This window comes from Mesorhizobium jarvisii, from assembly GCF_003601985.1.
In the GTDB taxonomy this organism is placed as follows: Bacteria; Pseudomonadota; Alphaproteobacteria; order Rhizobiales; family Rhizobiaceae; genus Mesorhizobium; species Mesorhizobium jarvisii.
This window is the reverse complement of record NZ_QZXA01000010.1, coordinates 169,057-284,399: the sequence shown is the minus strand read 5'-3', so window position 1 is coordinate 284,399 and position 115,343 is coordinate 169,057. Positions and strand designations below refer to the sequence as shown.

The following is a 115,343-nucleotide window of genomic DNA, read 5'->3' as shown; positions in this document are numbered from 1 at the left end:
CCCCTGCATCCTGGTCTGCTCGATCGACATGAAAACCGGCTTCTGCTTCGGTTGCGGCCGCACGCGCGAGGAAATCGGCGCCTGGATGGGGATGACGCCCGAAACGCGCCGCAATGTGATGGCCGAACTGCCGGCCCGACTGGAAACGGTCGAGCGCCGGCCGCGCCGCGAAACGCGCCGCACCCGCATGGCGCGCGAACGCGACGCACTCTAGCGCAGTTCTCCGTTTCACGGAAAACGGCGAACCGCACTAACTCTTTGTTTTAACGCAATTCTCATGGGAAAACCGTTCACGCTTTTCCTGGAATTGCTCTAGCGAGGCACGGATGAGCAGCCGACTGTTCTGGATTCTGATGGCGGTGATCGGCGTGGGCGCGGCCCTGCTCGTGCTCAATGATTCCGCCGGCAGCACGCTTGGGGTCGAGAATTACGATTTTGGCCGGCTGATCTGGCTTGGCGCCTTCGGCGCCTTGATCGGCGCCGGCCTGCTGCGATCAGGCCGCCCGTTGGGCGACATGGCCCGCAGTTTCGGCGCCTGGGCGGCAATCGTGCTGGCTCTGATCGCCGGCTACCAGTACCGCTACGAACTGCAGGACATCGCCAGCCGGGTGACCGCGGGCCTCGTTCCCGGCAGCCCGCTGGCGCTTGGCGTCGAAGACGGCCACGCCACGGTGACCCTCGACAAGGCCGACAATGGCCATTTCGAAGCGCGCATCCTGGTCAACGGCAACCCGATCCGGGCCGTTGTTGACACCGGCGCGACCAGCACGGTGCTGACGTCGGAAGATGCACAAGCCGCCGGCTTCAACCCGGCCGCGCTCAATTACACGATACCGGTTTCGACAGCCAACGGCATGGCGCGCGCCGCCGCGGTCAAGACCGACGCGGTGGCGATCGGCGGCATCGTGCGTAAGGACATGCCGGTGATGGTCGCGGCCCCGGGCATGCTGAGCCAGAGCCTGCTCGGCATGAACTTCATCGGCTCGCTGTCGGGCTTCGACGTGCGTGGCGACCGCATGATCCTGCGGGACTGAGCTCAGGCCGCCTCGGCGGCCGCTCCACCGAATTCGACTGCCGCGAAAGCCGTCTTCAGCACGTCAGGCCCGGCACCGGGCCGGTTAGCGTCGGTCGACAGGATCTGGCGGTAACGGCGAGCACCCGGCAATCCGTGGAACAACCCCACCATGTGGCGGGTGACATGGCCGAGCCGCCCGCCCTGTTCGATGTGGCGCGCCGCATAGTCCGCCATGGCATCGATCAGTCCGGCGAAATCGAACGCCTCGGGCTTCGCGCCGTAGAAGCCGGCGTCGACGCCCGCCAGAATACTTGGCGTGTGGTAAGCGGCGCGGCCAAGCATGGCGCTGTCGACATGATCGAGATGCGCGCGTGCCTCCTCAAGCGACTGAATGCCGCCATTGATGCCGATGAATTTGCTCGGTTTTCCAGCCTTCAGCCGATAGACCCTGTCATAATCGAGCGGCGGGATGTCGCGGTTTTCCTTGGGGCTCAACCCCTCCAGCCACGCCTTGCGCGCATGCACCCACAAGGCGTCGGCGCCGGCCGTGAAAACCCCGTTCGCCAGCGCATCCAGCGCCGGCTCCGGATCCTGTTCGTCGACGCCGATGCGGCACTTGACGGTGACGGGTATTGCCACCGCCGCCTTCATTGCCGCGACGCAGTCGGCGACGAGGTCGGGCACCTTCATCAGGCAAGCGCCGAACGTGCCCGACTGGACGCGATCGGACGGACAGCCGACATTGAGGTTGATCTCGTCATAGCCGAAGGCTTCGCCAATGCGCGCCGCCTCGGCAAGTTTCGCCGGATCCGAGCCGCCGATCTGCAGCGCGACCGGATGTTCCACCGCATCAAAACCGAGCAACCTTTCGCGCGCGCCCTGTATGACCGCGTCGGCCACCACCATTTCGGTGTAGAGCAGCGCATGGCTCGTCAGCTGACGATGGAAGAACCGGCAATGCCGGTCCGTCCAGTCCATCATGGGTGCCACCGCCACTCTATGCTCTTGATTTTTCATCATTTTTTCTTAACATCAAATTGTTGACACCTGCCGAACGCAGACGAATTTTCGCCAGAATACGACCCTTTTCGCGACATTTCGATCTCTCAGTACAAACGAAGCGCACACGAAAAAATGGCCACCTACACTAAACTCTCGTCCGGTTCCTGGCGTGTCCAAGTCCGTCGCAAAGGTCGCTACGTCAGCGAGACCCTCCTGCGCCCCGACGCCGCACGGCGCTGGGCAACCGAAACCGTGTGCCAAGTCGATCGCGGTGAGACGCCGACCAAGTCCCGCACAGCGCCCAAAAAAGCCTTTCGGCGAACTCATCGGCCTTCATATCGACGACATGTGCGATATAGGCAAGTCCCCTCGCCGCTCCAAGGCCGCATCCGGCAAACCCAAACCTTTCGCGCCCAGCTCCTTGGCGTAAGCAAGATTTCGCACGTTTGCGGGTCCAACGCCCACCACTTGCGGCCGTTTCTATACTGAGCAATACTGCTATTGGGGAAGTGTGGGTTGTTGGGGGCGTACTATGCCAATTTACGATGTCGCAGAGATGCGCCTCGATCGAATTATTAGATCGAGGGCGGTCGAAGCATGTAGTCCAGACGCGGCTGCATTGATCATGAATTCGCGCAGATCAATCTCCCAAAAATGGGAGAAAGATTGGGTCCGCGTGACTGACGAAAATGATGGGCGAGTATTCGCTTTCACAATCGCCAGGCGCGAGCGGATGGCCGACGATAAGGAAGTCGACGATCCGTGTGCGTGAGGTGCGGCGGACCTGAGAAGCGGACCGTCCGGCGGACACCATTCCGGGCAACCTCCAACGGAAATTAGCCAGCGCAACGATCGGATGACGTAGCAACAACTCGCCGGGCGAAGACCCCTGCCACCTCTAGCCCGGCGAGCCTGCTACCCGATCAGGAGCGTGATCAGGGCCCGGGATCACCCGGTGCCCCCGGTCCAACGCAAGATCGATGCCCAGCGCCCCTGTCCCGAAATGGGACGATAACGCCATATCGAGCGCCTTCTGCTTGTCTTTGGTGGTGAACAGCGGTGCTCCAGTGCGCCTGTCGAAGACGTTGACCAGTAGGTCATTGCAGGCTTGTCGGGCATCAACGGCCCTCCCGTCCTTCATATGCATGCTTCGCGCATATTTACATTGGCGCATACGTCGACCAGCCGGCGGCGCCGTGCTCACAAACAGCCCGTCGGTTAGGCCCGGTTCCTATTCACATCCCAACTTATAGGCGCCGGGCCGTATATGGAGGACCCTCATGGAAGCAGTAGGCCTTTACCGGTGCCCTGGAATTCCGCCATTTGCCTGCATTGTAGAGCGGGCCAAGGCTAGTTACATCAGCCGGGACGCCTACAGAGCCGGCGGCTACAAGCCAGACTTCGACGCGTTGCCTTGGGAAGCTGAGTACAGGGCCGCAAAACAAAAGGCCTAGGAGGCAAAGAAACCTGCCCCATTCCTTTGAATGAGCGGCGGATCGTCGCCGGTGACATCCTTTACCGTCTTAAACAGCGCCTCATGCGTCCTTTGGAGAGCTCGGAAGTGCTCGCTGGTTGTGGGGATATAAGCCGCCTCACGATGTTCTTGTGGAGCGCTTCCGCCGCCGCCACCAAGCACTCCATTCAGCCTGAGATAGCTGCTTGGAAGATGTGGCTCCCGCCATTGGCGATCTCCATTTGGCGGTCGCCGCAATGGAGGATTATATTCCTCTACTCGATCGAGCGCACAAGGGCGATGATGCAGTTATCAACTGCGGTCGCCTGGAGGCGCGGACCGTCGAGCCCCTCCACCAGCCTTTGCCGCCGCACCGACAGCCGGTGCCTGGGTCAACCGGCCCTAAGGGCCAGTTATAATCCACGGGTTGGTATCATATCCCAGGTGCGGCTTATCCGGCTTTGCTCCGTCCGGCAATTTCGCTGTTCCGGTCAAGTTGCAGTCAAGCTCTGGCCTCGGCCTCTTGCTCGAATGCTTGGTAGAGCAAAGGGCCGTAGCATCACTGACGGCCACCTTCTTCTCCTTGGCAACGGCGACTCCAGTCGCAGCGATCACGAGTGCCGCGCAAACTATAACCACTCTCATCGTAATTCCCCACGGTTGCGCATCCCCAAGATGCTGGGAGTGACGTTACGTCAGTTTTATATTAGCGCAAGCGAATATTAAGCCCATGCTCGCTTTGGGGGCAAGGCTGAACCGAAGCCCGCCCCAGACAGTTTTGCCCCAGTCCGAGGCGGGCTGTGGAAGCGAGCTCGGCACGAGCTTTTTCGATCGTCGCGAAGCCTTTGCCTCCTGCTGGTTCCGCGCGGTTTCCGGAGATCACGGGTGGCGGGTATGCTGCTGATCAGACGATGCGCAACAGCTCGCGCAGGCGGACCGGTAATCTGGGCGAGGCCTGTAGCTCGGCGCAGCTCGTCTCCCATTGCCGCAGATATTCACCAATGGCCAGGCCGCTGCGGCCGGGCCAGCGGTTGAGTGCCCCTAGCGCCTCGAGGCAGTCCGGCGCGCGGTCGTATTCGGCGAGGATGGTCAGCGACATAGCCTGGGCGAACGGATTAAGGGCGGGCATTTCGATCTCGCCGCGATGATCGGTGAACCATGCCGCGGCGTCGCGGGTGAGCCCCTGGCTAACTGCGAGAGCCGTATAGCGGTCGATGAAATCCTGGCGGTATCGGGCGATGGCATCGCCGAAGGCGTTGTCGCCGGCGAAGGGCGGGTTCTGCTTCCAGCTTCTCGCCAGACGCCCAAGCCCGCGCAGCGAGTGGGCCTCCACCATGGCTTCCTCGAGCCATTGGCAGGGCGGCGCCGGCTTGGCGTCCGGCTGCCAGCTGTTGCAGAGCACATGGCCGAGCTCGTGGCCGAACTGGTAGGCGAGCTTTGACCAGTCCCGCTCGCCGATGTCCACGATGATCCAGGCCATGCTGGTGCCGTCCGGATGCAGCCAGATGGCCGGCGTGCCAGAAGTGTGTTCGTCGACACGCAGCCGCGTCGGCTGGCGGTCGGAGACAAGGCGGACGCCATCGAGGCAGGCATGCCGCATGCGCTCGACGACCTGATCAGCCGCGCCCTCAAGCATGCGGCCCCAGTCGCCGGCAAGCTCGATGGGCGCGGTGAGTAGGGACGTCGTCGGATGGTCGGTGGGTAAGCCAGGCTTCATCTCTCCAGAACTCTTCTGAGAGGCACTCCGTTCCACGACGAGTGTAGGCACCAAGCCGACGGCCGCAAACACTATGAGTAGTTTTGAAAATTCTCGCCTTATTATCAAGGTATTTTGCCCGTGATTGGCGTTCGAATTGTCCCTAGGTTCGACGTTGCCATGTGATGAGTCTTCAACTTGAGCAAAAAGCGCAACAAAATTGCCGCAGTTGCCAGTTTCTTACGGGCTGCGGGGAAAAAGTGATTCCTCTTGGATTGAACCACGCTAATCAAACAAGCTTTGAATCCATGCCACGAACTCGCCGAACCACCTGGATATATAGCGTCAGCTCACGTTCCCAAGCAACTGATAGGTTATCAAGGTTTCTTTCCCGGTCGTATTATTTGTACGCCAGAGTTCCTTCAGTTCTCGAGAAAACGGTGGCTGGTCAAGCTCTAGCCCACGTCCACGGCCAACTCGCCAGTCGAAACGCACGTCCCAGCCGGCAGGCTTGTCAGGATTGACCGGTCCGAAATGTTCTAGCGGTTGGCTTTCGGTGATGTATACGTAGCGATATCTAAGCTTATGCAGGATAGTATCGACGTCATGGTTAGGCAGATGTTGCAGCACTTGCCGTAGTAGACAGACATCCCCTGGAGGCAATGGATCCTCGACTATATCGACTTCAAGAAATGATACTCGCCCCCCCCCGAATAGATCGCGATTGTGTTCAATCAGTTCAGGTACAATATCGCACCCTACGTAAGACAACTCAGGCATGCGCGAAAGAAGTTCTCGGCCTATGGCAAAATCACCACATCCGAGGTCCACGACCGTAATTGGCCGCCCTATTTCTGCGACGGTTTCCCTCAGGATTTGGCAGAGCGCGTCGAGATAGGCATCAGCGGTTGGGCCGCGCGACCCGATGCCCGAGAAAAATCGGCCCTCCTTGTCACTGCCCCAAAGCCCTCTTGCGTAAACTTCCTGAAAAGCAAGTCTTCTAGTGGCATCGCGAGTCCTCCAGTGCGACTGCCCGGCGGGACGAACGCGCGAAAACGTGCGGTCTTCATCGCCTATCTTTCTGAGAACACCAAGTTCCCCGTGAACATTGTCAGCAAGCAAGCGCTCGAAGTTGTCATAAATGCGCACAGACGCAGTTTTGTGTGAAATGTAGGCATTGGCTTCAACTGAGAGCACGTGTGAGTTGAAACTCCCTTCCTCGTGAAGCTTGCGAATGTAGTGCCCCAAGCTACGGTGATCGACCGGAGCCGATTGCTGGAGTTCTTCCAGAATATATAGTCCGTGCGGGTTCAAAGCTGGGTACAACATGCCGAGTGCGAGCTGTCTCTCGCTGCTTGGGTAAGTCCCATAGTCCAGGACCACGTCAATCCCTGCAACTTGGTCATCTACAAAGCCAGCCAGGGCGTCACTGGTGAGTTGGTCGACAGAATAGCGTCTTGCGCGAGGGTGCTCGTATCGAATTTTATGTCGATGAACCGAAGACACTATCGCGTTCGGAAAGAAGTCGAGCAATGTCTTGGTGCTGGCTAGCTGATCCTGGTCAGAGCCCGCTTGCCCGTCGCAGAACGTTCCAATTTCAAGGATGTTGAGCTTTTCGAACGATCGTGCGCGCAGAAGATCGAAATAAATTCGTTCGTAGCCAGACGACGAGCGCTTCTCTCGCAACTCAAAGCTCGTGTGGGCAGTCGTAAAATCGGTCCAAAGATTAATACTTTCGAACAATCGTGTCAGGTGACGGAAGACGCTGCTCGGCAGGGCGGCATCCGGGGTCAAACCTCTATCGCGCCAAGACTTGGTCCATAAATGCACACCAGTGACTCTCGGGTCCGCGAGGAGGGTAAAAGCTTCGCCGTTTTCAGAGGTGAAAAGATCGACTTCGGTCCAATCGATCGAATTGAAATACGTGGGCGAAAGTACACAAGGGATCAAATCCGTTCCCTCTGCTGACAGTAGGTATTCGGTTAGTAAGGACGGCCCGAGCGCACCGAATTCGAGCCGATGGCCTGAATTCCATCCCGCCAAGGCCTTCTCGTAGAGATGTCGCATATGCTTGGAGCCGCTCGGAGCCCTCATCACATCGTTAACACAGGCGTGGCCGCCCTCCAGGCCAAACCACTGTGTCGAGAAAACGTGATCGGAAATGAAATCAAGCGGCTTGAGTAGGACGATGTCGGTGTCAAGCCACCAGCCACCCTGCTCATACAGCAGGGCGTATCGAAAAATATCACTGAACGCATGTATCTCTCGCTTGGCGAGGCATTCCTCGTAGAGCCTCGGCGGGAGCACCTCGCGCGCATCTACAAGGTGGACGCCATCCGGGACGACCTGACGCAACTGGGAACGGTCGTCATACGTATAAAGGTAAGTCGGGTGACCATGAGAAAGTGCCGATCGCAAAGCAATGTGCCCGAATTCACCCAGCGGTCGCGATGACCAGAAGAAACTCACGCGGTCTAGTCGGTGGCCGGAGAACAGGACCGTCTCCGTTATCGGCATTGCAGGGCCAGTCAATTGGTTTCTAAATTCTCGCCTCACCTTTTGGTGCGTGATGAGATACGGGAAATGCTTGCAAGCGAGCAGAATTATGTCGTCTTTTGTTAGGTGGACGGTTCTATCGGCTGGCGGCGGCATCTGGAGGAACTCCTGCACAAACTTTGTTTTGCCTTTGGCGCGCATCGCAGGGCCGCACCGTAACCCACGACCAGCGAACTAAGTTGCTTTCGCACCGGTGACGAGCATTTGAACCGGTGATTGCAATGGGTTTCTCATGCACCGATTTGCGCCATGTCCCACAGACACATCGCCTTCGATGCGTAGTGTTCCTCCGGCATGACTAGGAGTGGTAGGGGCAATGAGAATGGCGGTTGCTGTAAGTTGAGAAATCCGAATCCGCCCGTTTCCCGCGCAATGTCCTGTGCCGAGGTCGAATGGCTTGAGGTGAACAGCCAGCGCGCGCCGGACTTCTTGAAGTTGCGTAGCACGCGCCAAATATCGGGCTCGGTCAGATGCTGCAGACAGTCGCGTGAAAAAATGAGGTCAACGTTCGGCAGTGGCTCAGCAGCAAGATCAAGCGCGTGAAATTCGCGATCCGCATATCGCATGCCGTTCGTTTCGATGACCTCAGGCACGATATCGCAGCCAATGTAGTGCGTTTTGCCCAAGTCAACGAAGCGCATCCAGTTGAAGTCACCGCAGGGCGCATCGAGCATGGAGTTCACATCCAGTGCGCGCAAAAGCATCGGCAGTACGGTTCGGACACGATGCGTCGTTGCGTATGCTGAACCGAGTCCGGAGCGCGATTCCTCGGAGCCCCACTCGTTGCTTTGGTAAATGCGCGCGAACGCTTCGCGGGATTCATCGGGCGTGCTTTGCGTCATCGAGTGCACCTCATGTTACTCGTCGCATCGACATTGGCGCGCGACAACATCAAGATCCCAACGCCCCGTAGGCGGGCTTTGTCAGTATCTTCACCTTCCCTTGCACGTGCGCGCGTCGAGCCAATGCTGTCTGTTGTGCTTCCATGACAAACTAGCTCGGCTCTCGGTGATCTGTGTCTGCCCGGTCTGACGGCGGTTCGGTATCGTGAATGACGAGTGGTGGCATGCAAACGTAAGCTTGCATCGAGCCATATGCCGCACACATCGCGCAATCGATACCCGTGTCATCAAGGATGACGGCAGTTCCAGAAAAGGGAATTTGTCTGCTTCGTAGCGGCAGACACTTTTCCAGAAGTATTCGCGCGCCTCGTGGTGTGACTGTGTAAGCCTGAGTCCCAAATGAGTGCTCTACCTTGATGAGGGATCGAGAAAATTTCTCGGCCTGAAACAAGGTGGGGTTATTATTATATCGACGATCATAAAATTCCAACTTGGCTTTGGAGAAGCCGAGATTTACCCAAAGAAACAACGGATCGTATATATATCCCCACTGTATCAAATCCCAGCTTTCCGGTGCTTGAGATAGTATATTGGCGGATTCCTCCACAAATCGAAACGATGCTCGAACGTCGTCTTCAAAAATAGTTATCGTCTTGTTTTCTGAAACCGCCAGCTTCCATAAGCCGATATGGGATAGAGCGCATCCCAAAGTGCCCGGGGGGTACGCACAATCATTGGTGATCAGACCTTCCTTTATGAGCGCCTCCCTGTCGAGAGAAGTGCCGTCAACGGCCGACACACGAACCGTATTGTACGTTAGGTGCCAGTTATTGCTTTGATACCTGCTCCAGCGCTCGACGCTGCGGTCGAGGTTTATCAGGTGTATTTTCGGCGGATCCTTCGGCTCGACATGTCGATCTGGCATTGGTACGGCGCCCGGAGGCGTGGCGGCAGTGAATACCGGCGTGTCGCCCGCACCGTGCAACAGCGCTCGGGCGCGCTCGATCCCGTCACTCACATAATATTGGCCATCGCCGAAGGTTATGTAGCCATAGACTTGTCGGTTATCCATATACTGGACGATGCCGGCCTTGCGGGCGCTGTCGGCAAAGATCACATACTCGTAGCGTGATGTGGCGTCCTCGTATGTCAGTTCGGTCAGTACGTCGGCGCGGACAAGATAGGTGCAGTGCACAAGCGGCATCTCGATAATGCCGCGCACGTGGCGGTTGAGCACCCAGCCATATTGATCGCACTGCATATAGTAGCCGTTGGCGTCGATTTCGGCGTGGTAGTTCGAATAGTATTGCCCGGGAGAGATGGAGCGAAGCAGGGGAGCGACGATCGGCACGTCGAGCGCGACAAGCTCGCGTAGCGTGGCCGGTCGCACGAAATTATCGACGTCGGCAACGAAATAGAAATCGCAGCTGTGTTCGAGAGTTTTCCGCAAACTTATGTTGCGGATTCGGCCAAGCACCCTGAAGCGCGTCTCGTTCCATTCATGTTCGCCAAACTGCTCGACTCTATCGGCCACGTTGGAGGCATCGAATTCAACCGCGGCATAGAGGTGACCAACGCGCTCCACCCATTCGCGCAGTATGTGCTCGGTCCTGTCGGTGTTGTTGTTTGTCCTGATGTACAGGACGATCGACGCCTTCGGGTAGTCGAGCGCCTCGATGCACTCAAGGTACAGCGGCAGTGCCGGCTCTTTCTGCTTTGCCAGGATTGTCACCAGGATGCGCGGCGTGCCCTCGATGCGCGACCGCAACGAACGCTGCCGGACGAGCCTGTGCTGGTCGATCAAGCTCTCGGTCCCGAACGCCCCTAGTTTCGGCGGCTCATTGAGCGGAAGCTTGCCGGTGGCGAAGCGCGCGTTGGCCACCACCCGCTTCGTCATTTCAGCAGGCAATTTGTCGGAGGCGAGCAATTTTAGACAAGCGTCGAGCGATTCCCGGTAAGCGCCTGCCCAGTAGGCATTGACGGCAAACTCGTCGAGCACTCCGTAATCGTAGACCCAGGGCTGAATGAAAAGTCCGGCGGGTTGAACAAGGTCGAGCCCTCGACGCGCAAATTCCGCTCCTTCCGCATTCCGGCCCTGGTTGCGGCAATAGAGGCTCGCGGCGTGTAGAGCCTCCGCGCGGGCGGGGACGACCTGCGCCGCGCGCTCAAAGGCGGCAACGACCTCCTCGAATGGCCGCCCCAGTGCAGCCATCAGGTTGCCCGCCTCGAGCAGGCTGACATAGACCTCCTCGTCCCAAAAACCCAGCTCGGCACGCTTCAGATAGGTCGCCAGTGATTTTTCACGCTCGCCGGAATCCCTGTAGCTCTGTGCCAGATAGAAGGTGTATCGCGAAACAAGGAAGGGGTCGGTCTCCGTTGCAAGCGCATTTTCAAGAACGGCCGAGTCGTCCTGGTACTTTCGCGGGTTTTGACTGCGTGCTCCGCCACGCCCCGTCGCCACGCGAAAACCCTTGGCGGTCTCCCGCGTGAGATGGCCAGGAGGGGCCTCGAGATATTCGTGCAGAACGCCCTTGAAGGCGAACGGCAGCCGGTTGCGGCAGATCTGCGGGCGATAAAACGAAATGCCACCATGTAACACCTCGACGTCGTATAAATCGTGTTCCATCTGCGACTTGAACCTGATCGGATCGAAGTCGGCGTCCCGGATCAGAACATCGTCCGCGTCGATGATCATTGCATAGTCGACAGTCTCGACTTTACGCAATCGTTCAAGGGCGAAGGTACGGTTGTACGCGAAGTCCCGCCACGGCTCGTCAATGACAGCGCCTTGGACACCGTGATCGGCGAGGAAGCCGCGTATCAGGTCTTGCGTGCCGTCTTCGGAACCCGTGTCGACGATGAGCACGTAGTCGACAAGGGGGAGCACGCTGGCGAGGCATTGCAGGATGACCTTCGTCTCGTTCTTGACAATCATGCACAGGCCGATGGTGCTCATGCGATTCCTTCAGCTGAGCAGCGGTCGTTGCGCGCCTGCTCGAAATTGTGGAATGGGAATTCGTGCAGCTCGCCCGGCAGGTTGCGGGCAGCGAAGAACAATTTGATGAAATCCTGGGTCCCGTCGGTCGAGCCGGTATCGCCGATGACACAGCAGTCGATGTGGTCGACAACCGCCCCGAGACAGCGTTGAAGGTTCGCCATCTCGTTCTTGACGATCATGTTGAGGCAGAGCCGCTTGCCGTTCGCCATTCGTGATCCATCGGCCCTCAATGTGACTGTCGGCGATAAGGACGGTTCGCGTGTCGCCGCGCCATGCCGGATCCGTTTCGATGCGGATTTGCCAAGTCTCGATCGCTCATGCCTTCCCCCCGCTGTCGCTGTCCACTTGCCAGTCCGGCCGCGCAACAGCTGATATTTCCAAAAAGCCGATCATTCCTTCTCACGGATCTCACAGGTCGTCCTCTGGAAACCGCGCTTAACCTTATCCATCGTGGTTAGCAGCCAGCCGTCGTGCCGGCCCGGCGGCAACCGCGATCGTGAAAGGACCCTGCCCCAACTGCAACCGCCGGCATTCACCGCTTCGTCCGGTCACCGGTTTAGGTTCGGTATTTCGCCGCCATTTGCAGGCTGCCGTCAAGGTCGAGGCACCCACATCCGCTGACACATTGCCAACCCGTCTGGCTGCGCCATCGTCGATGGGTTTGCATGGAAGATGGAGACCTTCAATTGCTGTCCGAAGCAGGCAGGATTGCAAGTAATCCTAGTAAGCATCTGATTTTCATAACAGTTTTCTAACTCAGCCCGCTGCTATTGTTAAAGCGGCGCTACCCTGCTTTCAGCTAATTTAGTAATTGCTTAATTTATAGTTTACAACTTGCTAAATTTCGAATTTACTAAAATGCGGTGTTGAGGGACGCCCGCGGATCGGACGGCCGCATGCCCGAATTTCTGCGTAAGTCTCTCTCAGGGAGTTGAGTTAGAGGGTCTGGGTAATCAGGGCCGTTTGGCAGATTGTAAGGTGCGTCCCCAGGGCGCGCCAACGGTGTGTCGTGTCCATGCCCTCCCCTTTGGAGGCGGACGGCCTCCCATTCCTTCGAGAGTTGTCGCCGAGACGTCAGCGTCACGGTAACGGGAGTGGGTTGTGATTCAAGTGGCATCGCGTGCGTATCGCAAGAGCTGTGCAGGCCCCGGACTGCACGGGGTCGATAGAACACTGCGGCTAGGCGTCGTCAGAACCGACCGGCCGAATGGGCTGACCGGCGCGCCTCGGCCCGCGTTTCCGAACCCTTTTTCATCCATCCCTCGATATCCGATTTCGGAACGATCTTCCGGAACCGGAGGCAAGAGGCCAGTCGATCGCTCCCGCAGCCGAACGTCCGGCCGCGCGGCCGCGCGCTCGGAACGAATTTCATCGATGCACTGTCGCACGCACTTCGAACACCAGATGCGCTGACCTGGCCGGGCGGCGGGCATTTGGCGCCAACGGCAATTGACGGCGCGGCACTGTGGCCGCGGACCAAGGAGGATAGGATGAGCTACATAGCAGGGTTTGCAGTGATGGAAGTTGCCGTTAGAGGCGTCTTGCCCATCGGCGACACCACCGAAAATGTGCCTTATTTTATCCTGGACACGGCCAAGAACGCCGTTGTCGGCCAGGTCATTCTTCCCAAGGCCGTCAAGCGAAGCCTCGCCGTCGCTCTCACCGTCAAGGTTCCCGCCGCAGCCGGCTCATTTGCGATTGGCACGTTCGACGATGGCGGGAATTTCCAGGCCTGTAGCTTCCTCCGCGTAGAGAGCCCCGCTGTCGAACGGCCTGACGGCGCCGTCGGCTCGTCGGGAAGATGACCGCGCCGCCCAAAGATCCTTCTTCCGACCGCTCGCCGGCCAGCCGATGGGCGGTTTTCCCTTGAATTGAATTCGAAGCCAACAGGAGCCAGTCATGGCCCGTGCCTCTGAGATTCTCTTTGTCGATCCTTCAGTCTCCGATCTCCAGACGGTTCTCGGCAACGTGCGACCCGAGGTTCAAGCGATTGTGCTCGACGGCCGCCTGCCGGCGGCGCGGCAGATCGCTGCCGCGCTCGCAGGGCACGAAGGGCTCGATGCGGTGCACGTCATCGCACATGGCGCATCTGGGCGGATCAGCTTCACTGCCGGAGAATGGTCATCAGCCACATTGAAGGCAGAGGCAGAGGATCTTGCCGCAATCGGCCGGGCGCTTGCCGCGGACGGCGAACTGCGGCTGTGGAGCTGCGAAACGGCATCGGGGAATGCTGGCGAGACCTTTGTGGCGGCGCTGGAAGAAGCCGTCGGCGCGGACGTCTGCGCGTCGAGATCGCTGGTTGGCGCAGCGGCCCTCGGTGGCACCTGGCAAATATTCGCACGCGCGAGCGCACCCATGCCCCTGCCGCCGCTGACCTCAGATGGAATGGCAAGTTACGCCGGAGTGCTTGCATCGGGTGATCTGACACTCAACGGCACGATACAAGGAAACGGCAACGCAAGTTCCGTCAACACCTATTATCTGGTGGATACAACCTTAGGTTCTAACGTAGTAGTTGGCAGCTTTCAACTTCCAAATGCTACTAATGCCGGCCTCGCACTTGCGTTTTCTATCACTATAACAATTCCAAATACGACCCATAGTTATACTATTTACGACAATAGTTTCGATGTATTTGGTACACTTACCCCCCTCGTCCCTGGTGTTAGTTATACGTTCGCGGCCGGTGCTGCTAACGGCACACACAACAATACATTTACGCCGGCGACTCTCAACCTCACGCAGTCAGGCGCCACTGGCCCGGCTGGCGCGACGGGCGCGACCGGAGCCACAGGTGCGACCGGGGCAACGGGCGCGACAGGAGCCACGGGCTCTACTGGCGCGAGCGGCTCGTCGGGTGCGACTGGCTCGACCGGCGCAACGGGCGCGACTGGGGCAACGGGCTCGACAGGTTCGACCGGGGCGACCGGTGCGACCGGCGATACAGGCGCGACAGGCGCGACAGGCGCGACTGGCTCGATCGGAGCAACCGGCTCGACCGGAGCGACAGGCGCCACCGGTGCGACGGGTGATACCGGAGCAACTGGCTCGACTGGGGCAACTGGTTTGACCGGCTCTACCGGAGCCACAGGTGCGACCGGAGATACAGGTGCCACAGGCTCGACCGGCGCGACAGGTTCGACCGGCTCGACCGGCGCAACTGGCTCGACGGGGGCGACTGGTGATACCGGCGCCACGGGCGCCACGGGTTCCACCGGAGCAACCGGCTCGACCGGAGCGACAGGCGCCACCGGTGCGACGGGTGATACCGGAGCAACTGGCTCGACTGGGGCAACTGGTTTGACCGGCTCCACCGGAGCCACAGGTGCGACCGGAGATACAGGTGCCACAGGCTCGACCGGCGCGACAGGTGCGACCGGCTCGACCGGCGCAACTGGCTCGACGGGGGCGACTGGTGATACCGGCGCCACGGGCGCCACGGGTTCCACCGGGGCGACTGGCTCGACAGGAGCAACCGGAGCGACCGGTTCGACCGGCTCGACCGGAGCCACAGGTGCGACCGGAGCTACAGGTGCGACAGGCTCGACCGGAGCGACGGGTTCGACCGGCTCGACCGGAGCCACAGGTGCGACCGGAGATACAGGTGCCACAGGCTCGACCGGCGCGACAGGTGCGACCGGCTCGACCGGCGCAACTGGCTCGACGGGGGCGACTGGTGATACCGGCGCCACGGGCGCCACGGGTTCCACCGGGGCGACTGGCTCGACAGGAGCAACCGGCTCGACCGGAGCGACGGGTTCGACCGGCGACACGGGTTCGACCGGAGCAACTGGCTCGACTGGGGCAACTGGTTTGACCGGCTCGACCGGAGCCACAGGTGCGACCGGAGATACAGGTGCCACAGGTTCGACCGGAGCCACAGGTTCGACCGGCGCGACTGGATCCACTGGTGCAACGGGTGATACCGGCGCCACGGGCTCTACAGGTGCAACCGGGTCCACCGGCGCAACTGGCTCGACCGGAGCCACAGGTTCGACCGGCGCCACTGGTTCGACTGGTGCGACTGGCTCGACCGGGGCGACTGGTTCGACTGGTGACACCGGAGCGACCGGAGCGACTGGGGCAACCGGAGCAACCGGCTCGACCGGAGCAACAGGCGCGACCGGAGCAACAGGCGCGACCGGGGCGACAGGCTCGACTGGCTCGACCGGTTCGACCGGTGCCACGGGCTCGACCGGCGCAACCGGCTCTACCGGGGCAACTGGTTCGACCGGAGCAACCGGAGCAACCGGAGCGACCGGCTCAACCGGAGCAACCGGTTCGACCGGCGCCACCGGCTCAACCGGAGCAACCGGTTCGACCGGCGCCACGGGCTCGACCGGCGCAACCGGTTCGACCGGCGCCACGGGCTCGACCGGAGCAACCGGCTCAACCGGATCGACCGGCTCAACCGGGGCAACTGGCTCGACCGGCGCCACTGGCTCGACCGGTGCGACTGGTGCGACCGGCGCCACGGGCTCGACCGGGGCGACTGGCTCGACCGGCGCCACGGGCTCGACCGGAGCAACTGGCTCGACCGGCGCGACAGGCTCGACCGGCGCGACTGGCTCGACGGGTTCGACCGGGGCAACCGGCGCAACTGGCTCGACCGGGGCAACCGGCGCAACTGGCTCGACCGGCGCCACCGGCTCGACCGGAGCCACCGGCGCAACCGGCTCGACCGGAGCGACCGGCTCGACAGGGGCAACCGGTTCGACTGGCGCAACTGGCTCGACAGGGGCAACTGGCTCGACCGGCTCGACCGGGGCGACCGGCTCGACCGGCTCGACAGGCTCGACCGGGGCGACCGGCTCGACCGGCTCGACCGGAGCAACCGGTTCGACTGGCGCCACTGGCTCGACAGGAGCAACTGGCTCGACCGGCGCGACAGGCTCGACCGGCGCCACGGGCTCTACCGGCTCGACCGGAGCGACGGGATCGACCGGGGCAACCGGCTCGACCGGAGCAACCGGCTCGACCGGAGCAACTGGCTCGACCGGAGCAACCGGCTCGACCGGGGCAACTGGCGCAACAGGCTCGACCGGCGCCACCGGCTCGACCGGGGCAACTGGCTCGACCGGCTCGACAGGAGCAACCGGGGCAACTGGGTCGACCGGCGCCACCGGAGCAACCGGCTCGACCGGAGCGACTGGCTCGACCGGAGCAACCGGCTCGACCGGGGCAACTGGTTCGACCGGGGCGACAGGCTCGACTGGTGCGACAGGTTCCACCGGTGCGACTGGCTCGACCGGAGCGACTGGCTCGACCGGCGCCACCGGCTCGACCGGAGCAACGGGCTCGACCGGCGCGACGGGTTCGACCGGGGCAACCGGCTCGACCGGAGCAACCGGCTCCACAGGCGCAACGGGTTCGACCGGGGCAACCGGCTCGACAGGTGCAACCGGCTCGACTGGCGCGACGGGCTCGACCGGAGCGACTGGCTCTACCGGGGCAACCGGCTCGACCGGAGCAACCGGCTCGACAGGAGCAACCGGCGCGACAGGCGCAACCGGCTCGACCGGAGCAACGGGTTCGACCGGGGCAACCGGCTCGACAGGAGCAACCGGCTCGACCGGCGCGACTGGCTCGACCGGAGCGACCGGCTCGACCGGAGCAACGGGTTCGACCGGGGCAACCGGCTCGACAGGTGCGACGGGTTCGACCGGTGCCACGGGCTCGACCGGAGCAACTGGCTCGACTGGTGCCACGGGCTCGACTGGTGCGACCGGCTCGACCGGCGCGACAGGCTCGACTGGTGCCACGGGCTCGACCGGCTCGACCGGAGCCACCGGCTCGACCGGAGCAACTGGCTCGACCGGAGCGACTGGATCGACCGGGGCAACCGGCTCGACCGGAGCCACCGGCTCGACAGGTGCGACGGGTTCGACCGGTGCCACGGGGTCGACCGGAGCAACCGGCTCGACCGGGGCAACCGGCGCGACTGGCTCGACCGGCGCCACCGGCTCGACCGGAGCGACTGGAGCGACCGGCTCGACCGGACCAACAGGCTCGCCTGGTCCGACGGGGTCGACTGGAGCAACCGGCCCAGGCGGTCAGACCGGTGATCATGGTCATGGCAATAACGGCCACGGCAATGGACAGCAGGACGCGCCGGGCAATTCCGGGGACCATAACAATGCCGACAACAGCAGCCATCAGGGACAGGGCAACTCTTCCGGAGGCCAAGGCAACGGCGGTAATAACGCCAACGTCACGGCCAGCACGCTGGGGCTGACGGACACGGCGAAGTTCCTGCAGTCCGGCTCGCCCGACGGCAACAGTGATCCCGGCAAGCATGCGTCGTTCGGCCAACTGGTCGGCCTTGCGGCGACGTCGGTGACGACAGACCTGCTGAACGTCCTCAAGACAATCAGCGGATCTGGCAACAACCAGAACAAGCCTTCCGGAGCGAGCACGGATCTCACCTCGGATCAGACCAAGCCTGGCGCCGGCTACGCCAGCAACGACCACACCGTCAAGACGTCCCTGAAGGATCTCTTGAAGCCGCACGACTGAGTGGCGAATGGACCTGGACGGTAACCGGTCCAGGTTGGCGAACGGGCGCGCGGGCTTCGCTGGAAAGCGGAGCCCGCGCGCTTTTCATTCGTGCTCTGTCGGCTCGCGCAGCATCGTAGGGCATGCCTGGTACCAGGGTCAGCCGCCTGCAGGCGTGTCCGCTTCCGGCCCAGCCATGGCGACCATTCGCGGATTGAAAGCAACTTAAAGGAAGCCGCCAAAGTCTTAGATTTCCAAAACAATTTGGGCGAGTCCGGCGTCTCGATATTGACCGACGTCTGCTGCCCCGCTCCTCAGAATTTACCAAATCCTTCCTTAATAGTTTACAAATCGCTAATTTTCGATTTTACTAATGTATGGGTATAGAGGGTGCCCGCGGATCGCACGGTCGGGTGGCCGTGAGGTCTTGCAGGCGAGTTTGGGCAGGGATCTGGGTAGCAAGGCAATTTAGCGGAAGAACAAGGTGCGCTCATCGGGCGCGCCGTGAGACGCCGCGTCTATGTCTGTCCTCGGCGGAAGGCAGACGTTCCCATTCCGGAGTTCGCTCGCGAGTTTGCCGTCGAGGCGTCGGCGGCACGGGTGACGGGAGTGGGTATTGTGAATCAAGTGTTGTCGCGTGCGCCCCAGGGCGTTGAGCCACGGGTCGATGGGCGCCAAATTCATCCGCTGCCGGCCGCGGCAACCGGTCGCCCGAATGCGCGGACCGATGCGCGCCAGGCTGGCGCCTCAGAAATCCTTTTCGTCGACCCCTCTGTATCCGATCTCGGCACGATCCTCGCCAATCTGCGACCGGAGGTCGAGGCGATCGTGCTCGACGCCAACCGCCCGGCCGCGCGCCAAATGGCGCTGGCGCTCGAAGGCCGCGACGGCCTCGACGCCGTGCACGTCATCGCCCACGGCGCGCCTGGGCGGGTGAACTTCGCAGCGGGCGAATGGTCGGCCGAGACGCTCTACGACGACCAGGGCGATCTCGCTGCGATCGGTCGGGCGCTGGGCGGACTTGGCGAACTGCTCTTATGGAGCTGCAACGCCGGCGCTGGCGCGGCCGGAAGCAATTTCATCGACGCGCTGTCACGCGCGACGGGAACGCCAGTCGCGGCGGCGAACGACCTAGTCGGGTCGCAGACGCTGGGCGGCGACTGGAAACTAAACATTCGGACAGAGAACGCCGCGGCGCGGCCGCCGCTAACCCGGGGGGGCATCATGAGCTACGTAGCAGTTCTAGCGGCAATCGAGATCACCGTATCCGGCTTGGTTCCGAGCGGCTTGACGGCCGGCTCGACGACCTACTTCGTGGTGGACAGGGACCACGGCTCGATCGTTGGCAACATCAGTCTTCCGAACATGGCGAACAGGCCCTTCCGGATCACCGTCAAGGTGCCTGGCGGGTCGACGGGCCTCGACGTCGGCGTCTTCGACGAAGCCGGCAAGTTCACCTCGGCCGGTTTCACGGTGGATGTACCCACGCCTCCATCCGGCGCCGTCGGACCAAGGGGGTGATGTCGTGCTGAACCACACAATTCCCTTCCATAGCCCGGCCGCCGCGCGGCCGGGCTTCAGCCCATCAACACAGCAAGGTTCGCCCCAATACCCCCAGGGCGATCATGCCATGACGTCCGAAGTCGTGTTCATCGATCCCGCCGTCAGCGACATCAGCACCCTTCTGGCAGGGCTAAGGCCCGGCGTGCAGCCGGTGCTCCTCGATGCCACGCGGCCCGCGGCCGCGCAGATGGCGGCGGCCCTATCCGGCCGCCGGGGCCTTGCTGCGGTACACGTCATCTCCCACGGCGCGCCTGGACGTGTCGGATTCGCGGCGGGCGAATGGTCTGCTGAGACTCTGGCGCGCGACGCCGGTGAACTAGCTGCGATCGGCCGGGCCATGGCCGGGGACGGCGACCTGCGGCTGTGGAGTTGCGAGACGGGCCGAGGCTTGGCTGGTGAGGCGTTCGTCGATGCACTCGAGGATGCTACCGGGGTTTGCGTCGGCGCCACCAGCGCTTTGGTCGGCACGGCTGCCCTGGGTGGACAATGGGAGCTGGCGGGCAAGCAAAAGGCGCCGCTGACGACGACAGGGGTCGCGAACTATTCGGGCATATTGAGCGTGGAAATTACACTTAATGGGACGCTTGATACATCGGCGAATGTCGGAAAGATGTTCGCTGTTGAATACTATGTAACCAGTCCTTCCGGCGCTATTGTTGCCAGTTTCTCTCTTCCATCTGAGGCCGTTCCCCCTTTCATATCAGTTGCGGTTATACTGAACGTTCCTGTGAATGCGGCCTCAACAATATATACAATTACTGCTCTCGTCCCCCAGGCTGGGAACAACTCCAATCAAGATTTTACCCAAGTTGCTGCAGGAACCTTTACGGTTCCGGCTTCTGGCATTGGCACGGTGACGTTTGCCAATGCGGACACTACCAACAGCAACGGTGTCTTTGCGGTAACCACGTCATCTGCTGGAACAAACATTGGCCCCACAGGCGCCACGGGTTCGACCGGCGCCACAGGTTCGACGGGTGCCACAGGTTCGACTGGTGCAACCGGAGCTACAGGTGCGACCGGCAATACAGGTGCCACAGGTTCAACCGGAGCGACGGGTTCGACCGGCTCTACTGGTGCCACAGGTGCGACCGGCAATACAGGTGCCACAGGTTCAACTGGGGCTACAGGCTCAACGGGCGCGACCGGAGCAACCGGCGCCACAGGCTCCACCGGCTCCACTGGTGCCACAGGTGCGACCGGCAATACAGGTGCCACAGGTTCAACTGGGGCTACAGGCTCAACGGGGGCTACAGGCACAACTGGCGCGACCGGAGCAACCGGCGCCACCGGTGCAACTGGCGATACCGGAGCCACGGGCTCGACCGGAGCAACGGGTGCCACTGGCTCGACCGGTGATACTGGCGCGACAGGTTCGACTGGAGCAACCGGTGCCACGGGCGCAACTGGCGATACGGGCGCCACCGGAGCAACTGGAGCCACAGGTGCGACCGGCGATACGGGTGCCACCGGCTCGACTGGCGCGACCGGCGCCACAGGCGATACCGGCGCGACAGGATCGACTGGTGCTACAGGTTCAACTGGTGCGACCGGTGATACGGGTGCCACTGGTTCGACTGGAGCAACGGGCTCGACCGGTGCGACTGGCGATACCGGGGCAACAGGTTCGACTGGAGCAACGGGTGCCACGGGTGCGACCGGCGATACAGGTGCCACGGGCTCGACTGGAGCAACCGGAGCCACGGGTGCGACCGGCTCAACTGGCGCAACCGGTGCGACTGGCGATACGGGTTCCACCGGCGCCACGGGCTCGACCGGAGCCACAGGTGCGACTGGCGATACCGGTGCCACAGGCTCTACCGGAGCCACAGGTTCCACCGGCGCAACCGGCGATACCGGAGCGACGGGCTCGACTGGTGCTACAGGTTCAACTGGTGCAACCGGTGATACGGGTGCCACGGGTTCGACCGGAGCCACTGGTGCGACCGGCTCAACTGGCGCAACCGGTGCGACTGGCGATACGGGTTCCACCGGCGCCACGGGCTCGACCGGAGCCACAGGTGCGACTGGCGATACCGGTGCCACAGGCTCTACCGGAGCCACAGGTTCCACCGGCGCAACCGGCGATACCGGAGCGACGGGTTCGACCGGAGCTACCGGCGCCACAGGCGCGACCGGCGATACCGGAGCGACGGGCTCGACTGGAGCTACCGGCGCCACAGGAGCAACTGGTGATACGGGCGCCACAGGCTCGACCGGAGCAACCGGAGCCACGGGCGCCACCGGCGATACCGGAGCGACGGGTTCGACTGGAGCTACCGGCGCCACAGGTGCGACCGGCGATACGGGTGCCACGGGTTCGACCGGAGCAACCGGCGCGACCGGCGATACCGGAGCGACGGGCTCGACTGGAGCTACCGGCGCCACAGGAGCAACTGGTGATACGGGCGCCACAGGCTCGACTGGAGCAACCGGTGCCACAGGTGCGACCGGCGATACGGGCGCCACAGGCTCGACCGGGGCAACCGGCGCCACAGGTGCGACCGGCGATACGGGCGCCACAGGCTCGACCGGGGCAACCGGCGCCACGGGCGCCACCGGCGATACGGGCGCCACCGGCTCGACCGGAGCAACCGGAGCCGCGGGTGCCACCGGCGATACAGGCGCCACAGGCTCGACCGGGGCAACCGGCGCCACAGGCGCGACCGGCGATACGGGCGCTACAGGCTCGACTGGAGCAACCGGAGCCACAGGTGCCACGGGCGATACCGGAGCGACGGGCTCGACTGGAGCTACCGGCGCCACAGGCGCGACTGGAGATACAGGCGCGACTGGAGATACAGGCGCCACCGGCTCGACTGGAGCTACCGGAGCCACAGGCGCGACCGGCGATACGGGCGCCACAGGCTCGACCGGGGCAACCGGCGCCACAGGTGCGACCGGCGATACCGGAGCGACGGGCTCGACGGGAGCTACCGGCGCCACAGGAGCAACTGGTGATACGGGCGCCACAGGCTCGACTGGAGCAACCGGCGCCACAGGCGCGACCGGCGATACCGGAGCGACGGGTTCGACCGGAGCTACCGGCGCCACAGGAGCAACCGGTGATACGGGCGCCACCGGCTCGACTGGAGCAACCGGAGCCACGGGCGCCACCGGCGATACCGGAGCGACGGGTTCGACTGGAGCTACCGGCGCCACAGGAGCGACCGGCGATACGGGTGCCACGGGTTCGACCGGAGCGACCGGCGATACCGGAGCGACGGGCTCGACCGGCGATACCGGAGCGACGGGCTCGACCGGGGCAACCGGCGCCACAGGCGCGACCGGCGATACCGGAGCGACGGGCTCGACGGGAGCTACCGGCGCCACAGGCGCGACCGGTGATACGGGCGCCACAGGCTCGACCGGGGCAACCGGCGCCACAGGAGCAACTGGTGATACGGGCGCCACAGGCTCGACTGGAGCAACCGGAGCCACAGGTGCCACCGGCGATACCGGAGCGACGGGTTCGACTGGAGCTACCGGCGCCACAGGCGCGACCGGCTCGACTGGCGCGACCGGCGCCACAGGCGATACCGGCGCGACAGGATCGACTGGTGCTACCGGATCGACTGGTGCAACCGGTGATACGGGTGCCACTGGTTCGACCGGAGCAACTGGTGCTACGGGTGCAACCGGCGATACGGGCTCTACCGGAGCGACGGGCTCGACTGGTGCTACAGGCTCAACTGGCGCGACCGGAGCCACAGGTGCAACTGGCGATACGGGTGCAACCGGTTCGACTGGTGCAACCGGCGCCACGGGTGCCACAGGCGATACCGGAGCCACGGGCTCGACCGGAGCTACAGGTTCGACCGGCGCGACCGGCTCGACTGGAGCAACCGGCGATACGGGCGCTACGGGTTCGACCGGGGCCACGGGTTCGACCGGAGCAACCGGAACCACAGGTGCAACCGGCACCACGGGTGCCACTGGTTCGACCGGGGCGACCGGTGCCACTGGCGATACCGGAGCAACAGGTTCAACTGGGGCTACAGGCTTAACTGGCGCGACTGGAGATACAGGCGCGACCGGCTCGACTGGAGCAACCGGAGCCACAGGTGCGACCGGCGATACGGGCGCCACCGGTTCGACCGGAGCTACAGGTTCGACTGGAGCAACGGGTGCCACGGGTTCGACCGGAGCAACTGGAGCAACCGGCGCCACAGGTGCGACTGGCGATACGGGTGCAACCGGTTCGACTGGTGCAACCGGAGCCACAGGAGCGACCGGCGATACGGGCGCCACCGGTTCGACCGGAGCTACAGGTTCGACTGGAGCAACGGGTGCCACGGGTTCGACCGGAGCAACTGGAGCAACCGGCGCCACAGGTGCGACTGGCGATACGGGTGCAACCGGTTCGACTGGTGCAACCGGAGCCACAGGAGCGACCGGCGATACGGGCGCCACCGGTTCGACCGGAGCTACAGGTTCGACTGGAGCAACGGGTGCCACGGGTTCGACCGGAGCAACTGGAGCAACCGGCGCCACAGGTGCGACTGGCGATACGGGTGCAACCGGTTCGACTGGTGCAACCGGAGCCACAGGAGCGACCGGAGCAACTGGTGCAACCGGCGATACGGGCGCAACGGGCTCGACTGGAGCCACGGGTGCGACCGGGGCAACCGGTGCCACTGGCGATACAGGCGCCACCGGTGCAACCGGAGCCACGGGTGCGACCGGCGATACGGGCGCCACGGGCTCGACTGGAGCAACCGGAGCCACAGGCGCGACCGGTGATACCGGCGCGACAGGATCGACTGGTGCTACAGGTTCAACTGGTGCGACCGGTGATACGGGTGCAACGGGTTCGACTGGAGCTACCGGAGCCACGGGTGCGACCGGCGCTACAGGTGCAACTGGCGATACCGGCGCCACGGGTTCGACCGGAGCTACAGGTTCGACAGGCGCGACTGGAGCCACAGGCGCCACAGGTGCAACTGGCGATACCGGCGCCACGGGCTCGACTGGAGCTACAGGCTCGACCGGAGCAACCGGAGCCGCGGGTGCCACAGGCGATACCGGAGCCACGGGTGCCACCGGTGCGACTGGCGCAACCGGAGCCACAGGTGCGACCGGCGCTACCGGTGCGACTGGCGATACCGGAGCAACAGGTTCAACCGGAGCGACCGGCGCCACAGGTGCGACCGGTGACACCGGCGCCACGGGCTCGACCGGAGCTACAGGTTCAACAGGTGCGACTGGAGATACAGGCGCCACCGGCTCGACTGGAGCTACGGGCTCGACCGGTGCAACTGGCGATACCGGGGCAACAGGTTCTACTGGAGCGACGGGTGCCACGGGTGCGACCGGCGCTACAGGTGCAACTGGCGATACCGGCGCCACTGGTTCGACTGGAGCTACGGGCTCCACTGGCGCCACCGGCTCGACTGGAGCAACCGGCGCCACAGGTGATACCGGCGCGACAGGATCGACTGGTGCAACGGGTGCCACGGGTGCGGCCGGCGATACAGGTGCCACGGGCTCGACTGGAGCAACCGGAGCCACGGGTGCGACTGGCGATACCGGCGCAACGGGTGCCACTGGTTCGACTGGAGCAACCGGCGCCACGGGTGATACCGGCGCGACAGGATCGACCGGTGCTACAGGTTCAACTGGTCCAACCGGTGATACGGGTGCCACTGGTTCGACCGGAGCAACCGGAGCTACAGGCGCGACCGGCTCAACTGGGGCAACGGGTGCGACTGGCGCAACTGGCGATACCGGCGCAACGGGTGCCACTGGTTCGACTGGAGCAACCGGCGCCACGGGTGATACCGGCGCGACAGGATCGACCGGTGCTACAGGTTCAACTGGTGCAACCGGTGATACGGGTGCCACTGGTTCGACCGGAGCAACCGGAGCTACAGGCGCGACCGGCGCAACTGGGGCAACGGGTGCCACGGGTGCGACCGGAGCGACGGGCGCGACCGGCGCTACGGGGGCCACGGGCTCGACCGGAGCAACTGGCGCCATGGGTGCGACCGGTGATACGGGTGCCACTGGTGCGACTGGAGCTACGGGCTCGACCGGAGCAACTGGAGCAACGGGTGCCACGGGTGCGACTGGCGCAACCGGTGATACCGGAGCAACAGGTTCGACTGGAGCAACAGGTGCCACGGGTGCGACTGGCCATACGGGCGCAACGGGCTCGACCGGAGCAACTGGAGCAACCGGCGCCACAGGCGATACCGGCGCGACAGGATCGACTGGGGCTACAGGTTCAACTGGTGCAACAGGTGATACGGGTGCCACTGGTTCGACCGGGGCAACCGGTGCAACTGGTGATACCGGAGCCACGGGCGCAACCGGCGCTACCGGAGCAACAGGTTCAACTGGGGCTACCGGCGCCACGGGTGCAACGGGTTCGACCGGAGCTACAGGTTCGACAGGCGCGACCGGCTCGACTGGAGCAACTGGCTCGACCGGAGCAACCGGACCGAAGGGCGACACCGGGTCTAAGGGCGCGACAGGTGCCACTGGCGCAACCGGCTCGACCGGGGCAACCGGGCCTAAGGGCGACACAGGACCCAAGGGCGACACCGGACCCAAGGGCGCGACGGGTGCCACTGGCGCAACCGGCTCGACCGGGGCAACCGGGCCGAAGGGCGACACCGGACCCAAGGGCGCGACGGGTGCCACTGGCGCAACCGGCTCGACCGGGGCAACCGGACCGAAGGGCGACACCGGACCCAAGGGCGCGACGGGTGCCACTGGCGCAACCGGCTCGACCGGGGCAACCGGACCGAAGGGCGACACAGGACCCAAGGGCGCGACGGGTGCCACTGGCGCCACCGGCTCGACCGGGGCAACCGGCTCGACCGGGGCAACCGGACCGAAGGGCGATACCGGACCCAAGGGCGCGACGGGTGCCACTGGCGCAACCGGCTCGACCGGAGCAACCGGACCTAAGGGCGACACCGGACCCAAGGGCGCGACGGGTGCCACCGGCGCAACCGGCTCGACCGGAGCAACTGGACCGAAGGGCGATACCGGACCGAAGGGTGCGACAGGTGCCACTGGCGCAACCGGCTCGACCGGGGCAACCGGACCGAAGGGCGACACCGGGCCCAAGGGCGCGACGGGTGCCACTGGCGCAACCGGCTCGACCGGAGCAACCGGACCGAAGGGCGATACCGGACCCAAGGGCGCGACAGGTGTCACTGGCGCAACCGGCTCGACCGGGGCAACCGGACCGAAGGGCGATACCGGACCCAAGGGCGCGACGGGTGCCACTGGCGCAACCGGCTCGACCGGGGCAACCGGGCCGAAGGGCGACACCGGGCCGAAGGGTTCGACGGGTGCCACTGGCGCAACCGGCTCGACCGGGGCAACCGGACCTAAAGGCGACACCGGACCCAAGGGGGCCACGGGTGCAACCGGTGCCGCAGGCTCGACCGGGGCAACCGGGCCGAAGGGCGACACCGGGCCGAAGGGTTCGACGGGTCCGACCGGCACAACTGGTCCGACCGGACCCTCGGGCGGTCACAACGACTCGATCGTTCCGTCGACGACAACCCTGGTGACGCCCACCCCGAAGACCGCCAATGTCACGCCCGACTCGCTCGGCCTCAAGGATAGCTGGCAATTCCTGCAGCCGGGCTCGACCGGCAATGGCAGCGGCGGCCAGCCCTCGCTACACCACCTGATCGGCCTGGCGGCCGGCTCGGTGACGACCGATCTCCTGAATATCCTCAATACGATCAGGGGATTTGGTCACCAACAGAACCAGCCGTCCGGCGTGACTACGGACCAGACCTTGGATGCGACCAAGCACGGTACCGGCTACGCCAGCACCGACCACACCGCCAAGACGACCCTGAAGGATCTTCTGAAGCCGCATGAGTGAGCAAGACTGGCGAGAGACCACCGAAGGGAAACGCGCGAACGTCGCGGAAGAGCGAAGTTCGCGCGTTAAACATCCCGGGACACGGTTTGGCAGAAGAGTCGCGCGGCCGATCAATTCGGAGTACGATGGCAACATGATCGAAACCCTCGGCAGAGGCACTTCGGCCCGGGAATTGTCGAGTTCACTTGCGTGCCGGAAGACAAGTCCATGGTGAACATCCCCGTGAACGCCGAAATCCAAGCGGTCCCGATCCAAGCCGGTTCCGCGCAAGGCGACGCGGCGGGCGGCGAGAGCACTATGGCGCGGATCCCTGGCGGTCCGGCCGAATTTGACAAGATCGGGCCACGCCTCAAGGCGATGCTGCGCGCCGCCCGCTATCACGGCGTCGAGCTCGACCCGAACGAATTCAGGGCCGCGAGCGCGATTCCGGCCGCCGCCGATCTGTCGCAGTGGGCGCAGGACGCCGGCATGTGGTCGCGCGCCGTGCGCATCCGCTGGTCCCACCTCTTGCGTTTCCAGGAAGCCGGACCGGTCGTCCTGTTGTTCAACGATGGCGGCGCGGCTCTCCTCACCGGGGCGAGCGCCGAGCGGAACATCGTCTTCCTGAAAAGTGCGGATGCACCCGACGATGGTGAAGCCGTCGCCATCGACGAGTTGCGGCTGTCGCAGGTGTGGACGGGCGAGGCATTGCTGCTGCGCGCCACACGATCCTATGTCGCGGCGGATGCGCCCTTCACCCTTCGCTGGCTCGCCGAACTGGTGCGGCTCGAAAGCCACGCCCTGCGCGATATCACCATCGCCTCGTTCACGCTGAGTGTCCTGACCATCCTGCCGCCGCTTATCGTCATGACGGTGGTCAACAAGGTGCTGCAGTTCAACAGCGTCTCGACGCTGGTGCTGTTGTCGGCGGTGATCGCCGTGGTTTTCGCCTATGAGACACTGCTTGGCCATGCACGGCGGCTGATCATCAATGTCGTCGGCGCCCGTCTGGACACCAAGTTGCAGCTGCACGTCTTCAGCCGGCTGTTACGCCTGCCGCTCGACTATTTCGAACGGCATCCGGCCGGCGAGACGATGTATCACCTCGCCCAGGTCTATCGCATCCGCGAGTTCCTGACCGGAAAACTCCTCAGCACGTTCCTGGATATGATCACGCTGTGCGTGCTGGTACCGGTGATGTTCTACATCAACGCCTCCCTCGCCTGGATCGTGCTGGCCTGCGCCGTGGTGATCCTGCTGATCATCCTCGCCTTCCTCAGGCCGCTGCGCGGCAGATATCAGCGGGTGGTCGACGCCGAGACCTGGAAGTCGGCGGCGCTCGGCGAAACGGTCGTCGGAATCAAAACGGTGAAGGCGCTCGGTCTCGAGCCGCAGCGCAAGGCGCTCTGGGATGAGCGGGTGGCCGAAGCGGGAAAGGCGCGTCTCGCCTTCGGACAGCTGGCAAGCTGGCCGCAGACCCTGGTCACGCCGATCGAACGTGTGATGGTGCTCGGCACCATGCTGATCGGCGCCTATCTCGCGATGAACGACCGCACCGGCTACATGGTCGGCGGCTTGTTCGCCTTCATGATGATCGCCCAGCGTGTGGCCCAGCCGCTGGTTGGCCTGGCCCGGCTGGTTGAAGACTACGAGGAGGTCGGTGCCGCGATCGGCGAGGCAGCGTCGGTCCTGAACCGGCCGCTGGAGAGCAGTTCGAATTCCGCCGGCCTGAGACCCAAGCTGGTCGGCGAGGTCGTGTTCAGCGACCTGACCTTTAGCTATATCGCCACCAAGACACCGGCGCTCGACCGGGTCAGCTTCCATATTCCCGCCGGCAGCATGTTTGGCATTGTTGGGCGCAGCGGGTCGGGAAAATCGACGGTCGCCCGCCTCCTGCAAGGGATCAACCGCGACTACAGTGGGTTCCTCAAGCTTGATGGCGTCGACCTCAAGGAAATCAACCTGCGCCATTTGCGCCAAGGGCTTGGTGTGGTGCTGCAGGACAACTTTCTGTTCCGCGGATCGATCCGCGACAACATCATCGCCGGGCGCCCGGGCCTGACCCTTTCCGACGCCATGCGCGCCGCGCACCTCGCCGGCGCCCAGGAATTCATCGAGCGGATGCCGAATGGCTACGACACCTACATCGAGGAAGGTTCGCCCAATCTATCAGGCGGTCAAAAGCAGCGGCTGGCGATCGCGCGCGCGCTCATCCACGATCCGACCATTCTCATCCTCGACGAGGCGACCAGCGCACTCGACCCGGAGAGCGAGGCGGTTGTCAGCGCCAACCTCATGCGCATCGCCAGCGGGCGCACGATGATCATCGTTTCGCACCGGCTCGCCTCGCTGACCGAGTGCGACAACATCCTCGTCATGGATCAGGGTAAGGTCCTCGACGTCGCGCCGCATGCGACCTTGCTCGAACGATGCGCGCTCTATCGCCAGTTGTGGTCGCAGCAGAACCGGCACCTCGATGGCCGCCACGGCCGCCCCGTCGCCGTCCCGCCGCGGCTGGTTTGATCATGTCGCGCGCCTCATATTCGCATCAGGTCCGGTAACCCATGAGCAGCACCTCTCTCACCGCCCTTCCCGCTCGGTGGCACCGGATGGAAACGAGAGATCCGACGACGCCGGCCATACTCGAGTTCCAGTGGCCGTCGACGGCTGTCGCCAATGCGCCTATTCCGCGGGCGGCGCGCGGCATCGTCTGGATCGTTTCCAGCCTGGTCATCGCGCTGATCGCCCTGGCGGGTCTGATACCGGTCGATCAGGTGGTGACGACCAGAGGGCTGGTGGTCTCGCAATCCCCCAACATCGTCGTGCAACCGCTGGAGACAGCGATTGTCCGCTCGATCGAGGTGCGGGAAGGACAGCGCGTCCAGGCCGGCCAATTGCTTGCCCGCCTCGATGCGACCTTTTCCTCGGCCGACCAGGCGGCACTGGCGATGCAGGTCTCGACACTTGAAGCCGAGGTGGCGCGGTTGAAGGCGGAGGCCAGCGGCCAGGCGTTCACCTACAACGGCCTCGACCCGAGTTGGACCCTGCAGGTGTCGATATTCGAGCAACGCAAGGCGGTCTACGACGCGAAGGTGGAGAATTTCGAACGCCAGCGCGACGAACTCAGCTCGGTGATTTCGCGATCGCAATCCGATGCCGACGGCTACCGGCAGCGGCTGACGGTCGCCGACTCGATCGAACAGATGCGCAGGCAGCTCGAGGCAAGGCAGGTGGGGAGCCGCCTCAACACGCTCCTGGCCGAGGACAACCGCGCGGAAATGTCCCGGGCGCTCGGCAATGCCGAGCAGACCGCGGAAGCCGCCAAACGCCAACAGGCAGCGGTGGCCGCCGAGCGCGACGGCTACATTCAGGGCTGGAGGGCTGAAGTCTCGCAGAGCCTGTCGGAGGCAAGCACGCGGATCTCCGACGCCCGCGAACTTCTCAACAAGGCAAAGCTTCGAAACCAGTTGGTCGAGTTGAAGAGCCAATCAGACGCCATCGTTCAATCGGTGGCAAAAGTCTCCGTCGGCTCGGTCATGCAGTCAGGGGAGCGCTTTATCACGCTGGTGCCGGCCGACGCGCCCCTCGAGATCGAGACAAACATCGTTGGCAGGAGCAGCGGTTTTGTGCATGTCGGCGACCCGGTGGTCATCAAGTTCGACACCTTCCCCTATTCGCAATACGGCCTCGCCCACGGAACTGTGCGGGCACTCAGCCCAGATTCCTTCTCGGCACAGGAGCAAGCGCGCGATCCGAACAGTTCCCTGGCCATGTTGCCTTCCGACGCCGAGCCATTCTATCGCACGCGGATCTCCATCGACCAGGTCGCCCTCCACGGCGTTCCCGCCGGTTTCGCAGTCAGCCCCGGCATGCCGGTGACCGCCGACGTAAAGGTCGGCCGGCGCACGATACTCAAGTACCTTCTCGGCGTCATGCTCCCGATCGGCCAGGAGGCGATGCGGGAGCCTTAGAGTACTGGAGGAATCAGAGGCTCGGATCGATGACAATCCTGGATCGGCTGACTGGTCTGGCCTTCCCGGCGGCGGTGTTGCGTCGGGCGATCCAGCTTGCTGACAGCGGCAAGGCCGCTGAAGCCTTTCCGCTTATGGCGAAAGCGGCGCGCGCGGGGATCGTTGACGCCGAGTACCGGGTCGCGCGTTGCTATCTGGAAGGCGCCGGTGTGCCACCGAGCCGTATGGAAGGCGCGCGATGGCTGCTGCGGGCGGCGAACCACGGGAGCGCGGATGCGCAGGCGCTTCTCGCCGCGCTCTACGTCACCGGGCTGGTGACGGCGGAAGCCGACGGCAAGGGACCCTCGGAGCACTTGTTCAAACCTGATTCCCCGGGAAAACCAGACTTCACGGCCGCTTTCGACTTTGCCACCAAGGCGGCCGAGGCAGGCTCGGCCACGGGACAGGCGATCCTCGGTTATATGCTTACCAGCGGCCCCGCATCGATGCGCGATGTCGATGCCGCACACCGCTGGTACGAGAAGTCGGCTGCTGCCGGCTGCGCCGAAGGGTGCCTTGGCTTTGCCCTGTCGCTGGCCCGCCGCGGCAAACGCGAAAACAGAGTTCGGATTGCGGAAGAGGTAAGGCGTGCGGCCGACGCCGGCCTGCCGACCGCGACCTATCTTCTTGCGGTCCTTACCGAGCACGGGCTCGGCGTAGCAAGCGACATGGCAGCAGCCGCTCAACTGTATCGGGCTGCTGCAGAGAAGGGCCTGCCCTCCGCCCAGTTCCGGTTGGGACTGGCACTGATCGACGGTGCACTCGTCGGCCAAGATGTCGCTGCCGGGGAGGCATGGATGCGGCGTGCTGCCTTGGCCGGCAATATCGAGGCAGCCTATATGTTGGGCGATCGCTATGCCAAGACGCAGCGGCCGGACTTTGCAGAAGCCGCGAATTGGTACCGGCGGGCGGCCGAAGCGGGCCACCAAGCCGCTGCCCGCGCTTTGGCCTCGCTCTATTTGACGGGAAATGGTGTGGCTGAGGATGTCGAGGAAGGAGCGCGCTGGCTGCGCTCTTCCGCAAATGGCGGCAATCAGCAGGCACAGACAGACCTCGCCAATCTTATCCTCGGAGGGGCCGGCGAGCCGGACGACGGTGCGAGCGTTGCCGGATGGTTCGAGGCGGCCGCATCATCGGGCGACCTCATCGCGGCATTCAACCTTGGGCTCTGCTTCGCCAAGGGCGTCGGCGTTCGCCAGGACGAGGGGCAAGCGGCACACTGGCTGCGGCGCGCCGCCGAAGGCGTCGCCGAGGCACAATATATGTATGCCCGCCTCCTTCAGGATGGACGCGGCGTGGCGGCCGACCCAACTCAGGCCCGCGTGTGGTTTGCGCGGGCGGCCGACGCCGGCGTGCTCGACGCACGTGTGGCGCTCGCAGAGATGCTGCTCAATGGGCGCGGCGGCATGCCCGAGCCCGAGGCTGCAATGCAGCTGTTTGAGCAGGCCGCCGCCGACGGTCACGCCGGGGCGATGTTTGCGATTGGCGCGCTGTACGGAGCCGGGCACGGCCTGCCGGTCGATCAGGCGGCGGCGCAGAAATGGTACGCCGCCGCTGCCGGACGCGGGCATAGCCAAGCCCAATTCATGCTCGGACGTTATCTCTTGAAAGGCCTCGCCGGGGAGTGCGACCCGGCTGCCGCTCGCCTTTGGCTCGAACGCGCGGCTGCGCACGGGATCAGTGAAGCCGCCGACGAACTGGGGGCTGCGGGCACGGCGGCGCCATGAGCCATATGCTGGTTTCGACGCGGGAGTGGGTTCAGTAAGTTTGCACCACGGCGGATCCACGCACCCCAACTTCCTTCATAGGCGCGCTCAATGAACGATCCGAGTGCGGGAAAGCGCGCCTACGACCCTCAGCAGCTGGAGCCCATGCTGATAGCGAGACAGCATGCGGGCGACGTCGATGGCATGGTCGCGCTGTTCGAGGCGGATGCCGTGATCGACTGCGGCGGCGGACGTTTTCTGCGCGGCCATGAAGCCATTCGTGACTACTATGCCGAGATCGTTACGTCCGGACGGAAGTTTGCGGTCGGAGAACAGCGGCCGGCGCTCATTTGCGGCGACCTTGCCCTCACCTCGACCCGACTTCCCGACGGCGACGTCACCAGCGAGGTTGCCCGGCGGCAGGCCGACGGCTCCTGGCTTTGGGTGATCGACCGCTATTCCGTCGCTTGGGATTAGGCCTTCCGGGAAAACCGGCCGGCCACGTCACCACGGGCGCGTCAACACACTGCGGCCGTCATGGCCGCAGTCCTTGCGTTCGGCAATCCGGGTGCGGCTACCGCCGCAGCGCGTATACGTCCGCCATGGTTTCGCCGGGGACCGGCAGCGCCATGTCGTCGTCCAGAAGCCGCGTGATCCTGGCAAAGCCGGTGAATGCCTTCCTGGCCTCCTCCGCCGACATCTGCCCCGACAAAGCTGCCGAGCAGCAATTCAGCGCGCACTGATACACTGGCCCGCGTCGTCCCGTCGGCCATTTACGCAAGAAAACCATCGCCTCTGCGACACTATCCACTTCTTCTACAGGATGTCCCTGCCCGCGCGAGATCCGCACGGGCGCAAAGAAATGCAGGTAGTCCATCGTTTCCTCCCGGTCGATCGCGATGCCGCCCGATCGAACCTTATGAAACGCACAGTCTTGCGGTTGGTTCCATACAGAAAACAGAACCTTTAAAAAATCTTTTGGTCGATGGTCGCCAGCTAAACCGTGGGGAAGTGGCAGGCCACTTTGCGGCCGGGTCGATACTCCCTCAGCTCCGGCCGTTCCGTGCGGCATCGATCGACCGCGATCGGGCATCTTGGGTGGAAACGGCAGCCGGATGGCGGCTTGAGCGGGCTCGGCACATCGCCAGTGAGGATGATGCGCTTGCGCGTCCCGCTGGGCGTGGTCTCAACGACCGGAACCGCCGAGATCAGCGCCTGGCTGTAGGGATGGGCTGATGTCGCGAACACCTCCTCGGCCGGCCCTTCCTCGACGATCGAGCCGAGATACATGACAGCGATGCGGGTCGACACCTGGCGCACCACCGACAGGTCGTGGGCGATGAAGATGTAGGTGAGGTTCAGCTTCTCCTGCAGATCGGCAAGCAGGTTGACGATCTGCGCCTGCACCGAGACGTCGAGTGCGGAGACCGGTTCATCCAGCACGACCAGATCGGGATTGAGCGCGATGGCCCGCGCGATGCCGACCCGCTGGCGCTGGCCGCCGGAGAATTCGTGGGGATAGCGCATGACATGGTCCGGCAGCAGGCCGACGAGCTCGAACAATTCCGCGACACGCGCGGTGATCTCGCGCGAGGAAAGCTTGCCGTGGATGCGCAGCGGCTCGGCCACCAGATCGCCGACGCGCCGGCGCGGATTGAGCGAGGCCGACGGGTCCTGGAACACCATTTGCAGGCGCCGCCGCAGCGGCCTCAGTTCGGACAGCGATTTCGAGGTGATGTCCTCGCCTTCGAACAGCAGCTCTCCGTCGGATATGTCGTAGAGCCTCACCAGGCAGCGCGCCAGCGTGGACTTGCCGCAGCCGGATTCGCCGACCAGGCCGACCGTCTCGCCGCGCCGCACGGTCAGCGAAACATTGTCAACCGCATGGACGGTTCGCTTGCCTTCGGCGGAGAAACGGGTGCCGATCGAGAAGCGCTTGCCGAGTGAACGCGTTTCGAGGATTGGGCTGTCGGTCATCGGTCCGCTCATGCCTGCGCCACCCGGAAGCACGCCGCGGCGTGAGTGCCGATGCCAAGCTCTGGCCTGTCGGTCACGCAGGGCTCGTAGTGCACCGGGCATCGCGGGCCGAAGGCGCAGCCCTGCGGCAATCGGAGCAGCGATGGCGGCGAACCGGGAATGGCCGGCAGGCGGCGCGGCTTTTCACCGGTCAGCGGCGGGATCGAACCCAGCAGCGCACGCGTATAGGGATGTCGTGGGTCGGAAAACAGTTCCATGCGGCTGCCACGTTCCACCACGCGGCCGGCATACATGACCATCACCCGGTCGGCGAGTTCGGAGACCACGCCCATGTCGTGCGTGATGAAGACCACAGCCGATTTGTGCGTCGCGCGCAGCTTGCGCACGAGGTCGAGAATGCCGGCCTGCACCGTGACGTCGAGCGCCGTGGTCGGCTCGTCCGCCACCAGCAGCGCCGGATTGCAGGACAAGGCCATCGCGATCACCGCGCGCTGCCGCATGCCGCCGGAAAGCTGGTGCGGGTAGCGCGACATCGCCTCGTGCGGATTGGGAAAATTCACCTCGGCCAGCAGTTCTTCGACGCGCACCATCGCCTTGGCTTTGCTGATATTTTGGTGCGCGCGGATCTGTTCGGCGATCTGCCAGCCGATCGTGTAGACCGGCGTCAGCGCCGTCATCGGATCCTGGAAGATCATCGCGATCTCGTTGCCGCGCAGCCGCCTCAGCTCCCGCGCCGGCAGCCCCACCAATTCACGGCCCTTGTAGCGGATCGAGCCTTCGATGCTGGCGTTCGGATCGGTGATGAGGCCCATCACCGCCAGCAGCGACACCGTCTTGCCGGACCCGGATTCGCCGACGACGCCGAGGATCTCGCTTTCCTCGAGATCGAAGGAAACGCCATCGATCGCCCGCACCAGACCGTCATTGGTGCGGAAGGATACTTTGAGGTCGCGCACCGACAGTATCATGATGTCCTCAGGCGCGGATCGAGAAGGATGTAGACGAAATCGACGACCGCATTGGCGATGACCACGAACACGGACGCATACATCACCGTTGCCATGATCATCGGCAGGTCGAGATTCTGCAGCGCGTCATAAGTGAGCTTGCCGATGCCGTGCAGCCCGAACACCACCTCGGTCAGCAGCGCCGAGCCGCCCACCAGCGCGCCGAAGTCCAGGCCGAACAAGGTGACGAACGCGATGAGCGATGTGCGCAAGGCATGGCGCAGCAGGATGCGCGTCTCCGACAGGCCCTTGGCCCTGGCCGTGCGGATAAAGTCCTCCTGCAAGGATTCGATGATAGCGGCGCGCAGCACGCGCCCGTAAATGCCGATGTAGAGAATGGCCAACGTGATCCAGGGTATGACCAGCGTCAGGAACCAGCCTTTGGGATCGTCGGAGAAATTCTTGTAGCCAAGCGGCGGGACCCATGAGAATGCCCAGCTGTCGTGGTAGCGGCTCTGAGTGATCAGGTTCATCACCTCGCCCAGCCAGTAGACCGGCATGGAGATGCCGAGCAGGCCCAAAGCCATCAGCAGCTTGTCCAGCCAGCTGTCGCGGGTGGCGGCGGCAACGATGCCGATGATGATGGAGACAACCACCCAAAGGATCGCCGCCCCGAACACCAGCGAGAGCGTGACGGGGATCGAATCCATCACCGCCGGCACCACCTTCCAGCCGCGATTGACGAAGGAGGTCAGGTCGCCGGTGACGAAGATCTTCTCCATCATCTTCACATATTGCACGTAGAGCGGCCGGTCGAAGCCGAAATTGTGGCGCACCGCTTCCAGCACTTCGGCTGTTGCATTGCGCCCGGCGATGCGCGCCGCCGGGTCGGCGCCCGGCGTCGCGAAGAAGATCAGGAAGACGATGACCGAGATACCGAACATCACGAACAGCATCTGACCGAAACGGCGCAGGATGGCATAGATCATCAGTCGCGCCCCAACCGAACCTTGGAGCGCGGGTCGAGCGCGTCGCGCAGGCCGTCGCCGAAGACATTGAGCGCCATGACGGACACCGCGATGGCCAGGCCCGGCACCAGCGCCACCAGCGGCCTGGTGTAGAGCAGCGCCTGCCCGTCCTGGATGATGGTGCCCCAACTCGCGGCGGGCGGCTGCACGCCGATCGACAGGAAGGAAAGTGCAGATTCCGTCAGCATGTTCAGCGCCATCATCAACGGTACGAAGACGATGAGCGTGGTGGTGATGTTGGGCAGGATATCGCGCCACAGGATGCGCCATCCCGGCACGCCGAGATTGATCGCGGCCAGCACAAATTCGCTGTGGCGCAGTGACAGCACCTGCCCGCGTATCGGACGCGCCACATAGGGCACATAGACGATGCCGATGATGATGACCGGCAACCATAGGCTGCCGGACTCGATATCGATCGGCCCGATCCTGATGCCTTGCGCGATGGTGACGATGGAAAGCGAAATCGCCAGCAGATAGATCGGGAAGGCCCACAGGACATCCAGCAGGCGCGACAGCACCGTATCTGTGATGCCGCCGAAATAGCCTGCGATCAATCCCGCCGCCGTGCCGATGATCAGGGTGAAGATGGTGGCCGCACCGGAGATCAGCAGCGAGCTCAGCCCGCCATAGAGCATTCGGGCCATGACATCGCGCCCCTGGCTGTCGGCGCCGAGGAAATAATTGCCGAGCCGCCAGGTCGGACCGAGCGGCGTGTAGCCGAGCCCCAGCCCCTCGGTCGATTGTTCCATCACCGGAACGTCGGCGCCGTCGATCTGGATGACGGCGTCGAGCGTCGAGGCGAAGGGGTCCACGCCGGCCCACTTCGCGTAGAGAGGCGCGCTGAGGCAGGCCAGCACGATGAGGAGGAACACGGCCAGGGATGCCATGGCAGCCCTGTCCCTTGCCAGCTTCGCAAACGCGACGGCCCAGGGCCCTCGCGTCTTGCGCGGCATGGCGACGGCTTGGTTCGACACGGACGTGCCCTCCGCAGTTCGTTACTGCACCCAGGACTGGGTGATCATCCAGTTGAACTGCCGGTTGAACTTGAAATTGCCAACCCGTTTGCTGACGAAGTCAAGCCGCTTCGGCGTGAAGAGACCGACTGCCGGCGCCTTGTCCGTGACCTGCTTGTCGATTTCGGCCCACATTTTGTCTGCGGCCTTCTGGTCGGTCACGCCGAGATCCAGCGCCTTTTGCATCTTGGCGTCGATGTCCTTGTCGCAGAAGCCGGCGATGTTGATCGAGGCATCCGAACCTTCACGGAAGGAGGCGCAGCTGAACAGGATGTTCAGGAAGTCGGAAGCCGCAGGATAGTCCTTGTACCATTGGGTGACCGACATCTGCACCTTGTTGTTGGTGTTCTGGATGTAGGTGAACTGGATGTTGGACGAGATCGGCTTGACGTCGGCGACATAGCCGATGGTGGTCAGCACGCTCTGCAGATAGACGCCGATCGACCGCGAAATGGCGGTGTCCTCGACGATAATGGTCACCTTCTGGCCCTTGGTGCCCGATTCCTCAACGAGTTGCTTTGCCTTGTCGAGATCCGGCGCCGACCATTTGGCACCTGGGTTCTTGGTGAAGGGGCAATAGTCCTCATGGCCGGGGAAGTCCGGCGGCAGGATCTGACAGACCGGCGAGGCCAGCACCTTGCCACCGAACAGCTTGACCAGCGTGTTGCGATCGATCGCATAGGCAACGGCCTGGCGCGCCTTTTCATTGTCGAACGGCGCGAGACGGTTGTTCAGGGGTGCATACCACCACGCCGAAAGCGGCGAGATGTGCAGCTGGTCCATGGACTTGCTGCCAAGTTCGCCCAGGCGGTCGCTCGGCAGCGCATCGAACATCCAGTCCGCTTCGCCGTTCTGGATCGCCGTCACGGCCGCTTCCTCGGACAGGCCGAAATCATACTGGACGACATCCGGGTAGCCGTCAGGTTGCGCTTCCTCGCTCCACTGCTTGAAGTTCGGGTTGCGCGACACCGTCATGCCCTTGTTGGGGTCGAAGGCGGAGATCATGTAGGCGCCGGTGCTGGGAATGGGCTTGGAGCCCATGTCTTCGGCGGGCGTATCCGCCGGCAACACCACGGCATGCGGCAAGGCAAGCTTGTAGAGTATCTCTGCGTCGGGCTTGGTGAGATTGAGGGTGATAGTACCGGCCGCTTCATCGCCGACGACACCGCCGTCCAGCGTGCAGTTCTTGGTATCGGCCAGGCATTTGTCGGCGCCGACAATGCCGGCATAGAAGGTGCCGGAAGTCGGCCCGGAAACCTTGAAGATGCGCTGGAAGGAGGCGACGACGTCCTTGACGCCCATATCCTGGCCGTTGGAGAACTTGATGCCCTTGCGCAGCTTGAAGGTGAAGGTCTTGCCGTCATTGCTGACCTGCGGCAGCGCCTCGGCCAGATCGGGGACGATGGTGAAGCCGTCCATGCCCTCGGCCTTGCGGAAGGCCACCAGGCCGTCATAGATCGGCTGGTACATCTGCCAGCCCTGGTCGGTATAGTTGATGTGCGGATCGAGCGTTCCCGCCGCGGAGCGGGCCAGAAGGCGGATGGTGCCACCTCGGTGCTCCTTGAGATATTCAGCCTGTGCCGGAGCGAGCCACGTGCCGGCCAGCAGTGCCGCGGCTGATGCGGCCAAAAGCAGTTTCTTCATGTCTTGGTTCCCCTTTTCTCAGTTGTCGTTGTCGTCCAGGAAGTCGCCCACCACCCGCATGCACGCGTCCTGCTCTTCGACATGCGGCATGTGGCTGGAATGCTCGAATATCTCCCAGCGCGATCCCTTGATGCCGTCCTTGAAGGGCTGCACGGTCGCGGGCGTCGCCTCGTCGTAGCGTCCGGAGATGATCAGTGTCGGAACATCGACGGCCTGCAGCCGATCGATGATACTCCAGTTCTTCAGCGTTCCGATGACATGGAACTCGTTCGGCCCGTTCATCAGATGATAGACAGTGGGGTTGCGCACGACCTGGTCGAAGGTCTCCGTCACCTCCGGTGGAAAAGGCACGACCCGGCAGACATGCCGCTCGTAGAACACCATCGTCGCTGCCTGGTAGGCCGGATCTTCCGTCGTGCCGGCCTGCTCGTGCCGGGTCAGTGTCTCCTGCACGTCCCCGGGGAGGTCGGCGCGCAACCGGTTGGCCTCTTCGACCCAAAGCTTCATCGAAGCCGGCGAGTTGGCGATGGTCAGCGACTTCAGGCCATTGGGCCGCGTTACCCCATACTCGGCGCCCAGCATGCCGCCCCAGCTCTGACCTAACACATGGAAGCCTGCGCGGATGCCGAGATGATCGACGAGATTTTCCAGCTCGTCGATGAAAAGCCGTGGCGTCCAGAAATCGGCGCCTTTCTCCGGCAGCAAAGTGGAATTGCCGCAACCCAACTGGTCGTAGTGGATGACGGCGCGGTCCCGTCGGGCGAGATGCTTGTAGGCATCGACGTAGTTGTGGGCGGCGCCCGGCCCGCCATGCAGGATCACCACCGGGGGCTTGTCGGCATCGAGATCGCCAGAAATACGATACCAGGTCTCGTAACTGCCGAACGCGGCTCGTCCCTCTTTGCTAGCGACCTCTGACGACATCCCGGTTCCCATCACGTTTGAACGCATTTCGTTTCTGTCCCCGACAGCAGGCGCCTAGTTCAGCCTGGTCTGCACCCACTCTTCCAGCATCTGCACGCCGAACGCCGTGGCGCCTTCGCGGCCGAGCGGACGGTCCGCGTCGGCCATTTCCTTGCCGGCGATGTCGAGATGCACCCAGGGACGATCCTCGGTGAAATGGCGCAGGAACGCCGCCGCGTAAGGCGCGTCACCGTCTTCCATGTCCTTGGCGTGGTGCCGGATGTCAGCGAAGGGCGATTGCAGGCCCTCGTCATAGGCCTTGTCGAGCGGCAGTTGCCAGAACCGCTCGCCAACCGTTTCCCCCGCAGCGATCATCTGCGACGCGATAGCATCGTCGGTGCTGAAAAGACCTGCAAAGATCGATCCCAGGCCGCGCATCACCGAATAGGTCAGCGTCGCCAGATCGACGATCACCGACGGGTTGAAGCGCGAGGCGGCATAATAGAGACAATCGGCCAGGATCAGGCGCCCTTCCGCGTCCGTGTCGAACACCTCGACCGTCTGTCCTGACGCCGTGGTGACGATGTCGCGCGGCTTGAGCGCGGTGCCGGACGGCATGTTCTCGGCAATGCCGAGAACGCCGACGGCATGCACCGGGCTGCCTTGCCGGGCAAGCGCGATCAGCAGGCCGACCACGGCGGCCGCGCCGCCCATATCGGCCTTCATGTCGAACATCTGCTCGCCGCGCTTGATGCAGAGGCCGCCGGAGTCAAAACACACGCCCTTGCCGACGAAAGCCATCGGTTGGGAAGGAGCGCCCTTGCCGCGATAGCGCAGCACCGCGACGCGCGGCGGCCGCACCGACCCGGAACCCACGGCCAGGATCGCGTTCATGCCGAGCTCCTTCAGCCGCGATGGATCGAGTATCTCGACGTCGATGCCGGCTTCGCGCAGCGGCTCCAGATGATCGTGGAAATTGTCGGGGTGGAGATGGTTCGGCGGCAGGTTGACCAGCGTGCGCGCATATTCAACACCGTCCGCGATGGCATTGATCCGCGCCAGTGCCGGGGTCAGATCCGCGCTGCTTGCTCCGACCAGCTGTACCCGCAAGGTCCGGTCCGCTCCCGCCCCCTGGCGCCGGTTGCGCATGTCGAAACGATAGCGCCGCAGCCGCATGCCCAGCGCGACGCGCGCCAGGATCTCGGCTGCGGGCAGGTCAATGCCGTCAATGGGGTCGAGGACAAGCGTCGCGGCGCACTCGCACTTGCCTTCCAGATGCGCGGCAAGCAAACCGCCGGCGCGCGCCAGTGACAGGGCGGTTACGGCCTCGGCCTTGCCAAGGGCCAGGACGATCACGCGCCGGGCCGACACGCCCTGGGGGGCAATAAGATCGATGCACGTGCCGGATTCGGCCAAGGTGGCCGGGTCGGAGCAGGCACGCGACAGGATCCCGCTCACATCAGCGTCCAGTGCCGCTGCCCGCGGGCCAAAGCCTGTCTGGGCAGTTCGCAAGATCACGACGACAGCGGTTTCCGAGGAAATCCCGTCCGCCGTTTCAAAGACCGGCACTGGCGATTGAGGCATAGACTGGCATTCTCCCATTTGCTGACGACTCCGGCCTCGGCTCAGCGTGCATCGCTTCGCCCGCCAATGGCTAAACCTGTTGCCGGTCTCTGCCCTTGGTGGAATGGTGCCGGAGGCCCCAAAAAATCGTTTTCTGATGGCGACTTAGTCGCTCTTGCCTTTTGGGTAGCGCCGAACAGGCCAGGCGATCAAACGCCAATTTCGCCCAAGTCGATTGACAAAAACTCAACTGACAATTCATGATCGGCCAATGGCCCTACCTTCACTCAATGGCATGCGCGCTTTCGAGGCCGCCGCACGTCTCGGCAGCATCAAGGATGCAGCCGAAGAGCTGCACCTGACACCCTCGGCCATCAGCCGCCATATCCGTGCACTCGAAAGAAATCTCGGCCAGGATCTGTTCGAACGCGGCTTTCGCCAGATAACACCGACCATCAGGGGCTCCTACTATGCGCGTAGCCTCTCCGAAGCGTTCGAGGCCATCTGGCGCGCCACCGACGACGTCAGCCTCGCCGATGGCCCAAGCCACGGCAGGACCCAACGCGTCCGGGTCTTGTGCGTCCCGGCGGTCCTGAACCTTTGGCTGGCGGACCGGTTGCCGAACTTTCGCAAGCTGCATCCGACCGTGGAGCTGGAGATCTCGACGTCAGGCAAGCGCGCCAACTTCGATTTGGCCATTGTCGACGAGTTCGTCTACAAGGCCGGCCCGGCCCTGACGCTTTTGATCCCGCTGGTTCTGACGCCGGTCTGTGCGCCCTCATTGCTCGATGGGCCCGTGCCGCTGCGATCGCCCGCCGATCTGGTCAACCATCATCTTATCCACGAATGCGAGAGCATGAGATGGAAGCGTTGGCTGGAGCAGGAAGGCGTTTTGGACACGACGCCGAAATCCAGCACGACGCTGGATGACTGTACGCTCATCATGCGCGAGGCAATCAATGGCGCCGGAATTGCGCTCGCCGATACGATGATGGCGCAGGATCTGCTGCAGCAAGGCAAACTTGTCGCGCCGTTTCAGGCCCGCCATACCTATCCGGCCGGCATCTACCTGCATCAGCGCCGCAGCATCGGCAACAAGCCGGGCACCGGCCTGTTTCAGGACTGGCTGTTGTCGGAAGTCGAGGACCACAAGCGGGTCATGGCCATCGCCTAGGCGAGAAGCGGCACCCGAATTCGAATCACCAGAACTGTTGGTATCCAACAGCGGCCCACCATTGCGACCCCTCGATAATCGCCGTTCGCATTGAATATCTTTAAGGCCAAAGCCGGCAAATGGATTGCTTGTCGGTTCCCCAGCGTCAGGCTTAACCTGCACGGCTATCGCGTGGAGGCGCGTGGCCAATCAAGGGGAGGACATTGCAGTGACCATACAAGGCGCATCGCCTGACCTGTACAACGAGGATCTCGCTCCGGCCAAAGTTCGAAACTGGGGACCATTCTCGATCTTCAACGTCTGGACCTCGGACGTTCACAGCCTGTGGGGCTATTATCTCGCCGCCAGCCTGTTCCTGTTCTGCGGCGGCTTCGTCAATTTCATCATTGCTATCGGCATCGGCTCGCTGATCATCTACGCGCTGATGAACATGGTCGGTTATGCCGGCGTCAAGACTGGCGTGCCCTACCCCGTGCTCGCCCGCGCCTCCTTCGGCATCTGGGGTGCCAACATACCGGCCTTGGTGCGCGCCATCGTCGCCTGCTTCTGGTACGGCGCGCAAACGGCCGCCGCCTCCGGCGCCATCGTGGCATTGCTCACTCGCCTGCAATGGTTCGACGAATTCAACAAGACCTCGCATCTTCTCGGCCATTCCACGCTGGAAGTGATCTGCTTCGTCATCATCTGGGCGCTGCAACTGCTGATCATCCAGAAGGGCATGGAAACAGTGCGCCGCTTCCAGGATTGGGCGGGGCCTGCCGTCTGGGTGATGATGCTGCTCCTGGCCATCTATCTCTGCGTCAAATCAGGGAGCTTCGCCTTTACCAGCGATATTCCGATGGACGTGCTGCGCGAAAAGACCGCCGATGCCGGGATTCCGGGCGATCCCGGATCGTGGACGACGCTCTTCGGGGTCGCGGCGATCTGGGTGACCTATTTCTCGGCGCTCTATCTCAATTTCTGCGACTTCGCCCGCTACGCGCCGGACAAGGCTGCGCTGCGCAAAGGCAACATCTGGGGCCTTCCGGTCAACCTCATCCTGTTCTCGCTGGTCGCCGGCGTCACCACCATTGCCGCCTATGACGTCTACCACGAAGTGCTGCTGCATCCCGACCAGATCTCGGCCAAGTTCGACAGCTGGTTCCTGGCGGCACTCGCGGCCCTGACCTTCGCGGTTGCCACGCTCGGCATCAACGTCGTCGCCAACTTCGTCTCGCCAGCCTTCGACTTCTCCAACGTCTTCCCGCGTCAGATCGACTTCAAGAAGGGCGGCTACATCGCAGCACTCATCGCACTTGTGCTCTATCCATTCGCGCCGTGGGAAGGCAGTGCGGCGCATTTCGTCGGCATCATCGGCGCGACGATGGGGCCGATCTTCGGCGTCATGATGGTCGACTATTACCTGATCCGCAAAGGCGAGGTCGACGTCGAGGCGCTGTATCGCGAGGACGGCGAGTTCCGCTTCCAGGGCGGCTGGCACGTCAATGCCTTCATCGCGGCCGGCATCGGTGCCGTCTTCTCGTCGATATTGCCGAACTTCACCAACTGGCTGCCGTCCTGGTGGGGCGTCTATGGCTGGTTCTTCGGCGTGGCGATTGCCGGCATCATCTATTACGTGCTGCGCACCGCCGCCGTGGGTGCGGGCGCCAAGATAGCGAAAGCCTGAAAGTGATGCAGTAGGCAGTAGGGGCTAGGGAATACACAAACAGATTCCCTATTCCCTACTGCCAACCATCTCCGCCAATTTGCGCACCGTGTTCCAGTTGCGCGACGTGCCTATGCCCAGGCGCTTGTGATTGGCGGCCGCAAGCAGCCGCGAGCTTGGCCGTTCGCGCGAAAACACAAGCCATATGTCGCCGCCGATCAGGAGCACCTTCTCGTCCTCGGCGGCATAGGCCTGAAGCCCCGACAGGACATCTTCGGCCACAGGCTTGCGCATCACACGCACCGCGACCTGATCCCCGGCTTCCTCCGATTCGGTTGGGAATGGATTGCGCGACGCGAGTTTCTGCCAATCTCCAGCGCCACGGACAATGATGTCGACGTGGCGGTCAAAGGCCGTTTCGAAGGCGGCCTCCAGCCGCTTCTCAAGCGCGGCAGTCGCGGTCCTCTCAGCCTCGAAGACCAGATTTCCCGTCGCCACCAGCGTGCGAACATTCCTCAAGCCGAGGCCTTCCGCCATCGCCTTGAGGTCCGCCATGACGACCCGGCGCCCCTCACCCAGGATGATGCTGTAGAGGAGCGCGACATAGGTCTGCATGAGAGGCTCCGCCTGGCGGGTGCCTACACCAGGCGAGACTGTTCCACGGCAGCCTCGATGAAGCTGGCGAACAGCGGATGCGGATCGAGCGGCCGGCTCTTCAGCTCAGGGTGATACTGGACGCCGATGAACCAGGGATGGTCGGGATATTCGACCGTCTCCGGCAGCACGCCGTCTGGCGACATGCCGGCAAACACCAGGCCGCAATCCTCTAGCCGCTCCTTGTAGTCGATATTGACCTCGTAGCGGTGGCGGTGGCGTTCGGAAATCTGCGTGTCACCATAGATCTCGGCGATCTTGGAGCCCTTGGCGAGGTCGGCCTGATAGGCGCCGAGACGCATCGTGCCGCCGAGATCGCCGGTTTCCCGCCGCTTCTCAAGCATGTTGCCCTTCAGCCATTCGGTCATCAGGCCGACGACGGGCTCGTTGGTCGGGCCGAACTCGGTCGAGGAGGCATGCTCGACGCCCGCCAGCGACCGCGCCGCCTCGATGCAGGCCATCTGCATGCCGAAGCAGATGCCGAAATACGGCACCTTGCGCTCGCGCGCGAATTTCGCCGCCAGGATCTTGCCTTCGGAGCCGCGTTCGCCAAAGCCGCCGGGAACCAGGATGCCATGCACCTTTTCCAGCCAAGGCGTCGGATCCTCCTTCTCGAAGATCTCCGATTCGATCCAGTCGAGCTTGACCTTGACGTGATTGGCCAGGCCGCCATGCGAAAGCGCTTCGATCAGCGATTTGTAGGCGTCCTTGAGGCCAGTGTATTTCCCGACGATGGCGATGGTCACCTCGCCTTCCGGGCTGTGGATGCGGTCCGACACCTTCTGCCAGGGCTCCATGCGCGGCTTCGGCGCAGGGTCGATGCCAAAGGCGGCCAGCACTTCCGAATCGAGCCCTTCCTTGTGGTAGGCCATCGGCACGTCGTAGATGTGCGGCACGTCGAGCGCCTGGATGACGGCACTTTCCCGGACATTGCAGAACAGCGACAGTTTTCTGCGCTCTTCCTTGGGAATGGCGCGGTCGGCGCGAACCAGAAGGATGTCGGGCGCGATGCCGATGCCGCGCAGTTCCTTGACCGAATGCTGGGTCGGCTTGGTCTTCAGCTCACCCGCCGTCGGAATGTAGGGCATCAAGGTCAGATGCACGTAGACGGCATTGTTGCGCGGCAGGTCGTTGCCGAGCTGACGGATCGCCTCGAGGAACGGCATCGCCTCGATGTCGCCGACCGTGCCGCCGATCTCGCACAGCACGAAATCATAGTCGTCATTGCCGTTGAGGACGAAATTCTTGATCTCGTCGGTGACGTGCGGAATGACCTGCACGGTGGCACCGAGATAGTCGCCGCGCCGCTCGCGCTCGATGATGTTCTTGTAGATGCGGCCGGTGGTGATGTTGTCCTGTTGATTGGCCGAGCGGCCGGTGAAGCGCTCGTAGTGACCAAGGTCAAGATCGGTCTCCGCACCGTCATCGGTGACGAACACCTCGCCATGCTGGTACGGCGACATCGTGCCGGGATCGACATTGAGATACGGGTCGAGTTTTTTGATGCGTGCGCGATAGCCTCGCGCCTGCAGGAGAGCCCCAAGGGCCGCTGCGGCTATGCCTTTTCCAAGTGAGGAAACCACGCCGCCTGTGATGAATACATATCGCGCCATGGGAGTCATCGCTTAACGCGGCTGGATTGATTCCGCCAGAGAAAAAACCACCGCGAAGGTTTTTTCCCAAGAAGGCGTCGGACCATGATCCCGAAGTGTGGAACCCGGTTTTCTCGAACAAACGGTTTTCGTTTGTCCGGGGATCACGACCGGACAGGCTTGTCGTGAGCGAGGCAAAACAAAAGGGCCGGCTGAGCCGGCCCTTTCGGCAGGATGGCGGAAACGTCAGATGATGACGACTTTGGTGCCGACCCTGACGCGGCTGTAGAGATCCATGACGTGCTCGTTGATCATGCGGAAGCAGCCATTGGAAGCGCTGGTTCCGATCGACTGCGGCGCGATGGTGCCGTGGATGCGCAGATGCGTGTCCTTCTTGCCGTCATAGAGGTAGATGGCGCGGGCGCCGAGCGGGTTTTGGCCGCCGCCGGGCATGCCGTCCTTGTACTGCCCGTAGTGCTTGGGCTCGCGCTTCTGCATGTCGAGCGTCGGGATCCAGCGCGGCCATTCCTGCTTGTCGCCCACCGCGACCGTACCCTTGAACTGCAGGCCTTCACGGCCGACCGCGATCGCGTAGCGACGCGCGGTCGAAAACGATTCGACGAGATAGAGCCGGCGCGCGCTGGTGTCGATGACGATGGTGCCCGGCTCATAGCCGGTGAATTCCACGTCCTGCGGCACGAATTCCGGCTTCACCTTGAACGGCTTCTTGGCGTCCTTCTGGGCGAGAGCCCGGTCGAGAGCCCGCGTCTCGGGCAGATAGCTGATCGACGAGCCGGAAGAGGTGCCGCCGAACAGGCCGGCGAACAGGCCGCGGCTCGGCTGCTTCTGGCCGATGACCTCGCTACGAAGCTCACCATTGTTGCCGGTCAGAGCGACATTCATCGCTTCTGCCGGAAGCGGCTCGGCTGACTGGATTGGTGTGATCGGTTCGATCAGCTCGATGACCTTTGTGGTCTTCTTGGCCGGCTTGGCGTCAGCCACTTCGGCCGTTGTAGAAGCGCTCTTTCCCTTCTTAGCCAGGAAGGCCTGCCGTTCGGCGTCGGCCTTGGCCTTGGCCGCCTCGCGCAACGCCAGCTTCCTGGCTTCGAGCGCCTTGGTCTTGGCGTCTTCCTTGTCGGCGGCGATCTTGGCCTCGATTTTCTTGATCTGGGCGAGATCGTCCGGTGTCGGGCTTTTCTTCTTCTTGAGAGCCTTCAACTGCGCCGCATCGCTCTTGACTGCGACGTTGATGGCGTCGGTTTTGTCGACCGACTGATTGGCGGCCAAATTGGCCGGCACGCCGGCGAAAGCCGGGGAACTCAGGCCGAGTACGGCGCAAAGTCCCAGGAAAATGAAGCTGCGAAGCTGCATGGCGAAGATCCGATCGTTCAATGCTTGTTGCCCACGGCGTCGCCCGGCGTCCCCCAAGGACACCGAAAATGCCGCGTGCAATCTATAGTCGAAGAAGCGCGGATGCCTCAAGCGTGAGACCACGCTGCTGCCCGTTGAATCTTCGTGATCGCGCAGCATTTGCCGCGACTGTGTTCAAACGATCACAGGTCGCGGTTTGGACCAGATGAGGTTACTGGTTCGGGACCTGCGGTGCCGCGGGCGCCGTGTTGGTGGTGCCGTTGCTTGCCGGCGGCGTTGCACCGGAGGCGGGCGCGGTGGCCGGAGCTGCCGGCGCAGGCGTCGTCGCCGCGCCATTGCCCGACGGCGGCGTCGGGGTGGTGCTGCCGGCCGGTGCCGGGGTCGTCGTGCCAGGCAACTGGTTGAGCACGCCCTTGCCGGCGCCGTCCGAGGTCGCCGGGACGCGATCGAGAATGTCGATCGGCTTTTCGCCGTAGCGGGCAATGATCGACAAGGTCAGCGACGTGACGAAGAAAGCCGCCGCCAGGATCGCCGTTGCCCGGGTCAACGCGTTGGCGGCGCCACGCGCCGTCATGAAGCCCGATCCGCCTCCAATGCCAAGGCCGCCGCCTTCGGAGCGTTGCAGCAGCACCACGCCGACGAGGGCGAGCACGACCATGAGATGGATGACGATCAGTACGGTTTGCATAGTTTATCCTGGCAAGGCCTTGCCCGGCCGCGGACACGACCGGTGAATTGGAGGCGGCTCAATACAATGCTTTCACGGCATTTCCAAGCCCGTGGCCGGAATATGGGAAGCAACGCGCCCTTTGCAACGAATTTGGACGGGATGAGCCCCATCCTTCGTCGTGAAACTTAGCCTGAAATGCTGCGATAGGCCTCGGCGATACCCAGAAAATCGGCCGCCTTCAGGCTGGCGCCGCCGACCAGCGCGCCATCGACATTCCTGACGCCGAGCAGTTCAACCGCATTGGACGGCTTGACCGAGCCGCCGTAGAGAATGCGCATCTTGGCGGCAGCGGCGCCAAGTTTCTCCGAGAGCTTTTCGCGGATATGCGCATGCGCTTCGGTCACATCGGCCGCGGTCGGCGTCAGGCCTGTGCCGATCGCCCACACCGGCTCATAGGCAATGACGGTGTTGGATGGCGTGGCACTCGGCGGCACCGAGCCGGCGACCTGGCGCGACAGCACGTCGAGCGTGGCGCCCGCTTCACGCTGTTGCTGCGTCTCGCCGATGCAAATGATGGCCACGAGCCCGGCACGCCATGCGGCGGCGGCCTTGGCCTGGACCGTCGCATCGTCCTCGCCGCGTTGTTCGCGGCATTCGGAATGGCCGACTATGACATGGCTCGCGCCGGCGTCCTTCAGCATCTCCGCCGAGATGCAGCCGGTGTAGGCGCCGCTTTCCTTGGTGTGGCAATCCTCGCCGCCGGCATGGACCGGCGTGCGCGACAGAATCTCCGCGGCATGGGAGAGCAGTGTCGCGGGAACGCAGACCAGGGCCTCGGTCTCCGCGTCGAGCCCGCTCATGAAACCGTTGCCGATCATCCTGAGCTCGTTCAGCGAAGCGCTGGTTCCGTTCATTTTCCAGTTGCCGGCGACGAGCGGGCGAATTCCTGGCGTCATGGTCTGCTTCTCCGGGCGATATCAAGCTCTGGCCCTCACTACCAAAATCAGGCCACAAAGCAATCGACAGTGGCCCGGAAGGGCGCTATTGCGCTTGTTTCAGACTCGGCGCATGCGAAAATGCGCATAAATCGGAAGTAACGATGCTTGGTGTATTGAGAAGCGCGGCGGGTACATGGGTCGCGAAGACATTGCTTTCGCTGCTGGTGGTCAGTTTCGCCGCCTGGGGCATCTCCGGGCGGCTGATGGGCGGCTTTGCCGGCCACGATTCGGTGATAATAGCGGGTGGCACCAAGGTATCGATCAACGAATACCGCCTCGCCTATGATCGCCAGCTCGCCGTCATGTCGCAGCAATTCGGTCAGCGCCTCACCCACGAACAGGCAAAGGCGCTCGGCATCGACAACCAGGTCCTGGCTCAGCTTGTCTCCGGCGCCGTTCTCGACGAACAGGCCCGCAAGCTTGGCCTTGGCCTGTCCAAGGACCGGCTGGCCGAGCTGACGCGCGAGGATCCGGCGTTCAAGGGTCCAGGCGGCGAGTTCGACAGGAGGACATTCGAGTACATGCTGCGCCAGGTCGGCATGCGGCCAGAGGATTATCTGAAGAATCGCGCCCAGGTGGCGGTGCGCCAGCAGATCGTCGAGGCGGTCTCGGACGGCCTCAAGGCACCGGACGCTTTCTTCAAGGCCGTCGCGCTCTATCGCGGCGAGGACCGCACCGTTGACTATCTGGTGTTGCCGAAGAAGCTCGTCGAGCCCATCGAGGCACCGAGCGACAGCGTGCTTCAGGCCTATTTCGAGGCCAATAAGAAGACCTACGCCGCACCTGAGTACCGCAAATTCTCCTATGTCCGCCTCGAGCCGGTGGACATCATGGATCCGACTGCCGTCACCGACCAGCAGGTCAATGACGATTACAACAAGAACAAGGCGCGCTACACGACGCCCGAAATGCGCACGATCGAGCAGCTTGTGTTCAAGACACCGGACGCAGCCAAAGCCGCGCTCGATTCGCTCAAGGCCGGCGCCACGTTCGAAAAGCTGGTGACAGCCGAAGGCAAGACCCCGGCCGACACGCTGCTTGGCACGTTGGCCAAGGACAAGATCGCCGACAAGGCGGTTGCAGATGCCGCCTTCGCGCTCAACGCCAACGAAGTCAGCCAGGTCGTTCAGGGCGCCTTCGGTCCGGTGCTGCTGCGCGTCACCGAGATCAAGCCCGAGGTGGTGAAGCCGCTCGCCGAAGTGTCCGACCAGATCCGCAAGGACCTGGCGCTGGGCGAGGCAAGCCGCATCCTTTTGGATGTGCACGACAATTACGAAGATACCCGCGCCTCCGGCAGTTCGCTGGCCGACGCGGCCGCCAAGCTGAAGCTGAAGGACGTCACCATCGATGCCATCGATCGCAGCGGCCTCAGGCCGGACGGCTCCATCGTCAAGGACCTGCCGGAATCTCCTGCACTGATCAAGGCGGTCTTTGATGCCGAACCCAAAACCGAAAACGAAGCGCTGACCACGGCCGACAACGGCTTCATCTTCTATGAAGTCGCCTCGATCACGCCGGCTCGCGACCGCACACTTGACGAGGTCCGCCAGAAAGTCGTCGCCGACTGGACGGCAGCCGAGACCACCAAGCGCCTTGCCGCCAAGGCGAGCGAGCTCGACAAGCGGCTCAAGGCTGGTGCCACGCTCGATGTCATCGCCGGCGATCTCAAACTGGAGAAGCAGACCAAGCGCGGCCTGAGGCGCGAAGCCGACGATGCCGATTTCGGCAAGGAAGGCGCTGCCGTGATGTTCGGCGTCGGCGAAGGCGGCACCGGCTTGATCCCCTCGCCCACCGGCGACGGGCAGATCCTGTTCAAGGTCGCCGAAGTGTTCGAGCCCGCCGGAGCCGATGCCAGCTCGGTGCCGGAGGATGCGCAAAAATCCTTCACTTCCGGCATGTCGGACGATCTGCTCGACCAGTTGGTGGCGCAGTTGCAGACGCAGTATGACGTCCGCATCGACCAGGCCGCCGTTGCCCAAGCCTCGACAAGATGAGCGCGCTGAAAACCCACATCGCCAAGGTGGCGGCCGGCACCGCGCTTTCCTTCGAGGAAGCGCGCGAGGCCTTCGACATCATCATGTCAGGCGACGCGACCCCGGGGCAGATCGGCGGCTTCCTGATGGCGCTGCGCGTACGCGGTGAGACGGTCAGCGAGATTTCGGGCGCTGTCGCCACGATGCGGGCCAAGATGCTGCGCGTCGAGGCGCCCGCGGGTGCCATCGATATCGTCGGCACGGGCGGCGACAATTCCCACAGCGTCAACATTTCGACGGGCTCGGCCTTCGTTATCGCCGCCGCCGGCGTGCCGGTCGCGAAACACGGCAATCGCGGCCTGTCCTCGCTGACCGGCGCGGCCGATGTCCTGATCGCGCTTGGGGTCAAGATAGACATTCCGCCGGAGACGATCGGCCGTTGCATCCACGAAGCCGGCGTCGGCTTCATGTTCGCGCCCGCGCACCACCCGGCGATGAAGCATGTCGGCCCGACCCGCGTCGAGCTCGGCACCCGCACCATCTTCAACCTGCTCGGCCCCCTCTCCAATCCGGCTGGCGTCGTCAGGCAGATGGTCGGTGTGTTCCTGCCGGAATGGATCATGCCGGTGGCCGAGACATTGAAGGCGCTGGGCACCGAGCATGCCTGGGTCGTTCATGGCGACGGCTATGACGAAATCACCACCACCGGCGAGACGCAGGTGGCGGAACTGATCGGCGGTGAGATCCGCAGCTTCACACTGACCCCGGAAGAGGTTGGACTGAAGCGCCACACCAAGGACGAGCTGCGCGGCGGTGACGCCGCCTACAATGCCAAGGCCTTGCGCGACATGCTGGGTGGTGCTGCCGGCGCCTATCGCGACACCGTGCTGATGAATGCCGGCGCCGGGCTGGTAATCGCGGGCAAGGCGACGACGCTCGCCGACGGCATCGCGCTCGCGGCACAAGCCATCGACAGCGGCCGGGCGCTGCAGGTGCTCGACCGTTTGGTCGAAATTTCGAACGGGTGAACCGTGTCTGACATTTTGCGCAAGATCGAGGCCTACAAGCGCGACGAGATCGCCGCCGCCAAGGCACTGAAACCGCTGGCCGAGATCAAGGCGCGGGCGAAGGACGCCGACGCACCACGCGGCTTTCTTGCAGCACTCGAGGCGAAGCGCGGATCGGGTCGCTTCGCCCTGATCGCCGAAATCAAGAAGGCGAGCCCTTCCAAAGGGCTGATTCGTGCCGATTTCGATCCGCCGGCACTGGCGCAGGCCTATGAGAAGGGCGGCGCCGCCTGTCTTTCGGTGTTGACCGATGCACCGTCCTTCCAGGGCGCGCCGGAATTCCTCACCAAGGCGCGGGCAGCCGTCTCCCTGCCCGCGCTGCGCAAGGATTTCCTGTTCGATCCCTACCAGGTCTATGAGGCGCGCGCCTGGGGCGCGGATGCCATCCTGATCATCATGGCCAGCGTCGACGATGCCTTGGCGAGCGAATTGGAAGCGGCCGCATTTGAACTCGGCATGGATGCGCTGATCGAGGTGCATGATGAAGCCGAGACGATGCGCGCGCTAAAGCTGTCGTCGCGGCTGATCGGCATAAACAACCGCAATCTGAGAACATTCGAGACCAGCCTCGAAACCTCCGAGCGGCTGGCAACGATGGTGCCGGCCGACCGCTTGCTGGTCAGTGAGAGCGGTATCTTCACACATGACGATTGCCTCAGGCTGCAGAAGAAGGACATCGGCACCTTCCTTGTCGGCGAGAGCCTGATGCGGCAACAGGACGTCACCGCCGCCACCCGCCTTCTGCTGACGGGCAAGGCGCTGGATGCATCGGCCCGAAAATCGGAATCGATTTTCGGAGAGCACGATGCATAGATTCAAAGTGATAGAGCGTACTTTGTGCGTCCGAATGGACGCACGTCGCTCTATGGCCGTCTGACGATGACATCGGCCCTCACCCATCTCGGCGCGCAAGGCGAGGCCAATATGGTCGATGTCGGCGACAAGGAAGAGACGACGCGCACGGCGATCGCCGAAGGGTTCGTCTCGATGCAGCCCGAGACGCTGAAGACCATCCTCGCCGGCAACGCCAAGAAGGGCGATGTGCTCGGCACCGCCCGCATCGCCGGCATCATGGCGGCGAAGAAGACGCATGAGCTGATTCCACTCTGCCATCCACTGCTCTTGACCAAGGTTTCCGTCGACATCGAGCCCGATCACGCGCTGCCCGGCCTGAAAGTCACCGCGCTGGCGCGTGTCACCGGCAAGACCGGCGTCGAGATGGAAGCGCTGACCGCCGCATCGGTCGCCTGCCTGACCATCTACGACATGGCAAAGGCCGTGGACCGCGCCATGGTCATTTCCGGCATCAAGCTGGTGGAAAAGACCGGCGGCAAGTCCGGCGACTACAAGGCTGGCGCCTGATGGCGCTGGTTCCGGTGGCCGAGGCGCTTGAGCGCCTGCTGGATGGTGCAGCCCCCCTGGCCAGCGAAAGCGTTTCTCTGTTCGACGCGGTCGATCGGGTGCTGGCGGAACAGGTCGCGGCACTTCGCACTCAGCCGCCCTTCAACGCTTCGGCCATGGATGGTTACGCGGTGCGCGCGGCCGAAGTGGCGTCCCTGCCATCGAAACTTTCGGTGATCGGCATGGCACCGGCCGGGCGCGGTTTTGAGGGCACCGTCGGCGAGCGCCAGGCCGTGCGTATCTTCACCGGTGCGCCGCTGCCTGAAGGTGCCGACACCATCGTCATCCAGGAAAACGTGAGGGATCTCGGCGGCGGTGAGATCGAAGTGATCGAGCCCACTGCGGAATGGCGCAACATACGCCGCATCGGCCTCGACTTTTCCAAGGGCGACGTCCTGCTGGAAAAAGGTCGTTTGCTCGATGCGGCGGCACTCTCGCTGGCGGCATCGGCCAACCATCCCAAAGTGAGTGTGGTAAGGCGGCCGCTGGTCGCCATCATCGCCACAGGCGACGAGCTGCTGCCGCCCGGCAGCGATCTCGGGCCGGACCAGATCATCTCGTCCAACGCCTATGGCGTCGCCGCTGCCGCGCAATCGGTCGGCGCCCGCGCGCTCGATCTCGGCATTGCCGCCGACCGCAAGGATGCCATCGCAGCGTTGGTCAAAAAGGCGGTCGCGGCCGGTGCGGATGTCATCGTCACGCTTGGCGGCGCCTCGGTTGGCGACCATGACCTGATCCATGACGTGCTGACCGGCGAAGGCATGACGCTCGGATTCTGGAAGATCGCCATGCGCCCCGGCAAGCCGCTGATGTTCGGACGCCTCGGCGACATCAGGTGCATCGGCCTGCCCGGCAATCCGGTGGCAAGCCTGGTCTGCTCGCAATTGTTCCTCAAGCCGCTTCTGGCGAGGCTAGGCGGCCGTGATCATCGTCAGGACATCCGTTCGGCCCGACTGGGCGCCGCAATGCCGGCCAATGACCTGCGCCAAGACTATGTGCGGTCGGTGGTCAGGGAGGATGATGGCGGGCTGGTGGCGACGCCGTTCAGCATCCAGGACTCGTCCATGCTGAGGATGCTGGCCGACGCCAATGGACTGATCGTGCGGGCGCCATTTGCCCCTGCATCCGCTGCCGGGGATTCTTGCAGCGTGCTGATGCTGCGCTGAAGGATTATCCCATAATTCACTGATAACAGGACAAAAACGATCTCACCTATTCCGAGATCAAGGTTCGCGTCAGCGCATGCGCCGGATCGGCGAGGCCATCGACAATGTCGTAATGATGCCGGTCGGGCTCGACCACGCAGCTGGTGGCGGCGCCAAGACCGGTCCAGATATTGGCCAGCAGCGCATTCTGGCGCAGGAACTCGGAACGCTCGCCACCGCCGGCCCAGCAGGTGATGCGTGTGCCATCCAAGGGCCGCAACAGGGCGGGGCTCTCGGCCTGCGCTTCGGCTTCGTCGATTGCCAAAGCGCCATTCATGCCGGTGCGCATGAGCGGACGAAGGTCGTGCAGGCCCGAGATCGAAACGACATGGCGGATGCGCCTTGCCACATCGGCCGCCAGAGGCGTCGATGTGGTCACCATGCGGCTGGCGAGATGTCCGCCGGCCGAATGTCCGGTCAGCATCAACGGTCCGTCGACCATTGCCGCCACTTTTTCGATCGCCGCGCCGACTTCACGGACGATGCCCGCGATGCGTATGTCCGGGCACTGCGTGTAGGACGGCATCGCCACGGCAAAGCCGCTGCTGACCGCGCCCTTGGCCAGATGCGACCAGTCGCTCTTGTCGGACTCCAGCCAATAACCGCCATGGATGAACACGATCAGCCCCTGGGGCGCGGCCTCGGGAAGGAAAAGATCGAAGCGATTTCGCGGCCGCTCGCCATAGGCGATGTCCAGCCGTGCCCGGCCTTCTGCCGCCAGCGCGTCCCGGAAGGCTTGCGCCGGTTCCGCCCACGCGGCCGGCCAACGGTCGCTGCCGGCGATGTTCGCGCCATTGGCGTAGGCGTTGTTCCAATCGGCAATGCGATGTCTAGGCATCGGCACCCTCCCCCAAAAACGCATGCGTTTGACGCTAGCAATGGCCGCCACCATGCCATGCGTCAATGCTTCAGGGCAAAAACATTTTAGGCTTGAAACAAATTTCGACTGGTGCGATCCTGCCCCGAGAACAGTCGACAATGGGAGGTCCGCTGTGCTGTCCAAACCTGCGAATGTCCAACCTTCCGGTGGCGTCGCCGAACAGGTGTAACTGGCGACACAAGGCCTCTCGCGAAAGACGGGAACTTCAGATCCACGACCTCGGACAGATGCTTCGCGCACTGGCCAGGCAGCAAATGGGGTGGCGGCGACATGCTTGGGCCTTCAGCGCATATCGACACGTTCACGCGCGAACATCTGCCGCCGCCGGATCAGTGGCCGGACTTCCTGCTCGACGGCTTCGACTATCCCGAACGCCTTAACGCCGGCGTCGAATTGACCGACAGGCTGGTCGAGAAGGGTCTTGGCGATCACACCGCCCTGATCGGCAATGGCCGCCGCCGCACCTACAAGGAACTGTCTGACTGGACGAACAGGCTGGCCCACGCGCTGGTCGAAAATTATGGCGTCAAGCCGGGCAACCGGGTGCTGATCCGTTCCGCCAACAACCCCGCAATGGTTGCTTGCTGGCTGGCCGCCACCAAGGTCGGCGCGGTGGTCGTCAACACCATGCCGATGCTGCGCGCCGGCGAACTTACCAAGATCGTCGACAAGGCGGAGATCACCACCGCGCTTTGCGACACCAGGCTGATGGACGAGATGACCGCCTGCGCCAAGGACAGCGCCTTCCTGAAGCAGGTGATCGGTTTCGACGGCACCGCCAACCACGATGCCGAGCTCGACCGCGCCGCGCTCGACAAGCCGGTCACCTTCACCGCCGTCAACACCGGCCGCGACGATGTCGCCCTGCTCGGCTTCACTTCCGGCACGACGGGCGTGCCGAAGGCCACGATGCACTTCCACCGCGATCTCCTGATCATCGCTGATGCCTATGCGCGCGAAATCCTCCAGGTCACGCCGGACGACATCTTTGTCGGCTCGCCGCCGCTCGCCTTCACCTTCGGCCTTGGCGGCCTTGCCATCTTCCCTCTGCGCTTTGGAGCGGCGGCGACGCTGCTGGAACAGGCGACGCCGCCCAACATGATCCACATCATCGAGACCTACAAAGCGACCATTTCGTTCACGGCGCCTACCGCCTACCGCGCCATGCTGAAGGCCATGGATGAAGGTGCCGATTTGTCATCGCTGCGTGTCGCCGTATCGGCCGGCGAGACCTTGCCGGCTCCGGTCTTCGAGGAATGGACCGAGAAGACCGGCAAGCCGATCCTCGACGGCATCGGCGCCACCGAAATGCTGCACATCTTCATCTCCAACCGTTTTGGCGACATGAAGCCTGCATCCACCGGCAAGCCGGTGGGCGGCTATGAAGCGCGTATCGTCGACGACGCGATGCAAGAGGTGCCACGCGGCGAGACCGGACGGCTGGCGGTGCGCGGACCAACCGGCTGCCGCTACATGGCCGACGACAGGCAGAAGGAGTATGTGCGCGAGGGCTGGAACCTCACCGGCGACACCTTTTCCCAGGACGAGGACGGTTTCTTCCACTTCGCCGCGCGTACCGACGATATGATCGTCAGCGCCGGCTACAATATCGCCGGACCAGAGGTCGAAGCGGCACTGCTGTCGCATCCCGATGTCGCCGAATGCGCGGTCATAGGCGCCGATGACGGCGAACGCGGTCAGATCGTCGAGGCGCATGTCGTGCTGGTGCAAGGCGTGGCGCCCGATGCGTTGACCGTCAAGCGCCTGCAGGACCACGTCAAGGCAACGATAGCGCCCTACAAATATCCGCGCTCGGTCAAATTCATCGCCGCCCTGCCCAAGACCCAGACCGGCAAGATCCAGCGCTTCCGGCTGCGTACGGAGAAAACCAATTGAGCGAGCCCTACGATCCGGCCTCCGAAGGCGCGCAGATGTCGTTCAAGGAGCGCATGTCCTACAGCGACTATCTGCATCTGGAAAAAGTGCTCGACGCACAGACGCCGCTGTCGTCGGCGCATGACGAGATGCTGTTCATCATCCAGCACCAGACCTCGGAGCTCTGGATGAAACTTGCTTTGCACGAGATTGGCGCCGCCATACGCTCCATTCGCGCCGACCGCCTCGAGCCGAGCTTCAAGATGCTGTCGCGCGTCGCCCGGATTTTCGAGCAGTTGAACAACGCCTGGGACGTGCTGCGCACGATGACTCCAAGCGAATACACCGAGTTCCGCGACGCGCTCGGCCAATCCTCTGGCTTCCAGTCCTGGCAATACCGCGCCATCGAGTTCATGGCTGGCAACCGCAACCTAGCAATGCTCGGACCTCACAAGCACCGGCCGGACCTCACCGGCAAGCTGGAGGCCATCCTGGCCGAGCCATCGCTTTACGACGAAGCGCTGCTGCTTCTGGCGCGCAACGGGTTCGACATCGGCGCCGATGCCAAGCGCACCGACTGGCGTGAGACCCGCACCGAGAACGAAGAGGTCATGGTCGCCTGGCAGACCGTCTACCGCGATCCACAGCGCTACTGGATGTTCTATGAGCTGGCCGAGAAGCTGGTCGATTTCGAGGACTATTTCCGCCGCTGGCGCTTCAACCATGTCACCACGGTCGAGCGCATCATCGGCCTGAAGCGCGGCACCGGCGGCACCTCAGGTGCGTCCTATCTCAAGAAGATGCTCGAGGTCGTGCTGTTTCCGGAACTGTGGACGGTCCGCACGCGGCTCTGAGGTCTCAAGTCACCGCCGTCTTGACCGCGAAACGCGCTTCCTGCCAGGCGCCGGTGCGCAGGATGTCCTCGAGCACCTCAACCGCCTGCCAGACGTCCTTGTAGCCGACATAGAGCGGCGTGAAGCCGAAGCGGATGGTCGACGGCGCGCGGAAATCGCCGATCACACCGCGCTCGATCAAGGCCCGCATCACCTGGTAGCCATGCGGGTGGAGGAACGACACCTGGCTGCCGCGCGCATTGCCGTCGCGCGGACCTTCGAGTTCGAGGCCGTAGGCGCCGCATCTGGCTTCGACGAGCTGGATGAACAGGTCGGTGAGCGCGATGCTCTTCTTGCGCACCGCCGCCATGTCGACATCGTCCCAGATATCGAGCGCCCCTTTCAGCGCCCGCATCGACAGCACCGGCTGCGTGCCGCACAGGAACCGGCGGATGCCGCTGCCGGCCGCATAACTTTGTTCAAAAGCGAAGGGCCGTGCATGGCCCCACCAACCGCTCAGCGGCTGATGGACGTCGTCGTGGTGGCGCTTCGCTGCATAGATGAACGCCGGCGCACCCGGACCGCCATTGAGATATTTGTAGGTGCAGCCGATGGCGAAATCGGCGTTCGCAGCATCGAGTTCGACCGGCAACGCGCCGGCCGTATGGCAGAGATCCCAGACGATCAGCGCACCGACCTGATGGGCCTTGCACGTCAGCGCGGCCATGTCGCGCAATTGTCCGGTTTTGTAATTGACGTGGTTGACCAGGATGACCGCGACGCGCTCATCGATCAGCTCCTCGATGGTGGGCGCGTCGACGCCTTCGAGCCGCAGCACCGTGCCCGGCCGCGTCGAGGCCACGCCTTCGGCCATGTAGAGATCGGTCGGGAAACTGTCGCCCTCAGCGACGATGACCGAGCGGTTCGGCCGAATGCCAAGGGCTGCATGCAGCACCTTGTAGATGTTGATCGAGGTCGTGTCGCAGACCACCGTCTGGCCGGCCTCGGCGCCGATCAGACGTCCGAGTTGGTCGCCGAGCGCGACCGGCATGTCGAACCAGCCCGCGGTGTTCCAGGCGCGGATGAGATCCTGCGCCCATTCCTGCGTCGCCGCCTTTTGCAGCTCGTTGAAGACGGCGGGCGCCGCGGCACCCAGCGAGTTGCCGTCGAGGTAGATAACACCTTCCGGCAAAATGAAGCGGTCGCGCATGGCACGCAGCGGATCCGCCGCATCCATGGCTTCGACTGCGGCGAGATCGATCGTTGCACGCATGATGTGTGACATTCCCTGGTTATTCACGGATCGCTTCGCGCGCGGGCGCTGGTCCCCGACTGCGCTTGAGGCTCGGCAGAGCAAGCATGGCGAGCACGAACAGGCCCGTGGCAAGTTTCAGGTCGGGAGGCGGCATGCCGGCGGCAAGGCAGAACGACACCAGCTGGTAGTAGATGATCGCGCCGGCAAAGGGCGCCAGCAGCTGGCGCGAGACCGTCTGCTTGCCAACGACTGCCTCGCCGATCATCAGCGCGGCCAGGCCGTTGATGAGGATGCCCAGCCCCATATTGACGTCGGCAAATCCCTGCGACTGCACCATCAACGCGCCGCTCGAGGCCGAAAACGCGCTTGCCAGCCCGACACCGCCTATGGTCGCCGCCCAGACATTGATGCCCTGCGCCTCGGCCATGTCGGGATTGGCGCCGACGGCGCGCACGGCGGTCCCCTTCTCGGTTCTGAAGAACATGTAGAGCGCCGCAAAGGCGATGAGCGCGAGAAGGCCGGCGACGACGATCTTGCTGGCCGGAAAACCCGGCCGCGCGAACGGAACCCAATCGAACACGGTGGGCGAGCCGAAAACCGAAAGGTTGGACTTGCCCATGATGCGCAGGTTGATGCTGTAGAGCATCGTCATCATCAGGATGCCCGCCAGCAGCGTGTGGATGCGGAAGCGCAGATGGATGAAGGCGGTGCAGCAACCCGCCGCGAAGCCCGCCGCGAACGCGACGACGATGCAGGTCAGCGGCGATACCCCGGCAGCCAGCAGCACGCCGCAGACGCAGCCGCCCAGCGGAAAGGCGCCTTCGCTAGTGAGATCGGGAAAGTTCAGCATGCGGAACGGGATCATGATGCCTAGCACGACAAAGGCCAGGATCAGGCTCTGCGCCAGGGTCACCGGCATGATCGCGACAAAGCTCGTCAGAACGTCCTGAATAAAGCCCATGGTGGTCAGCTCGCCAGCAACATGCGGTCGGTCTTGATGGAAAAATGGCCGATCAGATCGATAACCGTGACCCTCGCCTTCTCCTCGCCGGTGACCTCCAGCAGGACCCGGCCCGCGTCGAGCATGATCACCCGGCTGCCATAGTCGACGGCGTGCTGCATGTTGTGGGTCACCATCAGCGTGGTCAGCTTCAGCGCGTTGACGGCACGCACCGTCGCCTGCATGACGATCTCGGCCGTGCGCGGGTCAAGTGCCGCGGTATGCTCGTCGAGCAGCAGCAGGTCCGGCGATCCGCCGACTGCCATGATCAGCGACAGCGACTGCCGCTGCCCGCCCGAGAGCAGGTCGACACGGGTGTCGAGACGATTTTCGAGGCCGAGCCCCAATATCGACAGGCGCTCCTTGTAGGACGCGAGCCGCGTGGCGTTCAGCCCTTGCCGCAGCGTGCGTTTTTGGCTGCGCAGATCGGCCAGCAGCATGTTCTCCGCCACGGTCATGCTGGCGGCGGTGCCGCGCATCGGATCCTGGAAGACGCGCGCCAATCGTGTGGCGCGCTTGTGCACCGGCATGGCTGTCACGTCGGCGCCGTTGATCAGGATCTTGCCGGAATCCAGGCCGAGGGCTCCGGAAATAGCGTTGAGCATGCTGCTCTTACCGGCCCCGTTGGAGCCGATGACGATGCCGAACTCGCCGGTGGCCAATGACAGGCTGAGGCCGTCGAGCGCGACCTTCTCGTCGGCCTGCCCCTTGTAGAATACTTTGCGCGCGGATCGGATATCGAGCATCGTTCCTCCCTGGCCGGAAGGGCGACGGCGCCAACGCCATCGCCCCTTGCAGCCCGATATCAGTCGACGATGCAGCCGCAATCGGCCATCGAAGCCGGTATCTCGATGCCGAACGCGGCCATCGCCTTGCGGGAAATCGTTGCCATGTGATCCTTGTAGGCCGGGCGCGACGGCGCGATCGTCTTGGGATCCTTGCCCTTGAGGATTTCGGCGGCGATGTTGCCGGCGTTCATGCCGACCTGCGTGTAATTGAGCGCGAAGCTCGCCGGCACGGTGCCGTTGCGGACCGCGCTGTCATCAGAGTTGACGACCGGGATACCGGCCTGGCGGGCGGCCGCGGAGACAGCGGCGATCGCCGGCTGGATCAGGTTCGAGGCCGGACCGTAGATCACGTCGACCTTGCCGGCGAGCGAAGCGATGCGCTGCTGGATGTCATTGACGTTGTCGACACCGACTTCGACGACCTCAAAGCCGGCGGCGGGTGCCGCCGCCTTGATCTTTTCGATCAGGGCAACGTCATTGGCCTCGCCTGGATTGTAAGGCACGCCAAAACGCTTGGCGTTCGGCAGCAGTTTCTTGGTGAAGGCCATCACCGCGGCGACATCCTGCAGATCGCTGGCGCCGGTCATGCCTTCGTCTCCGGCGTCCCACGACGGCACCAGCTTGGCCGCCACCGGATCGGTGACCGCGGCAAAGACGATCGGAATGCCGGAACCGGCGAGCGCCTTCTTGGCGATCTGCGAGACCGGCGTGGTGATGGTGTAGATCAGCTTGGGCTGCTCCGCCTGCAGCTTGGCGATCATCTGCGGCACCAGCGATGCATCGAAATTGGTATGGCTTTCGGTGTAGACGACGTCCTTGCCCTCGACAAAACCGTTGTCCGTCAATGCCTTCTTGAAGCCCGCTATGGCGGCGTTGAGCTGCGGATGCTCGCCGAAATTGGCGATGCCGATGCGTATCTGATCGGCCGCGGCGCTGCCTGCGCTGACCATTAATGCGCCTGCCAGGGCCAATCCCGACAGCCAAGCGGACTTCGACTTCAACATCATTTCCTCCCAGATTTGATCAGCGCCGCCCACAGGACGGCAACTGCGGCGATCATGGTCAGTCGCCCGCCGTGTGTCAAACATTATATATAATTCTTGCCATACCTCCGCTTCATATATAATTTTCGCAAGCCGATGACGGACGGATGGCGATGCAGGATCAGAACAATTCCACGAAGACCGAGGCGGCCTATCAGCTGCTGCGGCGCGATATCCTGACCACCCGCCTCATGCCGGGCGCGCCGCTCAAGCTGAGCGCGCTGCGCGGCACATACGGCGTCGGATGGACGCCGCTGCGTGAAGCCTTGTCCCGACTTGAAGCCGAGCGTCTGGTCACCGCCATCAGCAATCGCGGCTTTGCCGTCGCTCCCGTGTCGCGCGCCGAGCTCGAGGACCTGGCGCGCGCAAGGATGGTTGTCGAAATGCCGCTGTTCCTGGAATCGATCGCGAACGGCGGCAGGGAATGGGAGGACGCGGTTGTCACCGCTCATTACCGGCTCTCCCGCTGCAAGACCGCGGTCGAAGACCCTTCCGATGCGGCCGTCGACAAATGGGACGAGAGCCACGAGGCCTTCCATGCGGCGTTGCTGAGCGCGGCGACGTCGAACTGGCTGTTGCGCTTTCGCTCGACGATCGCCGATCAGCTGTGTCGGCATCATCGGTTTCTCGGCCTGGCGCCGACATTGCGGGCGGCGGCCGGCCTCAAGGACGGCTATGGCGAGGCTATGGACGCGCTGCGCGAAGCGATCGCCATCGAGCATCACACCGCAATCATGGAAGCGGCGCTCGATCGCGACGTCGAGCGGGCAAAGGCGCTGATGACGGCGCATATCGGCTACACGCTGCATGTCTATGTCCACAGCGAAGACAACGGCGCCAACACCTACACCGCGCGCGCCGGCAGCCTGAAAGCGGTTTCCGGATGACGTCGCCGCGGCGTCCAGATCGACGCGGCCGTGGCCGGCCTGAACCCGCGATCGTTGGCATTTTGATTTCGTTTCGTTCCGCCGGAAATGGATCGATACACCGTACAAATCCGCTCTGTGGACGCCTCTCAAACGCCTGATGCCAAACCGCATCCAGGGGTAGGCCACAGGCCATTAACCAAAATGATTTCAATGAACCTGCGGGGAGCGGAAGCGGTCGAGCGCGGCCCGCTGCCGGGGCCAAATAATTTCAGACGCGTTAACAAATTCATTAAACTTTAAACAGTTGCGGAACACAACTGGAACAGATAGTGTTTGTTCTGGGTTTGTTTTTCGATTCTGATTCACACCCGTCGTTCAATGCCTTGGGGGCCGCCATGCTGACACGCAAGCAACATGAACTGCTGATGTTCATTCATGAACGGCTCAAGGAAAGCGGCATTCCGCCTTCCTTCGACGAAATGAAGGAAGCGCTCGATCTTGCCTCCAAGTCAGGCATTCATCGCCTGATCACGGCACTGGAGGAACGCGGCTTCATTCGCCGGCTGCCCAACCGGGCGCGGGCGCTGGAAGTGCTGCGGCTGCCGGATTCGATCGCACCCGGCCTCAACGCGGCAAAGAAATTCTCGCCAAGCGTCATCCAGGGCAGCCTCGGCCAGGGTGGTCTTGGCCGCCAGATCAAGCCGGCGGCATCGCGCTTGCCCGCGGCCGGCAATAATGACGATGCGGTTTCCGCCGTGTCGATCCCGGTGATGGGTCGCATCGCCGCTGGTGTGCCGATCGATGCCATCCAGCATCAGACACATTCGATCTCGGTACCGCCGGACATGATCATGGGTGGCGAGCATTATGCACTTGAGGTCAAGGGCGACTCGATGATCGACGCCGGCATCTTCGACGGCGACACGGTCATCATCCGCAACGCCGACACGGCGAGCCCGGGCGAGATCGTCGTGGCGTTGGTCGACGAGGAGGAAGCAACCCTGAAACGGTTCCGCCGCAAGGGCGCCTCGATCGCCCTTGAAGCCGCCAACCCGGCCTACGAGACGCGCATTTTCGGGCCAGACAGGGTCAAGGTGCAAGGCAAGCTTGTCGGGTTGATCCGGCGTTACTGAGCAGGAACGGCAGGCTTTTCGGGTTTTTGATAGGGCGGCAGCCCCCTCGCCTCGCGCGAAAATTTTCGCTGCTCGTGCCAGGGCCGATATGGCCCGTCCACCGCGAAGCCGATGATTGGCGGACCTGTCGCCGATTGGCGGTCGAAGAAGACGGCGGCACTGCCCTTGCGGGCAAGTTGCCGTTTGGTGACGACAAGAACCAGCGGATTGTGGCAGGAATCATAGCCTGTCGCGTCATTGACGACGATCAAATCGGCGAAGCCGCAAGCCTTCCAGGTGTCCTTGCGGTCTTCGACATGCGCGATGATCGCCCCTGACGGGTGCCGGGCAAGACAGACGCCATCCGTGCAATAAAACGGCGCTCCCGGCGGCAGATTGGCGGCATCGGCAATGTCGAATTGCCAGTCCGCCTTGTCGAACATCTCCGGCACGACGATGGTTTCGGACACCAGCGCGCGTTTCCAATTGTCGACGGTGAACTCGTTCGGGCGAGCCCGGCTGACCGCGAGTTCTCCACCGCCGATCGGCAGCGCCACCAAACGCGCATCTTCGGAAATCAGCACATCCGGGGCGCGCGTATCCGATACTGTCAGCAGGCCGGCAAGCGCGAATGGCACTGCCGCGAGCCGCAGCCAGGTCGTCGCCATCGTCGCGATGACCAGGGCGATGGTCACCAGCAGCACGGATTGCTGCGAAATCAGCCCGACCGCATCGACCGGGGAGCGCTCCGATATCCACGCCGATATGGCGATCATTGCGGTCAGGCCCTTGCCCATCACGTAAAGGAAGGGACCGTCGGCACCAAAGGGCATCGCAAGCGAACTGAGAACAGCGAAAGGCATGACAATCAGTGACACGATCGGCATGACGGCCAGATTGGCGAACAGGCTGAGCGGCGACACACGCTGGAAATGCCAGATGGCAAACAGCGCCGTGGCGCAGCCGGCGATGATGGATGTCATCGCCAACCCACCCGTCGCCAGCAGGAATTTTCGCGTGAGAAAACCCGGCAGGGATCGCTTTGGCGGTGGCGGTCTTGCCTTTCCCGCATGGTGATCCGCCCAGCCGGCATAAGCGCCGACCAGCGCCGCGGTCGCGGCGAACGACATCTGGAAGCTTGGGCCGACTACCTCATGCGGCGACACCACAATGACGGCGATCGCCGAGATCGCAAGATTGCGCATGGTCAGCGCCGCGCGATCGAACAGCACGGCAATCAGCATCACCGCCAGCATGATGAAGCTGCGTTCGGCCGCGACGACGACGCCGGAAATGACGAGATAGGCGGCGATCGAGAAAAGGGCCGCGGCGGCCGCATATTTCTTCACCGGCCGACGCGCGGAAAAGTCCGGAAACAGCGCGAAGGCGCCGCGCAGCAGCCCCATGATGGTACCGGCGACGAGCGCCATATGCAGTCCGGAAATGGAGATGATGTGATAGATGCCGGTGCGTCGCATCGCCTCGTTGATTTCATCGGGAATGCCGGCCCGCACGCCGACGATCAGCGCCGCCGCGATCTCACCCTCGGCACCGCCAACCGTGGCCCTGATGTGGTCGGCAATGGCTTCACGGGCATTTTCTATCCCCGAGAAAAGGCGGGCCGTGAGCGGCACCTCGTCGTCTGTGGCTGAGACAAGCTTTGGGTTGCCGAGAAAGAATCCGCTGCCGCCAATGCCGGCAAAATAGCTGTCGAAGGAGAAATCGTAACTGTCCGGCCGCACCGGACCGGTCGGCGGCAACAGTTTAGCATAGCCGGTGACCAGGGAGCCGGCGGTCATTTCCGCCGGGATATCTCGCGCCGAAAGCCTGACCCTTTCCGGCGCATAGCGCAGTTTCGGCCGGGCGGTCGACGTCACGTCGATGGTCAGCCGGATGCGGCCGGTCTCCATCCGGTCGAGCGAAACGACACGGCCGGTGACTTGCGTCGAGATTTCCGAACCCAGCATCTGGGTGCCCGCCCGCCATGTCTCGACCTTGGCGACAAGCAGGCCAAGCGCGCACAACAATGCCGCCGTGAAGCCCAGATGGGTTTTGGGCCAGGAGCGCGAAACAAGCGCACAGACCGCCATCAGCACGACGACCGCGACAGGCTTTGCAAAATCAGGCTCCGTCGCGAGCGAATAATAGCCGATCGCTCCAGCGGCCAGACAAACCGGCACCAGCAGGAAGGCGATGCCCCGGTCAAGCTCGAGCTCCGCTGCCGTCGCCGCACTATGGCGTAGGCGAGGCCAGGAAACCCGGGCGAGTCGCCGCCGGACACGCACAATCCGGCCTGAAGCAGGCGGCGGAAGTGTCGCCGGCATATCCGCCTGCGGCGGCTGGCTGCCGGGTGCAGGCATAAGGGGCGATGGCAGTGGGTTCGCAAGGGGAGATGCAAACAACGACCGTTCGCTGACGCCAACACCAGCGTCCTCGCCCTGATCCGAGCCCCAGCCTCGTCCAGCCATCGGGTCCTGCCCCTTGCACGCCTGACGCCCTATGCTACATGAACGCGCGACGCGCGAAAGTCCGCGCGGCCGCACCCCGCTTCAGATGGTTTCCGAGAGTTTCATGTCCGACAAGGTCGTCACCCGTTTTGCCCCCTCGCCCACCGGCTATCTGCACATCGGCGGCGCGCGCACGGCTCTGTTCAACTGGCTCTATGCCAAACACACCGGCGGCACGATGCTGCTGCGCATCGAGGACACCGATCGCGAGCGTTCGACCGCGGCCGCGACAGCTGCCATCCTCGACGGCCTCTCCTGGCTCGGCTTGACCTGGGACGGCGACGCGGTCTCGCAGTTCGAGCGCGCGCCGCGCCACCGCGAGGTCGCGGAGGAACTCGTGCGTCTGGGCAAGGCCTATTACAGCTACGAGACGCCGGCCGAGCTGGAGGCGATGCGCGAGGCAGCACGGGCTAAGGGCCTGCCGCCGCGCTACAACGGCCAGTGGCGCGACCGCGCCCCCTCTGAGGCGCCTGCGGGCGTCAAGGGCGCCATCCGCATCAAGGCGCCGACCGAAGGCGAGACGATCGTCCATGACCGCGTCCAGGGCGAGGTGCGCTTCCCCAACAAGGATCTCGACGATTTCATCATCCTGCGTTCGGACGGCAACCCAACCTACATGCATGCCGTCGTCGTCGACGACCACGACATGGGTGTCACCCACATCATCCGCGGCGACGACCACCTGACCAATGCGGCCCGCCAGACCGTGATCTACAACGCCATGGGCTGGGACGTGCCGTCTATGTCGCACATCCCGCTGATCCATGGCGCCGACGGCGCCAAGCTGTCGAAGCGCCATGGCGCGCTCGGCGTCGAAGCCTATCGGGCCATGGGCTACCTGCCGGAGGCACTGCTCAACTACCTGGCGCGCCTGGGCTGGAGTCATGGCGATGACGAGATCATGTCGATCAAGGACATGATCTCCTGGTTCGATATCGGCGACGTCAACAAGGGCGCTGCCCGCTTCGATTTTGCCAAGCTGGAAGCGATCAACGGCGCGCATATGCGGCGCATGGCCGACGCGAAGCTGTTGGACATCTTCATCGCCACTCTGCCCTATCTCGAGGGTGGCCCGGCGATGGCCGCGCGCCTCAACGAACACAACAAGGCGCAGTTGCTGGCGGCCCTTCCGGGCCTGAAGGAGCGCGCCAAGACGCTGGTCGAGCTCGTCGATGGCGCGGCCTATCTGTTCGCCACGCGACCGCTGCCGGTCGACGAGAAGGCGGCCCTCCTGCTCAACGACGACGCCCGCAAGATCCTGCGCGGCGCTCACGAAGCTTTGAATGCGTTTTCCGGCGACTGGACTGCAGCCGCGGCGGAAGCCGTGATCCGCGACTATGCGCTGGCCGGTGGCCACAAGCTTGGCGCCGTGGCCCAACCGTTGCGGGCCGCGCTGACCGGCAAAAGCACCTCGCCTGGCGTGTTCGACGTGCTTGCCGTGCTTGGGCGCGAGGAAAGCCTGGCGCGCATAGCGGATCAAATCGATTAGGAGCAAACTGGCCCAAGAAGATTGGCATTGAAAGGCGCGTTTCGCAGTGCAACATTAGGCCTTGGCCCAATCTGGCACGCACCTCCTAAAATGCGGTGGCGAATACGCGCATTGCGGTGATTTCGACGTGTCGCTCTGCAGAATTTGCCTTTGCCGGCATGAGGAAACAACAAGGAGTTTGCAATGACCGAAGCTGCGAAAAAACTGGATGTGGGCGGCGCGAACCAAGAGGCTACTGCAACGCTTCAATTCGCCGGCAAGACCCATGAATTCAAGGTGCGAAGCGGCTCCGTCGGACCCGACGTCATCGACATCGCCTCGCTCTACAGCACGACCGGCGCCTTCACCTACGACCCCGGCTTCACTTCGACGGCAAGCTGTGAGTCCGAGATCACCTTCATCGACGGCGACGCCGGTATTCTCCTCCACCGCGGCTATCCGATCGACCAGCTGGCCGAACACGGCGACTTCCTCGAAGTCTGCTATCTCCTGCTCTACGGCGAACTGCCGACCAAGGCGCAGAAGGACGATTTCGACTACCGCGTGACGCGCCACACCATGGTGCACGAGCAGATGTCGCGCTTCTTCACCGGCTTCCGCCGCGACGCGCACCCGATGGCGGTGATGTGCGGCGTGGTGGGCGCGCTGTCGGCCTTCTATCACGACTCCACCGACATCTCCGACCCCTACCAGCGCATGGTGGCGTCGATGCGCCTGATCGCCAAGATGCCGACGATCGCGGCCATGGCCTACAAGTACCACATCGGCCAGCCCTTCATTTACCCGAAGAACGATCTCGGTTTCGCGGCAAACTTCCTGCATATGTGCTTTGCGGTGCCATGCGAGGAGTACAAGATCAACCCGGTGCTGGCGCGCGCCATGGAGCGCATCTTCATCCTGCACGCCGATCACGAGCAGAATGCCTCCACCTCGACGGTTCGCCTCGCCGGCTCGTCGGGCGCCAACCCGTTCGCCTGCATCGCCGCCGGCATCGCTTGCCTGTGGGGCCCGGCCCATGGCGGCGCCAATGAAGCGGCGCTCAACATGCTGGGCGAGATCGGCCATGTCGATCACATCCCGGAATTCATCGCCCGCGCCAAGGACAAAAACGACCCGTTCCGGCTGATGGGCTTTGGTCACCGCGTTTACAAGAACTACGATCCTCGCGCGAAAATCATGCAGAAAACGGCGCACGAGGTGCTGGGCGAACTCGGCATCAAGGACGATCCGCTGCTCGACATCGCGATGGAACTGGAAAAGATCGCGCTGACCGACCCCTATTTCATCGAGAAGAAGCTCTACCCGAATGTCGATTTCTATTCCGGCATCACGCTGAAGGCGCTGGGCTTCCCCACCACCATGTTCACCGTGCTGTTTGCGGTCGCACGCACCGTCGGCTGGATCGCGCAGTGGAAGGAGATGATCGAGGATCCGCGCCAGAAGATCGGCCGCCCGCGCCAGCTCTACACCGGTGCGCCGGAGCGCGACTACGTGCCGATCGCCAAGCGCTGACCGAAGCTGCCGATTAAAAAAAGGCGCCTCTCAGGGCGCCTTTTTTATATGGCGCAGCACAACGCCCGCCGCGATCTCGCCCGACGGCTTGTCCGTCGCCATGCGCAGCGCAATCTCCGCAAAGCCGTCCTTCTGCCAGGCGCGCATGCCGCTGTCGGCAAACAACGCTTCCAGTTGGCGAGCCAGATTGTTCGGCTTGACGTACTCGTTGTAGAACTCCGGGATGAGCGCGCGATCCGAGATGAGATTGGGCAGCAGCGCCGACCAGACCGAAACAAGATACGGCGCAACGGCACGGGCGACCGGATCGAGCCTGTAGGACGACACCATCGGCACACCAGCCAAAGCCAGTTCCAGCGACACGGTCCCCGATGCGATCAGCGCGGCATCGGCCTTGCCGAAAGCCTGCCATTTGCGTTGCGGATCAACGATGATTTCGGGTTTTTCGTCCCAACGATTGACCGAGGATTTGACGAGATCGGCGACATGCGGAACCGTCGGCAGCAGCAGTCGCAGCCGATGCCCGCGCGCGCGCAGCATCGACACGGTGTCGCCGAATGGTTCGATCAGTCGCCGTACCTCGCCGCGCCGCGAGCCCGGCAGGACGAGCAATGTCTTGATCCGGTCCTGGGCAAGATCGCGCGGCAAGGCCTGCGCCTTCTGGGCGGCAAGCACGCCCGCATCATGCGTCAGGCGATGCCCGACATAGGTGCCCGGCGGGCCGCCCAGCCGGTCGAGTTCCTTCACCTCGAACGGCAGGATGCAGAGGATATGGTCGACATAGGGCTTCATCGCCACCGCCCTGCCCGGCCGCCAGGCCCAGACGCTCGGGCAGACATAATGGATGATCGGTATCGACGGATTGGCTGCCCGCACCTTCCTGGCGACGCGCAAGGAAAAGTCCGGACTGTCGATGGTGACCAGGCAGTCCGGCTTTTCTTCGGCAATGGTTTTGGCCAGTTGGCCGATCCGCCTGATGAGGCGCGGCAGGTCGCGCAGGACGGCGCTGAAACCCATCAGCGCGATCTCACCGGCATCGAAGGGCGACACCAGGCCCAATTCGCCGAGATGCCGGCCGCCGAGGCCGACGAGCCGCACCTCGCGACCTGTTATCTGGCGGAGCGAACGCACGATGTCGGCGCCGAGCAGATCACCCGATTCCTCGCCGGCGACGATCGCGACCTTCAACGGCCTGTCAGCCATGTGCAGGCTCCGCTGCGGCCAGGCCGACGATGAACAGACCAAGTTCATTGGCGCGCGACAGGGTTGCGGGGCCTTCGAGGATCAGTGAGCGCCCCGCTTCGACGGCAATGCCGGCAAGCCCGGCCGCATGTGCCGCTTCGACCGTCTGCGGCCCGATGGATGGAAGGTCCGCGCGCAGTTCCTGGCCAGGCTTGGCACATTTGACCAGGACACCGCGGGTCTTGCCGGCGATGCGGCCGTGGCCACGCAGCAGTTTGGCGCGGTCGAGCAATCCGGCCGTACCCTCGATGCCCTCGAGCGCAATGGCCCGGCCGCCGACCGCGATCGCCGCCTGGCCGATATCCAGCGCCCCGATGGCCTTCGCCGCGGCAAAGCCTGCCTCGATGTCGCGCCAATCCGATTTCTGCGGCACCGCTTTGGTCAAGACCCCTTCGGCGGCGACCAGGCTCGGCACGATTTCGTGGGCGCCCATGACCTTTATCCCTCGGGCCTCGAGACCGCGCGCCACCACCTTCAACAGGCCATCGTCGCCACGCGCCAGCGCCATGACGACAATTGGTATCACCGCCAGCAGGCTAAGGCTTGGGCGCAGATGCGTCAGCCTTGGCCGGCGCTTGATCTCGCCGGCAAGCACCAGATGGGTAATCCGGTGGCGTTTGAGCAAAGGAATAAGCGAGCCGATCGCCTCCAGGGCAAGGGTCTCATGCTCGTACCGGCACAATTCCGGCAGACGGTCGGCTTCGCCCTCCATGAGGACGATGAAGGGCGGATAACCTTGCCCGGCCGAGCCCGCCGCGACTTCGACCGGAAGACTGCCGCCGCCTGCGATGATGCCGACCCTGGCATCTGGCGGGAGATCAAGACCGGCGGAAGCGGCCTCAGTCTTCATCGTCGGTATAGTCGCCATCGCTGCCTTTTAGCGATGGCACTGCATAGTGCCGCTTGCCGCGACTGCTGATGAAGTCGACGATCTTCATGGCGGTCGGCGAAGAGGCGAACTCGGCCTTGGCGAATTCGATGTTCTCGCCAACGGTGCGAGAGCGGTCGAAAATCGTCCTGTAGGCTTTGCGCAACAGATAGATTTCGGAACGCGGCAGACCGGCGCGCTTGAGGCCGATGATGTTCAAACCGCGCAAGCTGGCGCGGTTGCCGACGGCAATGGCATAGGGAATGACGTCACCAACGAAGGCCGAGCACCCGCCAAGAAAGGCATTGTCGCCGACACGCACGAATTGATGAACGGCACTGAGGCCGCCTATATAGACGTTGTCGCCAATCTCGCAGTGGCCGCCCAGCGTCGCGCCATTGGCGAAGGTGGCGTTCTTGCCGACAACGCAATCATGGGCGATGTGGGCGTAGGCAAGGAAATTGCCATTGTCGCCCACTGTCGTTTCGCCGCGGCTGGTGTCGGTCCCGACATGCATCGTGACGCCTTCCCGGATGGTGCAGTTGGCGCCGATGACCAGCGTCGTGCGGCCGCCCTTGTGTTTGGTGTTCTGCGGCGGTGCGCCCAATGTCGCCATCGGATAGACCTTGGTCGAGGCGCCGATGGTGGTCGCGCCCATGACGGAGACATGGCTGACCAGTTCGACACCATCGCCGATCACGGCATCGGCGCTGATATGGCAGAACGGCCCTATGCGCACACCCTGACCGATTTGAGCGCCCTCTTCCATGACGGAGGAAGGATGGATTGAAGTCTTGATTTTCATAAGCACTCGATCGTCAGTCGCCGGTGACCATCATGGCTGAAATCTCGGCCTCGGCCGCCTTGGTGCCATCGACCAGGGCTTCGCAGGCGAATTTGAGCAGGTTGCCGCGCTTCTTGATTTTCTTGACGTGAATCTTCAACTGGTCGCCGGGAACGACCGGTTTGCGGAATTTGGCATTGTCGATGGTCAGGAAATAGACCAGCGACGGCTTCGACGCCCCAAGGCTGCGGATGCAGATGGCGCCTGCCGTCTGCGCCATGGCCTCGACGATCAGCACGCCCGGCATCACCGGCTGCTCCGGGAAATGCCCCTGAAAATGCGGCTCGTTGATGGTGACGTTCTTGATGCCTACGGCGGAATCGTCGCCATCGATGTCGACGATGCGGTCGATCATCAGGAAGGGATAGCGGTGCGGCAGGAGCTTCATCAGCCCCAGTATGTCGACCGCTTCCAGCGTCGTCGCCGCCACCATATCAGCCATTGTCCTTGCCCTGCTTGCGTGCCCTGGCCATCGTGCGCAACATGGCTATCTCCCGCATGGCTTCCGCCATCGGCTGTGCCGGATAACCGCCCCAGATCTCGCCGGCGGGAACATTGCTCATAAATCCACTTCTGGCGGCAAGCTTGGCTCCTGAGCCGATGGTCAAGTGATCCGCGAGCCCGACGCCGCCGCCCATCGTAACGTTGTCACCCACGACCACGGAACCGGAAATACCTGAAAGCCCGGCCACTATGCAATTGCGGCCGATGCGGACGTTATGGGCGATCTGCACGAGATTGTCGATCTTGGTGCCCTGACCGATGATCGTATCGGACATGGCGCCGCGATCGACGGTGGAATTGGAACCGATCTCGACATCGTCCTGGATGACGACCCGTCCGATCTGGGGAACGCGTTCTGGACCCTTGGCACCGCCGACAAAGCCGAAGCCGTCCTGGCCGATCCTGGCGCCGCCGTGGATGATGACCCGATTGCCGATCAGCGCATACTGGATGCTGGCGCCCGGGCCGACATAGCCGTCACGGCCGATCTGGCAGGATTGTCCAATAACCGCGTTTGGCGCGATGACGGTGCCCTTGCCGATCGAGACGCCTGGCCCGATGACCACACCTGCCTCGATAATGGCGCCGGCTTCGATATGCGCGGTCGGATCGATATGGGCATGCGGTGAAATACCGGTCTCACTGGTCATTGGACCCGGCGTGGCAGCTGTCGGAAACAGCAGTCGGCCGACCAGGGCGAATGCCTGTTGCGGACGCGGATGGACCAAAACGGCGACGCTGGACGGCGCCTTGTTGGCGAATTCCGCCGGACACAGCACCGCGGCTGCCCGCAATGACGGCATCAGCGCGGAATTGCGCCTGCCGTCGACGAAGACGAGCGCATTGGCACCGCCTTCGTGGGCCGGCGCCAGCGCCTCGATCGAAACGTCGGATTGGCCGGAATCGACAAGCACCGAGCCGGTCAGATTCGCGACTTCGGCCGCCGTATACCGGCGTGATGGCGCGAAGAACACCGGATCGGTCATTCCAGAAGCTATATCCAGCTAGGTCGGAACATTTCTCCCGGATCCAAAAAATCCAGGAACATCGTTTGCCGCCGATCAGAAGCGGGTCGATATGCCGAAGTTGAATTCCTGCACGTCGTCGCTCGCTTCCTTCCTGACCGGGATCGCATAGTCGATACGGATCGGACCGAACGGCGAGGCCCACATCAGGCCGATACCGACCGAAGCGCGCAATTTCATGCCGGTCGAGTCCTGATTGACCAGTGACTGATTGGCGATCTTGTTGCCATAGAGCGTCGCCGCGTCGGCGAACACCGCGCCGCGCAGGCCGAAGCTTTCGGGAACGACTGGCAGCGGGAACTGGGCTTCGGCCGAAGCGTTGAAATACGTCGTGCCACCCAGATGGTCGCCACTGGTGCCCTCAGCCACCGGACCGATACCACCGTAAGCAAAACCGCGGATCATGCGATCCGTGCTCTGGAAGTGATCGAAGATGCGCAGATCGCCGTCGTTGCCGTATCCCTCGACATGCCCCGCGCCACCCGAAATGAGCCCGACAAGGTCAAGCTGTTCGGACAGCGTCTGATAGATGCTGCCGCGCCCGGTAATCTTCACGAACTTGGCATCGCCGCCAAGACCCGCGACCTCGACGGTCGTGTTGGCATAGATGCCTTCATGCGGGTTCTTCATGTCGTCGATGGTGTTATAGACCAAACCCAGGCTGACCGACGACTTGATCCAGGGGCTTTCTGCGATGCCATCCAAGATGGCCTGAGAAATGTTGCAGGTGCCGCCGGGAGGATTCGGAAGGTCGGTAGGGCCGCAACTGTCGTCGACCTTATACTTCTCCTGAGAGATATTATACGCCAGTTGTGTCGTGATGCTGTTGGTGATCGGCAACCCGAAGCGCACCGTCGCACCGGTGGTGTCGCTGTCGTAGTTGTTGTTGTATTGCCTCGTCGACTTGTAGATGTCGAAACCGGCGGCAATGCGTCGACCGAGGAAATACGGCTCGGTGAACGATACGGCGTAGTCGCGTGAATTTTTGCCGCCGCCCGCCGACAGCTTGATGAACTGGCCTCGGCCGAGGAAGTTGCGCTCGGTGATCGAGCCTTCGACGGACGGGCCTGCCGTGTCACCGCCGGTCGAATAGCCGGCGCCAACGGAGAATTCACCCGTCGATTTCTCGACCACGTCGACCACAAGCACCACCTGATCGGGCTGCGAGCCGGGCACACTCGAGATTTCGACTTTGTCAAAATAATTCAGGTCTTCCAGGCGCTTCTTCGCGCGTTGGATGAGCACCTGGTTGAACGCATCGCCTTCGCTGACATCGAATTCGCGGCGGATGACATAGTCACGCGTACGGTCGTTGCCGCGGATCTCGATGCGTTCGATATAGGCCTTGGTGCCCTGGTCGACCGTATAGACCACCGAAATCGTATGGTTCTCGAAATTGCGGTCGCCGCGCGGCGTCACCTGCGCGAAGGCATAGCCTGAACCGGCCACCTTCTCGGTGAGAGCGATGATGGAGTCCTCGACATCCTTGGCGTTGTAGACATCGCCCTTGTGGGTCTCGACCACCGATTCCAGCGACTTGGAGTCGACTTCCGGGATCGTGCTTTCGACGCTGATATCGCCGAAATTATAGCGCTCGCCTTCCTGGACGGTGATGGTGACCGTGTATTTGTTCGTCGCATTGTCGAGTTCGCCGACGGCCGACACGACCTGGAAATCGGCGTAGCCGTGATTGTAGTAGAAGCGGCGCAGCAGCTCCTGGTCGGCACGCAGCTTGTCCTCGTCATAGACGTCGTCGCGCAGGATGAACGACACCCAGGATGAGCGTTTGGTGTTGATCACGTCCGACAAACGACGGCTCGAATAGGCACTGTTGCCGACGAAATTGATCGCCGCGATCTGCGTGCGGTCGCCTTCGGTGATGTGGAACACCACGTTCACGCGGTTGTCGCCGAGTTCCATGATCTGCGTGGTCACGCCGGCATCATCGCGGCCGATGCGCCTGTAGGCGGCCTTCACGGCCTCGACGTCGGAATCGAGCGTCGCTTGCGAGAATGTGCCGCGCGGCTTCAGCTGAACCGCCGCCTCAAGCGCATTGTCCTTGAGCTTCTTGTTGCCCTGGAACAGCACCTGGTTGACGACCTTGTACTCGGCAACCTTGACCACCAGCGTCGAGCCGACCTGATTGATCTGGACGTCCGAGAACAGGCCAGTGCCGAACAGCGCCTTGACGGCCGCATCCACATCGGAACTGGAGAAGGCCTTGCCCGGCTTAATGGTGATGTAATTGCGGATGGTATCGGCGTCGACACGCTGGTTGCCGCTCACCTCCACCCTGCTGACGACAGCGGCTTCAGCCGCCGATGTGGCAACGAATTGTACTGCGAGCGCACCTGGCACGACCAGAGCGGCGGACAGTGCCGCCGCTGACGCGGCGCTCAGAAACTTGGATGCTGCCTTCATCGGGCTTAATAACCTTTTCTCGTAGTCCCCACGGCGAGAAAACCGGACGTGCGGTAATTTCCCCTACCGTATTAACCGGATTTTCCCTACACGCAAGGCTTCTGGTTAATTTGTATTTACTTAACCCTGGTGCGTGGCTTTCGCGTCACTCATATCCCCGTGCATGGTAAACGGCGTCTCAACATCGACCATGCCAAAGCCAAATTTCTTCATGATTTCAGCATCCAAACAGATCGTTCCAGAACACGAAACCCATGAAGCACAAGACCAGGAGCAGACCGGCCCGATAGGCCATTTCCATCATCCGTTCCGACACCGGCCGGCGAATGACGGCCTCCACCCCGTAGAACAACAGATGGCCGCCGTCGAGGGGGGGAATCGGCAAAAGGTTTAGAAAACCTATGCCAATAGAGAGCAGTGCGACGAGCTGCACGAGCCATTCGAAACCGAGTTTCGCCGCCTTGCCGGCCATGTCCGCGATCTTGACGGGACCGCCCAACTGGCACTTGTCCTCGCGCCCGACGGCGAAACGCTGCAAGAACTGGCCGGTGCGCTCGATGACGTGGCCTGTTTCCTCAACTGCCGCCGCAACCGCCCCGACCGGGGTGTAGGTGATGAGACGCGGCTGACCGAGTTCCTTGTTGTTGACGACGCCGATCACCGCGACCTTGACCTTGTTGCCGAGCGCGTCTTGCTGCTCCATCAACTGCGGCGTCGCGGTCACCGTGACTTCCTTGCCGTCGCGCAGCATGACAAAGGTGATGGTATCGCCGGCGCGGCCCGAGACCAGCCGCTGCACATCGCCAAAGGTTTCGACCTTGCTGCCGTCAACACTGACGAATCGATCGCCAGGCTGGATGCCGGCCTTTGCCGCCGGACTGTCCGCTGTGACTTCCGCCACCATGGGCTCTGCGACATAACGCCCATAGGAGGCAAACAGCACGGAAAAGACGACGATCGCCAGCAGGAAATTGAACAGGGGCCCGGCCACCACGGTCGCCGCTCGCTTCCAGATGGCCTGTGTGTGGAAGGCAACCTTGCGCTCCTCGTCGGTCAGCGTTTCGAGATCTTCCGGGGTGGGCTGGCTGGAGGTGGCGTTCATGTCGCCGACAAATTTGACATAGCCGCCAAGTGGAATGGCGCAAAGCTTCCAGCGCGTGCCATGCCGGTCGTTGAAGCCGATGAGTTCGGGACCGAAGCCGATCGAGAAGGCCTTGACCCCGATGCCGCACCAGCGGCCGACGAGGTAGTGGCCCATCTCGTGGACGAACACGACCACGGTCAGCACGAAGAGAAACGGCACGAGCGTGCCGAGAAAAAAGCCTTCGGTGCTGAAAATCGCGTGAAGAATCCCGTTCAACTCATGCCCTCAAATTCTTCCGCTGTCGCGGTGACTGTGACATCAATCCAGGCGAATCCAAGGCACGCCCGCACCAGATCGTGAAACGACACCGTTCAAATCGGAAACAGCCCCTGCGCCGGATGATCGGCGCCCGCCGAAATCCAGCCAATGACGTATAGAGCAAGAGCCGCCGCGACAAGCCCGTCGACACGGTCCATGACGCCGCCATGGCCTGGAATGAGCACGCCCGAATCCTTGCGGCCATGCCGCCGTTTGACCCAGGATTCGAACAGGTCTCCGGCCTGGGCGATAATCGAAAGCACAAGCGCCACGAAGCCAAGCAGCGCCAGATTGCCGGCACCGGCGACTGCTGCCAGCATGACCCCGGCGACAACGCCACCGACCGCGCCGCCGACCGCGCCGCTGCGCGTCTTGCCGGGCGAAATCGACGGCGCCAGTTTGGGACCACCGACGGCGCGCCCGACGAAATAGGCAAAAATGTCGGTCGCCCAGACCACCGCGAACAGGAACAGGATGGCGACGAGGCCCGGATGGTCGCCATCGCGCAACAACGCAAGCGACAGGCCGGACACGCTGGCATAGGCAAGACCGCTTGCCTCCCACTGCCCGGCCTTACGAACCAGGGCGGCAATCGCCGTAACGGCGATCAGAATCACGACAAGCAGCAGCAGCCACGATGCGGCAAGCCCGACAATCAAGGCGCCGATGAAAACGACGACCAGCGCCTCGGGCAGGAAGCCCAGCCCATTGGCCGCGGCGGGCCGCGACATGCGTGTCCACTCGTAGAAGATCATCGCCGACATGGCCGCGCACAGCAGTCGGAATGGCAGGCCGCCAAGCCAGGTCAGGCCAAGGGCGATGACGGCAAGCACGACCGCTGAAATGACGCGGAGCTGAAGGTTGCTCATCCCGCGGCCGGTCGCGAAGCGACGTCTTGCGGGCCCAATCCGCCGAAACGGCGCTCGCGGCCGGCAAATTCGCGCAACGCCTCGGCAAGGTGTTCGCGGCTGAAGTCAGGCCAATAGCAAGGCAGGAAGACGAGTTCGCTGTAGGCGGCCTGCCACAAGAGGAAGTTGGACAGGCGAAGCTCGCCGCTGGTGCGTATGACCAGTTCCGGATCGGGAATGCCTTGGGTGTCGAGACAGCCGGCAAAGCTCTCTGCGGTGATCGATTCGGCGTCGATTTCGCCGCGCGCCGCGGCCGAGGCAAGCTTGCGCGCCGTGCGAACGATCTCGTCGCGCCCGCCATAGTTGAAGGCGATCACCAGCGTCAGGGACTCGTTACGGGCGGTGAGCGATTCGGCCTCTTCGAGCAACCCTCGGATGTCGGCCTGCAGCCCTGCCCTGTCTCCGATGATCCTGACCCGTACGCCGCTCTGGTGCAGTTCGGCGAGATCACGGCGGATGAACAGCTTCAATAGCCCCATCAGGTCGCTGACCTCGGCCTTCGGCCGCGACCAGTTCTCCGACGAGAACGCATAGACGGTCAGGAACGAGATGCCGAGATCGGGCGCCGCGCGCACCGTCTTGCGCAATGCCTCGACGCCTGCGCGATGACCGGCGAGCCGAGGCATGCCGCGCGCCTTGGCCCAGCGTCCATTTCCATCCATGATGATCGCGACGTGCGCGGGCGTTGTCATGATCTCGCTTTCGGGTCAGCCGGCCGCCAACCCTAAACCTGCATGATTTCAGCTTCCTTGTCGGAAAGCAGATGATCGATGGTGCTGATCGTTTCGTCTGTAAGCTTCTGGACCTGATCCGAACGTTTGCGCTGATCATCCTCGCTGATAACGCCGTCCTTCTCGGCCTTCTTCAGGAAGTCCATGCCGTCGCGGCGCACATGGCGCGCGGCGACACGGGCATTCTCGGCATAGCCGTGCGAGATCTTGACCAGTTCCTTGCGGCGCTGCTCGTTGAGCTCGGGCAGCGGAATCCTCAGATTGGTGCCGTCGACGATGGGGTTGAAACCCAGGTTGGATTCGCGGATGGCGCGATCGACGGCGCCGACCATCGACTTGTCCCAGATCGACACCGAGATCATGCGCGGCTCCGGCACCGTGACGTTGGCGACCTGGTTGATCGGCATGGTGGTGCCGTAGGCTTGCACCTGGATGGCATCGAGCAGATTGCTGGAGGCGCGGCCGGTCCGCAGCGAAGCCAGGTCATGCTTGAACGCGGCGATTGCCCCATCCATGCGCCGCTTGAGATCGTCGTACTCACCACTCATCCTAGTCTCCTCGACCCGTCTGCTGCGGGTTCACTGCTTCGGGGCAAGGCCCCGTTCGAGCCTGATTTTCGAAAAGCCGGTTTCCCCTTTGTCGGGATCAGGCCCGGGATCAATCGTCCGCGACGACCGTGCAGCGGCCGCCGCCCCTCAGAATATCGCCGAAACCACCTTTTTCGTGGATCGAATAGACGATTATCGGAATGTTGTTTTCGCGCGCAAGTGCAATCGCAGCCGTATCCATGATGGAAAGGCCTCGATTTATGACTTCGGCATGGCTGATGCGCTCGAAACGCGTCGCTTTCGGATCCTTTTTCGGGTCGGCAGAATAGACGCCGTCGACCTGCGTGCCCTTGAACAGCGCATCGGCGCCGATTTCGGCCGCGCGCAGTGCCGCCGCCGAATCAGTGGTGAAAAACGGATTGCCGGTGCCGCCGGCAAAGATCACCACCTTGCCCTGGTTCATGTAGGCGGTGGCCTGGCGCTGTGAAAAGCTTTCGCACAACTCCGGCATGGCGATCGCGGACAGCACCACGGCGTCGACGCCGATCTTGTTCAGCGAGGTGCGCAACGCCAGCGAATTGATGACCGTGGCAAGCATGCCCATGTGGTCGCCGGTGACCCGGTCCCCGCCCTTGGAGGCGACGGCCACGCCGCGAAAGATATTGCCGCCGCCGATGACGACGCCGACCTCGATGCCCAGAGCGCGGGCCTCGGCGATGTCGGCGGCGATGCGATCCACGACCGAGACATCGATGCCGAAATGCTGTTCGCCCATCAACGCTTCGCCCGACGCTTTCAGCAAGACACGTCGGTAGAGGGGCTTCACCGTCATCTGGTCCTCGTCATTTTTGTATGTGGTCACGCCTGGGCTGGCCGCCCTCGCGCAGGCGTCGCGCCCCGAACATTGGCACGATGCCGAGTTCCGATACACGAAGGGCGCCGGGATGTCACGCGGCGCCCGACCGGCAAATCGGTGGCAGCCTGCCGGATCGATCAGCCGGCGGACACGCTGGCTGGCTCGCCCTCGACAAGCACCGGCAATGCGTAGCCGGAGGGCTTGTCGCCGGTCGCAGCGCCGCCTGTGACGCGCGCCTGTATCTGCGGCCCGAAATAGGAATAGGGGAACGGCGTCGGCGTTCTGCTGACCGAATCCAGCCGGTCGCGAAGCGCTGCCGGAATCTCGAAGTCCAGCGCGCCAAGATTGTCCTGTATCTGGGCCAGCGTGGTCGCACCGAGGATGACTGTTGCGATCCCCGGCTGCGTCGCCACCCAGTTGAGCGCGACCTGTGGCATGCTGCGGCCGAGCTCGGATGCAACCTTCTCGAGTTCGGTCACGATGGCCCAGTTGCGCTCCGTGAATTTCTGGAAGCCCGGATGCGTCGAATTGCGGAACCCGTCGAGCCGGCCCACATTTCCGGCCTGGGCCGGCCGATACTTGCCGCTGAGCAGCCCGCTGGCCAGCGGGCTCCAGACCATGATGCCGGCGCCATGGCGCGTGCCGAAAGGCACGAACTCGTTCTCGATCGCGCGTTCGGCCAGGGAGTATTCGAGTTGCAGGGCCGAAACCGGCTCATACCCGCGCAGTTCGGCGATCGCCTGCGCGCGCCCCGCATACCAGGCCGGCACATCGGACAGGCCGACATGGCGCACCTTGCCCATCCGCACCAGGTCATCCAGCGTACGCATGACCTCTTCGGCCGGCGTCAGCCTGTCCCACACATGCATGAGATAGAGATCGATATAGTCGGTGCCCAGCCGCTTCAGCGAGGCATCGACCGCCCGCATGATGTTCTTGCGGCCGTTGCCGCCGGCATTCGGATTGCCCGGCTGCATGTTCATGGTGAACTTGCTGGCGATCACCGCGGTGTCACGCAAGCCCTGCTCGGCGATGAATTCCCCAAGCCAGGCTTCGGCCGTGCCGCCGGTGTAGAGGTCCGCCGTGTCGAAGAAATTGCCGCCCGCCTCGACATAGGCGTCGAACATCGCCCGGGCTGTGTTCCTGTCGGCTCCCCACCCCCATTCCTTGCCGAAAGTCATCGTGCCCAGAGCGAGCCGGCTGACCCTGAGGCCGCTGTTGCCGAGCGTGTAATAGGTCATGGTCATGATCGTCTTCCAATGCTTGCTGGTGAATGCCGCGGTGTCACTGGCCCGCCGTGTCATTGCCCGGCGTTGCCTTGACCCAAACGTTGCCGCGCTCATGCGTCATGTGGAACGCGAAGCCGTCGACCTTCCAGCCGGCGGTGGAGCGCGTCAGGTGATGCTCATAGGTGCCCCAGACTTCCCAAAGCGGGTCGCCATTGCCCTCCATCCGGTTCCAGGCATAGCCGTTCGAGCGGACCGTCGCCGTGTTCGCCTCGAGAACGACCTGATGATTTGTGCGCAGATGCAGGCTTGTCTTGCTGCCCTTGAGGTTGCCGGCCCAGGCGCCGATCAGGTCGTCGGAGGCGATGTTGGCCGCCGGCTGCCCGGACAGGCTGCTGAAATCGGCGGTAACCCGATCCGCGAAATAGCTGCGCGCCAGTTTCCAGTCCTGCGCGTCGACGGCGCGGTCGATGGCGTCGGCGATCCGGATGACCGCGCGTTCGTCCGCAAGTGCCTGCCAGCCGGAGGGTTCCGCCCCGCCGGCATCGATCGGCGCCAGCGCCATGCCTGCCGCGAACGTCACGTGCTTCAACGCATTCATGTCTCTTCTCCTTGATGCAACCAGCCAATTGCCAATGTGTGGGCGCCGGTGCGTTGGCGACAATGTGGACCCCGGCGGAGGCATCGATAAGATTGCATTGTTCGCAAAGACCATGCGATATTGCTCATGAATGGATCGCGATCTCCTCATACATCTGCCTGTGATCGTTGCCGTTGCCCGGCGTGGCGGCTTCGCGCTCGCGGCGGCCGAACTCGGCATGAGCCCGTCGGCGGTCAGTCACGCCGTACGGCTGGTCGAGGAGCGTATCGGCCAGCCCTTGTTCGCGCGCACGACGCGCAGTGTTTCGCTGACCGAATCCGGAAAGGCGCTGGTGGAGGCCGCGGCTCCTGCCCTTCAGGATATTGGTGAACGGATCGATCGAATCCGCAGCGTCAAGGGCAGGTCCTCCGGCTTGCTCAGGATCAACGCCTCCACCATCGCGATTCCGTTGGCGGTGACGCCTGTCGTCGCGGCGATGGCCGAGCGCTATCCGGACGTTACGGTAGAGATTTTCGCCGACCAGGGGCTGGTCGACATCGTCGGCGAAGGCTTTGATGCCGGCATCCGGCTAGGCGAGATGATCGCGCAGGACATGGTGGCCGTGCGGCTCACGCCTCCGTTCAAAACCGTCATCGTCGCCTCTCCCGCCTATATCGGACGCCGCGGCCGTCCGCGCAGCGTGGCCGATCTCGCCAACCACAATTGCATCGGCTACCGGCTTGTCCGCTCCGGTGCCCTCTATCGCTGGGATTTGACCGAAGACGGCAAGGATGTCGTGGTGCAGACCGGCGGTACGGCCATCGTCACGGATTCGCTCGCAGCGATTGACATGGCGCTTGCCGGAGTGGGCCTTGCCTATATGTTCGAGCCGCTGGCGCGCGCCGATCTTGCGGCCGGCCGCCTGGTGCAGGTTCTGCCGCAATCGGCAATCGAGGAACCCGGCCTTTTCCTCTATTTCCCGCGCCGGGCGGCGATGGCGCCGAAACTGCGGGCCTTTATCGACACCGCACAAGAAATCAGCCGGACATCCCTGCGGACGTCCGGCCGAAAAACGCTTTTGGAATAAAGCAGTAGGAAGTTTACTTCTTGACCGCCGCCGCGACTTCCGCTGCGAAATCGGTCTCTTCCTTTTCGATGCCTTCGCCGAGCGCGAAGCGCAAATAGGCCGTGATCTTGGCCGGCGCGCCGATTTCCTTTTCGGCATCCTTCAGCGCCTTCTCGACGGTGATGTCGGGATTGAGCACGAAGGCCTGCTTCAGGAGCACGACTTCCTCGTAGAACTTGCGCATGCGGCCCTCGACCATCTTTTCGATGATGGCTTCCGGCTTGCCGGACTGGCGCGCCTGATCGGAGAAGATCGCCTTCTCACGCTCGACCGCTGCCGGATCGATCTGCTCCGCCGTCAACGCCATCGGGTTGGTGGCGGCGACATGCATGGCGACCTGACGGCCAAAGGCGTTGGCGGCATGTTCATTGCCTGTGGTTTCGATCGCGACCAGCACGCCGAGCTTGCCGAGGTTGTCGGCAACCGAATTATGGACATAGGTCGCCACGGCACCATGCGGCACCGTGAGCTTCGCCGAGCGGCGGAAGCTGATATTCTCACCGATGGTGCCGACAGCGTCCTTGATCACCTCGGTGACAGTCTTGTCCGAGCCGGGATACTTGGCGGCAGCCACCGCCTCGGTCGTGCCGTAGGCGAGCGCCACCTTGGCGATGTTGCGGACGAGCTCCTGAAACTGCTCGTTGCGGGCCACAAAGTCGGTCTCGGAGTTGACCTCAACAATGGCAGCTTCGCGCACGCCGGCATCGACGCCGATCAGGCCTTCGGCCGCGGTGCGGCCGGCCTTCTTGTCAGCCTTGGAGATGCCCTTCTTGCGCAGCCAGTCGACGGCCTCTTCCATGTTGCCGTTCGTCTCGTTCAACGCCGCCTTGCAGTCCATCATGCCCGCGCCGGTCAAGTCGCGGAGTTCTTTGACCTGTGCAGCCGAAATGCTCATTGTCGCCTCTTTGTTTTAAATGCACCGACGCACCACCGGTACTCGATGATGCGTCCGTTTAGCGTGCCAAAATATTAGAAAGATGAAGGCCGGAACCGGCCCTCGCCGTTTTACGCCTGCGGGGTCTCGGTCGACGGAGCCGGATCGAGCGCCGGCTCGACCGGGGCTTCGATCGAAGCGCCGATGTCGACGCCGAGCGCGCCCTGCTGACGGGCGATGCCGTCGATGGCAGCCTTGGCGATCAGGTCGCAATAGAGCTGGATGGCGCGCGCTGCGTCGTCATTGCCAGGGATCGGGAAGTCGATCTTGTCCGGATCGCAGTTCGAATCGATGATGGCGACGACCGGGATGCCGAGACGCTTGGCCTCCAGGATGGCGATCGCTTCCTTGTTGGTGTCGATCACGAACATCAGGTCGGGCGTCGAGCCCATGTCCTTGATGCCGCCCAGCGCCTTGTCGAGCTTTTCGCGCTCGCGGTCGAGGTTCAGGCGCTCCTTCTTGGTGAGGCCCTGGGCCTCGCCGGCCAGCATCTCGTCGAGCTTGCGCAGGCGCTGGATCGAATTCGAGATCGTCTTCCAGTTGGTCAGCATGCCGCCGAGCCAACGCGAATTGACATAGTACTGGGCCGAACGCTGCGCCGCATCGGCGACGATGTCGGACGCCTGGCGCTTGGTGCCGACGAACAGCACGCGGCCGCCCTTGGCGACGGTGTCGGAAACCTGCTTCAGCGCCTGGTGCAGCAAAGGCACCGTCTGCGAGAGGTCGATGATGTGGATGTTGTTGCGAGCGCCGTAGATGTAGGGCGCCATCTTCGGGTTCCAGCGATGGGTCTGGTGGCCGAAGTGAATGCCAGCTTCCAAAAGCTGGCGCATGCTGAAATCAGGCAGAGCCATTCTTATTTTCCTTTCCGGTTAGCCTCCACGGACACAGGCATTTTTGGACTTTGTCCTCGAACGCCACCGGAGGTTTCAGCCGGATTTCTCCCGGGCAGACACCAAAGTCCGTGTGTGGAATGAGCGCGCATATAGAGGGGAAGCGCGACAAACGCAAGCGGGGTAACGTTTTCCCGCTCAGCGTGCGGCAATCAGCGCGCCGGTGCCGATCATGGCGCTGCCGGCAAACCGGTTCATCAGCCGCATGCGCTTCGGTGTCCTGAACCAGCCCGAAGCCCGGCCCGCAAGCGCTGCATAGACCCCCATGGTCAGGATGTTGACGCTGATGACGGTGGCCACCACCAGAAGGCCATCGACAAGGGTCAGCGTGTCGAGATTGAGGATCAGCGGCATGATCGAGGCGTAGAACAGGATCGCCTTGGGGTTGCCCAGCGCAATGGACGCGCCAAGGAAAAAGGACCGGGACAATCTCGCCTCGGCCGTCCGCGGCTCATTCGATTGCGAGGCCGAGGCGCGCCACATCCTGATGCCGAGAAAGATCAGATAGGCGGCGCCGGCATATTTCAGCAGGAGAAAGATCCATTCGAAGGTTTGCGCCAGCGCCACCAGCCCGAGCAGCGCCAGGGTGACCAGCACGGCGTCGCCGGCGGCGACCCCGACGCCGGCCATGAAGGCACGGAGGAAACCGCGCGACACACCATTGGTGATGACCGTGAACATCGCTGGCCCCGGCGTGGCGGCAGCAAGTGTGACAGCGGCGCAATAGGCCAGAAATGCTGTTGGTGTCATGACCGGGCCTTTCCATTGGGCACCCGCACGCGCCGGAAGATCGCGACGATCTCCTCGCGGCTGCATTCGATGGCGCCGAGCCGCACCGCGCGGTCGCGCTCGAAGCCGGTTATGTCATAATGCGGGGCCGATGTCTTGGGCGGTCCCTGGTAGGACGAACGCTTGACGCCAAGCGCGGCGGCGAAACGATGCAGCTCGTCGGTGTCGTCGGCCATCAGGTGGCACCAGCGATGGCCGGCCCACTTCCAGATCGCCGCATCGACGTAGACCGCCATCAAGCCCGCCGCGGCCAGCTCAATTGCGCAACCCGGCTACTTCGATACCGGGCAAGGCTTTGTCTGGTCGAACAGCGAAAGATTGACCAGCCTGCCGGTCATCGAGAAGTCGCCATAGTCCATGGTGAGATCGCGGGTGATGCCGTTCTCGTGCAGCTTGAAGCTGATCCGGTATTCCGGCACTTCCTCGCCGTTCTGGGCGCTGTCGTCGAAATAGGCGATGTCGACCGGCCAGTACTTGTCGGTGGCGAGTTTGGCCAGCGCCGGAGCCTCCGGATCGACCTTGTCGGCTTCGGTCTTCTTGCCGACGACAACAGTGGTCGCCATCACCTTATTGGCGTCCTCCGAGCCGTCGAACAGGTTCGTCTGGTAGAAATTCTCGCCTTTCTCGGCCTTGCCGATCAGTTCGACCAGATGCTGGGTCGGAAACTGGGTGGCGGCGAGTTCCAGGCTGTTCTTCTCGGGCTTGTCGATATCGACCTTGAGGCCCTTGGCGTCTTTCGTGGCGATGCCCTTGACCTCCTTGTCGAGGTTCTGGTCGACAAAGGATTTGGTCACGAAGGAAAAAGTCTTGCCTTCGGCATCTTCGAAAGTCGTCGTCTGCTGGTCCGTCAGCTTCGTGCCCTCGGCGGTAACGATCTGGGTGACGAAGCGAAATTTCACCGTATAACCTTCGCACGCCGAACCGTTGAATTCGTAGACCATGCGACCGGATATACCTGTTATGCCGGAGCGGTCGGAGGCCTTTTTGAGGGTAAGGTCATACACGGCGCGATGCGCCTGCAGCGCCGGTACGGCGAAGGCGGGGACTATCGGGAACACCGCCGATAACAGAACGGCGTGGAATGCGAGGCGCGCTGCGCGCATGAGGTACTCCGATCGTCGCGGCTGATGGCAGGCCGCAGGGAAAGATGGTCCAGCTTAAAAAAAGTCGTGGCGGAAGCGAGGCAAAAATAGCAATTTCGGCCCCGCCAGCGCGGCGCCTTCCAGCAATAGGGAAAAGCAATGAGTGAAACAATCGAAAAGCGGCTAAGTGATCTCGGCGTGACGCTTCCAGTCGCCGCCGCACCTGCCGCCAACTACGTTCCCTACTGCAGGTCGGGCAATCTGCTGTTCACCGCCGGGCAATTGCCGCTCAAGGACGGCAAGCTGCAGGCGAGCGGCCTGCTCGGCCGCGACGTCGACACGGCAAGCGGCAAGGACGCGGCGAGATACTGCGCGATCAACATTCTGGCGCAAGCCAAGGCTGCGCTCGGCGACCTGGAGAAGATCAGCCGGCTGGTGAAGATCACCGTCTTCGTCGCCTCTGCCCCCGACTTTGTCGAACAGCATCTGGTTGCCAACGGCGCTTCCGATTTCCTGGTCGCCGCCCTTGGCGAGCGCGGCAAACACGCCCGCTCCGCGGTCGGCACTGCCTCCCTGCCACTTAATGCCGCAGTGGAAATCGAAGCCATCTTCGAAGTCGAATGAACGAAGGCCTGACATGACCGATCTATCCTGGCTAACCGCCCGGCCCGTTGCCCATCGCGGCTTCCACGACATGAACAAGACGCGCTGGGAAAACACGCTTTCCGCTTTCACGGCCGCGGCCGAACGGGGCTACGCCATCGAATGCGACGTGCATCTGTCGTCGGACGGCGTTCCCGTCATCATCCATGATGACGACCTGAAAAGACTGACTGGAGAGGACGGTTTCGTCTGGCAGCGCAGCGCGGCCGAACTGACCGCGCTCAAGGTTGGCGCCACATCCGACCGCGTGCCGACGCTGCAGGAAGCGCTCGACCTCGTCGACGGCCGCGTGCCCATGGTCGTCGAGCTGAAAGGGGCTCCCGGCCGCGATGAAGGCCTGGTGGCAAGTGTCGGCAGGATGCTCAAGCGCTACAAGGGCAAGGCGGCGATCATGTCGTTCGATCACTGGCTGATCCGTGACTTCCCGAAACATGCACCCGGCATTCCCGCCGGCTTGACCGCCTACGGCAAGGACCTCAAGCTGATCGAGGCGCATTTTTCCATGCTGGCGCATGAGCTATCCTTCACCTCCTACGCCGCCGGCGACCTGCCGAACCCGTTCGTCAGTTTCGTGCGTGAAAAGCTCAAAATGCCTGTCATCACCTGGACGGTGCATGATCAGCCCGCGATCGACCTGACCTTCAAATACGCCGATCAGATGACATTCGAAGGGTTCGAACCCGAGTTGGTCAAAGTCGCTTGAGCGGAGTGTCTGAAACGTGACTTGTAGCGCCCCGGATGGAGCTTAAATAAGCCTCATGGATCAGGGCGACGATGGCGACGGGCAAACTGCAAATGCGGACTATTCGATCCGTATCGCCGCGGGCATCGGCGCGTTCACCTGCGATGAGTGGAACGGCTTTGCCGGCACCACGCGCGGCGATGCGGAAAACGGCTATAATCCGCTCGTTTCATTCGCTTTTTTAAGCGCGTTGGAGGATTCCGGCTGCGCCGTGCGGCGCACCGGCTGGCAGGGACATCATTTGCGGTTGGAGACCGCGCAAGGCAGGCTGCTGGGCGCCGTCCCCTGCTATCTCAAATCGCACAGCCAGGGCGAATATGTGTTCGACCACGGCTGGTCTGACGCCTTCGAGCGCGCAGGCGGCCGCTATTATCCGAAACTGCAATGCGCCGTGCCGTTTACGCCGGTCACCGGCCCTCGCCTGCTGGTCGGCAAAGGCGAGGATCCGGATGCGGTGAGGGCCGGGCTTGCCGCCGGCCTCAAAATGGTGACCGACAAGCTCGGCGTGTCCTCGGCGCATGTCACCTTCGCGCAGGAGAACGATGTGGCGACACTCGAGGCCGCCGGTTTCCTGCACCGCACCGACCAGCAATTCCACTTCTTCAACGAAGGCTTTTCGACCTATGACGACTTCCTCGCCACGCTTGCCTCGCGCAAGCGCAAGGCGATGAAGAAGGAACGGCGTGAGGCGCTTGCCGATGGCATCACCATCGACTGGCTGACCGGCAAGGACCTGACGGAAAAGGCCTGGGACGACTTCTTCGCCTTCTACATGGACACCGGCAGCCGCAAATGGGGCCGCCCCTACCTGAACCGCCAGTTCTTCTCGCTGATCGGCGAACGCATGGCGGATGATATCCTGCTGGTGATGGCCAGGCGCAACGGCCGCTACATCGCCGGCGCCATCAATTTCATCGGCTCGGACGCGCTCTACGGCCGCAACTGGGGGTGCATCGAGGATCATCCCTTCCTGCATTTCGAGGTCTGCTACCACCAGGCCATCGACTTCGCCATCGAACGCAAGCTGAAGGTGGTGGAGGCGGGCGCGCAGGGAGAACATAAGCTGGCGCGCGGCTACCGGCCGGTGACGATGCATTCCGCGCACTACATTTCGCACCTCGGCCTGCGCAATGCGGTGGCCGACTATCTCCAGCGCGAGCGGCGCGAAGTGGAGCGGATGAGCGATTATCTCGAAGAACACACGCCGTTTCGCAAGGATCTCGAGGAGTAGCAGGCCTTCTGGCATGGCCGATCTCGCCTGATCGTACCGCCACATCGTCTTGCCGCTCCGGAAGAGCTTCGCTACACGGGACGCGAGGCACAATCCGGAGCGTTCGCCATGACTGAGGCCGCCTACGACACCAACAACATCTTCGCAAAGATCCTGCGCGGCGAAATCCCTTCGCACCGCGTCTACGAAGATGACGCCGTCGTCGCCTTCATGGATGTGATGCCGCAAGGACCCGGCCATACGCTGGTTGTGCCAAAAACCCCGTCGCGCAACCTGCTCGACGCCAATCCGTCGACCTTCGGCCCGCTTTATACCGTCGTCCAGAAAGTGGCGCTGGCAGTCAAGAAGGCGCTCGATGCCGACGGCGTCACCATCCTGCAGTTCAACGAGCCGGCCTCCGGCCAGACCGTCTATCACTTGCACGTCCATGTCATCCCGCGCTTCGACGGCATCCCGTTGAAGCCGCATAGCGGTGAGATGGAGAAACCCGAAGTGCTGGCCGGGAACGCCGAGAAAATACGGGCGGCGCTGGGAAGCTGAGCGGAACTTCGTTTCGGGGGCAGGAGAAAGTCTAGCTAGCGGCTTGAGCCAAGCGCTCGATCGCACCCGGCTGAGCGCCATCACGCAGGCGCTGGCGGATCGCTTGTGCGCACTGTTCAGTGCTGAGGACCGAGGTATCGACCTCGAGATCATATATGCCCGGCCGGTGCACCGCTTCTTGCCACATACGCACCGGCAAAGGCGTGGGATCGTCCGAAGAGCCGGTGACATAACCCCGGCCCGCCTCGCTGGCGGCTCGCCTTTCCATGATGATTTCAATCGGACAGCGAACGCCGACGAACAGCGCTGGCAGGCCGGCGAGACGGCGCGCGCAATCGGCCAGGCAATCGAGCGGCTTCGAATAGGCATCGTGATGGCCGACGTCCGTCACGACGTTCAGCCCCAGCCGGCTGTGCACCGCGACCGATTCGTAGAGGGCGGCATAAAGGTGCGGCACGAAGACTTCGAGGTCGGGGCGTTCGCCTCCAGGTCGCAACCCTATTCCCGGGCGAAGTCGCGACGGTATGATCTGGGCATAGCTGTCGACACCCAGATTCATCCATGCGCCATCGAAGCTTTCCTGAATGGCGCGAGCGATGCTCGATTTTCCCGACCGCGGCGCGCCGTTGAGGATGACGATCTGGCCTGGCATAGCCACCCCATTGCTCAAAAATGAAAAAAAGCCCCGTTGCCGGGGCTTTTTCGAGTGCGTGCCGATCAGCCCTTGCGGGGCAGTTGCGGGACCAGGCTGCGCTTGCCGCCATCCTTGCCCTTGGGCTCCGGCTTCTGCGCCACGACCTTCTTGGCTGCAGGCTTCTTGGCCACTGCCTTGGGCGGCTTCGGCGCGTCTTCCGGCTCTTCCTTCTTCGGCTTCACCGGCGCCTCGTCGGCCAGCGATTCGAGCTTCAGGCCGGTCTCGCCGGTTTCCTTCTTCTCGACGGTGACGCGCACCGTGCCGCCCTTCTTGAGCTTGCCGAACAGCACCTCGTCAGCCAGTGGCTTCTTGATGTGCTCCTGGATCACACGGCCGAGCGGCCGCGCGCCCATGCGCTCGTCATAGCCCTTGTCAGCGAGCCAGGCGATCGCATCCGGCGACAGGTCGAAGGTGACGCCACGCTCGGAGAGTTGCGCCTCGAGTTGCATAACGAACTTCTGCACCACCTGATGGATGACCGGCACCGGCAGCGAGCCGAACGGGATGATCGCATCGAGACGGTTGCGGAATTCCGGCGTGAACAGCCGGTTGATCGCCTCGACATCGTCGCCTTCGCGCTTGGTCGACCCGAAACCGATCGCCGCGCGCTGCGCATCCGATGCGCCCGCATTGGTGGTCATGATCAGGATGACATTGCGGAAGTCGATCTGCTTGCCGTTGTGGTCGGTCAGTTTGCCGTGGTCCATGACCTGCAACAGGATGTTGAACAGATCCGGATGCGCCTTCTCGACCTCGTCGAGCAACAGCACGCAGTGCGGATGCTGGTCGACGCCGTCGGTGAGCAAGCCGCCCTGGTCGAAACCGACATAGCCGGGAGGCGCGCCGATCAACCGCGAAACGGTGTGGCGTTCCATATATTCCGACATGTCGAAGCGGATCAGCTCGACGCCGAGCGAGGCGGCTAGTTGCTTGGCCACTTCCGTCTTGCCGACACCGGTCGGACCCGAGAACAGATACGAGCCGATCGGCTTTTCCGGTTCGCGCAATCCGGCACGGGCCAGCTTGATCGCCGAGGTCAGCGCCGTGATGGCAGTATCCTGGCCATAAACGACCCGCTTCAACTCGATATCGAGGCCTTGCAGCACCTTCTCGTCATCGGCCGAAACCGTCTTCGGCGGGATGCGCGCCATGGTAGCGATCGTTGCTTCGATCTCCTTGATGCCGATGGTCTTCTTGCGCTTGGCTTCCGGCACCAGCATCTGCGAGGCGCCGGTCTCGTCGATCACGTCGATCGCCTTGTCCGGCAGCTTGCGGTCGTTGATGTAGCGCGCCGACAGCTCCACCGAAGCCTTGATGGCTTCCGAGGTGTAGCGGACCTTGTGGAACTCCTCGAAATAGGGCTTCAGGCCCTTCATGATCTCGATGGCGTCCTCGATGGTCGGTTCGTTGACGTCGATCTTCTGGAAGCGCCGCACCAGAGCGCGGTCCTTCTCGAAGAACTGGCGGAATTCCTTGTAGGTGGTCGAGCCGATGCAGCGGATCGCACCCGACGACAGAGCAGGCTTCAGCAGGTTCGACGCGTCCATGGCGCCGCCCGAGGTGGCTCCTGCCCCGATCACCGTATGAATCTCGTCGATGAACAACACCGCACCCGGATAGTCCTCGAGTTCCTTGACGACCTGCTTCAGCCGTTCCTCGAAATCGCCACGGTAGCGCGTGCCGGCCAGCAGCGTGCCCATGTCGAGCGCGAAGATGGTGGCGTTGTGCAGCACTTCGGGAACGTCGCCCTCGACGATGCGCTTGGCGAGACCCTCGGCGATCGCCGTCTTGCCGACGCCCGGATCGCCGACATAGAGCGGGTTGTTCTTGGAGCGGCGGCACAGCACTTGGATGGTGCGGTTGATTTCCGACTCGCGGCCGATCAGCGGGTCGATCTTGCCGGCCTTGGCCTTGTTGTTGAGGTTGACGCAATAAGCCGTCAGCGCGTCCTGCTGCTGCTTCTTCTTGCCGCCTTCCTCTTGCGGCTCGGCGCCATTCTGGCCGCCCTGCTCGTCATCGGCGCCGCGCGGCGAGCGCGTTTCCGATGCGCCGGGGCGCTTGGCTATGCCGTGCGAGATGTAATTGACCGCGTCGTAGCGGGTCATCTGCTGTTCCTGCAGGAAATAGGCGGCATGGCTCTCGCGCTCGGCGAAGATTGCGACGAGCACGTTGGCACCCGACACTTCCTCGCGGCCCGACGACTGCACATGGATCACCGCGCGCTGGATGACGCGCTGGAAGCCGGCGGTCGGCTTGGAATCCTCGTCGTAGCCGGTGACCAGATTGTCGAGCTCGGTGTCGATATAGGTCAGAACAGTGTGCTTCAGCTCATCGAGATCGACGTTGCAGGCGCGCATGACGGCGGCCGCCTCGGTGTCGTCGATCAACGCGAGCAGCAGATGTTCAAGGGTTGCGTATTCATGGTGCCGCTCATTGGCGAGCGTCAGCGCCTGGTGAAGCGCCTTTTCCAGGCCTTGGGAGAAAGCCGGCATGTTACCTCACTTCTTCTCCATCACGCATTGCAGCGGATGCTGATTCTGTCGGGCGAAATCCATGACCTGAGACACTTTGGTCTCGGCCACCTCGAATGTATAGACCCCGCACTCGCCCACTCCATGATTGTGAACATGAAGCATGATGCGTGTGGCGGCTTCGCGGTCCTTCTGGAAAAAACGCTCCAGCACGTGAACCACGAACTCCATGGGAGTGTAGTCGTCGTTGAGGATGAGGACCCGGTAAAGGCTGGGCTTCTTGGTCTTGGTTTTGGTGCGCGTGATAACGGCCGTCCCGCGGCCGGCCTCATTGCCGTCGCCGCCGCCGTTTTGCATCCGCGCCACTTGTCTCATGGCAGTCAAACTGATCGTCACGTAATCCTGCCTCGTTCGAATCCTCATGCGAGTTCGACATGTAGGTGTTCGATGGACGATTTTAAGCCCTTCTGGTTAGCTGACAATATGGCTAGGTGACCAAACTTGGCGGATTTTCGCAATCGTGAAGCGCTACGCTGCCGCGAACCGGAAATTAGCATGAAAAAACCCGGCCGCGTTTCCGCGACCGGGCTTTGTCCCGGGCCCAAAGGGCCGGATCTGAAAGTGTCAGGGCGAAAATTACCTCGCCCGGGCGAAATTACTTCGCCTTGGCAACGATCGATTCGAACGGCTTGTAGGCTTCCTTGGCGAGTTCGGCATAGAGATCGCCAATCTTGGTGGCCTCGGCGACGAATGCCTCGTAGGACTGCTTGGCATAGTCGGTCTGGATCTCGATCGCCTTGTCCAGCGACTTGGCCGAAAACAGCTTCTCGACAGCAGCGCTGCCGGCCTCGAAGCTCTTCTTGGTGTACTCACCGGCCTCGGTGGCGATCGCCTGGGCGCCCTTGGAGAGCGAAGCGAAGCTCTTCAAACCGGTGTCGGCGAATTCCTTGCCGTATTTGCTGAAGTCCTCATAGGTCTGGGTCATTTCACGATTCCCTTGACGGTTGAGGCGTCCTTCTTCGGGGCGCCGTTGTGCAATGCACCTCAATATATTGTGCGCCGCACAAAAGTCAATATTTCACCGGCGTGCGAGGCTCGCCTGCGCAGGCAATGGCTAAAAATCAAATAAAGTGTGTTTCAAGCCCGAAGAAAATGGTGAACGCGGCGGTTACCATAAACGGATTGGTAACGCTGCCCCGTTAGCTTGGCTGAAAGTGAGGCAGGACCCTTTGCCGCCTCCAGCGCAACGAAGAATTCAAGGGAAATATCAGTGCGTCAGGCGTTGTTGGGCATCGTTTCCAAATCCACCTCCCCCCTCAAAGCGATCATGGTCCTCGCCCTGGCGATGACGTTCGTTTGCTCCGACGTTGCCGCCTCGCTGGCAGCGCGGCAGGCGGCCATCGTTGTGGACGCCAAGACGGGCAAGGTGCTGTACTCCGCGGATGCCAATGGCAGGCGCTATCCGGCGTCGCTGACCAAGATGATGACGCTTTATCTGACCTTCGAAGCGATGGCGAAGGGCAAGATCAGCCGGAACACGCCTGTCGTGTTTTCCGCCAAGGCCTCCGCCGAGGCGCCAACGAAACTCGGCGTGAAGCCGGGCGGTTCGGTCTCGGTCGAAACCGCGATACTGTCGATCGTCACCAAGTCGGCGAACGACTCGGCCACTGCCCTCGGTGAAATGCTTGGCGGCGATGAATCCACTTTTGCCCGCATGATGACCGCCAAGGCGCGGGCTCTCGGCATGAACGGCACCGTCTTCCGCAACGCCAACGGCCTGCCCGACCCCGGCCAGTTCACCACCGCGCGCGACATGGCAACGCTCGGCATTGCGCTCAGGGAACATTTTCCCCAGTACTACGGCTATTTCTCGCAGCGCTCGTTTCTCTACGGCCGCCAGCGCATCAACGGTCACAACCGACTGCTCGGCCGCATCAAGGGCGTCGACGGCATCAAGACCGGCTACACCCGCGCCTCCGGATTCAACCTCGTCTCATCTGTGTCCGACGGCAACCGCCGCCTCGTCGCCGTTGTCATGGGCGGCACGTCGGGCGGCAGCCGCGACAACCAGATGGCGTCCCTGATCAACACCTACATGCCAAGGGCCTCGACCCGCGGTGGCGGCGACCTCGTCGCCAAGGCCGACAGCAGCAACCCGGTCAAGGCCCTCGCCAAGGTTCTTTTGCCCAAGCACGACGCGCCGACCCCGGACGACAAGCCGGTCGCGGTGGCCAGCGCCGATGACGCCGTTGCCGACGACGCGACGGCTGCGCAGGGTGATGACGAAGAGAGCGCCGAGGCCGAAGCGCCCAAGCTGGTTGCCCCGGCAAAGAAGGTGAAGACGGTCATCGTCTCCGCCCCCAAGGTCGCCAGCGCACAGGTCGTGGCCGCCTATGCCGAGCCGGCGGCGGCGGCGGCGCCAACCGTCGATCCGGTCAACACCGCTTCGGTGCCGTCGGGTTGGTCGATCCAGGTCGCCTCTTCGCCGAAGCAGTCGGAAGCCCAGGCCGTCCTCGACAAGACCAGCAAGCAGGCGCCGAAGGCGCTGGCGGATGCTTCCGGCTTCACCGTCGCCTTCGACAAGGACGGCGTCACCTATTACCGCGCCCGTTTCGGCGGCTTTGGTTCGAAGGACGCCGCCTGGAAGGCCTGCACCGCTTTAAAGAAGAAGAAAATCGAGTGCTACGCCGTCCAGCAGTAGGGCGGCGTGGAAGTAATCTCCCGGAAAATTTCTGCGTCGAAGGAGACTAGTTGTGATTGGAGAGCAAGACGTCCTTGGCTTCGTTGATTCGCGCCGCCAGGAAAGACGTGCCGCCGATATCGGGGTGCAGGCGCTGCATCAGGCGGCGGTGCGCCTTGCGGACATCCGCCGCGGCGGCCCCCGCTTCAAGACCAAGGACCTTGTAGGCCTCCTCCTTAGTCATGGCGCCCGGACCTGGCGCAACACCCAGCCCTTCGCCACCGTTCGTCTCAGTGTTTTTGCGCCAGACGGGAAATCTGCCGTCAAGATACGTCTCTAGCAACTGGCGGCTCTCCGCATCGGCGGAGAGTTCGCGGTAGAGATGCTGCAACTCCGCAAGGCCCATCGCACCAAGCATCTTGCCGTCATGGCGGCCGGCCAGAACCAGCCCTTCGAGGCCGCCGGTATCGTGATCCAGCTCCATTTCAAGCGCTGCCGTCCGCACCGTTGAGCGTTTTCCCGGCGCCGGCTTGACATCAGGCCGGTTCTTGCGCGTGGCAGCATACCAGCCGATCGCCGCAAACAGCACGACGCCGCCGATTCCGCTTCGACCGACCAGAAGCACGGCGGCGCCCACCAGTGCCAGCAGGATCGGTCCCAGTGTTCTCATGCCGGTTGCCAAGCGGGCCGGATCGGCCCGGAGGAAGGCCGAGGCAACGCCCAGGAGCACCAGCAGCAATGCGACCAGACCGATAATTGCGCCTAACATTTCCCACCGCCCCGCAGATGCCCTGTCCGCCTGGACAGCCGCGTGATGTCATCCAACACTTTTTCTGCGCCGGAATGAAGGCTTTCACCTGGACAGGAAGAAGACCGCCATGCGGAATGGCTCCCCAGCCCTGTGGACCTTGTCGGCTTCGCCAGCTTTTCATCGCGCATGGATTTCAAGATGTGGCGTTGTCGCGCCGCTTGCAAGTCCAGAGCGAAGCAAGATGGAGGGCCAGAAAAGCCCGCGCCAAAACAGACAGCGCTTGCGCGCGATGGCCTACAGCAAGCCGAGATCGGCAAGCTCGCGCCTGAGTTTCGGCGGCATCTCGACCAGTCCCGCCTTGCCTTTACCGAGATCAGGTGGTGCATCCGACGGTTTCAAATAGCGCCAACCCTGGAAGGCCCGACGCGGCTGCCAATCGGTGCGCACGACTTGCGGATCGAGCATCAGGTGGCAGCGACCGATGCCCTCGTCGTCAATGAAGGGCCGGATCTCGGTGATCAGCTGCCGGCATTGCACATTGCCCTTGATCACCCAGTAGAGCGAACCGCCATCGGTGACCTCGGCGCCGCGCGTCGGCACCATGCGGGTGGTGTGCCAGTGTTCGGCCGGTTCGCCGGACCGGCGCCGTTCGTCGAGGCGGAACTCGATCCATTCCTCGAGATCCTCGACGCTGTCGCAGCCGACGCACAGTTTTAGGAGATTGAGAGCCATTCGCTAAGGTTAGTCCGGAGCGCCGGGACGTCAACGGCCTGAGGGACTTCTCCACAGTGCCAAGCGTTGCTCAGCACTCCACGACATTGACAGCAAGACCGCCGAGGCTGGTTTCCTTGTACTTCTCGTTCATGTCGAGGCCGGTCTGGCGCATGGTCTCGATCGCCGCGTCGAGAGGCACGAAATGGACGCCGTCGCCCTTGATCGCCAGCGACGCGGCCGTCACCGCCTTGACCGCGCCGAGCGCATTGCGCTCGATGCACGGCACTTGCACCAGCCCGCCGACCGGATCGCAGGTCATGCCGAGATGGTGTTCGAGCGCGATTTCGGCGGCATTCTCGACCTGCTCGGGCGTGCCGCCCATGACGGCACACAGGCCGGCCGCCGCCATCGCCGAGGCGGACCCGACCTCGCCCTGGCAGCCGACCTCGGCGCCCGAGATCGACGCATTGGTCTTGATGATGCCGCCGACGGCGGCAGCCGTCAGCAGGAAGTCACGGATGCTCGGTTGGTCGGCCTCGGGATGGAAATGCAGCCAGTAGCGCAGCACCGCCGGCAGCGTGCCGGCCGCACCGTTGGTCGGCGCGGTTACGACGCGGCCGCCGGCGGCATTCTCCTCGTTGACCGCCATGGCGTAGATCGACAGCCAGTCATTGGCGAGCAGCGGATTTGGCCGGTTCTGCTGCCACTGTTCCTGCAGCTTGTCGTGCAACTGCCGGGCCCGACGCCGCACCTTCAACCCGCCCGGCATGATGCCGTCCTGCGACAGGCCACGATCGATGCAGCTCTTCATCGCACCCCAGATGGCGTCGAGGCCGGCGTCGAGGTCCTCGCGCGACATCTGCGTTTCCTCGTTGACGCGCTTCATCTCGGCGATGGAAAGCCCGCTCTTGGCCGCCATCTTGAGCATCTCGACCGCGTTCTTGAAGGGATAAGGCACTTTCTTGCCTTCTGATGTCACCGACCCCTTGGCCTTCACGCGCTGCAGCACTTCTTCCGACACCACGAAGCCGCCGCCGATCGAATAGTAGATGCGCTTGAGCAGCAGGCGTCCGCCGGCGTCATAGGCATGGAACGCCATGCCGTTGGCATGGCCGGTAAGCGGTGTCTTGCGGTCGAGCACCAGATCGGTTGCCGGATCGAAATGGTAGGACGGGTGACCTGGCGGTGAAATCATCTTGTCGGCGGTGATGCGGCTGATGATGTCGTCGGCCTGGTCCGGATCGACTGTTTGCGGGGTCTGGCCGGCAAGGCCAAGGATGACGGCGCGGTCGCTGCCATGGCCGATGCCGGTATAGGCGAGCGAGCCATGCAGGCTGGCGCCGATGCGGGCAACCTTGGCGCCGGCGGGGCGCGGCCAGTCGTCTCCGGCGACCTCGTCGAGAAACCGCCGCGCGGCCGTCATCGGCCCCATCGTGTGCGAGCTCGAGGGGCCAATGCCGATCTTGAACAGGTCGAAAACCGAAAGGAACACGCTGTCTCCTGGAGTCGCGTCGAGGACTCTACATATAGGAATTCCCAGGAATGTTTCCGCTCTTTTGACGGGCGCGGCGCAGCACCTGCCGACCTTGTTTGCTCCGGCAGCGACATTGCCGCCGATCACGGGAGCCGGCATCGAAGCAACCACGCTGGATGTGATAAATTCAGCCCATGGGCGATTCCTTCTATCTTTCGATGGCTGATCTCGGGGCGCTGGCCTTCTTCCTGATCGCGTGGCTCCTGCATACGCTCGCCTCGGACGGCAAGCTGGTCAGCCGCATGTCGCTGACGACGGCGATGAATGCACAGCGCGAAGCCTGGATGCGCACCATGGCCGAGCGCGAAATCCGCATCGTCGACACCGCCATCATGAGCGGCCTGCAGCAGGGAACCGCCTTCTTCGCGTCGAGTTCGCTGATCGCGCTCGGCGGCTGTTTTGCCTTGCTCGGTGCGTCCGACCGGGTGCTGGAAGTGCTGAGCAACCTGCCGCTCGGCGGCGCGCCATCGCGCCCGGCCTTTCAGATCAAGGTGCTGGGGCTGGTGCTGATCCTCGCCTTCTCCTTCTTCAAATTCGGCTGGGCCTACCGGCTGTTCAACTATTGCTCGATCCTGATCGGCGCCGTGCCGATCCCGCATGGCGAAGCCTCGCGCAATCCGGTCACGGAAACCGCGGTGTGGCGCGCGGCGCAGATGAACATGCTGGCCGGCAAGCATTTCAACTCGGGCCTGCGCGGCGTGTTCTTCTCGATCGGCTATCTCGGCTGGTTCGTTGACCCAGTGGTGTTCGTGCTGTCGACGCTTCTGCTGCTGGCCGTGCTGGTGCGGCGCCAGTTCTTCTCGGCGGCGCGACGCGCCGTCATCGGTCAGCCGCCCGGCCCCGGAAAGGGCTGATCGATGCGGCCGGAAAGCCAATAGGCAAAAAGCCCGATCCATTCGCGGAGCGCTATGGTGGTGTTCTGCACGGAATCAATCGCATTGTCGCGAAACAAGCCGACACCTTCCTTGCCGGAGGTGTGATAGTCGACCGGCCATGGAACGGTTGGAAAACCAGCCTTGTCGAACAGTGCCTTGGCCCGTGGCATGTGGAAGGCGGAGGTCACCAGCAGCCAGGTCTCGCCCGGCTTCGGCTCGACAAGTTTGCGGCTGAAGACAGCATTTTCGTAGGTGTTGCGGGACTTGTCTTCCAGGACAAGACGATCGGCCGATACACCGAGCGGAACGAGCAGGCGGGACGCGGTGTCGGCGTCCCCCTCGGCGTCGATGAAAAACGCGCCGTGACCGCCTGATACAACCACCTTGGCCTGTGGGAAGCGCCGGGCGAGGATTGCGGTCTCGACCATGCGATCGCCGCTGCTGCTCAATTCATAGCCGCCACGCGCGAGGTTAATGGCGCCCTCGAAGCCGCCGCCGAGCACGACGATGCCGTCGACCTTTTGCGGCAGCGGCGGCCGTGGAAAGCGCTCCTCGAGCGGGTTCAGCATCATCGCGCCAAGCGACGTCCAGGTCGAGAGCGCCAGGATTAGAAACGCCAGGACACTGCCGGTGAAGGCCAGCCGCCGCCGGCCGATCAGCCCGGCAATCAATCCCGCCAGAAGCAGGAAGATCGTCAGGTTGAGCGGCTGGATGAAGAACCAGAAGACCTTGGAAAGATAGAAGAACATCGCTCACCCCTTCAGATGATCGATACCCTTACCACCACTTCTCAGGCTGAAATGTGCCGGCCGCCTGCTCGATGACGGCAGCGGTCTGGAAAAGCGTCTCTTCCTCGAACGGCCGGCCGATGAGCTGCAGGCCAAGCGGCAACCCCTTGGGGTCGAGGCCGGCAGGCACGGCGATGCCCGGCAGGCCGGCCATGTTCACAGTGACGGTGAAAATGTCGTTGAGGTACATTTTCACCGGATCGGCCGCCATGTCCTCGTCGGCGATGCCGAAGGCGGCGGACGGCGTCGCCGGGGTCAGGATGACGTCGACGCCGGCAGCGAAGACATTTTCGAAGTCGCGCTTGATCAAATTACGGACCTTCTGCGCCTGCAGGTAGTAGGCGTCGTAATAGCCGGCCGACAGCACATAGGTACCGATCATGATGCGGCGCTTGACCTCGCGGCCGAAACCGGCGGCGCGGGTCTTCTCATACATCTCGACAATGTCCTTGCCTGGCACGCGCAGGCCGTAGCGGACGCCGTCATAGCGCGCCAGGTTGGACGACGCCTCGGCGGGCGCCACGATGTAATAGGCCGGCAGTGCGTATTTCGTATGCGGCAGGGAAATGTCGACGATCTCGGCGCCGGCATCCCGCAGCCAGGCAATGCCCTTCTGCCACAGCGCCTCGATCTCTTCGGGCATGCCGTCGACGCGGTATTCCTTGGGAATGCCGACCTTCATGCCTTTGATCGGCTTGCCGATGGCCGCCTCATAGTCCGGCACCGGGCGGTCGACGGAGGTGGTGTCCTTCGGATCGACCGAGGCCATCGACCTGAGCAGGATCGCGGCGTCGCGCACGTCGCGCGCGATCGGACCGGCCTGGTCGAGCGACGAGGCGAAGGCGACGATGCCCCAGCGCGAGCAGCGGCCATAGGTCGGCTTGATGCCGACGGTGCCGGTGAAGGCCGCCGGCTGGCGGATCGAGCCGCCCGTATCGGTCGCCGTCGCGCCGGCGCACAGGAACGCCGAGACGGCGGTTGCCGAGCCGCCGGAAGAACCGCCCGGCACCAGCTGCGCGTTGTCCAGGCTGCGCTGGGTTTTCGTGCCGCCGGCCGAGACGAAACCGCCGTCGCCCTGATGCGTCGTCGGCATCACCACTGTGTCGAGGCGCGAACGCCGCCACGGGTTGATGACCGGGCCGTAATACGACGTCTCGTTGGACGAGCCCATGGCGAACTCGTCCATGTTGAGCTTGCCGAGCATGACCGCGCCATCCGCCCACAGATTGGCGGTGACAGTCGATTCGTAGAGTGGCTTGAAGCCGTCGAGCACGTGGCTGCAGGCCTGGGTGTGGACACCTTCGGTGCCGAACAGGTCCTTGATCCCCAGCGGAATGCCTTCCAGCGCACCGCCCTCGCCCTTGACCAGCCTGGCGTCGGACGCCTTGGCCATGTCACGCGCCCTGTCGCCAGTCACCGCGACATAGGCATTGAGCGCCGGATTGGCGCGATCGATGGCCGAGAGATAGGCCTCGGTGATCTCGGTCGCGGTGATTTCCTTGCCGCGCAGCTTGGCGCGGGCCTGTGAAATCGTCAGTCTGGTCAGGTCGCTCATCAAAGGCTCTTTTCGTAAAACACCGACCACTTGGAATCGGGATAATCCAGCACCGGGCCGCAGCGCAAAAACCCGGCACGTTCGTAGACGGTCCAAGCGGCGGGATGACGGTCGCCCGTCTCCAGCACCAGCCGCTTCAGCCCTTCCTGACGCGCCAGCGCCTCGACGCGCTCAACGATGCTGGCGCCGATTTTCTGGCCGCGATGCGAAGGCCGCGTATACATGCGCTTGACCTCGCCAATGGCGCCGCCATGGCGCTTCAGCGCACCACAACCGATGGCGATGCCATTGTCGCGGGCGATGAAAACGGTCGTGTCCTGACCGGCCATCTGCTCCACTGTCAGATGATAGCAGTGCTCCGGCGGCGTCAATTCGAGCAAGGTCTCGTTGAGTTCCTTGACCAGGCCGCGCATATCGTCCTGCAACGGTGTCTCGATGGCGATCTCGATTGCCATCGGCGCCCTACTCCACGACCTTCGGCACGAGGAAGAAATTCTCTTCGGTCGCCGGCGCATTGGCGACGATGTCGGCCGCCTTGTTGCCGTCGGTGACGACGTCCTGGCGCTTCTTCATCTCCATCGGCGTCACCGAGGTCATCGGCCCGACGCCGGAGACATCGACCTCGTTCAGTTGCTCGACGAAGCCCAGTATGGCGTTCAGTTCGCCGGTCATGCGTTCTGCATCTTCTTCGCTCACCGCGATGCGGGCGAGACGCGCGACGCGCTTCACAGTCTGAAGATCAACGGACATAGATTTTGCCTCGGGGAAAACCAGTCCGGGCTATAGCGGCGCCGCGCGCGCGGCGCAACATGCATCATGCGAGAGACCAGGCCGTGGTGGCGCCCTGGCTCACGGCCATCGGTCCAAGGACAAGTCTATGGCAAGGCGACGCCCTCGCACAGATAATAGCTGCCGCTGTTGCCGCTCGCTTCGCTTTCGTCATCGATCGGCCGGACCGATACGAGATCGATCTGCGTCGGGCTGATCCGCGTCACCGACAGGACATCGGGAAAGACATAGCCTGGCTCCTGGCAGATGGCCGTCACCGCCCAGCTCGGCGAGCGTGTCGCCTTGCTGACCTGCACGAATTCGCAATTGTATTCAACGCCCTGCAGGCCATGCACGGAAAGCACGATGTTGCCGGCATCGATCAGCCTCTGCAGCGTGTCCTTCCTGGCCTGCGTGCAAAGCTCCTCGGACTGCAGATAGACGCCTTCGATGAAGTCATCCGCGGCGAGCGCGGGCGATGCCGCGACAAACATCGACACACAAAGAGATCGCCCCAACGCCATGGATTTGTTCCGCTTTGGCTGTTTCTAGCTCGTAATCGTTTCACCGATTTTCGGCAACGCGACCTTCACACCGGACCCTTCGAGGCCGGCCTCGAATTTCTCGGGCGTCGGATCGATCATCGGAAACGTGCCGAAATGGCAAGGGACGACCGTGTCGAACTTGAAGAAGCGCCGGCAGGCAAGTGCCGCCACCGCGCCGCCCATGGTGAAACGATCGCCGATCGGCACGATGCCGATCTTCGGCTCATGCAATTCGTTGATCAGCGCCATGTCGGAAAAGATGTCGGTATCGCCCATATGGTATAGCGTCGGGTCGTCCGGGAAATGCAGGACCAGCCCGCCCGGATTGCCGAGATAGACGTTCTTGCCGCCTTCTTCGCCAAACGAGGAAGAGTGCAGCGCCTGGACGAAAGTGGTGGTGAAGCCGCCGCAATCGACCGTGCCGCCGATATTGCCGGGATTGATCTTGCTGCCGTCGGCGCCCTTGCCGACCAGATACATGCAGATCTCGAAATTGGCGACCAGCTGCGCGCCGCTCTTGCCGAGCACTTCCAGCGCGCCGCTGATATGATCGCTGTGTCCATGCGTCAGCAGAACATGCGTGATCCCTTCGGCCGGCCCTTCCCAGCCGCCCGTCCAGGACGGGTTGCCGATCAGAAAGGGGTCGATGAGGATCTTGGCGTCGTCGGTTTCGATACGGAAGGCCGAATGGCCGTACCAGGTGAGTTTCATGAAATGCATTCCTCGATTATTGCCGGGCCAGAGGATAAAACGCCGATGACCTCGATATCAAAGGGTATAGTGTCCGCCGCGCATCCGGAAGGACGCACGCTGCTGAAAAAGACAAGGGAAAACCGTTGGCTATCATCACGATTGAGCAATTGCCGGCATGGCTCGCCGACGGCAGGACGCTGGCGGGGCTCGATCTCGGCGACAAGACGATCGGCGTCGCGGTTTCCGACCGGGGATTCGCCTTCGCTCACCCGCGCCCGGTCATCATGCGGAAGAAATTCTCGCTCGATGCCGCCGTGCTTCTGGCATTGCTGAAGAAGGAGAATGTCGGCGCGGTGGCGATCGGGCTGCCGATCAACATGGACGGGTCGGAAGGTCCGCGCGCGCAAAAATCGCGCGCCTTCGTGCGCAACATGGCGCAGCTGAGCGACCTGCCCTTTGTGTTCTGGGATGAACGGCTGTCGACGGTGGCGGCCGAGAGGACGTTGATCGAAATGGATTTCTCGCGCGCCAAACGTGCCGGCAAGATCGATTCGGCGGCCGCGGCCTTTATTCTGCAGGGAGTCTTGGACCGACTTCAGTCGCTCGATTCAGGCGATCGAACGGAATTGGGCGGTCAAGCGGAACCGGGCCCGAACGACGACGCCTGACCCAATCCAGAATTTCGCGGCGACGGCGAAAAGCCCATATCGCCATCAGCAGAAATCCGTCGAAGATACAGGCCTTTCCCACCATTCCCGGGATGATCGCGGGATCGATGCCGAGCATCTGGCCATAAAGCTGGAACACGAAATCATGCAGCTGCCGGGTCAGCATCACATAGCCGAAATTCATGTCGTTGAGCGACAGGTAGAACCAGCCCCAGAACAGCGCCATCGGGGCCGCCCACAATGCGAAGATATAGCGCATCAGCGGCCTCCCTTCCCGTTCGGCCCGGTCCGGCCCGATATCAGGGAAAGCAGCGAATTGTGGGCCGCTGCCTTCGCCATGCTGTGCGCCGTGGCGCGAAAATCGGCGTCATCCGACGCGGCCGCGGAGCGCCGCTCGGCGAGCATCGCGACATAGGAAGCCAGAAGTGCCGCCAATTGCACCGCGACGACCATGAACAGCCCGTTGATGCCTTGCGCGGCGCCACCGATCAGGATCATCGACAGGACGCCGGACGCGGAAATGAAGGCGATGCGAACGACGCTGTCGGCGCCCGGGCTGGCCGCATCGTTGATCAGCGTATCGACAAAGGCCCAGAAGAACAGCACCGCCACGACCAGCAAGGCGATCGCCAGCGGCGCGACCACGACGACGTTCTGCAGATCGACGAACCGGGCGCTCTCGACGGTCACACCGAGCACGCCGAGGGCCGCCGCCACGCCACGGTTTCCATCTATGCAGATCAGCGCCAGCAGGGCGAAGACAATCGCCCAGTGCACAGACAGAAAGGAGGTCAGTACGTGTCGCATCGTGGTCCCTGCTTCGGCAGGAATGACAGTGGGCTTTGCCGCCCGCCGCCGCAATGGAAACCATTTGTTAAGGTTAACGGCGATCCACAGGACGCACTCACGATGTCCTCGGATGCGTTGAACCGATCGAAAAATCGAGCGGTGCGCCGCTCTCGGCTCAGTTCACCGGCGGATAGAGCGTGTCGATGATCATGCGCGCGTCGTGGCGCGAATCGATCATGCCGTAGGTGTTGCGCCACTGGCCGGCCAGGCGGGTCTCGACGAAGGCATCGGCAATCCGCCCTGCCCCCAGCCGGCGCAGCTCCGCCGCCGCGGCCGACAACGCCAGCTGTTCGGTCAGCAGGCGCGCCGAGCCCTCGTCGGTCGAAGCCACCTGCATCGCCGCCTTCAACACGCCGATCGTGCCGCGCCCCCCGGCGCCGAGGTCGCGGTCGATGCCGGCCAGCACCTCATCGAACAGGCCGGGCGCGCGCCCGAGCACGCGCAGCACATCGAGCGCCATGACATTGCCCGACCCTTCCCAGATCGCGTTGACAGGCGCTTCGCGGTAATAACGAGCGAGCGGCGCCTCCTCGACATAGCCATTGCCACCGAGACACTCCATCGCCTCGTAAAGCAGCGGCGGCGCGATCTTGCACACCCAGTATTTGACCACCGGCGTCATGGCGCGGGCAAATGCCGCCTCGCCGCGATCGCTCGCCGCTTCGTCGAAGGAGCGCGCCAGCCGGAACGACAGCGCGGTTGCGGCGGCGACATCCAGCGCCATGTCGGCCAGCACGCGCTGCATCAGCGGCTGTTCGATCAAGGTCGAGCCGAACACCTGGCGATGGCGAGCATGATGAACCGCTTCCGCCAGTCCTGCCCGCATGATCGCCGAGGACGCCACCGCGCAGTCGAGCCGAGTCAAGGTCACCATGTCCATGATCGTCTTCACGCCGGCACCTGGCTCGCCGACCATCTCGCCGATGGCGTTGACGAATTCGACCTCGGAAGACGCGTTGGAGCGGTTGCCGAGCTTGTCCTTCAGCCGCTGGAAGCGGAAGCCGTTGCCCGACCCGTCGCCGAGCACGCGCGGCACGAGGAAGCACGACAATCCTTCCGGCGCCTGCGCCAGCACCAGGAAGGCGTCCGACATCGGCGCCGACATGAACCATTTGTGTCCGGTCAGGCGATAGAAGCCGCTGCCGGCGCGCTCGGCCCTCGTCACATTGGCGCGCACATCCGTGCCGCCCTGTTTTTCGGTCATGCCCATGCCGAGCGTCAGCCCGGTCTTCTCGACCGGCGGCTTCTGGCTCTGGTCGTATTTGCGCGTCGTCACGCGCGGCGCCCATTCGCGAAACAGCTTTGGGCTGGCCATCAACGCCGCCAGCGAGGCGCTGGTCATGGTGATGGGGCAGAGATGCCCGGTCTCAAGTTCGGCGGTCAGGTAGAAACGGGCGGCGCGCACCTGATGGCGGCGGCCGATCTCGGCGTCGCCATTTTCCCAGACCGAGGAATGCAACCCGTTCGCCACCGAGCGGCGCATCAAGGCGTGGTAGGCGGGGTGGAACTCGACGAGGTCGATGCGACGTCCCTGGCGGTCATGGGTCCTGAGCTTCGGCGTCTCGACATTGGCCAGGCGCGCCAGCTCCTGCGCCTCCTGCGTCAGGACGAAACGGCCGAGACCGTCGAGGTCCTTGCGCACCGGGTCGGAAAAGCGCTCGGCAAGCTGGATCAGCAACGGATCGCCTCGCCAGGCGTTGCCACCCGTCAGCGGCGGCGGCTGGTTCGTCACGTCGTCGGTCACAATTCGTCCCTATCGTCGGAAAGCCACGAATCCGGGGCCATCGGCTAGATATAGCCAAGCGTTGCCGCGTGCGCGACGAAAATACCGGGGAGAAAGGCGCCAATCCAAAGCTGGTGCTTGCGGGCGCAAAATCCGCACCCTATAGCAGCGCCTTGAGATGACCGACGCTTCGTCCCTGCCACTCTACCCTCACCGCCATCTTCTGGGCATCAGCGACCTTTCGCCCGCCGACATCGAGCTGTTGCTCGACCGGGCGGATCGGGCCGTCGCGATTTCGCGGCAATCCGAGAAGAAGACCTCGACGCTGCGCGGCCGCACCCAGATCAACCTCTTCTACGAGGCCTCGACCCGAACCCAGTCCTCTTTCGAGCTGGCCGGAAAGCGGCTCGGCGCCGATGTCATGAACATGTCGGTGGCAAGTTCTTCCGTGAAGAAGGGCGAAACGCTCATCGACACGGCGATGACGCTGAACGCCATGCGGCCCGATATATTGATCATCCGCCATCAGTCGGCGGGCGCTGCCGCCCTGCTGGCGCAGAAAGTCGGCTGCTCGGTGGTCAATGCCGGCGACGGCGCGCATGAACACCCGACCCAGGCGCTGCTCGACGCACTGACCATCCGCCGCGCCAAGGGGCCGCTGTCGAAATTGATCGTGGCGATCTGCGGCGACATCCTGCATTCGCGCGTGGCGCGCTCCAACATCATGCTGCTCAACGCGCTTGGCGCGCAGGTACGGGTGGTGGCGCCTTCGACGCTGCTGCCGTCCGGCATCGAGAAGATGGGCGTCATCGTCACGCGCTCGATGGCCGAAGGCCTCAAGGACGCCGACGTGGTGATGATGCTGCGCCTGCAGCGCGAGCGCATGGAGGGCGCCTTCGTGCCTTCGGTGCGCGAATATTTCCGCTATTTCGGCCTCGACGCCGAAAAGCTGAAGGCCGCCAAGGACGACGCGCTGGTGATGCATCCCGGCCCGATGAACCGCGGCGTCGAAATCGCCTCGGAAATAGCCGACGGCCCGCAAAGCGTGATCCAGGAGCAGGTGGAGATGGGCGTCGCCGTGCGCATGGCGGTGATGGAAGCGCTGCTCGACCCGCGTCGTAATCAAGAGGGCCGCAACCAGGAGGGTCGCGGCGCATGAGCACGACAGTCTTTGAACGCGCCCGTATCGTCGACCCCTCGCGCGGCATCGACGAAGTCGGCTCAGTCATCGTCGAGGGCCGCAAGATCGTTGCCGCCGGCAAGGCGGCGTTGAACCAGGGCGCGCCCGATGGCGCCGCGACCATCGATTGCGCCGGCAAGGCGATCATTCCCGGCCTAATCGATGGCCGCGTCTTTATCGGAGAGCCGGGCGGCGAGCATCGCGAAACCATCGCTTCGGCAAGCGTCGCCGCGGCCGCCGGCGGCGTCACCTCCGTCGTCATGATGCCTGACACTGATCCGGTCATCGACAATGTCGCGCTGGTCGAGTTCGTGCTGCGCACCGCCAAGGACACGGCGATCGTCAACGTCTTCCCGGCGGCGGCGATCACCAAGGGCCTCGACGGCCGCGAGATGACCGAATTCGGCCTGCTGCGCGAGGCCGGCGCCGTCGCCTTCACCGATGGCCGCCACACCATCGCCAGTTCGCTGGTGATGCGCCGGGCGCTCACCTATGCCCGCGATTTCGGCGCCACCATCGTGCACGAAACGCAGGATGCCGACCTCGGTTCGTCAGGCGTGATGAATGAAGGCCTGTACGCGAGCTGGCTCGGCCTTTCCGGCATTCCGCGTGAAGCCGAATCGATCCCGCTCGAGCGCGACCTGGCTTTGGCGCGGCTGACGCGCGGCTCCTACCACGCGGCAAAAATCTCGACGGCCATGGCGGCAAACGCCGTGACCCGCGCCAAAGCCGATGGTGCGGCGGTGACATCCGGCGTGTCGATCCACAACCTGTCGCTCAATGAAAACGATGTCGGTGAGTACCGCACCTTCTTCCGCCTGACACCGCCATTGCGCGCCGAGGAAGACCGGCTGGCGATGATCGAGGCGGTCAGGGATGGCACGGTCGACATCATCGTCTCCTCGCACGATCCGCAGGATGTCGACACCAAGCGCCTGCCCTTCGCCGATGCCGCGGCCGGCGCCATCGGGCTGGAGACGCTGCTGGGCGCCGCCTTGCGGCTCTACCACAATGGCGATGTGCCGCTGCTGCGGCTGGTCGAAACGCTGTCCACCGCGCCGGCCAGGCTGTTCGGACTGCCCGGCGGCACGCTGAAGCCGGGCTCAGTCGCCGACCTCGCGATCGTCGATCTCGATGAACCCTGGATCGTCAGTGAAAGCGGCATTCGCTCGCGCTCGAAAAACACCTGCTTCGAAGGCGCGCGGCTGCAAGGCAAGGTCTTGCAAACACTGGTCGCGGGCCGCACAGTGTTCTCGGCATAGACCGGCAACGGGCGTCGCGCCTGACCGGGCTGAGCTGGGGGAAATGCGGGGGAAACAATGACTTACGGCCTGATCCTGGCGCTGGTATTCGGCTACCTCTTGGGCTCGATTCCCTTCGGGCTGCTGCTGACGCGCGCCGCCGGCCTCGGTGATGTGCGCAAGATCGGCTCCGGCAATATCGGCGCCACCAACGTCCTGCGCACCGGCAATAAGGGCCTGGCCGCCGCGACCTTGCTGCTCGATGCGCTGAAGGGCACCGCCGCCGTGCTGATCGCAGGCCATTTCGCACCGGAAACGGCGGTCTGGGCCGGCCTCGGCGCCTTTCTCGGTCATCTCTTCCCGGTCTGGCTTGGCTTCAAGGGCGGCAAGGGCGTCGCGACCTATCTCGGCGTGCTGATCGGCCTTGCCTGGCAGGTGGCGCTGATCTTCGCCGTCATCTGGCTGGCGATGGCATTCCTGTTCCGCTACTCGTCGCTCGCGGCGCTGACGGCAGCCGTCGTCGTGCCGATAGCCCTCTACTTCCTGAGTGCGCCGCAGATTGCCGTTTTGTTCGTGGTGATGAGCATCATCGTCTTCATCAAGCACAGGGCGAACATTTCGCGGCTGCTTGCCGGCGCCGAGGGCAAGATCGGAGCCAAGGGGTGAGCGAGCGCGCCACCGCGGTGAGCGAGCCGGCCACCGGGCCGCGCCTCAGCGACCGGCAGCGGCTGAGCTGGCTGCGGCTGATCCGCACCCAGAATGTCGGCCCCGCCTCCTTTCGCGATCTGATCAACCGTTTCGGATCCGCCGAAGTGGCGCTGGAAATCCTGCCGGAACTGATGATTTCGGGCGGCGCCAGCCGGATCGCCCGCATTCCGTCGGTCGCCGAAGCCGAGGCCGAACTCGAGGCAGCCCGCCGGGATGGCGCGCGCTTTGTCGGCATCGGCGAGCCCGACTATCCCCCGCTGCTGAGAAGCATGGATAATCCCCCACCTCTTTTGGCGGTCAAGGGTAATGCCGCCGTGTTCCGGCTGCCTGGCGTCGCCATCGTGGGCGCCCGCAATGCATCGCTGGCCGGCATCAAGATGGCGCGCATGCTGGCGGCCGCCCTTGGCGGCGACGGCTACGGCATCGTCTCGGGGCTGGCACGCGGTATCGACACGGCGGCGCATCAGGGCAGCCTGCAAACCGGCACGGTCGCTGTGCTGGCCGGAGGCCTCGACCTGCCCTACCCGCCCGAAAATGCCGGCCTGTGCGCGGAAATTGCCGAGCGCGGCGCCATCATCTCCGAAATGCCGTTCGGCTGGCAGCCGCGTGCCCAGGATTTCCCACGCCGCAACCGTCTTGTCGCGGGTGCTGTCCTCGGGCTGGTGGTGGTCGAGGCCGCCCAGCGTTCGGGCTCGCTGATCAGCGCCAGGCTTGCCGGCGAAATGGGCCGGCTGGTTTTTGCCGTGCCGGGCTCTCCGCTCGATCCACGCGCCGCCGGCACCAACGGTCTGCTCAAGGACGGCGCCACGCTGGTCACCGAGGCATCGGACGTTTCGAGGGCGATCGCGCCGCTGACCGGCATGCGGGCGCCTGCTGTGCCACCGTTCGAGGACCCGCCCGACTTTTCGGCCACACCGCCACCCGGCGAGAGCGACCGCGCCAAGGTCAATGAGGCGCTAGGCCCGACACCGGTGCCAGTCGACGAGATCATCCGCCACACTGGCCTTCACCCGGCCCAGGTCTTCATGGTGCTTTTGGAACTCGACCTCGCCGGCCGGCTCGAACGCCATGCCGGCGGCAATGTTTCGCTGATTTTCGGGGATGGCTGAGCGCAGCCGTCAATGACGGCTGGGCTGCTTCTCCCCAGTCTTGGCGTAATCCGGCGTGTTGGCTCCAAACAAATCGTTTTCGACAGCCTTGCGCCAGACTGCGTCCGCATCTTCGGGACGCAGCGGCTCAGCTGCCGCCTGGCGATCTCGGCTGTTCGTCTTGGATTGCCGCCGGAGCCAAGCGGGCATGATTTCCTGGATGAGGCTGGTCAGTTGGGTCATTGCAACTTCCTTCCATGCGCGTGAACCGGCAACGACTTAGGGGGCAGTCCGGTTCATTTGGACGTTGCGGCAAGCGTCGCCGCTTTCGCGGTCTCGCTTCTGCTCATCTCGTCCAGCCAGGCCAGGGCCGCGTCCACCCCAGCCAGCCCAAAAAGCGCCGCTGTCGATCCCTGCGGCTTTATGCGAACCGAAATGCCGTCCCATTCGTTGACGGTCTCGAACCCGTTCTCGTCGGACGTATCGTCGCCCAGGAACACCGGGCGTCGTCCCCTGAAGGCCGGAATTTGCAGGAAGCGCCGGATGGCCGCTCCCTTCGCCGCCTCCAGCGGCATCAGCTCCACACCGGCATTTCCGGCCAGGACCCGATATCCCGCAGGCAATCTGTCCAGTGCCTGTTCGACGAGTTGTGTCGCGCGTTGCAGCAGGTGCGGTGCCGCCCGCGTATGAATGGCCAGGATGGGTCCCTTGCGCTCGATATAGACATCCGCATTGTCCAGTTCCGTCGCGATTTCGTTGGCAAGGGCTGCAATATCAGCCGGTTCGCCGGCCGCCTCGACCGGACCATCGCGCGCCAGCCTGTGCTCCAGGCCATAAAGCCCGGCAGCGCGCAATCTGAGGGGCTGGAAGAGATGATCGACGGCGGCGATCGACCGTCCGGTGATGAACGCCAGTGCTCCGTCCAGTTGCGCTTCGAGCCGCACCAGCAGGGTGCGCAATTCGTCACCGACAACCACCGCATCGGGATGCGCGGCATGTTCGAGAAGCGTGCCATCGATATCGAGGAACAGGCTCCATGGCCCTTGCGGAACGACAGGCACGGCGAGGTTTGGCGAGATCGACATCATAGCGCCGCCACCCGCCTGCGATCGAGCAGCGATATGACGTTGCCTGGGGCCGCTGGAGCGGCGCTGACGGCACGATCGACCGCGTCGCGCTTGCGCAAGCGCGCGGCATCGAGAAGCATGCTGCCCGCCCACCGGTACACATTGTTGTCGCGCACGATCTCGCGCATGCGTCGCATGCGCTGGCTTTGCTCTTCCTGCGACATGGTCAAGGCCTGCAGCAAGGCATCGCCCATCATGGCCGCGTCATAGGGATTGACGATCAGTGCGTCCAGAAGCTCCTTGGAGGCGCCGGCGAACATGCTGAGCAGCAGCACGCCCTGTTCGTCCTCACGCGCCGCGACAAACTCCTTGGCGACCAGGTTCATGCCGTCATGCAGGCTGGTGACCATGCAAACGTCGGCGGCACGATAGATTTCG

General features: G+C 63.3%; 97 protein-coding genes and 3 pseudogenes (2 of these 100 only partly in view). 37 read left to right on the top strand and 63 right to left on the bottom strand.

Annotation, left to right across the window (positions count from 1 at the left end; genetic code table 11):
• Together D3242_RS25390 and D3242_RS25385 are read left to right on the top strand one after the other, a co-directional pair.
• Positions 1 to 214 carry the 3' portion of a DUF1289 domain-containing protein gene (locus tag D3242_RS25390; RefSeq protein WP_010909481.1) on the top strand. The gene continues 17 nt to the left of window position 1, outside the view, so the window shows 214 of its 231 coding nt (coding positions 18-231); its start codon lies off the left edge, out of view; its stop codon occupies positions 212 to 214.
• Positions 215 to 326: 112 nt separating this feature from the next.
• Positions 327 to 1,034, top strand: a complete 708-nt coding sequence (locus D3242_RS25385) for a TIGR02281 family clan AA aspartic protease (protein ID WP_038646810.1) — start codon at positions 327 to 329, stop codon at positions 1,032 to 1,034.
• 2 nt (positions 1,035 to 1,036) lie between these two features.
• Here the strand turns inward: D3242_RS25385 and dusA are convergent, their stop codons facing one another.
• The 6 genes from dusA to D3242_RS25340 form a co-directional block, all read right to left on the bottom strand.
• The gene (gene dusA / locus D3242_RS25380) at positions 1,037 to 2,035 is read right to left on the bottom strand and encodes a tRNA dihydrouridine(20/20a) synthase DusA (RefSeq protein WP_064985476.1); all 999 of its coding nucleotides are present in this window, start codon (positions 2,033 to 2,035) and stop codon (positions 1,037 to 1,039) included.
• Positions 2,036 to 4,374: 2,339 nt separating this feature from the next.
• Complete coding sequence (locus D3242_RS25360; RefSeq protein WP_064985479.1) at positions 4,375 to 5,187, bottom strand: hypothetical protein; 813 nt, start codon at positions 5,185 to 5,187, stop codon at positions 4,375 to 4,377.
• Positions 5,188 to 5,511: 324 nt separating this feature from the next.
• Entirely contained in the window at positions 5,512 to 7,863 is a 2,352-nt protein-coding gene (locus tag D3242_RS25355) for a methyltransferase domain-containing protein (RefSeq protein WP_064985481.1), read from the bottom strand.
• 89 nt (positions 7,864 to 7,952) lie between these two features.
• Positions 7,953 to 8,564, bottom strand: a complete 612-nt coding sequence (locus D3242_RS25350; RefSeq protein WP_064985482.1) for a class I SAM-dependent methyltransferase — start codon at positions 8,562 to 8,564, stop codon at positions 7,953 to 7,955.
• A gap of 151 nt (positions 8,565 to 8,715) precedes the next feature.
• Complete coding sequence (locus D3242_RS25345) at positions 8,716 to 11,520, bottom strand: glycosyltransferase family 25 protein (protein ID WP_064985484.1); 2,805 nt, start codon at positions 11,518 to 11,520, stop codon at positions 8,716 to 8,718.
• Positions 11,517 to 11,771 (bottom strand): glycosyltransferase family protein, encoded by a 255-nt coding sequence (locus D3242_RS25340; protein WP_019858143.1) that lies wholly within the window; start codon positions 11,769 to 11,771, stop codon positions 11,517 to 11,519. The genes D3242_RS25345 and D3242_RS25340 overlap by 4 nt, the downstream gene beginning before the upstream one ends.
• A 1,281-nt stretch (positions 11,772 to 13,052) precedes the next feature.
• On the opposite strand from D3242_RS25340, the gene D3242_RS25335 reads away from it, so the two are divergent.
• Together D3242_RS25335 and D3242_RS33815 are read left to right on the top strand one after the other, a co-directional pair.
• Positions 13,053 to 13,367: a hypothetical protein gene (locus D3242_RS25335; RefSeq protein WP_069092176.1), complete on the top strand. Its 315-nt coding sequence runs from the start codon at positions 13,053 to 13,055 to the stop codon at positions 13,365 to 13,367.
• Between the two features lie 94 nt (positions 13,368 to 13,461).
• A pseudogene (locus tag D3242_RS33815) lies at positions 13,462 to 13,911 on the top strand (DUF4347 domain-containing protein); the annotation flags it as partial.
• A 320-nt stretch (positions 13,912 to 14,231) separates the two neighbouring features.
• Here D3242_RS33815 and D3242_RS34395 read toward each other — a convergent pair.
• On the bottom strand, positions 14,232 to 17,522 hold the full coding sequence (locus D3242_RS34395) for a hypothetical protein (protein ID WP_425374465.1): 3,291 nt from the start codon (positions 17,520 to 17,522) through the stop codon (positions 14,232 to 14,234).
• A gap of 376 nt (positions 17,523 to 17,898) precedes the next feature.
• Between D3242_RS34395 and D3242_RS33805 the strand changes: the two genes are divergently transcribed.
• The 8 genes and pseudogenes from D3242_RS33805 (at position 17,899) to D3242_RS25290 (ending at position 33,644) form a co-directional block, all read left to right on the top strand.
• A complete protein-coding gene (locus D3242_RS33805; RefSeq protein WP_064985486.1) occupies positions 17,899 to 18,078 on the top strand; it encodes a hypothetical protein in 180 nt (59 codons plus the stop codon).
• 483 nt (positions 18,079 to 18,561) lie between these two features.
• Positions 18,562 to 19,578, top strand: a complete 1,017-nt coding sequence (locus tag D3242_RS25325) for a DUF4347 domain-containing protein (protein WP_223217734.1) — start codon at positions 18,562 to 18,564, stop codon at positions 19,576 to 19,578.
• Positions 19,535 to 20,164 (top strand): annotated as a pseudogene (locus D3242_RS34500) (DUF4347 domain-containing protein); the annotation flags it as partial. The gene D3242_RS25325 and the pseudogene D3242_RS34500, both read left to right, overlap by 44 nt.
• A gap of 3,807 nt (positions 20,165 to 23,971) precedes the next feature.
• A pseudogene (locus D3242_RS34495) lies at positions 23,972 to 27,472 on the top strand (collagen-like domain-containing protein); the annotation flags it as partial.
• Between the two features lie 207 nt (positions 27,473 to 27,679).
• Positions 27,680 to 29,974, top strand: a complete 2,295-nt coding sequence (locus tag D3242_RS25305) for a peptidase domain-containing ABC transporter (protein WP_081296195.1) — start codon at positions 27,680 to 27,682, stop codon at positions 29,972 to 29,974.
• Between the two features lie 86 nt (positions 29,975 to 30,060).
• Positions 30,061 to 31,422: an HlyD family type I secretion periplasmic adaptor subunit gene (locus tag D3242_RS25300; RefSeq protein ID WP_019858151.1), complete on the top strand. Its 1,362-nt coding sequence runs from the start codon at positions 30,061 to 30,063 to the stop codon at positions 31,420 to 31,422.
• Positions 31,423 to 31,451: 29 nt separating this feature from the next.
• Positions 31,452 to 33,188 carry a tetratricopeptide repeat protein gene (locus tag D3242_RS25295; RefSeq protein WP_064985489.1) on the top strand — a complete coding sequence of 579 codons (1,737 nt, stop codon included), beginning with the start codon at positions 31,452 to 31,454 and terminating at the stop codon, positions 33,186 to 33,188.
• A 90-nt stretch (positions 33,189 to 33,278) separates the two neighbouring features.
• Positions 33,279 to 33,644: a YybH family protein gene (locus D3242_RS25290; protein WP_064985491.1), complete on the top strand. Its 366-nt coding sequence runs from the start codon at positions 33,279 to 33,281 to the stop codon at positions 33,642 to 33,644.
• Between the two features lie 97 nt (positions 33,645 to 33,741).
• Here the strand turns inward: D3242_RS25290 and D3242_RS25285 are convergent, their stop codons facing one another.
• The 8 genes from D3242_RS25285 to D3242_RS25250 all read right to left on the bottom strand — a co-directional run bounded on the left by D3242_RS25285 (position 33,742) and on the right by D3242_RS25250 (position 42,266).
• Positions 33,742 to 34,044, bottom strand: coding sequence for a DUF982 domain-containing protein (locus tag D3242_RS25285; protein ID WP_010909507.1), 303 nt, complete (start codon positions 34,042 to 34,044; stop codon positions 33,742 to 33,744).
• 119 nt (positions 34,045 to 34,163) lie between these two features.
• Positions 34,164 to 35,144 (bottom strand): ABC transporter ATP-binding protein, encoded by a 981-nt coding sequence (locus D3242_RS25280; RefSeq protein WP_064985718.1) that lies wholly within the window; start codon positions 35,142 to 35,144, stop codon positions 34,164 to 34,166.
• Positions 35,145 to 35,152: 8 nt separating this feature from the next.
• Complete coding sequence (locus tag D3242_RS25275) at positions 35,153 to 36,112, bottom strand: ABC transporter ATP-binding protein (RefSeq protein ID WP_038646833.1); 960 nt, start codon at positions 36,110 to 36,112, stop codon at positions 35,153 to 35,155.
• Positions 36,109 to 37,080, bottom strand: coding sequence for an ABC transporter permease (locus D3242_RS25270; RefSeq protein WP_064985492.1), 972 nt, complete (start codon positions 37,078 to 37,080; stop codon positions 36,109 to 36,111). The genes D3242_RS25275 and D3242_RS25270 overlap by 4 nt, the downstream gene beginning before the upstream one ends.
• On the bottom strand, positions 37,080 to 38,096 hold the full coding sequence (locus D3242_RS25265) for an ABC transporter permease (RefSeq protein ID WP_019858159.1): 1,017 nt from the start codon (positions 38,094 to 38,096) through the stop codon (positions 37,080 to 37,082). The genes D3242_RS25270 and D3242_RS25265 overlap by 1 nt, the downstream gene beginning before the upstream one ends.
• Positions 38,097 to 38,117: 21 nt before the next feature.
• Entirely contained in the window at positions 38,118 to 39,779 is a 1,662-nt protein-coding gene (locus D3242_RS25260; protein WP_038646838.1) for an ABC transporter substrate-binding protein, read from the bottom strand.
• Between the two features lie 18 nt (positions 39,780 to 39,797).
• Positions 39,798 to 40,703 (bottom strand): proline iminopeptidase-family hydrolase, encoded by a 906-nt coding sequence (locus D3242_RS25255; RefSeq protein WP_038646840.1) that lies wholly within the window; start codon positions 40,701 to 40,703, stop codon positions 39,798 to 39,800.
• Between the two features lie 54 nt (positions 40,704 to 40,757).
• Positions 40,758 to 42,266 carry a leucyl aminopeptidase gene (locus tag D3242_RS25250; protein WP_019858162.1) on the bottom strand — a complete coding sequence of 503 codons (1,509 nt, stop codon included), beginning with the start codon at positions 42,264 to 42,266 and terminating at the stop codon, positions 40,758 to 40,760.
• Positions 42,267 to 42,516: 250 nt separating this feature from the next.
• Here D3242_RS25250 and D3242_RS25245 point away from each other — a divergent pair, with 250 nt between their 5' ends.
• Positions 42,517 to 43,419: a LysR substrate-binding domain-containing protein gene (locus D3242_RS25245; protein ID WP_019858163.1), complete on the top strand. Its 903-nt coding sequence runs from the start codon at positions 42,517 to 42,519 to the stop codon at positions 43,417 to 43,419.
• A 208-nt stretch (positions 43,420 to 43,627) separates the two neighbouring features.
• Positions 43,628 to 45,085 carry an NCS1 family nucleobase:cation symporter-1 gene (locus D3242_RS25240; protein ID WP_038646845.1) on the top strand — a complete coding sequence of 486 codons (1,458 nt, stop codon included), beginning with the start codon at positions 43,628 to 43,630 and terminating at the stop codon, positions 45,083 to 45,085.
• Positions 45,086 to 45,133: 48 nt separating this feature from the next.
• Here D3242_RS25240 and D3242_RS25235 read toward each other — a convergent pair whose 3' ends face one another.
• From D3242_RS25235 to tpiA, 5 genes are all read right to left on the bottom strand, one after another.
• Positions 45,134 to 45,679, bottom strand: a complete 546-nt coding sequence (locus D3242_RS25235) for a DUF1697 domain-containing protein (RefSeq protein WP_019858165.1) — start codon at positions 45,677 to 45,679, stop codon at positions 45,134 to 45,136.
• 23 nt (positions 45,680 to 45,702) lie between these two features.
• Positions 45,703 to 47,340, bottom strand: a complete 1,638-nt coding sequence (locus tag D3242_RS25230) for a CTP synthase (protein WP_020628875.1) — start codon at positions 47,338 to 47,340, stop codon at positions 45,703 to 45,705.
• A gap of 216 nt (positions 47,341 to 47,556) precedes the next feature.
• The gene (locus D3242_RS25225; protein WP_064985720.1) at positions 47,557 to 48,681 is read right to left on the bottom strand and encodes a L,D-transpeptidase; all 1,125 of its coding nucleotides are present in this window, start codon (positions 48,679 to 48,681) and stop codon (positions 47,557 to 47,559) included.
• A gap of 211 nt (positions 48,682 to 48,892) precedes the next feature.
• On the bottom strand, positions 48,893 to 49,369 hold the full coding sequence (gene secG / locus D3242_RS25220; RefSeq protein WP_019858168.1) for a preprotein translocase subunit SecG: 477 nt from the start codon (positions 49,367 to 49,369) through the stop codon (positions 48,893 to 48,895).
• A 167-nt stretch (positions 49,370 to 49,536) separates the two neighbouring features.
• Entirely contained in the window at positions 49,537 to 50,307 is a 771-nt protein-coding gene (gene tpiA, locus D3242_RS25215; protein ID WP_019858170.1) for a triose-phosphate isomerase, read from the bottom strand.
• A 143-nt stretch (positions 50,308 to 50,450) separates the two neighbouring features.
• Between tpiA and D3242_RS25210 the strand changes: the two genes are divergently transcribed.
• The 5 genes from D3242_RS25210 (at position 50,451) to D3242_RS25190 (ending at position 55,956) form a co-directional block, all read left to right on the top strand.
• Positions 50,451 to 52,343 carry a SurA N-terminal domain-containing protein gene (locus D3242_RS25210; RefSeq protein ID WP_038646847.1) on the top strand — a complete coding sequence of 631 codons (1,893 nt, stop codon included), beginning with the start codon at positions 50,451 to 50,453 and terminating at the stop codon, positions 52,341 to 52,343.
• Positions 52,340 to 53,350, top strand: coding sequence for an anthranilate phosphoribosyltransferase (gene trpD / locus D3242_RS25205; RefSeq protein ID WP_038646849.1), 1,011 nt, complete (start codon positions 52,340 to 52,342; stop codon positions 53,348 to 53,350). Before D3242_RS25210 ends, trpD begins: the two co-directional genes overlap by 4 nt.
• Positions 53,351 to 53,353: 3 nt before the next feature.
• Positions 53,354 to 54,202 carry an indole-3-glycerol phosphate synthase TrpC gene (trpC, locus tag D3242_RS25200; protein ID WP_038646851.1) on the top strand — a complete coding sequence of 283 codons (849 nt, stop codon included), beginning with the start codon at positions 53,354 to 53,356 and terminating at the stop codon, positions 54,200 to 54,202.
• A gap of 66 nt (positions 54,203 to 54,268) precedes the next feature.
• On the top strand, positions 54,269 to 54,751 hold the full coding sequence (gene moaC, locus D3242_RS25195; RefSeq protein WP_019858175.1) for a cyclic pyranopterin monophosphate synthase MoaC: 483 nt from the start codon (positions 54,269 to 54,271) through the stop codon (positions 54,749 to 54,751).
• Positions 54,751 to 55,956, top strand: coding sequence for a molybdopterin molybdotransferase MoeA (locus D3242_RS25190; RefSeq protein WP_064985493.1), 1,206 nt, complete (start codon positions 54,751 to 54,753; stop codon positions 55,954 to 55,956). The genes moaC and D3242_RS25190 overlap by 1 nt, the downstream gene beginning before the upstream one ends.
• Positions 55,957 to 56,002: 46 nt before the next feature.
• Here D3242_RS25190 and D3242_RS25185 read toward each other — a convergent pair whose 3' ends face one another.
• Positions 56,003 to 56,833 carry an alpha/beta hydrolase gene (locus D3242_RS25185; protein WP_064985495.1) on the bottom strand — a complete coding sequence of 277 codons (831 nt, stop codon included), beginning with the start codon at positions 56,831 to 56,833 and terminating at the stop codon, positions 56,003 to 56,005.
• 312 nt (positions 56,834 to 57,145) lie between these two features.
• Here D3242_RS25185 and D3242_RS25180 point away from each other — a divergent pair, with 312 nt between their 5' ends.
• Both D3242_RS25180 and kynA read left to right on the top strand, forming a co-directional pair.
• Positions 57,146 to 58,771, top strand: coding sequence for an AMP-binding protein (locus tag D3242_RS25180; protein ID WP_064985496.1), 1,626 nt, complete (start codon positions 57,146 to 57,148; stop codon positions 58,769 to 58,771).
• Positions 58,768 to 59,604, top strand: a complete 837-nt coding sequence (kynA, locus tag D3242_RS25175) for a tryptophan 2,3-dioxygenase (RefSeq protein ID WP_019858179.1) — start codon at positions 58,768 to 58,770, stop codon at positions 59,602 to 59,604. Before D3242_RS25180 ends, kynA begins: the two co-directional genes overlap by 4 nt.
• Before the next feature lie 4 nt (positions 59,605 to 59,608).
• On the opposite strand, the gene kynU is transcribed toward kynA, so the two are convergent.
• From kynU to D3242_RS25155, 4 genes are read right to left on the bottom strand one after another with little or no spacing between them, the layout of a single operon-like run.
• Complete coding sequence (gene kynU / locus D3242_RS25170) at positions 59,609 to 60,856, bottom strand: kynureninase (RefSeq protein WP_027046847.1); 1,248 nt, start codon at positions 60,854 to 60,856, stop codon at positions 59,609 to 59,611.
• 19 nt (positions 60,857 to 60,875) lie between these two features.
• Positions 60,876 to 61,799 (bottom strand): ABC transporter permease, encoded by a 924-nt coding sequence (locus tag D3242_RS25165; protein WP_064985498.1) that lies wholly within the window; start codon positions 61,797 to 61,799, stop codon positions 60,876 to 60,878.
• 5 nt (positions 61,800 to 61,804) lie between these two features.
• Entirely contained in the window at positions 61,805 to 62,584 is a 780-nt protein-coding gene (locus tag D3242_RS25160; protein WP_064985500.1) for an ABC transporter ATP-binding protein, read from the bottom strand.
• A 59-nt stretch (positions 62,585 to 62,643) separates the two neighbouring features.
• Positions 62,644 to 63,630 carry an ABC transporter substrate-binding protein gene (locus D3242_RS25155; protein WP_064985722.1) on the bottom strand — a complete coding sequence of 329 codons (987 nt, stop codon included), beginning with the start codon at positions 63,628 to 63,630 and terminating at the stop codon, positions 62,644 to 62,646.
• Positions 63,631 to 63,782: 152 nt separating this feature from the next.
• Here D3242_RS25155 and D3242_RS25150 point away from each other — a divergent pair, with 152 nt between their 5' ends.
• Both D3242_RS25150 and lexA read left to right on the top strand, forming a co-directional pair.
• Entirely contained in the window at positions 63,783 to 64,556 is a 774-nt protein-coding gene (locus D3242_RS25150; protein WP_038652715.1) for a GntR family transcriptional regulator, read from the top strand.
• A gap of 377 nt (positions 64,557 to 64,933) precedes the next feature.
• Positions 64,934 to 65,671 (top strand): transcriptional repressor LexA, encoded by a 738-nt coding sequence (gene lexA, locus D3242_RS25145; protein ID WP_020628877.1) that lies wholly within the window; start codon positions 64,934 to 64,936, stop codon positions 65,669 to 65,671.
• Here the strand turns inward: lexA and D3242_RS25140 are convergent.
• On the bottom strand, positions 65,665 to 68,118 hold the full coding sequence (locus D3242_RS25140; protein ID WP_064985501.1) for a ComEC/Rec2 family competence protein: 2,454 nt from the start codon (positions 68,116 to 68,118) through the stop codon (positions 65,665 to 65,667). The two genes, lexA and D3242_RS25140, sit on opposite strands and share 7 nt — an antisense overlap.
• A 103-nt stretch (positions 68,119 to 68,221) precedes the next feature.
• On the opposite strand from D3242_RS25140, the gene gltX reads away from it, so the two are divergent.
• Together gltX and gltA are read left to right on the top strand one after the other, a co-directional pair.
• Positions 68,222 to 69,646 (top strand): glutamate--tRNA ligase, encoded by a 1,425-nt coding sequence (gene gltX, locus D3242_RS25135; protein ID WP_064985725.1) that lies wholly within the window; start codon positions 68,222 to 68,224, stop codon positions 69,644 to 69,646.
• A gap of 183 nt (positions 69,647 to 69,829) precedes the next feature.
• Positions 69,830 to 71,158, top strand: coding sequence for a citrate synthase (gene gltA, locus D3242_RS25130; RefSeq protein WP_019858188.1), 1,329 nt, complete (start codon positions 69,830 to 69,832; stop codon positions 71,156 to 71,158).
• A gap of 30 nt (positions 71,159 to 71,188) precedes the next feature.
• Here the strand turns inward: gltA and lpxB are convergent, their stop codons facing one another.
• From lpxB to D3242_RS25065, 13 genes are all read right to left on the bottom strand, one after another.
• Positions 71,189 to 72,361, bottom strand: a complete 1,173-nt coding sequence (gene lpxB, locus D3242_RS25125; RefSeq protein ID WP_064985503.1) for a lipid-A-disaccharide synthase — start codon at positions 72,359 to 72,361, stop codon at positions 71,189 to 71,191.
• Positions 72,354 to 73,268: an LpxI family protein gene (locus D3242_RS25120; RefSeq protein ID WP_064985505.1), complete on the bottom strand. Its 915-nt coding sequence runs from the start codon at positions 73,266 to 73,268 to the stop codon at positions 72,354 to 72,356. Before D3242_RS25120 ends, lpxB begins: the two co-directional genes overlap by 8 nt.
• Positions 73,240 to 74,073 (bottom strand): acyl-ACP--UDP-N-acetylglucosamine O-acyltransferase, encoded by an 834-nt coding sequence (lpxA, locus tag D3242_RS25115; protein ID WP_064985507.1) that lies wholly within the window; start codon positions 74,071 to 74,073, stop codon positions 73,240 to 73,242. The genes D3242_RS25120 and lpxA overlap by 29 nt, the downstream gene beginning before the upstream one ends.
• A gap of 13 nt (positions 74,074 to 74,086) precedes the next feature.
• On the bottom strand, positions 74,087 to 74,554 hold the full coding sequence (fabZ, locus tag D3242_RS25110; RefSeq protein ID WP_020628878.1) for a 3-hydroxyacyl-ACP dehydratase FabZ: 468 nt from the start codon (positions 74,552 to 74,554) through the stop codon (positions 74,087 to 74,089).
• The gene (gene lpxD, locus D3242_RS25105; protein WP_019858194.1) at positions 74,547 to 75,602 is read right to left on the bottom strand and encodes a UDP-3-O-(3-hydroxymyristoyl)glucosamine N-acyltransferase; all 1,056 of its coding nucleotides are present in this window, start codon (positions 75,600 to 75,602) and stop codon (positions 74,547 to 74,549) included. The genes fabZ and lpxD overlap by 8 nt, the downstream gene beginning before the upstream one ends.
• 75 nt (positions 75,603 to 75,677) lie before the next feature.
• Positions 75,678 to 78,062 carry an outer membrane protein assembly factor BamA gene (gene bamA / locus D3242_RS25100; RefSeq protein WP_064985509.1) on the bottom strand — a complete coding sequence of 795 codons (2,385 nt, stop codon included), beginning with the start codon at positions 78,060 to 78,062 and terminating at the stop codon, positions 75,678 to 75,680.
• A 217-nt stretch (positions 78,063 to 78,279) separates the two neighbouring features.
• A complete protein-coding gene (gene rseP, locus D3242_RS25095) occupies positions 78,280 to 79,422 on the bottom strand; it encodes an RIP metalloprotease RseP (RefSeq protein WP_064985510.1) in 1,143 nt (380 codons plus the stop codon).
• A 95-nt stretch (positions 79,423 to 79,517) separates the two neighbouring features.
• A complete protein-coding gene (locus tag D3242_RS25090; protein ID WP_064985512.1) occupies positions 79,518 to 80,333 on the bottom strand; it encodes a phosphatidate cytidylyltransferase in 816 nt (271 codons plus the stop codon).
• On the bottom strand, positions 80,330 to 81,064 hold the full coding sequence (locus D3242_RS25085; protein ID WP_019858199.1) for an isoprenyl transferase: 735 nt from the start codon (positions 81,062 to 81,064) through the stop codon (positions 80,330 to 80,332). The genes D3242_RS25090 and D3242_RS25085 overlap by 4 nt, the downstream gene beginning before the upstream one ends.
• Before the next feature lie 32 nt (positions 81,065 to 81,096).
• Positions 81,097 to 81,651: a ribosome recycling factor gene (frr, locus tag D3242_RS25080; RefSeq protein WP_010909550.1), complete on the bottom strand. Its 555-nt coding sequence runs from the start codon at positions 81,649 to 81,651 to the stop codon at positions 81,097 to 81,099.
• A 109-nt stretch (positions 81,652 to 81,760) separates the two neighbouring features.
• Positions 81,761 to 82,483 (bottom strand): UMP kinase, encoded by a 723-nt coding sequence (gene pyrH, locus D3242_RS25075; RefSeq protein ID WP_038646872.1) that lies wholly within the window; start codon positions 82,481 to 82,483, stop codon positions 81,761 to 81,763.
• A 161-nt stretch (positions 82,484 to 82,644) separates the two neighbouring features.
• Positions 82,645 to 83,754, bottom strand: coding sequence for an aldo/keto reductase (locus tag D3242_RS25070; protein ID WP_038652721.1), 1,110 nt, complete (start codon positions 83,752 to 83,754; stop codon positions 82,645 to 82,647).
• 37 nt (positions 83,755 to 83,791) lie between these two features.
• Positions 83,792 to 84,334, bottom strand: a complete 543-nt coding sequence (locus tag D3242_RS25065) for a nuclear transport factor 2 family protein (protein ID WP_038646874.1) — start codon at positions 84,332 to 84,334, stop codon at positions 83,792 to 83,794.
• A 130-nt stretch (positions 84,335 to 84,464) separates the two neighbouring features.
• Between D3242_RS25065 and D3242_RS25060 the strand changes: the two genes are divergently transcribed.
• Entirely contained in the window at positions 84,465 to 85,400 is a 936-nt protein-coding gene (locus D3242_RS25060; protein ID WP_064985513.1) for a LysR family transcriptional regulator, read from the top strand.
• 13 nt (positions 85,401 to 85,413) lie between these two features.
• On the opposite strand, the gene tsf is transcribed toward D3242_RS25060, so the two are convergent.
• The 5 genes from tsf to D3242_RS25035 all read right to left on the bottom strand — a co-directional run bounded on the left by tsf (position 85,414) and on the right by D3242_RS25035 (position 89,158).
• A complete protein-coding gene (gene tsf / locus D3242_RS25055) occupies positions 85,414 to 86,334 on the bottom strand; it encodes a translation elongation factor Ts (protein ID WP_019858206.1) in 921 nt (306 codons plus the stop codon).
• A 110-nt stretch (positions 86,335 to 86,444) separates the two neighbouring features.
• Positions 86,445 to 87,227, bottom strand: a complete 783-nt coding sequence (gene rpsB / locus D3242_RS25050; protein ID WP_064985515.1) for a 30S ribosomal protein S2 — start codon at positions 87,225 to 87,227, stop codon at positions 86,445 to 86,447.
• A 177-nt stretch (positions 87,228 to 87,404) separates the two neighbouring features.
• The gene (locus D3242_RS25045; RefSeq protein ID WP_064985516.1) at positions 87,405 to 88,016 is read right to left on the bottom strand and encodes a LysE family translocator; all 612 of its coding nucleotides are present in this window, start codon (positions 88,014 to 88,016) and stop codon (positions 87,405 to 87,407) included.
• Positions 88,013 to 88,291, bottom strand: coding sequence for a DUF4031 domain-containing protein (locus tag D3242_RS25040; RefSeq protein WP_019858211.1), 279 nt, complete (start codon positions 88,289 to 88,291; stop codon positions 88,013 to 88,015). Before D3242_RS25040 ends, D3242_RS25045 begins: the two co-directional genes overlap by 4 nt.
• Before the next feature lie 36 nt (positions 88,292 to 88,327).
• A complete protein-coding gene (locus D3242_RS25035) occupies positions 88,328 to 89,158 on the bottom strand; it encodes a cell envelope integrity EipB family protein (RefSeq protein ID WP_019858213.1) in 831 nt (276 codons plus the stop codon).
• Positions 89,159 to 89,296: 138 nt separating this feature from the next.
• On the opposite strand from D3242_RS25035, the gene D3242_RS25030 reads away from it, so the two are divergent.
• From D3242_RS25030 to D3242_RS25015, 4 genes are all read left to right on the top strand, one after another.
• Positions 89,297 to 89,761 (top strand): RidA family protein, encoded by a 465-nt coding sequence (locus D3242_RS25030; protein WP_038646884.1) that lies wholly within the window; start codon positions 89,297 to 89,299, stop codon positions 89,759 to 89,761.
• A 13-nt stretch (positions 89,762 to 89,774) separates the two neighbouring features.
• Positions 89,775 to 90,503, top strand: coding sequence for a glycerophosphodiester phosphodiesterase (locus tag D3242_RS25025; RefSeq protein ID WP_064985518.1), 729 nt, complete (start codon positions 89,775 to 89,777; stop codon positions 90,501 to 90,503).
• Between the two features lie 55 nt (positions 90,504 to 90,558).
• Positions 90,559 to 91,773, top strand: coding sequence for a GNAT family N-acetyltransferase (locus D3242_RS25020; protein WP_064985520.1), 1,215 nt, complete (start codon positions 90,559 to 90,561; stop codon positions 91,771 to 91,773).
• Between the two features lie 108 nt (positions 91,774 to 91,881).
• The gene (locus D3242_RS25015; RefSeq protein ID WP_064985521.1) at positions 91,882 to 92,313 is read left to right on the top strand and encodes an HIT family protein; all 432 of its coding nucleotides are present in this window, start codon (positions 91,882 to 91,884) and stop codon (positions 92,311 to 92,313) included.
• 31 nt (positions 92,314 to 92,344) lie between these two features.
• On the opposite strand, the gene D3242_RS25010 is transcribed toward D3242_RS25015, so the two are convergent.
• The 4 genes from D3242_RS25010 to D3242_RS24995 form a co-directional block, all read right to left on the bottom strand.
• The gene (locus D3242_RS25010) at positions 92,345 to 92,965 is read right to left on the bottom strand and encodes a chloramphenicol phosphotransferase CPT family protein (protein ID WP_064985523.1); all 621 of its coding nucleotides are present in this window, start codon (positions 92,963 to 92,965) and stop codon (positions 92,345 to 92,347) included.
• A 65-nt stretch (positions 92,966 to 93,030) separates the two neighbouring features.
• Positions 93,031 to 95,499 (bottom strand): ATP-dependent Clp protease ATP-binding subunit ClpA, encoded by a 2,469-nt coding sequence (gene clpA, locus D3242_RS25005; protein ID WP_010909564.1) that lies wholly within the window; start codon positions 95,497 to 95,499, stop codon positions 93,031 to 93,033.
• 6 nt (positions 95,500 to 95,505) lie between these two features.
• The gene (gene clpS / locus D3242_RS25000) at positions 95,506 to 95,835 is read right to left on the bottom strand and encodes an ATP-dependent Clp protease adapter ClpS (protein ID WP_010909565.1); all 330 of its coding nucleotides are present in this window, start codon (positions 95,833 to 95,835) and stop codon (positions 95,506 to 95,508) included.
• Between the two features lie 298 nt (positions 95,836 to 96,133).
• A complete protein-coding gene (locus tag D3242_RS24995) occupies positions 96,134 to 96,463 on the bottom strand; it encodes a phasin family protein (RefSeq protein WP_010909566.1) in 330 nt (109 codons plus the stop codon).
• Between the two features lie 285 nt (positions 96,464 to 96,748).
• Here D3242_RS24995 and D3242_RS24990 point away from each other — a divergent pair, with 285 nt between their 5' ends.
• Positions 96,749 to 98,179, top strand: coding sequence for a D-alanyl-D-alanine carboxypeptidase (locus D3242_RS24990; protein WP_064985524.1), 1,431 nt, complete (start codon positions 96,749 to 96,751; stop codon positions 98,177 to 98,179).
• 46 nt (positions 98,180 to 98,225) lie between these two features.
• Here the strand turns inward: D3242_RS24990 and D3242_RS24985 are convergent, their stop codons facing one another.
• From D3242_RS24985 to D3242_RS24975, 3 genes are all read right to left on the bottom strand, one after another.
• Positions 98,226 to 98,927: a DnaJ domain-containing protein gene (locus tag D3242_RS24985; protein WP_038646895.1), complete on the bottom strand. Its 702-nt coding sequence runs from the start codon at positions 98,925 to 98,927 to the stop codon at positions 98,226 to 98,228.
• A gap of 276 nt (positions 98,928 to 99,203) precedes the next feature.
• Positions 99,204 to 99,641 (bottom strand): DUF1489 family protein, encoded by a 438-nt coding sequence (locus D3242_RS24980; RefSeq protein ID WP_019858222.1) that lies wholly within the window; start codon positions 99,639 to 99,641, stop codon positions 99,204 to 99,206.
• A 70-nt stretch (positions 99,642 to 99,711) separates the two neighbouring features.
• A complete protein-coding gene (locus D3242_RS24975; RefSeq protein WP_064985526.1) occupies positions 99,712 to 101,115 on the bottom strand; it encodes an L-serine ammonia-lyase in 1,404 nt (467 codons plus the stop codon).
• 176 nt (positions 101,116 to 101,291) lie between these two features.
• On the opposite strand from D3242_RS24975, the gene D3242_RS24970 reads away from it, so the two are divergent.
• Positions 101,292 to 102,011, top strand: coding sequence for a DUF599 domain-containing protein (locus tag D3242_RS24970; RefSeq protein ID WP_019858224.1), 720 nt, complete (start codon positions 101,292 to 101,294; stop codon positions 102,009 to 102,011).
• Here the strand turns inward: D3242_RS24970 and D3242_RS24965 are convergent.
• From D3242_RS24965 to D3242_RS24940, 6 genes are all read right to left on the bottom strand, one after another.
• Complete coding sequence (locus D3242_RS24965; RefSeq protein ID WP_019858225.1) at positions 101,984 to 102,781, bottom strand: YdcF family protein; 798 nt, start codon at positions 102,779 to 102,781, stop codon at positions 101,984 to 101,986. The two genes, D3242_RS24970 and D3242_RS24965, sit on opposite strands and share 28 nt — an antisense overlap.
• A gap of 28 nt (positions 102,782 to 102,809) precedes the next feature.
• Entirely contained in the window at positions 102,810 to 104,375 is a 1,566-nt protein-coding gene (locus tag D3242_RS24960; RefSeq protein ID WP_019858227.1) for an amidase, read from the bottom strand.
• Positions 104,375 to 104,830 (bottom strand): GNAT family N-acetyltransferase, encoded by a 456-nt coding sequence (locus tag D3242_RS24955; protein WP_064985528.1) that lies wholly within the window; start codon positions 104,828 to 104,830, stop codon positions 104,375 to 104,377. Before D3242_RS24955 ends, D3242_RS24960 begins: the two co-directional genes overlap by 1 nt.
• A 7-nt stretch (positions 104,831 to 104,837) precedes the next feature.
• Positions 104,838 to 105,125 carry an Asp-tRNA(Asn)/Glu-tRNA(Gln) amidotransferase subunit GatC gene (gene gatC / locus D3242_RS24950; RefSeq protein WP_019858229.1) on the bottom strand — a complete coding sequence of 96 codons (288 nt, stop codon included), beginning with the start codon at positions 105,123 to 105,125 and terminating at the stop codon, positions 104,838 to 104,840.
• A gap of 125 nt (positions 105,126 to 105,250) precedes the next feature.
• Entirely contained in the window at positions 105,251 to 105,667 is a 417-nt protein-coding gene (locus D3242_RS24945; RefSeq protein WP_027046856.1) for a hypothetical protein, read from the bottom strand.
• Between the two features lie 24 nt (positions 105,668 to 105,691).
• Positions 105,692 to 106,399: a metal-dependent hydrolase gene (locus D3242_RS24940; RefSeq protein WP_064985727.1), complete on the bottom strand. Its 708-nt coding sequence runs from the start codon at positions 106,397 to 106,399 to the stop codon at positions 105,692 to 105,694.
• 125 nt (positions 106,400 to 106,524) lie between these two features.
• Here D3242_RS24940 and ruvX point away from each other — a divergent pair, with 125 nt between their 5' ends.
• Positions 106,525 to 107,049: a Holliday junction resolvase RuvX gene (gene ruvX, locus D3242_RS24935; protein WP_051112828.1), complete on the top strand. Its 525-nt coding sequence runs from the start codon at positions 106,525 to 106,527 to the stop codon at positions 107,047 to 107,049.
• On the opposite strand, the gene D3242_RS24930 is transcribed toward ruvX, so the two are convergent.
• The 3 genes from D3242_RS24930 to D3242_RS24920 form a co-directional block, all read right to left on the bottom strand.
• Positions 106,949 to 107,308, bottom strand: coding sequence for a DUF6105 family protein (locus D3242_RS24930; RefSeq protein WP_081296196.1), 360 nt, complete (start codon positions 107,306 to 107,308; stop codon positions 106,949 to 106,951). The two genes, ruvX and D3242_RS24930, sit on opposite strands and share 101 nt — an antisense overlap.
• Positions 107,308 to 107,856 (bottom strand): hypothetical protein, encoded by a 549-nt coding sequence (locus tag D3242_RS24925; RefSeq protein ID WP_064985529.1) that lies wholly within the window; start codon positions 107,854 to 107,856, stop codon positions 107,308 to 107,310. The genes D3242_RS24930 and D3242_RS24925 overlap by 1 nt, the downstream gene beginning before the upstream one ends.
• A 157-nt stretch (positions 107,857 to 108,013) precedes the next feature.
• The gene (locus tag D3242_RS24920; RefSeq protein WP_038646902.1) at positions 108,014 to 109,642 is read right to left on the bottom strand and encodes a DNA alkylation response protein; all 1,629 of its coding nucleotides are present in this window, start codon (positions 109,640 to 109,642) and stop codon (positions 108,014 to 108,016) included.
• Between the two features lie 157 nt (positions 109,643 to 109,799).
• Between D3242_RS24920 and D3242_RS24915 the strand changes: the two genes are divergently transcribed.
• From D3242_RS24915 to dprA, 4 genes are read left to right on the top strand one after another with little or no spacing between them, the layout of a single operon-like run.
• Positions 109,800 to 110,780 carry an aspartate carbamoyltransferase catalytic subunit gene (locus D3242_RS24915; protein WP_019858236.1) on the top strand — a complete coding sequence of 327 codons (981 nt, stop codon included), beginning with the start codon at positions 109,800 to 109,802 and terminating at the stop codon, positions 110,778 to 110,780.
• Complete coding sequence (locus D3242_RS24910; RefSeq protein ID WP_064985531.1) at positions 110,777 to 112,063, top strand: dihydroorotase; 1,287 nt, start codon at positions 110,777 to 110,779, stop codon at positions 112,061 to 112,063. Before D3242_RS24915 ends, D3242_RS24910 begins: the two co-directional genes overlap by 4 nt.
• Before the next feature lie 57 nt (positions 112,064 to 112,120).
• On the top strand, positions 112,121 to 112,708 hold the full coding sequence (gene plsY / locus D3242_RS24905) for a glycerol-3-phosphate 1-O-acyltransferase PlsY (protein WP_064985533.1): 588 nt from the start codon (positions 112,121 to 112,123) through the stop codon (positions 112,706 to 112,708).
• Between the two features lie 17 nt (positions 112,709 to 112,725).
• Positions 112,726 to 113,859: a DNA-processing protein DprA gene (gene dprA, locus D3242_RS24900; protein ID WP_064985729.1), complete on the top strand. Its 1,134-nt coding sequence runs from the start codon at positions 112,726 to 112,728 to the stop codon at positions 113,857 to 113,859.
• A 9-nt stretch (positions 113,860 to 113,868) separates the two neighbouring features.
• Here the strand turns inward: dprA and D3242_RS24895 are convergent, their stop codons facing one another.
• The 3 genes in view from D3242_RS24895 to D3242_RS24885 are tightly spaced (at most 53 nt apart) and all read right to left on the bottom strand, a layout consistent with a single transcriptional unit that may run on beyond the window.
• Positions 113,869 to 114,081 carry a hypothetical protein gene (locus D3242_RS24895; protein WP_038646910.1) on the bottom strand — a complete coding sequence of 71 codons (213 nt, stop codon included), beginning with the start codon at positions 114,079 to 114,081 and terminating at the stop codon, positions 113,869 to 113,871.
• Between the two features lie 53 nt (positions 114,082 to 114,134).
• Positions 114,135 to 114,926: a trehalose-phosphatase gene (gene otsB / locus D3242_RS24890; RefSeq protein ID WP_038646912.1), complete on the bottom strand. Its 792-nt coding sequence runs from the start codon at positions 114,924 to 114,926 to the stop codon at positions 114,135 to 114,137.
• Positions 114,923 to 115,343, bottom strand: partial view of an alpha,alpha-trehalose-phosphate synthase (UDP-forming) gene (locus D3242_RS24885; protein ID WP_064985535.1) — the 3' portion only. The gene runs 1,349 nt beyond the window's last position; only the last 421 of its 1,770 coding nucleotides appear in the window; the start codon falls outside the window, past its right edge; it ends in the stop codon at positions 114,923 to 114,925. Before D3242_RS24885 ends, otsB begins: the two co-directional genes overlap by 4 nt.

Bases quoted from the DNA above. Each gene is read 5' to 3' on its own strand.
- D3242_RS25385 (WP_038646810.1), top strand. From the start codon at position 327: ATGAGCAGCCGACTGTTCTGGATTCTGATGGCGGTGATCGGCGTGGGC.
- dusA (WP_064985476.1), bottom strand. From the start codon at position 2,035: ATGATGAAAAATCAAGAGCATAGAGTGGCGGTGGCACCCATGATGGAC.
- D3242_RS25360 (WP_064985479.1), bottom strand. From the start codon at position 5,187: ATGAAGCCTGGCTTACCCACCGACCATCCGACGACGTCCCTACTCACC.
- D3242_RS25355 (WP_064985481.1), bottom strand. From the start codon at position 7,863: ATGCGCGCCAAAGGCAAAACAAAGTTTGTGCAGGAGTTCCTCCAGATG.
- D3242_RS25350 (WP_064985482.1), bottom strand. From the start codon at position 8,564: ATGACGCAAAGCACGCCCGATGAATCCCGCGAAGCGTTCGCGCGCATT.
- D3242_RS25345 (WP_064985484.1), bottom strand. From the start codon at position 11,520: ATGAGCACCATCGGCCTGTGCATGATTGTCAAGAACGAGACGAAGGTC.
- D3242_RS25340 (WP_019858143.1), bottom strand. From the start codon at position 11,771: ATGGCGAACGGCAAGCGGCTCTGCCTCAACATGATCGTCAAGAACGAG.
- D3242_RS25335 (WP_069092176.1), top strand. From the start codon at position 13,053: ATGAGCTACATAGCAGGGTTTGCAGTGATGGAAGTTGCCGTTAGAGGC.
- D3242_RS25305 (WP_081296195.1), top strand. From the start codon at position 27,680: ATGGTGAACATCCCCGTGAACGCCGAAATCCAAGCGGTCCCGATCCAA.
- D3242_RS25300 (WP_019858151.1), top strand. From the start codon at position 30,061: ATGGAAACGAGAGATCCGACGACGCCGGCCATACTCGAGTTCCAGTGG.
- D3242_RS25295 (WP_064985489.1), top strand. From the start codon at position 31,452: ATGACAATCCTGGATCGGCTGACTGGTCTGGCCTTCCCGGCGGCGGTG.
- D3242_RS25290 (WP_064985491.1), top strand. From the start codon at position 33,279: ATGAACGATCCGAGTGCGGGAAAGCGCGCCTACGACCCTCAGCAGCTG.
- D3242_RS25285 (WP_010909507.1), bottom strand. From the start codon at position 34,044: ATGGACTACCTGCATTTCTTTGCGCCCGTGCGGATCTCGCGCGGGCAG.
- D3242_RS25280 (WP_064985718.1), bottom strand. From the start codon at position 35,144: ATGACCGACAGCCCAATCCTCGAAACGCGTTCACTCGGCAAGCGCTTC.
- D3242_RS25275 (WP_038646833.1), bottom strand. From the start codon at position 36,112: ATGATACTGTCGGTGCGCGACCTCAAAGTATCCTTCCGCACCAATGAC.
- D3242_RS25270 (WP_064985492.1), bottom strand. From the start codon at position 37,080: ATGATCTATGCCATCCTGCGCCGTTTCGGTCAGATGCTGTTCGTGATG.
- D3242_RS25260 (WP_038646838.1), bottom strand. From the start codon at position 39,779: ATGAAGAAACTGCTTTTGGCCGCATCAGCCGCGGCACTGCTGGCCGGC.
- D3242_RS25255 (WP_038646840.1), bottom strand. From the start codon at position 40,703: ATGTCGTCAGAGGTCGCTAGCAAAGAGGGACGAGCCGCGTTCGGCAGT.
- D3242_RS25250 (WP_019858162.1), bottom strand. From the start codon at position 42,266: ATGCCTCAATCGCCAGTGCCGGTCTTTGAAACGGCGGACGGGATTTCC.
- D3242_RS25245 (WP_019858163.1), top strand. From the start codon at position 42,517: ATGGCCCTACCTTCACTCAATGGCATGCGCGCTTTCGAGGCCGCCGCA.
- D3242_RS25235 (WP_019858165.1), bottom strand. From the start codon at position 45,679: ATGCAGACCTATGTCGCGCTCCTCTACAGCATCATCCTGGGTGAGGGG.
- D3242_RS25230 (WP_020628875.1), bottom strand. From the start codon at position 47,340: ATGACTCCCATGGCGCGATATGTATTCATCACAGGCGGCGTGGTTTCC.
- D3242_RS25225 (WP_064985720.1), bottom strand. From the start codon at position 48,681: ATGCAGCTTCGCAGCTTCATTTTCCTGGGACTTTGCGCCGTACTCGGC.
- secG (WP_019858168.1), bottom strand. From the start codon at position 49,369: ATGCAAACCGTACTGATCGTCATCCATCTCATGGTCGTGCTCGCCCTC.
- tpiA (WP_019858170.1), bottom strand. From the start codon at position 50,307: ATGACGCCAGGAATTCGCCCGCTCGTCGCCGGCAACTGGAAAATGAAC.
- D3242_RS25210 (WP_038646847.1), top strand. From the start codon at position 50,451: ATGCTTGGTGTATTGAGAAGCGCGGCGGGTACATGGGTCGCGAAGACA.
- trpD (WP_038646849.1), top strand. From the start codon at position 52,340: ATGAGCGCGCTGAAAACCCACATCGCCAAGGTGGCGGCCGGCACCGCG.
- moaC (WP_019858175.1), top strand. From the start codon at position 54,269: ATGACATCGGCCCTCACCCATCTCGGCGCGCAAGGCGAGGCCAATATG.
- D3242_RS25190 (WP_064985493.1), top strand. From the start codon at position 54,751: ATGGCGCTGGTTCCGGTGGCCGAGGCGCTTGAGCGCCTGCTGGATGGT.
- D3242_RS25185 (WP_064985495.1), bottom strand. From the start codon at position 56,833: ATGCCTAGACATCGCATTGCCGATTGGAACAACGCCTACGCCAATGGC.
- D3242_RS25180 (WP_064985496.1), top strand. From the start codon at position 57,146: ATGCTTGGGCCTTCAGCGCATATCGACACGTTCACGCGCGAACATCTG.
- kynU (WP_027046847.1), bottom strand. From the start codon at position 60,856: ATGCGTGCAACGATCGATCTCGCCGCAGTCGAAGCCATGGATGCGGCG.
- D3242_RS25165 (WP_064985498.1), bottom strand. From the start codon at position 61,799: ATGGGCTTTATTCAGGACGTTCTGACGAGCTTTGTCGCGATCATGCCG.
- D3242_RS25160 (WP_064985500.1), bottom strand. From the start codon at position 62,584: ATGCTCGATATCCGATCCGCGCGCAAAGTATTCTACAAGGGGCAGGCC.
- D3242_RS25155 (WP_064985722.1), bottom strand. From the start codon at position 63,630: ATGTTGAAGTCGAAGTCCGCTTGGCTGTCGGGATTGGCCCTGGCAGGC.
- D3242_RS25150 (WP_038652715.1), top strand. From the start codon at position 63,783: ATGCAGGATCAGAACAATTCCACGAAGACCGAGGCGGCCTATCAGCTG.
- lexA (WP_020628877.1), top strand. From the start codon at position 64,934: ATGCTGACACGCAAGCAACATGAACTGCTGATGTTCATTCATGAACGG.
- D3242_RS25140 (WP_064985501.1), bottom strand. From the start codon at position 68,118: ATGGCTGGACGAGGCTGGGGCTCGGATCAGGGCGAGGACGCTGGTGTT.
- gltX (WP_064985725.1), top strand. From the start codon at position 68,222: ATGTCCGACAAGGTCGTCACCCGTTTTGCCCCCTCGCCCACCGGCTAT.
- gltA (WP_019858188.1), top strand. From the start codon at position 69,830: ATGACCGAAGCTGCGAAAAAACTGGATGTGGGCGGCGCGAACCAAGAG.
- lpxB (WP_064985503.1), bottom strand. From the start codon at position 72,361: ATGGCTGACAGGCCGTTGAAGGTCGCGATCGTCGCCGGCGAGGAATCG.
- D3242_RS25120 (WP_064985505.1), bottom strand. From the start codon at position 73,268: ATGGCGACTATACCGACGATGAAGACTGAGGCCGCTTCCGCCGGTCTT.
- lpxA (WP_064985507.1), bottom strand. From the start codon at position 74,073: ATGAAAATCAAGACTTCAATCCATCCTTCCTCCGTCATGGAAGAGGGC.
- fabZ (WP_020628878.1), bottom strand. From the start codon at position 74,554: ATGGCTGATATGGTGGCGGCGACGACGCTGGAAGCGGTCGACATACTG.
- lpxD (WP_019858194.1), bottom strand. From the start codon at position 75,602: ATGACCGATCCGGTGTTCTTCGCGCCATCACGCCGGTATACGGCGGCC.
- bamA (WP_064985509.1), bottom strand. From the start codon at position 78,062: ATGAAGGCAGCATCCAAGTTTCTGAGCGCCGCGTCAGCGGCGGCACTG.
- D3242_RS25090 (WP_064985512.1), bottom strand. From the start codon at position 80,333: ATGAGCAACCTTCAGCTCCGCGTCATTTCAGCGGTCGTGCTTGCCGTC.
- D3242_RS25085 (WP_019858199.1), bottom strand. From the start codon at position 81,064: ATGACAACGCCCGCGCACGTCGCGATCATCATGGATGGAAATGGACGC.
- frr (WP_010909550.1), bottom strand. From the start codon at position 81,651: ATGAGTGGTGAGTACGACGATCTCAAGCGGCGCATGGATGGGGCAATC.
- pyrH (WP_038646872.1), bottom strand. From the start codon at position 82,483: ATGACGGTGAAGCCCCTCTACCGACGTGTCTTGCTGAAAGCGTCGGGC.
- D3242_RS25070 (WP_038652721.1), bottom strand. From the start codon at position 83,754: ATGACCATGACCTATTACACGCTCGGCAACAGCGGCCTCAGGGTCAGC.
- D3242_RS25065 (WP_038646874.1), bottom strand. From the start codon at position 84,334: ATGAATGCGTTGAAGCACGTGACGTTCGCGGCAGGCATGGCGCTGGCG.
- D3242_RS25060 (WP_064985513.1), top strand. From the start codon at position 84,465: ATGGATCGCGATCTCCTCATACATCTGCCTGTGATCGTTGCCGTTGCC.
- tsf (WP_019858206.1), bottom strand. From the start codon at position 86,334: ATGAGCATTTCGGCTGCACAGGTCAAAGAACTCCGCGACTTGACCGGC.
- rpsB (WP_064985515.1), bottom strand. From the start codon at position 87,227: ATGGCTCTGCCTGATTTCAGCATGCGCCAGCTTTTGGAAGCTGGCATT.
- D3242_RS25045 (WP_064985516.1), bottom strand. From the start codon at position 88,016: ATGACACCAACAGCATTTCTGGCCTATTGCGCCGCTGTCACACTTGCT.
- D3242_RS25040 (WP_019858211.1), bottom strand. From the start codon at position 88,291: ATGGCGGTCTACGTCGATGCGGCGATCTGGAAGTGGGCCGGCCATCGC.
- D3242_RS25035 (WP_019858213.1), bottom strand. From the start codon at position 89,158: ATGCGCGCAGCGCGCCTCGCATTCCACGCCGTTCTGTTATCGGCGGTG.
- D3242_RS25030 (WP_038646884.1), top strand. From the start codon at position 89,297: ATGAGTGAAACAATCGAAAAGCGGCTAAGTGATCTCGGCGTGACGCTT.
- D3242_RS25025 (WP_064985518.1), top strand. From the start codon at position 89,775: ATGACCGATCTATCCTGGCTAACCGCCCGGCCCGTTGCCCATCGCGGC.
- D3242_RS25020 (WP_064985520.1), top strand. From the start codon at position 90,559: ATGGATCAGGGCGACGATGGCGACGGGCAAACTGCAAATGCGGACTAT.
- D3242_RS25015 (WP_064985521.1), top strand. From the start codon at position 91,882: ATGACTGAGGCCGCCTACGACACCAACAACATCTTCGCAAAGATCCTG.
- D3242_RS25010 (WP_064985523.1), bottom strand. From the start codon at position 92,965: ATGCCAGGCCAGATCGTCATCCTCAACGGCGCGCCGCGGTCGGGAAAA.
- clpA (WP_010909564.1), bottom strand. From the start codon at position 95,499: ATGCCGGCTTTCTCCCAAGGCCTGGAAAAGGCGCTTCACCAGGCGCTG.
- clpS (WP_010909565.1), bottom strand. From the start codon at position 95,835: ATGCAAAACGGCGGCGGCGACGGCAATGAGGCCGGCCGCGGGACGGCC.
- D3242_RS24995 (WP_010909566.1), bottom strand. From the start codon at position 96,463: ATGACCCAGACCTATGAGGACTTCAGCAAATACGGCAAGGAATTCGCC.
- D3242_RS24985 (WP_038646895.1), bottom strand. From the start codon at position 98,927: ATGTTAGGCGCAATTATCGGTCTGGTCGCATTGCTGCTGGTGCTCCTG.
- D3242_RS24980 (WP_019858222.1), bottom strand. From the start codon at position 99,641: ATGGCTCTCAATCTCCTAAAACTGTGCGTCGGCTGCGACAGCGTCGAG.
- D3242_RS24970 (WP_019858224.1), top strand. From the start codon at position 101,292: ATGGGCGATTCCTTCTATCTTTCGATGGCTGATCTCGGGGCGCTGGCC.
- D3242_RS24965 (WP_019858225.1), bottom strand. From the start codon at position 102,781: ATGTTCTTCTATCTTTCCAAGGTCTTCTGGTTCTTCATCCAGCCGCTC.
- D3242_RS24960 (WP_019858227.1), bottom strand. From the start codon at position 104,375: ATGAGCGACCTGACCAGACTGACGATTTCACAGGCCCGCGCCAAGCTG.
- D3242_RS24955 (WP_064985528.1), bottom strand. From the start codon at position 104,830: ATGGCAATCGAGATCGCCATCGAGACACCGTTGCAGGACGATATGCGC.
- gatC (WP_019858229.1), bottom strand. From the start codon at position 105,125: ATGTCCGTTGATCTTCAGACTGTGAAGCGCGTCGCGCGTCTCGCCCGC.
- D3242_RS24945 (WP_027046856.1), bottom strand. From the start codon at position 105,667: ATGGCGTTGGGGCGATCTCTTTGTGTGTCGATGTTTGTCGCGGCATCG.
- D3242_RS24940 (WP_064985727.1), bottom strand. From the start codon at position 106,399: ATGAAACTCACCTGGTACGGCCATTCGGCCTTCCGTATCGAAACCGAC.
- D3242_RS24930 (WP_081296196.1), bottom strand. From the start codon at position 107,308: ATGCGCTATATCTTCGCATTGTGGGCGGCCCCGATGGCGCTGTTCTGG.
- D3242_RS24925 (WP_064985529.1), bottom strand. From the start codon at position 107,856: ATGCGACACGTACTGACCTCCTTTCTGTCTGTGCACTGGGCGATTGTC.
- D3242_RS24915 (WP_019858236.1), top strand. From the start codon at position 109,800: ATGACCGACGCTTCGTCCCTGCCACTCTACCCTCACCGCCATCTTCTG.
- D3242_RS24910 (WP_064985531.1), top strand. From the start codon at position 110,777: ATGAGCACGACAGTCTTTGAACGCGCCCGTATCGTCGACCCCTCGCGC.
- plsY (WP_064985533.1), top strand. From the start codon at position 112,121: ATGACTTACGGCCTGATCCTGGCGCTGGTATTCGGCTACCTCTTGGGC.
- D3242_RS24895 (WP_038646910.1), bottom strand. From the start codon at position 114,081: ATGACCCAACTGACCAGCCTCATCCAGGAAATCATGCCCGCTTGGCTC.
- otsB (WP_038646912.1), bottom strand. From the start codon at position 114,926: ATGATGTCGATCTCGCCAAACCTCGCCGTGCCTGTCGTTCCGCAAGGG.